This is a genomic window from Hungatella sp. L36, assembly GCF_014288035.1.
This window is the reverse complement of the sequence record NZ_JACOPC010000022.1, coordinates 1-90,615: the sequence shown is the minus strand read 5'-3', so window position 1 is coordinate 90,615 and position 90,615 is coordinate 1. Positions and strand designations below refer to the sequence as shown.

Sequence of the window (90,615 nt, the reverse complement as noted above, 5' to 3'; positions counted from 1 at the left end):
AAACGCTGAAGGCATCTAAGCGTGAAGCCCCCCTCAAGATGAGATATCCCATCGCAAGAGTAAGACCCCTTGAAGACGACGAGGTAGATAGGGCAGAGGTGGAAGCATGGCAACATGTGGAGCTGACTGTCACTAATAGGTCGAGGGCTTAACCAAGTTGGTTTAGGTTGTCAGAAATGGCAGAGGAAATAAGAACGGATGAAAGATATGTACAATGTGTGGTTTTGAGGGTATATGCCCTAAGAGAAAACGGAGAGATGAGAGTCGCTTCGTTTTTATAGAATAAGCGCGAGTGGCTCAGTGGTGGAGTACAACCTTGCCAAGGTTGGGGTCGCGGGTTCGATCCCCGTCTCGCGCTCTTATTATGTAAGAAAACGGATTTCCAGAGATGGAAATCCGTTTTTTTCATCCAGCTGCATAGTCCACCTTCATGATAATATCCTGGGGATGATCTCCGAAGTGCTTGCCGAACAGGTTCATGCCGCCTACATGGGAACTGTTCTCGTCTACCTTCAGGATAAAGGAGAAATGGTATCCTTCTTTCATCTTCAGGGACTCAATGGTTTCTTCTGAGACCTTTTCCCCGTCCAGGAAGGAACCTTGATCGGTAATGGTGAAACGCTTGAATTCTCCGAACTGTGAATTGGAATCGCTCCACCAGTCCGGGTTGCAGCTTCCCTTGCGTCCGCCATAGTCTCCTTTTGTGAGAAAGGTAACGACGGGATTATGGTTGATCTCCAGCGTAATATTGGAGGGCCAGTTATTGTTGTAGCCAGGTGCCTCGGAACAGATTTCGAAGGTAAATTCGATCTGCGAGACCTTTCCCTGCTGAAGGGAGAAGTTTGGAAACTGGTACTCTAAGAATCCCTTCGTGAACCAGATGATCGCTGCATCGATGTGATCTGAGAAGTAAAAGCCATAGGGGCTGTCTTCATAGTGCAGGTAGGAGGTGGCGGAGGCGATTCCGCAGGGCGGGCATACCTCACAGTTGGAATAGTGGCCGATGGGCATATAGATATAAGCCGGCGGCTTCCCCGTGCGCTTGTTGACATGGGCGAACAGGTCCAGGGTGACGGAGGTGGTTTTCATGCCGCAGAGCTTCTGGGAACCGCGAATGCCCGGTTTTGGTACGACGCTGATTAAATTGGCTTCCCGCAGTGTCTTGATATGCAGACACATGGAGGACATGGGAAGGTAGAATTTCTCCGCCAGCTCGCTGATGGTCATGGCGCGGTCAATCAGGCATTTGAGAATCTCCAGCCTTGTCTCGGAGGACAGCGCTCTGCATACCCTGGCGGTGTCGTCCAAGTCAGCCAGGTTTAACAGGATATCTTTTTTCTTGACTTCTTCCATTTTTATCCGCCCCTTTTCTTTTTCGATAATAATTCCCGTTCATGATAACAGATCTGTTTCCGGATAGTCACTGTCATATATTTTTATTATAATGCAGTAAAAATAAAATACAAGTTATTACTACATAAAAAATGTACTAAATTTTTAGGTGGCTTATAAAATTAACAATAATCACAAATGATATTGAAATATAGCAGGTTAAAATATATAATATGCACATGATGATACAAAAAAAAGAAATGATTTGAAAGTGTACATGATTTGGTTTGTCAAAAGCTGCAGCTGAAGTATAAGATGGCATACCATATTTTACTGATATGTGCTGGAACATGTAGAAAGAGAGGGAAGGAAAAACATCAGCATGTCAGGGGGATAGGAAAGAGATACAGTACAAAACGAAAAGTGGTATTAGTGAGAAGGAGGAAGAAGAATGAATAAGAGGATTATTGCATTATTGATGGCAGGGGCTATGGTTGGCAGCATGACAGGATGCGCACCGAAAAAAGCGGAGGTACCGGCGGCGCCGGTTACACAGGGGCAGGAAACTTCAGGAAGTGAGACAGGGGAAGCCAGTGCTCCTTCGGAAAAGGGTGTGACCATCAGCCTGTGGAAATGGATTCCAACAGAGGGTGTGCAGATTGATTCCGTCGTAGAGGCGTGGGAGAAAGAGCATCCGGAGATCCATTTAGATATCACGCATGTTGGTGAGGCAGCAAAAGTATTCCAGAAATACTCCGCAGCACTTCCGGCAGGAGAGGGCCCGACGATCCTGGCGATGCAGGTAGGTGCAAGAGCGAATCAGTTTAAAGACTTCTGTGAGCCGCTGGCCCCGTATGCAGTGGAAAAATGGGGTGCGGACTGGGAGGATATGTTCCTGGATACAGCCCTGGAGCAGTGCCGGTGGTCCGGTGACGACTACACCGTCCTTCCCGGCGGCATGACAGCAGCGCCGGCCATTGAATATAATGTGAATGCATTTGAGAAGCTGGGAATCACAGAACTTCCCAAGACACTGGAGGATTTATATGCGATTATCGAGAAGTCCAAAGCGGACGGACAGATGATTCCCGGAGTTGGAATCGGCGCCAAAGAAGGCTGGACCTGCCGCGACGTCTATATGAGCATTATGAATCAGATCGCACCAGGAAAGATCTACGACGCGGTTGATGGAAAGACAAGCTTTACCGATGCGGAATTCCTGGAAGGAATGCAGATCTGGAAAGATATGTTTGATCACGGCCTCTTTGCAGAGGGTTCTCTGGGAACCGCCCTGTATCCCGATGTAAACGACAACATGATGATGGGTGGTTCTGACGGCAAGAAGTATTACATCATGGAGGTCTGCGGTACATGGCATGGTTCCAGTATGACAAAAGCACAGATTGAGGAATTTGCAGAGCAGGGCAACTGTGACCCGGAGCTTCATCTGGGTGCGTTCCCATTCCCAGCAGTGAAAGAGGGATGTGAGCCAAATATGGCGGCGACCGTTGATATCGCATGGGGAATTAATAAGAACGCAACCGAGGAAGAGAAGAAAGCCGCCTTCGAGTTCATCTCCTGGATGGCAGCCGGAAAAGGTCAGGAAGTCTTCTGCAACACGCTTCAGGTTCTCCCGGCCGCAAAGAATATCAATATGGACGCCGGAAAAGCAAGCCTTAATGGAGAGAAGGAAGTGGAAGCACTGGAGATGTTTGAGAGCTACGTACAGAATAACGTAGGAAACCGCGAGATTCCATACCCGGAGATTTCCAATGCCCTGGATAATACGTTGACTGCTGTGGCCGGAGGCGTCATGACACCTGAGGAAGCGGTAAAATCCATTCAGGAAGCATCGGACAGTGTATCCAGATAGATGAAAGGAGATGGATTGTTGCAAAACGGAATGGTCTGATTCCGTTTTGCAGCTCCTTCTTTTTGAATATTGGCAGGGAGGTATTTTATGTTGGGAAGGCAGACAGACGGAAATCAGAAAAAAAAGAAGCGGAGTACTGGAAAAAATGCTGTTCTGGGCAATACGAAAATGGCATATATCTACATTCTGCCGGTATTTATATTCCTCGGAGTTTTTACCTACTATGCAATGGCATTTAACATCGGTATCTCATTTGATAGCTGGAACGGTGTAAGCCCGGAAAAGATATTTGTAGGCCTGGATAACTATATGAAACTGATGAAGGATCCTTACTTTCATCTTGCTTTGAAAAATACGACGGTGTATTTTCTGATTACGATTCCGGTTCAGGCAGTCCTTGGATTCCTGCTGGCAAACTGCTTTGTCAATACGAAGGTGCGGGCGAAAGGGCTGATCCGGTCGATTATATTTTTCCCCAATGTCGTAGCGCTGGTCGTTATCGGTACCGCGTTTAATCAGATGTACAATTTCCAGCAGGGCTTTTTAAATGAGACGCTGCGGGCCATTGGCCTTGGAAAGCTGGCTCTTGACTGGACCGGCAATCCGAAGATTGCCCTGTATTCGATAATCATAGCCAATATCTATACCTATGTGGGATTTTCCATGACTCTCTATATCACCGGCCTCTTATCCGTACCAAAGGATGTGATGGAGGCGGCCAAGATTGACGGCGCATCGGGCGTGCAGTCTACCAGATATATTGCGCTGCCCCTGCTCAAATCAACACATACGACGGTGATCATTCTGGGAATCGTGGGAACGCTGAAGACCTTTGATATCGTATGGCTGATTACACAGGGCGGGCCGGCAAGGAAGACGGAGATGCTGACCACCATGCTCTATCGCAGCTACATTCTGGAGTATAAAGCGGGATATGCCGCCGCGATCGCAGTGGTGATCCTGATTATTGCACTGGTTTTATCCTGTATCAATCTCTATTTCCAGAGAAAAGATACGGATTATTAAGAGGGGAGGCAGTTGAATGCAGACAGGTAAAAGAACAGCGGAGAAACGATGGACAAAGTCTACGATTCTGGCACAAATATTCTGTGTAATCATGCTTGTGATATGGCTCTATCCTCTGATAAAAATCATCCAGATATCATTTCGGAGCGGTGGGATAGAGAATTATAAAAGGGTTTTATTTACGGTGGATTCCTTCAGCATTGCCAATGGATATGTCAAGGATATCGCTGATTTTTGGGTCTATCTCGGCAATTCCATGACGGTAACGGCGATTGATATGGCGCTGGTGTTAAGCATTACATCGCTGGGGGCGTTTGCATTTTCCAAAATGGATTTTAAGGGGAAAGAGGCGCTCTATATTCTGTGTCTGGTCGGCATGATGATGCCGGCAGCCGGATTTATCGTACCGTATTTCATTACTTCCAAGAAACTGGGACTCTTAAATACGAAATTCAGTCTGGTGGGCCCTCATGTTGCGGCTGCGATTCCCATGAGCATGATGCTGATCCGCAACGCCATGGACGAGATCAGCGACGAGATGATCGAAGCTTCGATTATTGATGGATGTCCGAGGCGCAAGGTATTTACAAAGATGATGCTTCCGCTTACAAAACCGGCTATTGCCACGGCGCTGATCTTTGCATTTATGAGCAGCTGGAACGACTATTTGCTTCCGCTGGTTATGATTAACCGCGCGGATGAGATGACGCTGACGCTCCTTCCTCAGAAATTCACCGCCTTTGCAGGAGTTTCCAATGTAGGAACGATCTTTGCCTCACTCGTTCTGCTCTGCGTCCCCATTTTTATTATTTACTTATTTGCGCAGAAGTATATGGTAGCCGGAATGGCGGCGGGAACGATTAAATAGCAAAGAGGTGGACTGTATGGATTATCAGAAGATTACGATAGAGGCAAACGGAGAGGAAGCGGAGCTGGACTGCTACCTCTGGAGTGAGTCGCCGGAATATGCGAATGGAAGAAAAAGACCCTGTGTTCTTATACTGCCCGGAGGCGGATACAGCTTCGTGGCGGACAGGGAGGGAGAGCCGGTGGCGTTTCAGTTTCTGGCGGAAGGCTGCCAGGCGGCGGTGCTGCGTTACAGCGTGCTGCCGGCCAGGTACCCTGCGGCTCTTTTGCAGGCAGCCAGGGCCATGGTTCTGCTGAGAGAACACGCGGAGGAATGGAATATCGACCCGGATAAAATCATAGTTCAGGGGTTTTCTGCAGGAGGGCATTTAGCGGCGAGTCTGGGAATTTTCTGGAACAGGCCGCTTCTGGGAGAGCGATTGGGCGTGGAGGCGGAAAGGATCAGGCCGGACGGCATGATTCTCTGCTATCCGGTAATTTCTTCCGGCGAATACTGTCACGGAGACAGCTTTGTAAATCTGCTGGGTGAGTCCTATGACGCGCTGGTGGATGAAATGTCACTGGAAAAACAGGTGCACAGCCAGGTTCCGCCTGCATTTATCTGGCATACATTTTCCGATGACTGCGTACCGGTGGAGAATTCTCTGCTGTTCGTCATGGCGCTGCGGAAACAGGGGATCCCCACGGAATTTCATATGTACCCCAGGGGCGTGCATGGGCTGAGCCTTGCGAATTCCCTGACCCTTTCCATACAGGGCCATGGAATTCAGGAGGAGTGTCAGAGCTGGATGGCGCTGGCAAAGGTATGGCTGAAGAATTTATAAAACTTGGAGGAAGGACATGGATAACAAATATTGCCCAAGACCGGATTTTGCGAGGGAAGACTGGTTCAGCTTAAACGGAGAGTGGGATTTTGAGTTTGAAGAGGACAGAAAAGAAGAACTGGAAGGCTGGATATGGAAAACTCAATTTTCTAAGAAGATTCTTGTTCCGTTTGTCTACCAGACAGAAAAGAGCGGCATTCATGACAGCACAATCCATGAGCAGGTATGGTATCGGCGTACCTTTACGGTTCCGGACAATATGTGTGGAAAACGGCTCTTTTTGAAATTCGGCGCGGTGGATTATAAGGCGGAAGTATGGTTGAACGGAAGGTTTCTGGGAGAACATTCCGGAGGCTACACGCCGTTTGAGTTTGAGATTACCCCATGGATGGCCGATGAAAATACCGTTGTTTTGAGGGTGACAGACCGTCCTGACACGGCGCAGCCGCGTGGAAAGCAGTACTGGAAGGAAAAAGGGGACCGGTGCTGGTATGTAGCCAGTACGGGAATCTGGCAGAATGTGTGGCTGGAGGCTGTGAGCGGAAGCCCGATCACTCATGTGAAGCTGACACCGGATATCGACACGAACACGGTGGAAGCGGTGATCACCGTGGATGAGTATCAGCCGGAAGACACCATGGAAATCGAGGTGACTTATCAGGGGCGTGGGGTAAAGACCATGGAGGTGTCGCTGGATGGATACCGGACGCGGGTTGTGATCGCCATGAAACCGGAGGATTTTATCGATGAACTTCACTACTGGACCCCGGAGCAGCCCAACCTTTACGATGTCAGCTTAAGGCTGGTGCGCGGCGGAAAGCTGCAGGATCACGTGAATACATATTTTGGGATGCGAAAGATCAGCATCGAGGATGGCAGAATTATGCTGAATCACAAGCCGTGCTACTTAAAAATGGTGCTGGACCAGGGATACTGGGAAGAGAGTGCGTTGACGGCTCCGTCGGATGAGGCGCTGCGCCAGGACATTCTGCTGACTAAGGAGCTGGGATTTAACGGAGCGAGAAAGCACCAGAAAATCGAAGATCCCAGATATTATTACTGGGCGGATAAGCTGGGGCTGCTGGTGTGGGCGGAGATGCCCAGCGGATATGAATTCTGTGACCGGGAGATCGGAAACTTATCCAGAGAGTATGTGGAATTTATCATGAGAGACTATAACCATCCTTCGATAATCGCCTGGGTGCCGCTGAATGAATCCTGGGGAATCCGAAAGGTTCTGGTCGATCCGGCCCAGCAGAATTTCGCTGTCTCCATGTATCATTTAACAAAGGCCATGGACCCGGGACGCCTGGTGAGCACCAACGATGGATGGGAAAATGTTAAGACCGACATTGTGGGGATTCACGATTACCATAAGGAAGGCGCCGGGATCTTGAAGTATGCGGGGACGCTGAGCGGCAATCCGGAGAGCGTATTCCCGGAGTCGCGCAGGCTGTTTGCCTATGGCACCTGCTGTGATAAGGAAAACAGTGTGTTTATGGTGACAGAGTACGGCGGCATTGCGCTGTGCCAGGACACCGGCAACGGTGAGAACTGGGGCTACGACCGGCCGGAACGGTCACCGGAGGACTTATTGAGAAGATACCGGGATGTGACGGGCGCGATCGCCGGCATCCGCCAGATATCCGGCTTCTGCTATACGCAGCTTACCGATGTCTATCAGGAGGTAAACGGGATTCTCAATATGAAGCACCAGCCCAAATTTCCGTGCAGCCAGATGAAAGAGATCAACGATCAGATCAAATAAGGAGAAGGTATGGAAGGAGAAGGTATGGAACGAATCGAACATGTCAGTTTGCTGCCGTCGGAAGCGTATGACCGCAGGCAGCGCGATGAAGCGTATCTCATGGAACTGAAGGAAGAAAATCTGCTGTTTGCATACCGTACAGAGGCCGGTTTAAACGGACGGCTCAATTACCGGATATCCGCGGATACCCATGGGGGATGGGATAATCCGCTGAGCCAGATCCGGGGGACCTTTACCGGACACTGGTTAAGCGCGGCGGCGCATATGTACCGCCAGACCGGGAATAAGCGGTTAAAGGCCAAAGCGGATTATATCGTGGAGGAGATCGGACGCTGCCAGGAGGCCAACGGAGACGGATGGGCATTTTCCATTCCGGAGAAGTACTTGTATGGATTGAAACGAGGCCGCCATTTCTGGGCATGCCAGTACGTCTGCCATAAGACGATGATGGGGCTCATGGATATGTACCGGTTTGGCGGAAATAAGCAGGCGCTTGAGATCCTCAGGGGATGCGCCGAATGGTTCCACGCATTTACCGATGAAATTGACAGGGAAACCATGGACCAGATGATGGATGATGAGGAAACCGGCGGAATGATGGAACTGTGGGCCGATCTGTATCAGGAGGATCCGGATCCCCGTTACTTAGAGCTGATGAGGCGCTACGAACGGCCGCGGCTGACCGATGCCGTCTTAAATGGGACGGATGTCCTCACCAATATGCACGCCAACGCGACGATACCGGAGATTCACGGATGTGCCAGAGCCTATGAAGTGACGGGAGAGGAGCGATACAGAAAAGTAGTGGAGAACTACTGGGAACTGGCTGTGAACAGGCGGGGAAGCTTCGCTACCGGAGGGCAGACGGATGGAGAGAGCTTGACTCCGCCGAACCGCCAGTCTGCCAGACTGAGCGATATGAATCAGGAGCACTGTGTCGTCTATAACATGATCCGCCTGGCGGACTATCTCTACCGTTGGAGCGGCAAAAAGGAGTACCACGATTACATCGAGCAGAATATTTACAACGGCCTGTTCGCGCAGGGCTTCTGGCAGGGACGAACGCTGGAGGGCGCTCTGGAGGATCATATACCGGATACGGGGATCGTGTGCTATTACCTTCCGCTGGCGGCGAAAAGCACGAAGAAATGGGGAAGAAAAATCGAGGATTTCTGGTGCTGCCATGGCACCTCCGTACAGGCCAACGCACAGTACAGCCGCTGGATCTGGTACCAGGATCAGGATGGAATCGCCGTGGAGCAGTACCTGCCGTCCAGGATGGAGACGGTGTGGAACGGGAAAAATGTCTCCATAACCATGGAAGACAGTAATCTGGGAGGCGATTACCTAAGAATTATGGAGGTCGCCAGAACGCTTGACCAGCGCCCGGAATACTGGAAAAAGAGCCTTCATATCACCGCCGACCAGGCCGAATTTGAACTGAGATTCCGCCTGCCGTGGTGGCTCCGGGAAAAGGCGGTGCTTACGATTGACGGAATGGACGCGGACTATGAGGTACGAAATGGCGAGGGCGTAATCAAGAGAGTGTGGACAGACTCCATTGTTGAAATTCTGCTTCCCTGTAAACTCACAGCATGGCCTCTGGCGGACAGTCCGGACTGCGTCGCGTTCCTGAACGGTCCTGTGCTGCTGGCCGGTGTGGATACCGATGAAGTCCGGCTTCACGGAGATAAGGACAATCCACAGTCGATCCTGACTCCTTCCCATGAGCGGGAATGGGAGCACTGGAAAGAGGATTACAGGACGGTAGGGCAGGAACGGAATTTCTGTTTCAAGCCTTTGAAAAATATTGGCAGAGAAATGTATACGGTTTATTTTCCGGTAGAGAAATAAGCGGAGGTATCGTAGAACAGGCTCCCAAATCCTGGATTTCAGATTTGGAAGCCTGTTCTTTGTCGTATGGTTTAAAAAAGTGTATGGCAGGATCATCAAAAACTCATGGTGCTACAGTTCATTCTTTTCTCTAAGGTCTTTTACCGCATTGACCAGAGTTTCATTTTGGATATGGGTGCCGATGGATATGCGGGCATAGGGGAAATCACCGCGTATCATAACGCCGTAGGGCAGGAGCGCGAAATAGAGATCCTGGCAGGAACAGCCAAAATCCACGTAGATAAAGTTAGCCTGAGATTCAAAAACCCTGTAGCCCAGCGCTGTAAACTCATCTGTTAAGTACGTTCTCTCATCACGGTTGCTGTTTACTGTTTTCAGACGGAATTCTTCATCATCGAGGGCCGCGATCGCGCCTTCAATTCCTACCGTATTTAAAGAACGGGCTGCCATGGCCTTATTCATATAGCCGATGATCTCCGGGCAGGCAAGCGCATATCCCATACGGATGCCGGCCATTCCGTAAAGCTTTGAAAATGTTCGCACGACGACCATGTTAGGCTGATCTTTCAGGCGGGAAACCATGGTGGTATTCTCTGGATCATCTGTAAAATCTATGTATGCCTCATCGACGACCACGATAACATCCTTAGGGAATTTCTGAATAAATGAGTAAAGCTCATCTCCGGAAAGACAGGTGCTGGTTGGATTATTAGGATTGCACACAAACACGAGGCGTGTCTTGTCCGTCACTGCATTTAGAACCGCTTCTGTATCCAGCTTCATATCATCTTTTCTGGAGGGAATATCTACAATGGTGCCGTTATTCTTGTAAACAATGTAGTAATATGGCGGGTAGGCAGGGGAGGTGATAATACATTCGTCACCGGGCTTTATGAACGCCTCGCCTGCAAAGGCCAGGGCGTTGGCGGCGCCGCATGTAATCATGATGTTCTCCGGAAGCAGGTCGTGTTTTGCGGCCAGCTTGTTCTTTAAAACGGTGTCACGGGTGGAGTCCGGGTATAGGTGACAGTCGTTTAACGCGGCCGCCATGGCTTCCAGCGCCTTGGGCGATACGCCATAGGGATTCTCGTTGGAGGCCAGCTTATAAAGGGTGTCTAAGCCGTATTTTTCCTTTGCGGCCTTGATGGAAATACCTACCGGAATTACGGTAGAGGGTGCTTTTTTCAGAGCATAGCTCTGAGCAAGATGTTCAAACATGATTAACCGCTCCTTTACATATTGTAGTAATTAACCAGATTGTAGCATGGTCATGAAAGTTTGTCAATCTAAAATCATCATAAAACTTGCAATAAATCAATAAATAAATGACAGATATATTTATAAAGTTATCATAAAATAGTCAAAACGGATTGACAAACGCATTACATGACAGTATAGTTAGGGTGAAAGTAATTGAATTCCGGGGGCCAGGCATGAGGTGACCGGAGAAATTTTAAAGGCAAAGCCGAAAGGAGACGAATTATCATGAGTATCAGAGAAAAAAGAATATCTTTCAAAGAACTTCTTGAGAAGGAAAAGGGGATTATCGCTCCCTGTGTGTTTGATTCCGCTTCTGCGCGAGTTGCGTATATGGCAGGTTTCAAAGCACTCTGTTTAAGCGGAGCAGAGCTTTCCATGGCTATGGATGGGCTTCCGGATCTTGGCATTCTCAGTCTGCCGGAGCTGGAGTGGATCATCAGCCGTATTACGGAGAATTGCCCGCTGCCGATTATCGTGGATGCCGAAGACGGATTTGGCGGACCACAGAATGTATACCGTACGTGTAAGCGTCTGGCTGCCGCAGGTGCTGCGGCGATTCTGATGGAAGATGAATCGGAGCCGGGATTTGCAAAAGGGGTTGTGGAGAAGAATATTATTCCGAAAGAAGAGTACTGGGCAAAGGTGCGGGCAGCGAAGGCCGCGCTGGAAGGCACCGAGTGTATTTTCATTGCACGTACCAATGTGCTGATTAACACAGAAGAAGGATTCCAGGATGCGATTGAGCGATGCAGAGGATCACTTGAAGCCGGCGCTGATATGCTGCTGGTCAACCAGCTGAAGACCGCGGAGCAGGCCGAGCGCTTCTCGAAGGAGTTTCCGGATGTGTGGAAGATGTTCCCGGATATCAACCAGTCGGTTAAACAGCCGACCATGGATGCAAAGGACCTGTATCCGTTGGGCTACAATATCGTAACCATGCATTTCCTGATGAAAGGAGCCATGGTTGGAATGCTGAATTATGCACTTCGTGTGGCAGAGGAGCAGAATAACATTTATCCGCGTGATGATATGCCATATAATATTTCTGGTCAGAGCGCGCAGCCGTTTTATCCAGTACAGGAGTGGCTGGACTTAGAGGCGGGCTTCTCGGGAATACATAATACGTTCTGGGGCGACAAGCTCGATTTAACAAAACGCTAAGAGAGAAAAAAGACGGTGCTGTCAGATCAACGACAGCACCATCTTTTTTTAGATGGATTAATAAAAGTTTTCTTCTGGCTGGATTTCACCGCTCTCCGGACATTCAAAGAGTCTGACATTATGACGGTCAAAGTAATCATGCCATTCATCGGAGACCACTTCATCGGTAAAGAGATTATCTATTTCATCAAAATCGCAGAAATGAGCGAAGGATACCTTTCCGAATTTGCTGTGATCGGCCAGGAGGCACCTTTGCTCCGCGCACTGTATAATAGTTTTTTTCATGTCTGCGACCCGTTCGTCGGAGACGCCCAGTCCTCTTGCCATGTCGAAAGATTTGCAGGAGAAAAATGCCCGGTCTACCTGAAACCGTCTCAGATACTCGGAAGCTGTCGGTCCCAGAAATGATTCTTCACTGATATCATATCTGCCGCCCACACAGATCAGATGGATCGAACTGCTTTTGGAAAGACAGTTAATCACTGCGAGTGAATTGGTCAGAACGGTAATATTCATGTTTTCCAGGCCTTCACACATGTGAAAGACCGTGTCGGAATTATCCAAAAAGATCGTATCACCTGATTTGATAAACCGGACGGCTCTTTTGGCTATACGGGTCTTCCCCTCTGAAAAGGTGCTGTCCAAAAGCTTCTTGGGCGGAAGTGCCGAGGTCCGTTTTTTCAGCGTGGCACCGCCGTAAACCTTGTTTAGAAAACCTTCATCTGCCAATGCATCAAAATCGCGGCGCGCTGTCTCTACACTGATTTGAAATTTTTCCATTACTTCAGCAATGGTAATGCTTTCTTTTTCTAATAATAACGCCCGAATCGCCTCACGGCGCTGAATTGATAACATTTTCATGAGAAGTCTCTCCGTTTCCATAATCATTTTCTTTCATTTTATCAGAAAATAGGAGTTTTAGCAAGGAAAAGGGGAAAAGTATGAGAATCCTTCCATAAAAATAAAAAATCAGGCAGTGCTTTTTGTAGTAATGACAATGATAATACTGTGTTATGACAATGTCTAGAGGATAAATGACGAAAATATAGTGAAAAATAATTGACAAAGTTGTCATAATGCTGTATATCTGTATTAAGCAATAGTACCGGGACACCGGTGCTGTTTTTAAAATTAACTTGCATAGAAGAAAGAGAGGAAAGGAACATGAAACGAGCAATAACAATTGCAGCAGTAGTTATGGCGGCTATTTCGATTACCGCCTGCGGATCCGGAGGGAAAGAGAGCGTCAATGCTCCGGGCGACGGTACCGGTGAGGTTACAAAGCTTACATACGCCTGTCCGGGCAAATCGGCGCGCTATAACTTTGTAAATGAAGAAGGTGAACTGGATGGCTATGAAATTGCAATCATGAAAGAAGTGGATCAGCGTCTTTCTGATGTAACCATTGATCTGATTTATACTGGAGAGTTCTCCGCATTGTTTCCGGGCCTGGAATCTGGTCAGTATGACATCATAGGCGGTGGAATATCGTGGAAACAGGAACGCGCGGACAGCTATTTGTATTCCGAAGTTCCCTATTTTCACAGCCCCACAGTCCTGGGCGTACGCCAGGAGGAAGACAATATAAAGACGATTGAAGACCTTGCCGGAAAAAATATTGCCCATATAGCGGGAACTGCGCAGGCCATGTGGCTGGAGGCTTACAATGAGGAGCATCCGGATCAGAAAATCAATATCGATTATGTGGACGCCAGCTCTATAGAAATCATGAACATGGTCGCAACCGGACGGTACGATGCATGTATTCATGCGGCAGCAGATTTCGCCATAGCAAAGCAGGAACTCGGGGTTGATTTAAAACTGTTGGATATTGAGAATGCGGATGAAATTCAGAAGCCGGACTCTTTTTATCTCTATGCAAAAGATAATACAGAACTTCAGAAGAAGATAGACGCAGTTTTGAAAGAGATTCGTGACGATGGTACGATGTCCCAGCTGTGTGAAAAATATTTTGGAATGGATCTGGTACCGGAACACTGATTGGAGAAAGCTGCGTATGAATAAAATATTTGATGTAAAAGCAATTTGGGAGTATCTGCCGAAAATTCTGGAAGGACTTCCTGTGACTCTGGGGCTGACGGTGGTGGCCATGGTCCTTGGCGTGGTCCTGGGGTTTGGCATGGCGATCGCGCGTATACGAAAGGTTCCCGTGCTGAGTCAGTTCTGCTCAGTATATCTCTCTTTTGTCCGGGGCGTACCGCTCATGGTTTTGCTGTACCTGTCTTACTACGGGATCCCGATTCTGCTCCGGGCGGTCAACTTAGAGTACGGGACGGATATGAATGTGAACATGGTTCCGGCGTTTGCGTTTGCCCTGGTGGCATTTGTGGTTCAGGAGACCGCGTATGAATCAGAAATTATCAGAGCCGCGCTTCTCTCCATCGACCGAAAGGAGATCGAGGCAGCTAAATCTCTTGGAATGACGACACTTCAGACCATGGTCCGGGTGGAGATACCACAAGCACTCGTTGTGGCAATTCCGACGTTTGGAAACCAGATTACGTCACTGATCAAGGGGACATCTCTGGCATTTATGATAGCAGTTGTGGACATTATGGGAAAAGCTAAAATTATCGGAGGGCGGACTCTGCGTTACTTTGAAGCGTATATCTGTACCGCGATTATTTATTGGGTGTGCTGTATTATCATCGGGTTTGCATTTAAGTGGCTGGAAAAGAAAGTGAACTACAGGGAGAGAAAGGAAAAAAAGGATGATTGAGGTTAAAAACTGGAAGAAAAGTTTTGGCAGCAACCAGGTTATTAAAGGGGTTGATTACCGGGTGGAGACCGGTGACGTAGTTGCCATAATTGGAGCCAGCGGGTCCGGTAAATCTACCTTCCTGAGAACCCTGAATTTTCTGGAGAAGGCAGAGGAAGGCATTTTGACGCTGGATGATATAACACTTGATATGTCGGGCAAGATCAGTAAAAAGGATATTCTGAATGTCCGGAGAAACACAGCCATGGTATTCCAGGGATTCAATCTGTTCAGCCATCGCACTGCCCTGGAGAACGTGATGGAAGCACTGATTGTAGTGAAAAAAATGAATAAGGACGATGCGAAAAAGATCGCAAAGGAAGAGTTTGCCAGAGTCGGCCTGCAGGACCGCATGAATTACTATCCCCATCAGCTTTCCGGCGGTCAGCAGCAGAGAGTAGGCATTGCCCGTGCCCTGGCTCTGAATCCCAGGGTAATCCTGTTTGATGAACCGACTTCTGCTCTGGATCCGGAGATGGTAGGCGAGGTTCTGGACGTGATCCGTTCAATCTCACATCAGGGGACAACCTTGATTATCGTGACCCATGAGATGGCGTTTGCCAGAGATGTGGCGGACCGTGTAGTTTTCTTTTCCGACGGTGTCATTCTGGAAGAAGGGCCTGCGAAAGAATTTTTTGCCAATCCAAAGCATGACAGGACCAGGCAGTTTATTCAGAGGATTAATAATCATTAAAGGAATAGATTTATGCAGTATATGAAGTAAGAGAGTCCGGCAGACCGGACTCTCTTTTAAGAAAGGCATGTTGGAAATTATTAGTAAATACCCTGTGTCATCATCGCATCCGCCACTTTTTCGAAGCCTGCAATATTGGCTCCGGCGACCAGGTTGTAACCCAGACCGTACCGTTTGGCAGCATCGACAGAATTGGTATAGATATCCTTCATGGCTGTCTTTAAACGGGTATCAACCTCTTCAGCTGTCCAGGACAACCTCTGACTGTTTTGACTCATCTCAAGACCGGAAACACAGACGCCGCCCGCATTTACTGCCTTCGATGGCGCTACAATTATGTTTTCCCGGGCACTTAAGTATTCCAGTGCGGAAGAGGTGGAAGGCATATTCGCGACTTCGATATAGTATCTGGTACCGTTCGCGGCGATATTCTTTGCATCTTCCAGATCAACCTCGTTCTGGGTTGCGCATGGCATGGCAACGTCCGCCTTTACTTCCCATGGACGTTTGCCGGGATAAAACGGGACTCCGAATTTATCCGCATAGTCCTGGACCCGGTCACGGCGGGAGGCGCGCATCTCAAGAAGGTAATCGATTTTTTCTTTTGTGACAATACCATCTTTGTCATATATGTATCCGTCAGGGCCGGAGATCGTAAGCGGAATACCGCCCAGTTCCACGATTTTGCTGATAGCTCCCCATGCTACGTTGCCAAAACCGGAGATTGCGAAGGTTTTTCCCTGGATCGATTCGTTCTCATGATTCAGCACTTCATTCGTATAGTAAACAGCGCCGTAACCGGTAGCTTCCGGACGGATCAGAGAACCGCCGTAGGCCCGCGGTTTTCCGGTAATTACACCGTTTTCAAACGCGATGCGGATACGCTTATACTGACCGAACAGGTAACCGATTTCTCTGGCACTAACTCCGATATCACCGGCCGGGACGTCTGTATCCGGCCCGATATAGTGATAAAGGCCTGTCATAAAGGACTGGCAGAATCTCATGACTTCCCCGTCGCTCTTTCCGGCGGGATTAAAATCAGAACCGCCCTTCGCTCCACCCATGGGAAGGCCTGTCAGCGAATTCTTGAAAGTCTGCTCAAATCCCAGGAAAAACATGACACTGGGGGTCACTGTGGGATGGAAACGGAGGCCGCCTTTGTAGGGACCGATGGCAGAGTTAAACTGTACACGGTATCCGCGATTGATCTGGGTGAACCCGTTGTCATCCACCCAGGCAACACGGAATGAGATAAATCTGTCCGGCTCAATCATGCGGGTCAGGATATCGGCTTTTACATATTCCGGATGTGCATCAATTACCTTTTCCAGTGAATAGTAAACCTCTTTCACACACTGTAAAAATTCCTGCTTGTTCCCGTCTCTGCGCCTGGCCGTTTCAATAACGGCATCAATGTACTCTTTTGCACTTGTGTAGGTTCGCATTTTCTTTCTTCTCCCTCATATTGAAATAAATATGCCTTTCTTATGCCTTTATTATAGCAAAGGGAATAGAGATGTCAATCACTTTTCACCAAAATATATTCAAAATATGGTAATAATATAGTTAATAAACTATCAAAAAAGAAGGAAAGTAAAAAGACACCATGAAGGTGTCTTTTCGATATGTATTACTTCCAGTCTTTTGTATAATCGTGAAGAACTTCCGCACCGTTGAAGGTGTAGCCGTTGCGAAACCAGTAGGCGCCGATAATTTCTCCTTTGGGTGCCAGAGGCAGATGCTCCTCCAGATCGGAGGGGAGAAATTCCAGATCGCCGCTGCCGGCCCATGCAACCGGATCGGTCTGTTTATTCACAGCTCCCAGCTTAACAAGTTCACATACAGAGGGCTTGTGGCCGGGAACCAGGCTGGGAAAATGACGCAGATGGATGAGCGGGAGACCAAGCGGTTTCGGGAGCTCGTCGGGTGAAATACTGCGGTCTATGGTGAGTGTTCCTTTGATCAGCCGTTCTCCGTGAGAGGTGACGGTCCCGGTCAGCTTTGCACCGGGCCCCATCTCCGGCATGCCGGGATTATAAGGATTATAGTCGGTAATGCTTATCTGCCCCATTTTTTTAGGAAAGCCCATGGTCCAGCCCCTGGCCATGGAAAAATCATTGTCCACCCAGATGGGAAGACAGATCTGGGCTTCCTCTCCCTGATAGTTACAGCCTGTCCAGATCGCAGCTTCTTTGTACTGCGTCCGTTCTGGATTCGTATAGGCCAGTTCCCTGCCGTCATCCCATACGGACCACCATTTACTGAATGCGACGTAGGCGATATCTGGATGCTCTTTGCTCAGCGTCAGTGGCTCTGGTATCCATTTTGCCAGGGCATCGGGATCGGCGCGGTATACAATATTGAGGTACTCAGTTCCGTAGTGCCAGGGATAGCTGCCTAATAAGGAACACTTCCCCTCGGGAGACAGTGGGTAACAAAAACCTTTTAAGTCTGTGATTTTAGCCATCAAAAATCCTCTCCTTATCTATATTATGACGATATTATAACAATGTTGTGGCTCTAAGTCAACGAGAAACAGGAATATAAATTGAATAAAACCATGATAATACCATTAAAAAAGAAAAGAAACAGAAAGAAAAAAGAAAAGTTGTCAATAAGGTGAGAAAAAGAAATGGAAGATAAGATCATAATATGACAATGTTTTTAAGATATTATGTGAAATTTTAGTAAGATACTATTGACGAACCGTTTGTTTTTTATTATACTTAGACGCAAAAGGGGTGTTTTTTCACAATCAGTTATCATTTAATCAAAATAAAATGAAAATACTGCACAAATGCTAAGGTTATGGAGGGGAAATGGTATGGAATTTGATATAACAAAGCCACATTGCTATTACTTTAATGAGATCTGCAAAATTCCTCACGGTTCTGAAAACGAGAAACAGCTGAGTGACTGGATTGTTCAGTTTGCAGTAAAGCATAAGCTTTCATTTGTCCAGGACGAGATGGGCAACGTTGTTGTCTATAAGGCCGCGACGGCCGGGTATGAAGACCACCCCGGCGTTATTATTCAGGCCCATATCGATATGGTATGTGAAAAAATACCGGAATCCTCGCATAATTTTTTAACAGACCCGCTTCATCTTTATACGGAAGGGACTCATTTGAGGGCAAAGGGTACGACGCTCGGTGCGGATGACGGTATGGGGGCTGCGTATATGCTGGATATTTTATCTGATGAGGAGTTGGAGCATCCATATCTGGAATGCTGCTTTACCGTTCAGGAAGAGATCGGGTTGTATGGAGCAATGGCGCTTAAGCCGGAATATTTTAAGGCGAGAAGACTCATCAATCTGGATGGGGCAGGAGAATACAGAACTTACACGACGCTGGCGGGTTCCAGAAACATGACTATCGAAAAGAAGCTTCCCATGGCTCCAGTGTGCGATCAGGGATACTGTCTGAGCATCAGCGGTCTTCTGGGAGGGCGCAGCGGTGATGATATTGGCAAAGAGCGGGCCAATGCGGGAAAACTGGCGGGGCGCATGCTGTTTCATTTTCTGCAAGAAGGAATATCCTTCAGACTTGCTGATATGATGGCAGGAGCAAAGAAATCAGGAATTGCATCGGAGGCTGTCGTACTTTTTACATCAAAGTCTCCGCGAAAAGATCTGGATAGAGTATTAAACAATGTGAAAAGGGCGATTAGCGAGGAATACGAGTTCAGCGATCCGGGTATCCAGATTACGCTGTCGAAGAGAGCGGTCGCTATGGCGGCTACGGAGACGGAGAGCAGGGAGCTTGCCTTGCTTCTGTATCTGCTTCCATACGGAGTATTTGCCAGATTTCTTCCACTGGATGGACTTCCTTCCTGGTCTGCCAATATCGGATCGGTGTCGGTAGAGGCTGAGAAAGCGGTAATTCTGTATGCGTCACGCAGCCCGTTTGAGAGCTGTATGGATGAGGCGGAACATGCAGCGGCCCTTCTCTGTGAAAAAACAAACGCTGAGATGACCAGGAAGAATGACTATTACGGTTACCGGTATCTAAAAGATTCTCCTTTGCGGGACATCATGGACCGTGTTTTTTTCAAGGAATATGGAATTTTGCTGAATCATGTGGCTGCACACGGAGGGAATGAATGCGGGGCGTTTAAGCATATGTTCCCGGATATGGATATCGTGACCAGCGGAGCTATTTACGCAGGACACCATACACCGGACGAATATCTGGATCTGGAATCGTTTGACCGTTCTATTCATTTTTTGAAAGCATTGATCCGGCAGCTGTAAAGGAGAAGATATAGATGGAATTTGATCTGACAAAACCCTATTGTTACTATTTTAATGAAATTTGTAAGATACCTCACGGTTCCGGACAGGAAAAGCAGCTCAGTGACTGGCTTGTTGCATTTGCCAGGGCGCATGCGCTTCCGGTTATCCAGGATGAGTTGTGGAATGTGATTATTTATAAGCCGGCCAGCCCGGGGTATGAGACACACCCGGGAGTGATCCTCCAGGCACACATGGATATGGTCTGTGAAAAGACAGAGGGCTGCTCTCACGATTTCCTAAAGGATCCGCTGGAGTTGTATGTGGAAGAAGATTTACTGCGGGCAAAGGGGACAACCCTGGGGGCGGATGACGGTATGGGATGCGCCTATATGCTTGCAGTTCTTGCAGATTCTTCTCTCTCCCATCCTTATCTGGAATGCTGTTTTACGACACAGGAAGAAGTCGGGCTGGTGGGAGCGCAGGCTCTGAAACCAGAGTACTTTAAGGCGAGAAGGATGATTAATCTGGATGGCGCGGGGGAGTATAAGACGTATATGAGCATGGGCGGAGGCGAGCAGATTACGCTTAAACGTCCCATTAATTGGGAAGTGAACCGGATGCCGGCCTACGGTCTGGAGATCAGCGGCCTTCTGGGAGGCCATTCCGGAGGGATGATCGACAGGGAACGGGCCAATGCAGGAAAGCTGGCGGCCAGAATCCTATCCTGCTTCCTGCAAAACGGAATGAAGCTGAGGCTGGTGAAGCTGCAGGGGGGGACGAAGCATAATGTGATTATGAACCGCGCCCAGGCAGTTTTCACCACAGATGCGGATGAAGGGAGACTGAAGGAGCTGGCCGCTGCGTGTGAAAAGCTGCTTCGGGAAGAATATGAGCTGAGTGATCCGGAGCTTGCTGTGAATGTTGCAGGTCAGGAAGCGGAAGCGTATGCGCTTCAGGAAGAAGACAGCCGGGATTTGATCGAACTGATTGAACTCCTTCCCTTCGGTCTCCTGGCGAGAAATACGGCTCTTTCCGACAATCCCCCGGTTACCTCTGTGAATATCGGGATTCTGAATATCGCAGATAAGGAGGCAGTGATCGGAGTCTCCGCCAGAAGTGCTCTGGAATGTGCGGTGGAAGAAGTGAAAAACAGGGTGACGCTGCTGGGAGAACTGTTTGGAGCCAGCGCAGAGTATTCCGGATACTATCCCGGGTGGAAGTATGAAGCGAAATCTGAATTAAGGGAGATCATGAAGACGGTGTTTTACGACCTTTACCGAAAACCTTTAAATTGTCTGACCGGCCATGGTGGAAATGAATGCGGAGTATTTAAAAAGATGCATCCCGATATGGACATTGTGACCAGCGGAGCAATCTATGGAAAAATACACAGTCCGGAGGAATTCCTGGATCTGGCTTCCTTTGACCGATCCTGGATCCTTCTTACAAACTTGCTAAAAGCTCTTTAAAACATGATAGTTTCAGGGCGCTATGCCCTGTGAGAAAGGAAGATAGAAAGAAATGAGAGATGCAAGAGTAGATAAGATGGCACATAATATTGTGAACTATTCCTGTAATGTGCAGCCGGGGGAAATGGTATTGATTGAGTCCTTCGGGAATCATAACTACGATCTGGTGAAGGCGCTGGTGCGCGAAGTGTATGCGGCGGGAGGGAGTCCGTTTCTATGGCTTAAAACCATGGAACTGCAGCGGGAACTCCTGATGCAGTGCAGCCGGGAACAGCTGAAGGTGATGGAGGAAGTGGACAGTCTCATGATGAGTCATATGGATGTCTATATCCGGGTGCGCGGCGAAGAGAATACCTCACAGATGAGCGATGTTCCGGCAGAGAATATGGCTGACTACGCAGCTATTTACCAGAGACCGGTCCATTCAAGACGAAGCACGGATTCGAAGTGGTGCGTCATGCATTACCCCACCGACGGAATGGCACAGGCAGAGTGTATGAGTATGGAAGCGCTGGAGGACTATTTCTTTGAAGTGTGCACCATGGACTATTCCAGGATGGAAAAGGCGTTTGAGCCGTTACGGGAACTGATGGAAAAGACGGACCGGGTGCATCTCGTCGGGAAAGGAACTGATATTACTTTTTCTATCAAGGGCATGCCGGCCATTCCCTGTGCGGGAAAGCAGAATATTCCGGATGGAGAGATCTTTACTGCACCGGTGAAGGACTCCATCAATGGCGTGATTACATATAATACAACTGGATTTTTCGACGGATTTGCATTTGAACAGATCTGTTTCCACTTTGAAAATGGCCGGATCACGGAGGCTGCATCCAATGATACAAAACGTCTCAATAAGATTCTTGATCGGGATGAGGGATGCCGTGGAATCGGGGAGTTTGCCATTGGTGTGAATCCTTATGTGACCAGGCCGATGAAGGATTCCATGTTTAATGAAAAGATGTCGGGAAGCATCCATTTTACTCCGGGTAATGCTTATAAAAACTGTGATAACGGAAATCATTCCTCCATTCACTGGGATCTGGTCTATGCGCAGACGCCTGAGTATGGCGGGGGAGAGATGTACTTTGACGATGTTCTTGTCAGGAAAGACGGAAGATTTATTCTTCCGGAGCTCTCAGGCTTAAATCCTGAGAACTTAAAATAAAACAGAGGTCCCAGTAATCTTAAACGGGAAAACCGTTTAAAAATAAAAAAGGAGGAACTTAGATGAAAAAAGTTGTTTCATTATTACTTGCGGGAGTGATGGTACTTTCACTTGCCGCATGCGGGGGGAAGAAAGAGACTACCGCAGTCACTACAGCACCAGCCGAATCAAAAACGGAAACAGAAGCAGAGCCGCAGAGTGAGTCTTCGGGGGGAGAAAACACCGGCGCCAGCCAGATTGTCTATGGTGTTACCAGCACGATTGCGGGAGATATGGGACTGAACCAGTGGTCCAGTGTTGGCGGTGACAAGCCGATTCTGTTCCTGATCAATGCCTATTCGCCTACCTGCTATGATCAGGACGCACTGTGGCTGTGGGATGAGACGGTTGTGGAATCCCACGATGCCAGGACGAATGATGACGGAACACTGACCTACACCATTCAGCTAAAGGATGATCTGTACTTCAGCGACGGATCCAAGATCACGGCTAAGAATTACGTAGCGTATCCGCTGCTGTTCTCTTCACCGGCAGCCGTAGCCGTCAGTGCATATGGTACCGCGGGCAAAGAGTATGTAGGACATCAGGAGTATAAAAACGGTGAGAATTCTGTATTTGCGGGGCTCCATCTGGTTGATGACAGGACCTTCAGCATTACCGTTGCAAAGGATTATAATCCTTATTATTATGGCCTGGCGCTGCTTAATATTTTCCCGATGGCGTATGAGCAGTGGCTGCCTGATGGAAACTGGGACATCGCAGATGACGGCGATGGCTGTTACTTTAAGGGCGATGTGGAGTTTGACGGAGCGAACTGCGGAGAAGCGATCACAGCAGGCCGTTATCTCTACGAAGGCCGTATCTGTTCCGGACCATACTATCTGGAAAGCCTGGATACAGGCGCCGGTGAGGCGACTCTCAAGGTAAATGAGCACTATAACGGGAACTTTGAGGGACAGAAGGCGGACATTGAGACCATCATCGTTAAAGCGGTCAACTCCGCAACCATGCTGGATGCGTTGAAGACCGGCAGTGTTGACTTAATCGACGGAATCGGTGAAGGCGACATCATCAATGCCTGTCTCGATCTTGCAGATACCGGGGAATACGGGGCCGACTGTTATAAATACAGCGGATATATGAAGCTGTTCTACCAGTGTGACTGGGGTCCGACCCAGTATGAGCCGGTGCGCAAGGCCGTTGCATATTTAACGAACCGGGAAGAGATGTGTCAGGAAGCGACTCTGGGCTACGGTAATGTGACGAACGGGCAGTATAGCTTTGCACAGTGGATGGCTCAGGATATGGAAGAAGAACTGAGCACCGAACTGGAAGCCTATGCCTACAACCCGGAAAAAGCAGTTGAGATTCTGAAGGAAGACGGCTGGATCTACAATGCCGACGGAAGTGATTATACGGATGGGAGCGGGGAGCTGCGCTATAAAAAGGTCAGCAAAGAAGAGACCGCATATATGAATGGCTGTGCGGAAGTAAACGGACAATGGTATATGCCTCTGGTACTGGAGTACTTAGGCCATGCAGAGGGCGATGGTATCGAGACCGTTCTGGATGAGCTCCTGACAATCTACTTATGTGAAAATGAGAATACATCGAAAGCCGGTATGAAGTTCAACCGTACGGTAATGGCTGATTCTGAGCTGCTCAGCTATTTAAACCGCCGCGGGGCAAATGGCGAGGAGAAATATACGCAGCCAAGCTATAACGTGATCTCCCTTGCATCTGGTCTTGGAGCAGCCAAATTTGACAAGACCTACAGCTGGACTTTTGATGAGAACCTGCTTGCAAATAACAAGAACCGGTATTTTAACCATACGCTGGATGACTTGTCTATGGATATGATTTACGGTGTTGAGGCTGGGGATGATGATACGTTCAAGGATATCTGGTTCCGTTATCAGAAGGAGTTTAACAAGACTCTGCCGGAGGTACCGCTGTTTAACTGGACTTACTGTGCGGTATATAATGGTAAACTGAACGGTTTTCAGGAAACAAATATCTGGAGTTTCCAGTATGCGATTCTGTATGCTTCGGTGAAATAAGCCGGAAGTAAAAGAGGGACACGACCCGAAATGCGGGGCGGGATTACGCCTGCCCCGCGTTTTTTAAACTTTTATTGAGAAAGGAGGATATCGTATGGCTAAATATGTAGGAAAACGACTGGTGTATATGGTCGTTGTATTCTTTGTTATTTCATTTATTATGTACATGCTGTACAACTTGATTCCCGGGGACCCGGCAGCCATCGAACTCCAGACAATTCGTGATGAAATCAGCGCGGATGATTACGAGGAAATGTATCAGCAGGTCAGAGACCGCCTGGGACTGGATGATCCCATCGTAATCCGTTATTTCCGGTGGCTTGGTTTATATCCTTCCGTGGAAGGAAAAATGGATGGCGTATTCCAGGGGAATCTGGGGTATTCGACCATGTATAAGGATGATGTGGTAAATATCATCGCGGCACCGCTGCAGAATACCCTGTTTTTGAATATTTTTGCCACAATCCTTGCACTGGCCATAACGATTCCCCTGGGAATTTTCTGCGCAGTGAAGAAAAACAGCCGTTTTGATCAGGCGGTTCAGGTATTTACCATTGTCGGTTACAGCATTCCGATTTATATCATTGGTCTGGTCTTTATCTTTTTTCTGGCTGTAAAATTCCACATTTTCCCGGTTGGCGGTGTGAAGAGCTCCGGCGCGGAATATACCGGATTTGCGGCTGTTAAGGACCGTCTTTACTACATGGCGCTTCCCCTAATTGTTACAACCTTTGCCAACTTAGGCAGCATGACGCGTTACGTCAGAGCGGCTATGATCGACGCCTTAAGCATGGATTACATACGAACTGCTCGTGCCAAGGGGTTGAAGGAAAAAGTGGTTATTTATTCCCATGCCTGGAGGAATGCGCTGCTTCCCGTTGTGACGGTTATCATCGGCTGGTTCCTGCGCATTTTCAGTGGTTCCGTGGTAGTGGAAAACACGTTTTCCTTCTTGGGGATGGGGGCTCTCAATGTAACCGGTTTGAAGCAGAGTGATTATGAACTGGTTCTGGCTATACAGCTGTTCTATACGATTATCAGTCTTGTAGGCATTCTGATCACCGATATCAGCTATGGTCTGATTGATCCCCGCGTTCGCGTAGACAAATAAGGAGGAAACGCAATGGAGAAGAAAAAGAAAACACACAGCCGCATTTCCACCTGGTTTCGCCGTATGTTCTTTGGTCCTGGCCGGGAGCTGAGCTTTCTGGAAGAGGAGCAGGTGCAGAGTCCTCTGCGTTCTATGGCAAAACGATTTTTTACCAATAAAATTGCCATGACGGGACTGATCGTATTTCTGTCCTGCCTTCTGCTTGTCATAATCGGCCCGATCTTTTTGCCGCTGGATCTCTCTTATTCCGACGCGACCCAGCAGAATGTTCCGCCGACGAGAAAACTGGCAGCGGTACCGGAAGCTTTAAAGAGTGATTTGAGGAAGCTTTCCGTCGGCACCACTTACGGTATCGGCTGTGACAATGCAGGGCAGGTATATACCTGGGGATATACGAAAATTACGGATAAGATTGATCTGGCGGAAATTCCGGATGAGGTGAGAGAAGCCAAGATTGTGGATGTGGCTGCCGGTTATGACCATGTACTGGCGCTGTCGGATAAAGGACGGCTGTATGTATGGGGAAATACCAGACTGTCCCAGGCTGACATTCCGCAGAAGGCGCAGAAAAAGGATATCATTTTAATTGGCGCCAGCACACAGTACTCCGCGGCTTTGACAAAGGAAGGCTATCTGTACCTGTGGGGAAACGGAAATACCGCAGATATCAAAGTAAAAAAAGATTACCAGAATCATATAGTCAAGTTTGCGCTGTCTGATTACGCCTATGTCTGTCTGATGGACGACGGAAGTATCCAGTATACCGGTTATAATGCCACAACCTCATATGCGCAGATACCGGAAGGGTTAGAAAGCGGCGTGATCGATATCGCGGCATCCTCCACGACCTTTGCAGCGGTTACGGATGACGGCGAGGTGGCCGTCTGGGGAAATGTGACGAATGGAGAGAACGAGGTTCCGGAATTTGACGGTGAGATCAGGGAAATCTATGGAGGGCGATACCATTATACGGCGCTTCTGGATACCGGGAAAATTATTTCCTGGGGAGACAATCATTTCGGACAGGCAAAGGTTCCGGATCATCTCGCAGAAGGAGAGGAACAGATAAAGGATATCTACACCGGCTACTATCAGAATTACGCGGTGAATGAAGACGGGAAGATATTTACCTGGGGGCTGAAGGGGTATCTGATGGGAACCGATAATCTGGGGCGCGATGTTCTGACAAGGCTGGTAAACGGAGGAAGAGTTACCATGACGGTCGGTGCCGTCTCCGTTATTATCATGCTGCTGATCGGCATTACCATCGGCGGACTGTCCGGATATTTTGGAGGCCGCCTCGACGTAGTACTGATGCGTATTGCGGAGGTAATCAGCGGAATTCCATTTCTGCCGTTCGCACTGATTCTTTCGTCAGTGGTCAGTTCCAGCGTTTCGCTGACGCAGAGAATGTATCTGATAATGGTAGTTTTGGGCATCTTAAGCTGGCCGCCTCTGGCCCGGCTGGTGCGGGCTCAGATCCTGGCTGTGAGGGAGCAGGAGTATGTCATGGCGGCGAAGGCAATGGGGGTGAAGGAACTTACCATTGTATTTAAGCATATTCTGCCCAACATCCTTTCCGTCGTTTTAGTGAACATAACGCTGGACTTTGCAACCTGTATGCTGACAGAATCCTCCCTGTCCTATCTGGGCTTCGGAATTATTCCGCCTACTCCGACATGGGGAAATATGCTTACCGGAGCGAACAACTCCGTGGTGATTCAGCAGTACTGGTGGAGATGGGTGTTCCCGGCACTGATTTTTGGCATCTGTACCATTGCCATAAATCTGATGGGAGACGGTCTCAGAGATGCAGTGGACCCGAAATCAGAGGAGAGATAAGGAGGTAGAATGATGCCATTACTTGAAATGAAAGATCTTCATACCTTTTTTCATACGAAGCGTGGAATTGTGAAGGCGGTAAACGGGGTATCGTACTCCGTGGACGCGGGAAAGACGCTCGGTGTCGTGGGGGAATCCGGGTCTGGGAAAAGTGTGTCGGCCATGAGCATGCTGCAGTTGATTGACGGAAATGGTTATATTGACAGCGGCAAAATTATTTTTAATGGCAGGGATCTAACGAAGCTTAGCCGCCAGGAAATGTATAAAATACGGGGAAATGATATCTCAGTTATTTTTCAGGAACCGATGACCAGCTTAAACCCTGTATTTACAATTGAGAGACAGATCAGCGAACCGTTCATGAATCATCAGGGAATGAAGAAGGCGCAGGCGGCCCGGGAAGTGGTGAAAATGCTGGCGGATGTGAAAATTCCGAATCCGGAGGTGGTGGCGAAGCAGTATCCGCATCAGCTCTCGGGAGGAATGCGGCAGCGTGTGATGATTGCCATGGCGCTGGCCTGTAAGCCAAAGCTTTTAATAGCAGATGAACCGACGACCGCCCTGGATGTCACCATTCAGGCCCAGATCTTAAATCTGATGAACGAGCTGAAAAGGGAGCATGGAACGTCGATCCTGTTCGTTACCCACGATCTGGGGGTAATCAATCAGATGGCGGATGATGTGGCTGTCATGTACTGCGGGCAGGTGGTGGAACTGGCCCCGGCGACGGTACTGTTCGCCCCGGACTGTGCGTATTCGCACCCGTATACGGAAGGGCTGATGTTTTCGGTTCCCAGGCTGGATACCCCTGCGAATAAGCGGCTGGAAGCAATTCCGGGCGCGGTACCCCATCCTCTGGATCTGCCGAAGGGCTGTAAATTCGCGCCCCGCTGCAAGTACGCGACAGAGCGGTGTCAGACAGAGGAACCGGAGCTGCTTACGGTGTCTGAAAGGCAGCAGGTCCGCTGTTTCTATCCGCTGAAGGAGGAAAGACATGGAAAAGAGAGATAAGGTGCTGATCCGTATCAGCAATTTAAAACAGTACTTTCCTTTGAAGAAGAAAGGGCAGTATGTGAAGGCGAATGACGGGATCTCCCTGGATATTTATGAGGGAGAAACGTTTGGACTTGTGGGAGAATCCGGCTGTGGAAAGTCCACGCTGGGCCGGACGCTGCTTCAGTTTTATAAGCAGACGGATGGGCGCACCATCTATTACGGCCACAATGCGGAAGAATTTGCCCCCGCCTATGTAAAACATACAATTCAGAATCTGGAGAAACGCAGAAAGGAATACGGAGAATTAGAGGCGGAGAAGAAGCGTATTCAGGCCGCCTATGAGAAGCTTTTAGAGAAACAGCGGTATGCGGAGAAGGAGAAGCTGGACAGGGCGGTAAAGGAGGCAAATGACGCGTTCCTCGATATGGCCGGCGTTGTGGGCGGGCTGATGGAGGCGGAGAACTTAAAGCCTGTGCAGGATATCTTTCTGCAAAAATATGAGATCTCTTTAAGAGCCAAAAAGGCAGGGGAGCGTCTGCGCAGGGCCAAGGTGAACCTGGCTGATTCCGAGTACCGGGTAAAGAACAGAAAAGAGAGCGGCAAAAACAGCGAATCCGCGCAGAAGAGGGTGGAGAGGGCCGCTGAAAAGCTTAAGAAAACAGAGGCGGAGATAACAGCCATTGAAAAGGAACTGGAGGCGGTAAAAAGCAGAATCGATGAGATGCGTAAGCCCTATGCCGGTCAGGCGGAATTTGAGCGCATTGAGAAGTACAGGGATAACGGTATCGATTTAGCGAGGCTTACCTACAATGAGATGCGCCTCCTGCGCAGGGATCTGCAGCTGATCTTCCAGGATCCGTATTCCTCTTTAAATCCCAGAATGACGGTAGGTCAGATCATCGGAGAGGGGATGCTGGCGCACGGGATGTTTCACAAAAATGACGGACGGATGCAGGAGGAGGTGCTGCGTGTCATGGAAGAATGCGGGCTGGCTCCCTATTTCCTGCACAGGTTCCCGCATCAGTTTTCAGGAGGGCAGAGACAGAGAATCGGAATTGCCAGAAGCTTGGCCGTAAGGCCGAAATTTGTAGTCTGTGACGAGGCGGTTTCTGCGCTTGACGTCTCGATCCAGTCCCAGGTAATTAACCTGCTTCAGGATCTAAAGGAGAAGGAGAACCTGACGTATCTGTTCATTACCCATGATCTGTCTGTGGTAAAGTATATCAGCGACAGAATTGGTGTCATGTATCTGGGCGCTATGGTGGAGCTGGCAGATGCTCAGGAGATTTTCGAGCACCCGGGTCATCCGTATACAGAGGCGCTGATGGCGGCAATTCCGACGACCGATATCGGGGATAATAAGAAGGAACTAAAGATTCTGGAGGGCGATATTCCAAGTCCGGTAAATCCGCCCAGGGGATGTAAATTTCACACCAGATGCAAATACTGTACGGAAATCTGCGGACAGGCAGTGCCGGAGTGGGAGGAAGTCAGTCCGAATCACTTCGTGGCCTGTCACCACAAGTTAAAGCTCCGGGAACAGGAATGATACCTGGGGTGAAAGGCTGAGAGGAGACTGGGATATGGTCGTTCAGGATAAGATGGATCAGGCGCTGCAACTGTACCATGAAAGACAGAGAATTAAGACGGAGGAGTACCGGAGAAGATACGGTGAAACTCCGCCGGAGGTGGAGAGGGGAGATGTACCGGCTATGATATTAGCGGCGTTTCTGATGATTCTTCCGGCGGTTCTTCTGCTTCTGCTTCTGATGGTGGGAGCGGGATATTTTTTCCTGCTTCATTAATAAGGTAAAATTTATAGAAAGGGGGCCGCTGTAATCTCAGAGGATTGGAAATCTAAGATTACAGCGGCTCCCTTTCTATGTATCAAGTGTGTCTGCGTCTCTCTTTTGCAGAATTTACATCTCCTCCCGCAGAACCACCCGCGAAGCGCAGCTTCCGCCCCGGTGAATGCGGTTGAGGGCGGTCTTTATGGCCACGCTGTTGAAGCCATCCCGGGTGTTGCGGTTTGGAAAGATGAAATTCTCCGCACTGGAGGTGATGGTAACTCTCAGGCGGTGACCTTTTAAGAAGGTATGAGATACTTTTGTGGTTCTGATCTTTACCGGATAAACCGTGCCCGGCTCCATGAAATCGGGATGATCGAACTGATTCCGGTAGCGGACGCATAAGACTCCGTCGGCCAGCTTCATGGAGCGGCCGGCTTCGTCTACATCTGTGATGCGCACGACGAGATCGGTATCCTCACAGTCGGAGGAAAGAAAAATCTCAGCGGTGGCGTCTCCGGTAATCGTTAAGTCTTCGGTCAGGCATTCGGTGGTATAGCACAGGACATCAGACCGTTTCTCTTCTTCCGCGTAGTCGGCAGGGACCTCCAGTTCATTTTCCGACATGTCAATAAGATGGATCGCCGGATCTTCCGGATTATACAGATAAGAATCGGAAGATTCGTGCACCGGAGAGTCCGTAGTCAGAAGACCGCCGTTTGATGCGGCCGCATCCTCGCGGCTGCCATCCAGATAGAGCACCAGCTCTTTAGTCTCTGGTACAGGCCAGTTACTGGCCGTCTTCCACTGGTTGGACCCACAGGTATAATACTCTGCCTTCGGTGTCCGGTCGATTCCGTTATCTGCGCCTTTTAGATAGTGTTCCAGCCAGGCGAGGCAGATTAAATCCATGTCGTAACGGAGGGCGTTGCTGCCAAGCGCAAGGCCGCCCGGATCGTAGGACGCATTGCCGCTGTGCAGCCAGGGACCCAGAATGACTTTCTTTTCCGGATAGTCCCGATATAATTCCAGGGCTTCCGTTGTACCCATGCCGTTATCGTCAAACCAGCCGGACATGATCAGAGCGGGAACCCGGCTCGCTTCAGTCCGTTCCTTCCAGTTACCGCGCTGCCACAATTCGTCATAGTCCATATGGCTGAGCCATTTCTTCAGAAATGGGATGTCGTAGCCGAGGGCTTTTGGCGCCAGCTCCTCCAGAGGGCGGATGTTCAGAACATCATCCCAGTCGTCTCTTGCCATGAGCTCGGGGTTGGCATGCTGTCCGGAGACGAGGAAGGCCCAGGCGAGCATACCGGAATTAAAGCAGCCGCCTCTTCGCGGAACATCCACGAAGGGACTGCCGGCACAGACATTGCTGAGCATGGCTTTCAAATGCGGATTGCCGCTGGCCGCTGCTGCCCACTGGACATAACCCAAGTAGGAACCTCCGGTCATGCTGACGCCGCCGTCGCTCCAGGGCTGGCCGGCAATCCAGTTCAGCGTGTCGTCACCGTCCTCGACTTCATAGTACATGGGAAGCCATTCGCCTTCGCTGTCTTCCCGGCCGCGGACATCCTGGATCACCACGGCGTAGCCGCGCTGTACAAAACGATAGTACGCGGCTGTGCCAATGGTTTTTCCATAAGGGGTACGAATTAATACGGTGGGGACTCTTCCCGCTCCCTCCGGCAGATAAATATCCGTTGCCAGACGTATGTTGTCACGCATCGCCACCATCTCTGTGACTGGGGGCTTCACCGTGAAAAGAGGGGTCTCGTTGATTGTCTTCCAACCGTTCAGGATCGTTCTGTCTTCAAACCCATCTTTTACCAGAACCGCGCACTGGTCACGAAACGGAGTGACGAAAGCAACGACGGTTCCCTCTTCTGTGATCAGATCGACTGGAAACTTAATGTTTCGCTGTACAAAGGAGTCTTCGCTTTTCCTCTCGTATATCTCTCCGGAGGGAGTGGTGAAGCGCGCTGCCTTTTCCTTTGTGACCTCGCTTATTCCCGCCTCGTAGTCAGGCAGCTTAAGAAGGATATGGCGGACATCCATTTTCCCAAGCTCGAGGTACCAGGTTTCATCCTCTGTAAGCTCTTCCCATTCTTTAAAAAGACCGGTATGTACATCAAGCGGCCGATGGCAGACACAGTCCTTCGTCCGTTCACAGATACCATATAAAATGCCGGACAGATAAAAGTTCCATTGTTCCATAGATTCCTCCTTGTGTATCAAATACTCCGCAGTTTGCTGGGGGGATTTGACTGTAATGTCTCAGTGGCTTATGCGCCAATGAAAAATTTGATCAGATAAGCAACCATAATGCCCACATAGTTTCCGCAGACGCCGCCAATTACACCCATGATCAGCCCGACGCTGACAAGCCGGTTCCATTTGGCGCTGGAGGCGACTAAAGATGCAGTGGTACCGTCGGCAATTGCACCGGTGATTCCCAGAATTACGTATTCGTAAGGAACCTTAAACAGTCTGGAAAGGAATAAGTGAAGCGCGATGCTTCCGACGATAACACAGAAGCAGAAGAGCGTGATCGTCATGGTGGAGCCGAAGAAGGAGACAAGATCTACGCTGAAGCCGATGATGGATAAGTACATTAACCCGAAAAACAGCCCCAGATTCAAATTCCCTCTCAGTCTTCCTACGGCCGGAATCTGGGCGGCCGCGATGGAAATCGTGGAGATCAGCAGGATTCTGCCTGCACTTGCGATGGAGGAGGGCAGAAGTGCCGACAATTTCGTGGCAATGGTAACTATGGTAACCGCGATGGCCAGGAGCCATGCGATATCCTGGATACTCCATTTCTGTTCAGCCATCAGCACAGGCTCGTCACCGTCGCCGATGCGGTCCTCATCCGAGAGATGGTAGGGCCAGAACTTCTTTAAATATTTCACATTCTGGAACAGGGCCGGGGCGGCAAACATCAAAAACAGGGTCGGCATACCGATCACATAATCCGCCGCATTAGCGGCAGCGATGGTCTCATTGGCCGCATCAAGTCCGACTGCGATCGCTGTTAAGTTGGAACTTCCGCCGGTGTAGGTGCCTACGAACATTCCGGCAATCTTCCAGCCTTCAAACATCTTGTTTCCAAATATGACACCGAACACCGTGGCCATAAGGCAGACACTGAATACGGCACAGACCAGAGCCACCAGCGCCTTTCCGGAAAGCTTGGCCAGCTCCTTTAAATTGATATTCAGCAGATAGATCGAGATGGACATCGGGACGCAGTATGTAATGATGACACCGTATACATCCTGATATCCCGGAACAATGTGCAGGTTTACAAGCACAAGTCCGATAACGATAACTGTAAGCGCCGGGCCCACGTATTTAAATGCCTTAAAGCGCTGTACCCACAGGGAAAATGCCACCATTACCAGTATAACTGTCAATAATTCGTCGGTTGTTTGAAAAATCGGGAACTGCATACTAATACCTCTTTCGTTATTATTTGGTAATTACTCTGCCATGCGGCTGAATCGTTACATAATATGTATCTTCTCGGTTTACATGTGAAAGGTTATGCCAAATCCCGGCTCATCCAACAGTGTGAACGTATCCTTATCCTGGATAAACCCGCCCTCGACCGGATTCTCTTTATAGTACAGGAAGCTGTCACAGTCGGCTTCAGTCACATTTTTCTTAGCGGCGACCAGACTCAGACCGGCGGTAATGGCCAGCTTGGTTTCCAGCATACAGCCTACCATGCAGGTGACTCCGTTGGCTTCGGCGATAGCATTGATCTTGGCAGCAGGATACAGGCCGCCGCATTTCATCAGCTTAATGTTGAGAATATCGGCTGCCTCCAGCCGGCAGGCTCTGGCCGCATCCACCGGTCCATGGATGGATTCGTCCAGCATGATCTGGATTCCGCCTGTTTTTTTGCGGATATAAGCGGAACCTTCCATATCCCAGTGCGGCAGACATTGTTCGACGGCTTCGATTCCATACTCCTTAAAACCTTCCAGTGCGCAGACGGCGCTTGATACGCTGTATCCCTGGTTTGCATCAACACGGAGGCGGACTGCAGGGCCGACGGCTTCGCGGATGAGCTTCATAGCATGGATATCTTCTTTATAGTCGATTCCTGCCTTGATTTTCAGAATGCGGTATCCTTCCGTACAGACAAGCCTCTTTGCTTCGGCTGCCATGGCTTCCGGGCTGGTGATGCCGATGGTGATATCGTTCTGCACTACGTTGCCGCAGCCTCCAAGCAGCTTGTAAACAGGCTGTCCCATGGATTTTCCCATCAGATCGTACATCGCTAAGTCCACGGCACATTTTGCCGCTCCGTTTCCTACGATCACGTTGTCCATCATGGCATGTATGGCTTCGATATCCATGGGGTTCATACCCATCAGTCCCTGCTTAAAGAGTTCCAGAACAGCAATGACGCCATCGATGGTCTCTCCGGTGACAGGAGCAAAGGGCGCTGCCTCCCCGTAGCCTGTGAGTCCGTCCTCTGTAGTTACTCCGATCAGTACACTCTCCAGGCTGCTGACGGTAGCAAAGGCCACCTTGAACGGTTCCTTCAGCGGAATCTGTACTTTTTCAATTTTCATACCAGTAATCTTCATGATTATCCTCCTTATATTATGGCTATATCATAATTTTCACGTTATAATATAAAATAATTTTACTATAGCTTAAAATAACGGTCAACCATTTCTGAACATTTCGTCGTGAAAAACAGGAAATAATCAGTAAAAATCTTGCGAAAGTATCTGAGACACGCTATGATAGAAGAATCAGAAAAAAGGAGCTTTAAATGTTAGGTACAAATATCAGAGAATATAGAAAAAAACAGAAGCTTACCATGAAGGAGCTGGCGGAGCGGACAGGCCTCTCCATCGGATATATTTCCCAGGTGGAACGGGGGGAGACAGAACCGTCGCTGTCATCTCTGCGAAAAATCGCAGGCGAATTTGATGTTCCCGTGTATGTGCTGCTGGACGATCATAAGAATGATTCCAGCCTTACCATACGCAGGGAAGAACGCATGACTGCCCATGTCAGGAAAAACAGTGTGGAATACGAGTTCCTGACGCCATTTTCCTCACAGAATTTTTCACCCAAAGCGCTGATGATAAAAGCCACACTCGAACCACATTCCAGAGATTCGGAAATACCCATCGTCCACCATTCCGAGGAGACGCTTCTGGTCGTCAAAGGAACGCTTAAGGTGGTGGTCGGTGAGGAGATGATCGTGCTGCGGGAGGGAGATACGACGATTATCAAAGAAGATTTTCCCCACACCTGCATCAATGATGATGATGATTACACAGAGGTGATCTCCGTCATCACACCGCCGATTTGGGGGACGCTGCATTTTCCTGGATAAAAAGATGGAAGGACCGTGATCAGGGCCTTCCATCTTTTTATCCAGGCATATGCTTATACTCCTTTACGGTACATCCGTAGTACTTCTTAAAGCTGGCGCTGAAATACTGGCTGTTGCGGTAGCCGGTGGCCTCGGCCACCTCGTAGCTTTTCATATCGGTAGTCCGGAGCAGCTCGCCGGCTTTTTCCATACGCACAGAAATCAGATAGTCGTATAGATTGATACCGAACTGGTCCTTGTAGAGACTCGTTAAGTAGCAGTGGTTGACATTAAAATGACGGGCGATCATGACCAGGCTCAAATCAGGATTCTGGTAGTTCTTTTCGATATAACACCTGATTTTGGACAGAAGCGTGTAGGTCTCGCTGTTTTTAGACTGCATAGCTGCCTGGCAGGAGGCGTACAAATCGTTTAATTCCTGCATGACGCTCCCCTGGTAAAAGATGCCTTCCAGGAGCAGATCCCGCTTTAGACAGCTGTTGATATACTTCTTCAGTTCCTCCATACTGGTTAAGAAGCGGTTCTTCTCCTTGCAGTCCGGCATGGTATAGATAATAAACAGCTGAAGATTGTCCATGCAGATGAAAAGGCTTCCGTAGTACTGGCGCGTCAGCGTATTGCAAAGTGTCTGCAAGTATTCCTGGCACGCTGCCGTGTCTGGCGGAGCATCTTTTCCGAAATCCATGAATAAGACCATTCCGAGACCGCCGGTGATGTTGATGTCAAATGCGCGGAAGATGGCATCGTCTGCCTCACGGAAATTTTCATACATCAGTTTGGAAATGTACTGGCGCCGGATCAGGGGGTATTTTTCATTTAATATTTGGTTGACCTCCCTGGCACGGATACATTTTTTCTCGGCCCTCCGGAGAACATCAAGCAGCTGGCTGTTATCGATGGGCTTGTTTAGATAATCGATGGCATCCAGGGCCAGAGCCTGCTTGGCATATTCAAATTCCTTATATCCGGAAAGAAAGATGAAAAACAGATCCGGATAGTAGTCTCTGGCGATTTTCGCCATCTCAATTCCATCCATGATGGGCATCTTAATATCGGATATGATGATGTCCGGACGGTTCTCCTTCATATATTCCAGGGCATCCACACCGTCACGCGCGGTATAGACCAGGTCCCATCCCAAATCATTCCAGTCAATTCTTTGAGCCATATTTCTTCTTGCGACTGCGTCGTCGTCTACAAACAGTATTTTCAACATTTTTATCAATCCTTCCGGTTTTTTTTCCATGATCATCGATTCAGACGGGGCGCTTCCGTGTTTTGGGTGCCCTGTTTCTGGCTTAGGGCCTGATAGGGAATTCTCAGTGTCACCGTCGTGCCTTCTTCCAGAACGCTGTCGATGGTGAGACCATAGCCAAAGCCATAGGTAAGCTGAAGACGGTCGTGTACATTTTTAATTCCGTAGATATGAGCGGGCTTTTCTGACATGGAACAGTATAAGGAAGCCCGGATATCTTCGAGAAGCCGGTCGGGGATGCCGCCTCCGTCATCGCTTATGCGGATCAGAAGACAGCTGCCCTCTTTTTCTGCGGAGATCCTTATGGTTCCATCGGTCCGGCAGGGCCGCAGTCCATGATAAACCGCATTTTCCACGATGGGCTGCAGCACCAGCTTGATGATGGAACAGTCCCAGTATTCGGCGGGGACAGAGATCTCATACTGGAAATCTTCGAAGCGCGTCTTTAAAATAGCCAGATACATCTCCACATGAGTCAGTTCATCTCTCAGAGAAATCGCCACCATGCCCTTGCTGACGCCGATACGGTAAAATGCAGCCAGCTGATCCACCATCTGTCCGGCTTTTTCCACCTCACCCAAATCGCACAGCTGGTGAACGCAGTCCAGCGCATTGTAGAGAAAATGAGGATTGATCTGAAAGTAAAGGGCCTGTAGCTCCGCATCCTGTTTGGCGAGCATTTCAAACTCCAGATTTTTCATCAGCAGCTTGATCCGGCCGATCATGTGGTTGATTCCCTTGCAGATCTGGTTGATTTCCTTGCCTCCCCATACGGTTATCGCTGTATCTAAGTGGTTTTCTGAGACGTAGTTCAGCTGCTCCATGAGAGAACTGATGGGACGGGTCAGCAGGTTGGTAACGGTAAAATAGAGGGCGAGGCAGACGGTGAGCAGGAGAAGGCTGAATTTTATCGCGACATCGGAGAAGCGGTGGTAATTCATGTACATTTCTTCCATGGGGATAACGGCCAGTACGCCCATATTTTCATAGGCCAGCGGGCGGTAGATGACGTAGTTTTCACCCAGCTGCCGCGTGATGGTCGTCTCTGGCACCGCATCGCCGGTCAGGGCTGAGATAGCGTGTAAATCCTCTTCCGACAGCTTCTCCAATGTGTCGGTTCCGAAGAGCTCGGAGGAGGAAAACTGCAGCTTTCCATCTTTTACGAGGGTTACGCATGAGGAGGCAGTGATTTTGCAGTTGATCAGTGAGGTGGTGAACAGCCTGTCGTCGATGCCGAACACCATAACTCCGTGTACGGCGGAATCAGGAGAACCCAGGACCTCCATAAGCGAGGCGGCAGGCAGGCGTCCGCTGAACGTGGAGTAGGGATAGGGCTCTGAAGCACTGGTAATCCAGTGCAGGGAGTATGGCGGGTAAACTTCTGAGAAATCCTCGTAACAGAAATTGGATCGCCGCAGCTGCTCTCCGGTATTGGAACGGAACATACTGACGGTATAGTCGTCAAGAAATAAAAATACGGAATTAAAGTAGGAGGAATTCATGACGAGAAAATCATGGACTGCGTTGGAGAAGCCACGGTAATTTTCCGCCGAGATAGGTTCCCGGTCCGCCAGAATGTTTTTCCGCAGCTTATAATAATAGGATGAAGCCGTAATCGTGGTGGGAAGATTGCTTACCGCGGCAATCTTCTGTTCCAATGTGTCGCTCGTCTGACCGATGATGGCGACCGCGTTCGCCTGAATCAAGTCTGTGATCTCTTCTTTGCCGGCGCGGTAGAAATAGCTGCACGAGAGGAGTACCAGCAGGACAAACGGCAGGCAGAACAGCAGCATAAGACTTCTGATTGACAGTGAAAAAAAATGTTTCTTCACGAGTGATTCCCCCTTATCATTCGATAGAAATACGGTTTCTGTATGTGTTTCCTTTACCATATATAGTTTTGATAAGTTTGTCAACAAAACCTAAAGATATTATAATTTTCACGAAAGATACTTTATTTACCCGTGAAGGCTGATGTGGTTAAATAGAGACATGAAGTTAAGCGCTTACATGAACAAAAAGAAAGGGGAAGAGATTGTGAAAAAGGAAAAGTTTAATTTTGCTCCATATATTCTCATATTACCGGCATGCCTTTTGATGGGGCTCATCATGATTTATCCATTGGGAAAGGTTTTCTACTTAAGCTTCCAGCATTATAATCCGACGAAACCGTTTACCAACGGGTTTGCGGGACTCGATAATTTTATTACGATCTTTACGAAGAAGGAGTTCTACAATGCACTGGGCGTTTCCGCAAAGTTCGTAGCATGTGAGGTGGTACTTCAGCTGATCTTCGGCATGATTGTGGCACTGATCTTAAATCAGAAGTTTAAAGGGAGGGGATTCTTCCGTGCCCTTACATTTATTCCATGGGCTTTATCCGGAGTACTGACCGCTGTTTTATGGAGTATCATGTTCAACCAGCATTTCGGAGTACTCAATGATCTTCTGGCGAAACTGGGGATTATCAAAGAACCCATCGCCTGGCTGGCGAACACGAAATTCGTACTCGGTTCCGTCATTGTGGCGGAATTATGGAGAGGCATTCCTTTCTTTGCCATCAGCCTTCTGGCGGCGATGCAGGGGCTTCCGGATGATATATACGAGGCGGCAAGAGTGGACGGCAGTACGAAGTTTCAGACGTTCCGCTTTATCACGCTTCCGATGCTTAAGAATACCATTGTGCTGACGACTCTGCTCCGCACCATATGGGAATTTAACAGTGTGGACTTAATCTACAGCCTGACCGGCGGCGGTCCGGTGGGTAAGACGACCACGCTCAGCATGCTGATTGCCAATCAGGCTATCAAGACGAGCAACTATGGATACGGTTCGGCGCTCTCCGTTGTCAGCTTTGCGATTTTGGCCGTTATCGCGGTGATTTATATGAAACTGTCCGGATTTGGAAAGGAGGAGGCATAACCATGAAGGAGAAGAAAAGAGATATTATATTCCTGCGGTGGCTTCCGCTGCTTCTGATCAACGTGTATGTGGTGTTTCCGATTTACTGGTCCTTTATCACATCGTTAAAGAGTGAGGCCGACATTGTCAGCACGCCGATCCAGTATATCCCGCGGTCGCCGTCCCTGAACAACTTTGCGAACGTATGGGTTCACGCCGGATTCAGCCAGTATTTTGCAAACAGCCTTCAGATCAGCATCGTGTCGGTGTCAATCATCGTGGTCCTGTCCATTATGGTGGGATATGCGCTGACGAGATATAAATTCAAGGGAAAAAAGCTGTTTATGGGCTTTCTGCTGGCCAGCCAGTTTATACCGGCGGCGGTGCTTCTCGTTCCGCTGTTCAACATTTTCCAGGGAGTCGGACTCGTGGGAACGAAGACGGCCATCGTGCTGGTAAATATCACCTTCCATATTCCGTTCAATGCGATTCTGATGAAGGGCTTCATAGAGGGAATCCCCTTTGAACTGGAGGAAGCGGCTATGGTGGACGGGTGCAGCCGGTTTAAGGGAGTGGTGAAAATCGTGCTTCCCATGCTGGTACCCGGAATCATTACGGTGGCGGCGTTCGCATTTATCGCCTGCTGGAATGAGTTTCTGTTCAGCCTGATGTTCTTAAACGATCCGGCAAAATATACGGTGCCCATCGGCTTAAAGATGATGCAGGGCGAGTTCAGCGTTCAGTACGGCGCCATGGCATCCGGCGCGATTATCGCCATGTCGATTCCGGTATGTCTGTTCGCCTATCTTCAGAAATATCTTGTAACCGGTTTAAGCGCCGGCGGTGTTAAGGGTTAATAATTATATAATAAAAAACAGGAGGAAGTAAAGTTATGAGGAAGAGAATTACAGCATTAACAATGGCAGGGGTTATGACAGCGGCACTTCTCAGCGGATGCAGCGGCGGAAACAGCACCAGTACCACCACAGCCGGGGGAGCTGCGGACACGACGGGAGCGGAAGCGGCTCAGACGACGGCCGGCGGCACCGAGGCAGCAGCAGCGGGAGAGAAGGTGGAGATCACTTACTGGGATCAGAACGCGGATACGAAGAGGACGGAGATTTTCAACAAGCTGATCGCAGATTTTGAGGCGGAGAATCCGAACATCACGGTAAAACTGGTTCCAGTTCCCGCCGATCAGGCGAAATCCAAATACGATGTGGCAATCCAGTCCCACACCGCCCCGGACTGCGGCGGTGTCAGCCAGTACTGGATGAGCGATTTCCTGATTCAGGATGCCCTGGTTCCGCTGGATGACTATATTGCGGGATGGGATCAGAAGGACAAGACTCTCTCCGAGTTCGACGAAAGTATCCGCAGCATGGCTCCAGACGGCAAGATGTATGGTCTTGCGCACATGGTAACTGTGCCGGTTGTATGGTATAATACGGAATTGATGAACAAATCGGGATGTGAGATTCCGGAGGACTGGGACGGTGTGTTTGACTGTGTAGAGAAGATGACCGATAAGGCAAACGGCGTCTATGGATTCTCGATCCGCGGCGGCGCCGGAAGCTCCCAGCAGTTTGAGCAGATGATGTATCAGTATTCCGGCCAGCTGGATATGTTTGATGAAAACGGCAATTCCACGGCCAATGATCCGGCTCACGTGGAGCTGCTTGAGAAATTCGCAAGTATTTACAATGTATACACACCGGAAAGCGATATCACCAATGCGGTGGCTGAGATGAATGCGGCGTTCGATTCCGGTTCCGCGGGAATGATCTTCCATAACCTTGGCTCTTATGGCCAGCACGTACAGACCCTGGGCGAGGACGGATTTGCCGGACTGGTACGGTTAAATGCTGCTAATGGAACGAGAACCATCGTATCCAACGGCGCAATGTGCTTATCCGTATTCAAGGATTCCAAGCATCCGGCAGAGGCCTTCAAATTCGTCAGCTTCCTGGCACAGCATGAGGCGTGCAGCTACATCAGTGAGCAGATCGGCCAGATTCCCTGCAACAAGGAAGCCCTGGAGGACGAGTGGGTGCAGAAGGCAGGCCCGATTAAGGAGGCCGCAGATGCGCTTCTCGATTCCAGCACGACGGTGACTACGCTTCCGATCAATGTAATTGGCTACTATGATCTGCATCAGAACACCCTGGTGGAAGGATTCCAGAATGTGCTTCTCGGCAACATGACCGCACAGGAATACTTAGACAGCTGGGCGTCTGAGATGACGAGACTGAAGTCCGAGTACGACCAGTATTTACAGACTAAATAGACGTAAAGCCCATGAGGCGGAGGAGAGAAAATGGATTGGTTGGACGAATTTAAAAATCCTCCCGCCCGATGCCGTATCAAGCCGTTCTGGTTCTGGAACGGCGATATGGCGGAGGACGAAATAAAACATCAGATAGAGGAAATGTCGGATAAAGGCCTTGGCGGGGCCTTTATCTGTGCAAGACAGGGACAGAAGGTCCCCTATCTGTCGGAGGAATGGTTTAAAAAGGTGAGCTTTGCGGCCGAAGAGGCGGTTCGGTGCGGCCTTGAGACGTGGCTTTACGATGAGTATCCCTATCCGAGCGGTATGAGCGGCGGCGAGGTGCTGCTTGAGCATCCCGAGGCGGAGCATATGGTTTTAAACCACCGGTCTCTGAATCTGCCGGAGGGCGGTACGTTCGAGATGAATCTGGGCTGGTGCGGACTGCTTTATGCGAAGGCATTTCCGGCAGGGGGGCAGGCAGGAGATGGGAGCGTGGATTTTGCCCATCCGGTGGATCTGGAAGCGTTGGCAGGCAATCTTCAGACGGAAGAGATATACCAGACAACCGGTCTGACGAAATACAACAATAAGCGTTTTTTCACCTACCGGCCGGAACGGATTCTGAAGGGAACGCTGCCGGCGGGAAGCTGGCGGGTGGAAGTGTATACCCAGGCGGCCCTCGGCGAGTTTAAGTATTACGGAGGCTTTTTCGATCCGTGTTCGAAGGAAGCGGTACAGACATTTTTAAAGACGACCCATGAGAAGTATGAAAAGTATATGGGGGAGAAGTTTGGAAGCCGGATTTACGGCATGTTTTCCGATGAGGTGGGGCTTCTAAGCCCGATCCCGTGGTCCAAACGGCTGCCGGAATACTTTAAGCAGGTGAAGGGGTACGATCTTCTGGAACATTTGCCTGCGCTCCACAATGCCGCGTATGAAAATGCTTATGCCATACGGTATGATCTCTATGACGCCATCCATAAGCTGTTTGTGGAGAGCTACCATAAGCAGGTGTCGGACTGGTGCGGGAGCCACCATCTGGAGTACGCCACAGAGGTTCCCTCCATGCGCATGAGCACGCAGCGCTACAGCGCGATCGTGGGCGGAGACACGGCCCATGAGAAGCTGGGACGCCCGCTGGAATGGATCTATGATGAATATATCCGCAAATACCGTTCCAACGCGAAAGCAGTCAGCTCGCTGACACGCCAGCTGGGAAAGCAGTTTTCCATGATCGAGAGCTTCCACAGCCTGGGCTGGACCATGACGCTTCAGGATGCAAAGTGGATGTTTGACCGGCTGGGAGCAAGCGGAATTAACTTTTACAACGTGCACGCGTTTTATTATACCATCGACAGCATTACGAAGCATGACGCGCCGCCTTCCCAGTTTTTACAGAATCCGTACTGGAAGCATTACCGCCTCCTGGCAGATTACGCGGGGCGGCTCGGTACGTGGGTGACGAACACGGAAGCCGATATCCATGTGGCGGTGCTCGACCCGGCGGCGACGCTGTGGGCGTATCTTGGCGAACCGTTTATCGGTTTCGTCTACCAGGGAGAGGATGAAGCGGAACGGCAGAAATGCGACCAGGTGCGAAAGGACTGGGTTGCGGTCTGCAAGGAACTCCTGTTTAACCAGATTGATTATGAACATCTCGACACGGAAATCCTGGAACACGCAGAAATCCGGGACGGCGAGATTCTCATCGGCAGGGCCTCCTACCGTGTGCTGGTCATACCGCCCACCGATTTTATCGAGGCGGCGGCCTGCGAGAAGATCCGGGAGTTTGCCGCCTGCGGCGGAAAGATCGTTTTCCTGGGAAATCTGCCGGAGGCGGTCATCGACAGGAAGCAGGAACGGGCTGACTGGACCGGCCTGGAGCTGAATCAGCGGGAGGACAGGCGTTACTTCGAAGAGATCCGGGATGGCGCCTGGTGTGAATGGTGCAGGGAGGCGGCCGACTTATCTTTCGGAATTAAGACCCGGGATTCGGAGCGAAAAGATATCATCAGCTCTGTCAGGGAAGACGGCGGGGCGTATTACGTATTCCTGGTAAATCAGGGCGGCCGTGATACGGAAGTGTCCGTCACGTGCAGACGGGCTGGATGCGTGTATGACGGGGAGCTGTGTCTCGATACCGGAGAGGTGAAGACGGCGGCGGCTCCGGCTCCGATGGAGGCGGTTTCGCTGCGGGCGTATGAGAGCCGGATGCTGCGGTTTGGGAAGTGCGGTGAGAAGGGGAGGGAGGGTGAAGCGGTTGGCATCGACGGTGAGAGCGGCAAGGGCTGCGAGACTGTTAAAGGCTGCGAATCTGTCAATCACTGCGATTATGGCAGCAGGCGTATACTGCGCAGCAGTGAGCAATCGCCGGAAAAACTGGTAATCGACACTTCCGATCCGATGCCTGTCACCATCGAAGGCGGCAATATTTTCCGACTGGAAGAATTTTTAATATCCCGGGACGGGGAGGAATGGTTTGAGGTGCCCGTGAAGACCTTTATTGAGCAGTGTGCCGACCAGTCCTGCCTGAAACCGGAGGATTATCAGTTTACCGGAGCCTTTGGAATTCCAAAGAAGATTTCGATTCACTATCCGCTGGCGGTGACCTATAAGACCGGCTTTGAGGTGGAAACGGTGCCGGAGACGTGTTCGCTTCTGATGGACCGGGGCGCGGTAAAGGATACGTGGCGTATGACGCTAAACGGGGAAGAAATCGGTGCTGAGACATTCCGGAGCGTATTTATCAATGATCAGAACAATAGGATGGCGGACATAGCCCCATTTCTGAAAAAGGGCTGGAATGAACTGGCGGTGGAAGTGATGCTCACGAAGGATTCTGACGGGATTCGGGATCCGCTCTACTTATATGGAGACTTCGGTGTGAGTGAGACGGAGGCAGCAGGCCGCAGAAGACTCACTGCGAAACCGGAGACTGCGGCGTTTACGCTGGATTACATCAGGGGATTCCCCTACTACAGCGGGACGTTCACCTTCCGGACTGTGCTTGATGTAAAGACGGTTCCACAATTGTTTGACTTAGAGCTGGATAAGAAGGATCAGTGCCATGAATGCCTGGAAATCATAGTAAACGGTGTTTCCGCCGGTGTGCGGGCGTTTTCCCCGTATACGTGGCACGGGGACGGAGCGATGTTAAGGCAGGGAGAAAATCAGATAGAAATCCGTCTCACCAATACTCTCGCCCCCATGCTTGACGGAACCTGGTTTGATTATGAGAAACACTGTCTTGTAAAATGTTAAGAGGAGAAGCTTATGAAACCAAATGTGATTGTTTTTTTTACGGACCAGCAGCGATCGGATACTACCGGGGCGGGCGGTAATCCCTGCGGATTGACGCCGAACTTTGACCGGGTGGCATTTACGGGGACGTACGCATCGACTGCGGTTACGCCCCAGCCGGTGTGCGGGCCGGCCAGGGCGGTGCTGCAGACTGGAAAATACGCTACCTGTACGGGAAATTACCGGAACGCGATTCCTCTGGGAAGAGATCAGAGGACCATGGCCCATTACTTTCATGACGCCGGGTATGACACCGCTTATATCGGTAAATGGCATCTGGCGTCGGGGCGGCACGAGGTCCAGAAGGAGGAGCGCGGCGGATATGACTGGTGGCTGGGCGCCAATGCCCTGGAGGCTACCTCCAGACCGTACGATACCCTTGTATATGACAATGAGAACCGGCCGGTGAAGCTGCCGGGGCACCGAATTGATGCCCTGACGGATGCCGCGGTCCGCTACATCGATGGCCACCAGGACCAGGATAAGCCGTTCTTCCTATTCCTGTCCTTTTTGGAGCCTCATTTCCAAAATTGTTTCGACGATTTTTCAGCCCCTCACAGCGGGGCTCCCATCAATCCGCTTTATATGCCGCCGGATTTAGGCGCGCTCGGCGGCACGTCATGGCAGCACCTGGGCGGATACTACGGTATGGTGAAACGGCTGGATGAGGCCTTCGGACGAATCCGGGATGCACTGGAAAGCCTTCATATGACGGAGGACACCATCCTGTTGTTCACCAGCGATCACGGATGCCATTTCAAGACGCGGAATGCGGAATATAAGCGTTCCTGCCATGAAAGCTCTGTCCGCATTCCAATGGCATTTTACGGACCGGGATTTACAGGGGGCGGTAATGTTGCGGAGATTGTCAGCCTGATCGATGTTGCACCGACCCTTCTCGATGCATGCGGGATTCCGGTTCCGGAGGATATGCAGGGCCATTCCCTCATGCCTCTGCTGAGCGGAAAGAAAGCTCCGTGGCCGAAGGAGGCGCTCATCCAGATCAGCGAGGCGGAGGTCGGCCGGGCCATAAGGACGAAACGGTGGAAGTATTCGGTTCAGGCCACTGACCGGGATCCGGTTTTAGACCAGGGAAGCGGCGTGTACACCGAGATGTATCTCTATGACCTGGAACACGATCCTTATGAACTCCATAATCTGATTCATTCCAGGGCCCACCAGGGGGTATGCCTCATGCTGGGGGAGAAATTGGTCAAGCTTATGAAGGAGGCGGGAGAAGGAGAGGCTGTGATTCTGCCGCAGGAGAAGGAGAAGATTGGACAGCTGGCCGTGTTTGACGGGGAAGAGCTGTTATAGAAAATAAACTGGTGAAAAAAATATGTTTGACACATCAGGTTCAGATGGTTTATAATAAAGGTACAAAAAAGGCAGTTCACTCCACAGAGTGGCTTCCAAAGATTCGTTATATTTTAAAGAAAATAGTCGCTGCTTTTGGACGGGTGGGCGACTATTTTTTTGTACCATTTTTTCTATCTATGTAAACGAGAATAGCAATGATAAGCATTGCTGCATTTATGATAGTCATAAATTCTTCGTAAGTAGACATAATATAGAACCACCTCCTTTCGGAGATGGAAGTCACCCAGCAGATAAACTGCCTAATAAAATTATAACAGAGTATATAACTAATTTCAATGTATATTTAACTATATATGAGCGTGATTAAAGATAAGGGTTACTTTTCACGGGCTGGGGAATATGGAAGAAACAGAAGATGACGCAGATGGATTTAGCAAAAGCTACAGGAAATAAGCAGCAGGTTATATTAAGAATAGAAAAGTGGGAAAATAGTCCAACATTGAAAACTTTCTGCGGTTTACTGAATACGCTTGGATATGATCTGCAAATTGTGAAACGTGGTAAAGTATGAGGTCTGAAGCAGCTGTCAATAGACATACCGATTATGATTGAAATCAAAGGATTTCCATAGTCTGTATGTCTTTTTTTTATATAAATTACTTCTGTGATAAGCAATATGCATATAAGAAAAAACGAATAAGAATAAAATTTAAACATATTTTACAAATATATCTTGACATCCGTGCCACAATCGTATATCATATAAATACATCATATAACGTTATATAACAATATATAATAATATCGAGTGGAGGATTCATTATGAGACAAGAGCACATCGACCAGATTAACACAGCAGTGGCAGCAGTGGCAGCCAAGGAAGTCATTAATCATTTTTACTTTGTAGCGTGTGGAGGTTCCCAGGCTTTCATGATGCCGGCACAGTACACCTTTGACCGTGAGATTTCTATTCCGGCCAGCATCTACTCTTCCAACGAATTTGTTCACAGAGCTCCAAAGGCATTGGGACCGGATTCCGTAGTCATCACCTGTTCCCATTCAGGCAATACTCCTGAGACCGTAAAGGCAACGGAGGTTGCCAGAGAAAAAGGTGCGCTGACTATCGCCTTATCTCACTTAGAGGATTCTCCATTATGGAACGCAGCCGAATATCCGATTCACTATGACTGGGGAAAAGAGGCGGATGCAAGCGATTTGAACAAGGCTGTGTTATACTATCTGATGTTCAGCATTTTAAATGCAGTCAATCCATGTGAGAAGTATGAGAAGGGCATCGCTTCTGTAGCGAATTTAAATGACGCGATCGAGAAGGCGAAAGCTCAGTATGCGGACACCGTTAAGGAGTGGGGCAGCAAGTACAAGAGAGAGCAGATGATCTACACCATGGGCAGCGGCGCCTGCTACGGCGAGGCATACTCCTTTGCAATCTGCCTGCTGATGGAGATGCAGTGGATTCATTCCCACGCGATCCATTCCGGCGAATATTTCCATGGACCATTTGAAGTGACTGATTTTGATGTTCCGTTCATCATCATCGAGGGCATCGGCGCAACGAGGCCGCTCGATGAGAGGGCTTACAATTTCTGCCAGAAGTATTCCGATAAGATTATGCTGGTAGATGCGGAAACCTTTGATATGACAGGCATTGACGAGGAAGTGAGAGAGTACTTTGCTCCGCTTCTGGCCGGGGCGGTACTTCGTTCTCTGGCAGATGCATTTGCATATGAGAGAGGTCATGACTTAAGTGTGCGCCGCTATATGTGGAGAATGGAATATTAATCTGAACCTTGAAAGAATAAGAGAGAGCGACGGAGTTTTAGCAGGAAGGCTGGAATTCCGTCGTTTTTAGAAAAGAACGAGGAGGATATCATATGAAGAAAAGTATTAAGAAAATCATGGCACTTGCACTGGCTCTTACCATGGGACTGTCGCTGACCGCATGCGGCGGGGCAAAGGATGGCGGGGATGCCAAGGCAACCGCAGCGCCGGAGAGTAAGGCGGCGGATACCACTGCGGCAGGCGGCGAAGCGAAGGCAGAAGATGGATCCGGAGAGAAGGTAGTGATTAACTTCTTCCACCGCTGGCCCAACGACCCGAAGAATTCCATGTTCCAGGAACTGATCCAGGAATACATGGCCGAGAATCCAAACGTCACGATCAACATGGACTGCATCTTAAACGATCAGTACAAAGAGAAAATCCGTATGGTCGTTGCGACAGACGAAGTTCCGGATATCTTCTCTTCCTGGTCGGGGACCTTTGCAAAAGAAATGATTGACTCCGGCAATGTCATGGAGCTGAACGACATCTATGACGGTGACACCGAGTGGTCCTCCAAGATTGCAGGAGCCAGCGTCGATGGCTTTACCTTTGACGGAAAGATCTATGGGGTTCCGTGGTCGCAGGATGGCAAGGCTTTCTATTATAATAAGAAGATATTCGCAGAAAACAACCTGGAAGTGCCGAAGACATGGAATGAATTTATCGCGGCGCTGGATACTCTGAAGGCAGCCGGTTATGAGACACCGGTGGTTGAGGGATTATCCGATAACTGGGCAATTCTTCACTATCTGGGAACCATGAATCAGAGAATGGTAGATCCGGCTGTGATCGCGAAGGATTACGATGCGGCGACTGGTGAATTTACAGATCCGGCCTACGTGGAGGTGCTTGAAAAATGGAAACAGCTCACCTCCTACATGGGAGATACCTGTGTAGCCATCGATCATGAAACGGCCAGAAATACATACTTTGCAACCGGAGAGGCTCCGATTATGTATTTACAGTTCGCAGAGATCACCATGCTTGAAAAGGTCATTCCGGAAGGCTTTGAATACGGCTTCTTCAATTTCCCGGCTTTCGAAGATGGAAAAGGCGATCCGGAAGGACTGACCGGCGCACCGGAGGGATTTATGATCAGCAACAAGGCTAAGAATCCGGAAGAGTGTGTGAAGTTCTTAAAGTGGCTGGTCAGCAAGAAGGGCGGAGAAGCTCTGACAACAAAGAGCGGAGAGATCTCCAGCGTAGCGGGTGCAGTGGATGAAACCAATGCCCTCCCGGCACAGCTGGAGGCGATGGAGATTATCAAGTCCGCATCCACGCTGGTACCGTGGTTTGACAATGCCTGCGACGCGTCCGTTTATACCGTATACGGCCAGGGGGCACAGGCGATTGCTACAGGCGACGAGACTCCGGAAAGTGTTATGGAACAGGTAAAGGAGGCTGCGGCTGCCTTACATTAATAAAAGGTAACGGTTCAGGACATCGGATGTCCTGAACCGTTACAATAAATGGGATGGATCATAACATTCCGCCGAATGCATATGAGGGGGGACTATCCGCTTGAAAAGAGAGAAAAAAAGAAATATACAGGCATTGGCATTTGCCATACCAGCTATTCTGATTCTGGGAATATTCGTATATTTTCCGCTGATTAAAAATTTTATATACAGTTTTCAGTCCTTTACCCTGTCTTCCACAACGAAGGAATGGGTGGGGCTGGATAACTACAGGCATCTGCTTTCCGATAAGACCATTTTGGTCTCTCTGAAAAACAACATCCTTTATGCTGTCATCTCTATTGTCATTCAGGTGGGATTCGGACTCGTGCTGGCAGCGGTACTGGAGGACATCGCATTCCATAAGTTTGCCCCGACGCTGCGCAGTATCTATTTTATCCCTACCGTGATATCCATGACCGTCGTATGTCTGTTGTTTGATTTTGTATACAACCCACAGATGGGCCTGTTAAACAGCTTTCTGGAGCTGGTCGGACTTGACGGCTTAACGAGGATATGGCTGGGAAGCAAGAAGACAGCGATGTATGCGGTGATTGCGGTTTCTCAGTGGCAGAGTACCGGGTATGTTGCCATGCTGTTCATTGTGGCCATCCAGAAGATCCCCCGGGATTTATATGAGGCGGCAGAGGTGGACGGTGCCGGAAAGCTGAAACGCTTTTTCTATATAACGGTGCCGCAGGTGCGCCAGATGTTCTTTGTTACCATGATTTTAACGGTTGTCGGTGCATTTACCGTATTTAACGAACCGTATATCTTAACCGGAGGCGGGCCGGGAACGGCGACCATGGTGCTGTCGCTTCATATGTACCAGACTGGTTTCGTTAAGAACAATATGGGATACGCATCCACGATCGCCATGCTGATTTTTGTCATAACGGCAATTTTATCTTCCGTACAGTTCGCAAGCTTCGGAACGGAAAAGGAGGATCGCTGATGGAGAAGGTGAAAGTAAAAAAGAGAAGAGTATACGGACCCGGAGAGATCCTTTGGCTGGCCATTTTATTCCTCCTGGCCGCCCTGATTTTGTATCCGCTGTTCTGGATTCTGATGTCGTCCTTTAAGGACTACAACGGCATTTACGGCGATGTGTGGGGGCTTCCCGATATCTGGCATGTGGAAAATTATATGACAGCCTGGAACCGGGGGATCTCCCAGTATTTCCTCAACAGCCTGATTGTAACGATATGTACGCTGGCTGGTGTGGTTTTTACATCGACCTTTTCCGCATTTGGAATCTGCCAGATGAAGGGCAGACTGGGAAATTTCGTATTTCTCTTCTGCCTCTGCGGCCTGCTGCTGTCACCGCAGGTCTGCCTGCTTCCGCTGTTCATGCTGCTGAAGAGCCTGAAGCTTAAGAATACGCTGTTCGCCATGATACTGCCTTACATCGCGTTCCGGCTTCCGGTATCGATCATGCTGATCCGGTCGTTTTTCGTCGGGATATCCAAGGAACTGGAGGAGGCGGCCACCATCGACGGGGCCACGCTGATGCAGATTTACGGACACATATACTTACCGCTGTCCAAACCGATCATCTCAACGGTCATCATCATGACAGCTTATTACGCGTGGAATGAGTTCGTATTTGCCACGATCTTTGTGGACAGCTCGAAGCTTCGCACTATTCCGGTAGGACTGATGGTGTTCCGTGACGGACTCATGACGGAATGGGGCGTCGTATTAGCAGGTATGGTCATCTCCTGTCTTCCGATTATCGTTCTCTTCCTGCTGATGCAGAAGAGCTTTGTAAGGGGCATGACCGCCGGTGCAGTGAAAGGATAAAGGAAATGAAGTTAATTGCAATTGGAGATAATGTAACAGACTGCTATATGGATGAGGGCGTCTATTTTCCGGGGGGCAATGCCGTCAATGTAGCGGTAAACTGTAAGAGAAATGGTGCAGAGCGCGTTAATTATATCGGTGTATTTGGGGATGATGAGCGGGCGGATTACATCAGGGAGTGCCTGACAAAAGAGGGCGTGACCTTCGACCGGTCGAGAAAGGTGTACGCCCACACGGCACAGCCGCGGGTATACCTAAAAGACGGAGACCGCGTCTTCGCTGCGGGGCTGCGCGACAGCTGCCAGCACTTGTTTGCCATGAAAATCGTGCCGGAGGACATGGAGATTATCAAAGAGTATGATATCTGCCATTCCAGCTGTTACTCCAATCTGGAGTATGAGCTTCCGACGCTAAAGGACATATGTGAAGTATCCTTCGATTTCTCGGATAAGCGGGATGAGGCGTATTTGCAGCGGACGTGTCCGTATCTGACGTACGCATTTTTCTCAGGTTCCGACCTGGAGGAGGACGCATGTATCGCCCTGATGAGGAAGGTTCATGAACTGGGGACCAAAATCGTGGGAGTTACGAGAGGCCATAAAGGCGCCGTCTTCTATGACGGAGAACGGGTCTGGCACCAGGGGATTAAGAAAGTGGACGCCATCGATACCATGGGGGCGGGAGACAGTTTTATCGCGGGATTTTTAACTGCGTACGGAGACGGGAAAGGAATGGAGGAGGCACTTGACTATGCCGCCGACCGTTCCGCCGCCACATGCATGATTCGGGGAGGCTTCGGCTACCCTCATAAAATGGAATAAAAATGCAGATTAAATCCGCTTCCCCGGGCTCTCAGGGAAGCGGGTTTTCGGGTTAAAAAGGTTGCCTTGACCGATTTTGTGAGATATAATTGTAAATGGGCATTAAGGATGAAGAAGAGGACAGGAGACGCAGATATGCTAAATCAGAATGCATTGACTCCATTATATGAGCAGCTTAAGAACGCAATTAAAGATGATATACACGCACAGATCTACAGGCCGGGAGACCGGATGCCGAGTGAGGCAGAGCTGGAAGAAAAGTATCAGGTGAGCAGGATTACGGTTCGCAGGGCGGTGAAGGAGTTATGCGAGGAAGAGATTCTGGTCCGGAAGCAGGGAAAAGGGACATTTGTACTGAGTACCGGAGTGCAGAGCCGGATCGACCAGCTGGCCGGATTTCATGATTCCATGGAGAGCCAGGGAAGAACGGTTCGGACGGAGATACTGGAGAAATCTATTATTTTCGTGAAGCCATCCTATGCGAATGACCTGCAGATCTCGGTGGATGACAAGGTGGTGTATTTAAAGCGTGTCATGTATGCGGACGATATCCCCATGATGCTGGATATGTGCTACATTCCGCTTAAGCGCTTCCCGGGGATATTTGAGAAAATGGAAGGCAACGTCTCGGTATTTCAGCTTCTGCGCCAGGAGTATCACGCAAAACTGGACCGCTACTACAAGGTGCTCAAGGTGAGAAAGGCCTCCAGGGAATTCTCTGAATATTTGAAATGCGGATTGGGTGATCCGCTGTTCGATATTTTCAAGATCACCTACAACGAAGAGGGCGTGGCCCAGCATATTTCCATCAGTATTTTAAAGGGGGAGAATACCTCCTATGTAATTTCTAACAGCGAGAATGACCAGATGACCCATAGTGGGATCAGCTGGCGGGTGTAGCCGGAGGTACGATTTATGCGTTTGCATTGTTTGGAGTGTTCTTATTCGCGGTGATTACCGGATGGGGACGGACGATGGAGACGGAGAGTGGCGGAAAGAAGTAGAATTGTATTCTTGAGAGAGTTACCATAAGTCCGTAAATACTGGAATATCCCGTATTTACGGACATTTTTTAACAGATTATATTTTTAGAACATTTCTGAACCCAACTTGATGTTGGCAAACTTCTGATTTAATGAAGCCATATATGTGCTCTGAATAAGGCTGGCCGGGAGAGTAACGCCATTCCATTTCAAATCTTTAGTTGCACAGCCATCTGATATCAGTGTAATTTTATAGCCATAATCTTTGGCAGCTCTTATCGTTGTGTCAATACACATATGTGTCATCATTCCACAAACAACCAGTTCTGTGATTTCATTCTCCACCAGTTTGTTTTGCAAATTTGTTTCATAAAAACTATTTGGCTCATGCTTAACAATAACCGTTTCTGTAACCAGTGGTTTAATATCATGATGAATTTGTACACCATCTGTATTTGGATTAAAAAATGTTCCCTGTAAAGACTCATGACGAATGTAAATAACCTGCAGATTCTGCTTCCTGAAATTTTCTAATAAATCTTTAATCGTATTCAACGCTGCCTCTGGTTTATACAACGGGCATTTTCCATTAGGAAAATAATCATTTTGCACATCAATAATAAGTAATGCTTTTTTCATAGTCTCATATCCTTTCCTGATTCTAATGAAATGATATCGGATAATAGCTTCTATGTAAATTACTTACTTTTTCGTACGTATGGCAGGGGTTCATAACAAATTCCTTTTTCATCAAGGATTTCTGTCATACCATGCCCGACCATGTAGTCTATACCAATTTCCTGCATTATTTTAATTGCGGACAGCATCTTTTCCCCCTGCCCGGTTAAAAAATATTCTACTTTTAGAGGATATCCATCATACGTTTTTTTATCAATTAATCCAAAGTGTTTCAATTCACGCAGTTGCTCCAACAGCATTTTTTGGGTAATTCCGGCTATACTGTGATGGAGTTCAGAAAAAGAACATTTTCCATTTCTAAGTTGAAAAATAAGGATTGTTTTCCATTTTCCCTTTATTATATCATGAACAAGCTCTAAGGGGCATGTGTAGCTTTCTCTAAGTTTCATTTCATCATCTCCTGTGTGCGATATTTTACATTAATAGGTCTATCTTTCAAAAAGGGGCTGTAAAAACAGCCTTAAAGAAAAATCGCTGAGGTCGTGAGACTTCAGCGATTTATTAGTATAATTAATTATACGACTAACTAATATAACCAATGATAATTATACACCACGTCAGTTGAAATTACCATTGGAAATCGAAAAATTATGAGGGGAGAAAAACGTAATTCTAAGAGTAATCCTCATAGCCTTATTAAGTGCACACTTTTTTACCAGGAAAAGCAATAATTACGGCAAATAATGTATAATAAAATGAAGAATCGCCAGAATCGGCATTTACCGGAACTGGCGATTCTTCATTAAGGACTTATTTTACAGCCCCTTTTTAGTCCAGTTCGGGGCCAGTATGGGCATCAAAGCTGTATTGGCCGCTGGAACCGATGAGGCGCATGTAGCTCTTGATAAAGTCTTTCATGGATTCCTCCAGTGCCTCATTTAACTCCATGTACTGGATATCGGGGTCTTCCTTCAGGGTCCTAAGCAGGCTTTCCTTGGCGTGATTCATGAGGTCGGTACATACATTAATCTTGTTAATGCCGCAGGCTACTGCTTTGGATATATTTTCGGCGCCGGCCCCGCTGCCTCCGTGAAGAACCAGCGGAACAGTAAGGGCGCTCTTTAATTCTTTCAGGCGGTCAAAGTCAAGCCTGGGAATTCTGTTTTTGGGATAGCTGCCATGCGCGGTTCCGATGGCTACGGCGAGACAGTCGCAGCCGGTCCGCCAGACGAATTCTTTCGCCTGGGCAACATCGGTATAGTAATCGGTATTTAAGCCGTCTCCGTCGGCTGCGGTGCCTACGTGGCCGAGTTCCGCCTCCACGGAGATACCTTTTGCGTGAGCGAGAGATGCGACGGCGCTGACGCGGCGGATATTCTCTTCAAAATCGTAACTGGAGGCATCTATCATTACGCTGGAATAGCCGCACCTAATCGCCTGTGTAATATCTTCCATATTTACGCCGTGGTCAATATTTAATGCGATGGGGACACAAACCTGCTCCGCCATATGCTTGACCATGGGCGCCATGATCTGTGGGTAGGCATGCGCTTTCATCTGCCTCGGTGAGATATTCAAAATCACGGCAGAATGCTCCTCCACGGCGCTTTCGATGCAGGCCTTAACCTGTTCCATATTTACTACGTTGACTGCCATAACGGCATATTGATGATCTCTGGCATGCAGAAGCATGTCCTTCATGGATGTATACATAGATGTACCTCGTTTATGATGTCTTGTCAGTAAGCGGCCGTTTCAGGATTGCGTACAGCACTCCGGTAATACAGCTTCCCAACAGCCACAGGCCAATAAAAAGCAGCGGGTTGGAGGTCATGGCGATGACAAAGGCGCCGCCGTGTACTGCAGGAGATTCCAGTGCGGTTACCATACAGAGGCCACCAGTTACTGCGCCGCCTATCATGCAGGAGGCGATGACGCGTACCGGATCATTGACTAAGAATGGGATAACGGCCTCTTCGATGTAACAGAAGGACAGAAGGAATGCAGATTTCGCATTTTCCCGGTCGATATCGTCAAATTTCTTCTTTCCGCCCAGCAGAGTGGCAATAGCAATACCCATGGGAGCAGTCATTCCGGAGCACATCTTGGCAGATGTAGGAATAAAGAAACCATCAGCATTTAAACCGTTTGTGAACATGGCAGCGGCTTTTCCGATGGGGCCTCCCATGTCGAAACACATCATCGCGCCGATGACGGCTCCCATAATAAATTTAGAGCCAGTGTTTAAGCTGATCAGCCAGTTTTGCAGGGCTCCCATGCACCAACTGATGGGGCGGCCGAGAATATAATACATGATCAAACCGCAGATCAGAGTCGTGCAGACCGGAATTACCAGAATGGGCATGATCCCCTGGAGGTTTTTGTGGACTGGTATCTTTTTAAAAGCAAGAACTACGTAGCCAACCAGGATACCTCCGAGAAGGCCGCCGACGAAACCGGTATTTATGGTATTGGCCAGTGCACCCATAGCGAGGCCGGGTGCTATTCCTGGTTTGTCAGCCATCGCATAGGCGGTGAACGCGGCCACGGCCGGAACGGTAAACTGCCACAGGCTGGAACCAATTAGATAGATTACTTTGGCAAATGTATCAATGTTCGCCATCTCGGCGCCGATGTTGTAACCGCCGAGCATTTTAGCGATAGCCTGCAGTACTCCGCCGCCAACGATTACCGGGATCATATAAGAGATGCCAGTCATGAAGGAATCCTTAATAAAGGCTCCGGTGCTTTTCTTCTTTGCATTTTTTCTCTTGAGCTCTGCCATATTATTCCAACGCCTCCATCAGTTCTGATACGATGCCGTCAGGATCTTTTACAGCCTCCTGGACCGCTACGGTCATAGTCGGGATATCCTTGAAACGTTCAACATTTTTAATTCGGATATCACTGGCGATCAATGCGGCGTCCGCTCTTGTCAAATCTTCCTCTGTGATCTCGTTTTCAAGTCCCTGTGCGCCCTGTGTTTCTACCTTTACTTCGTGTCCGGCATGTTTGAATGCCTTCTCCAGATTTGCTGCCGCCATATAAGTGTGGGCGATACCCACCGGGCAGGCTGTTACGCATACAATGTACATACATTATACCCCCTTTGTGATTAGTAAATTTTTTATATCTTCAATGGAGGAGGCTTCAAGAAGACCATCTCTGAAGCTGTCATCCATTAAATTTCTTGCAAGTGTGGAAAGCATGGTTAAGTGTGAGTTGTCGTTGTCAGCCGGAGCAGCCAGCATAATGACAAGTGTGACAGGCTCGTTATCAAAGGAGCCCCAGTCGAGTTCGCCTTTGAGCTTAACCATACAGAAGGAAGCTTCCTTTACTACGCTGCTCTTACAGTGGGGAATAGCGACATGCATTCCGATTCCGGTAGCAAATTCCTTTTCCCGTGCCAGTATCCCTTCTATATATCTTTCTCTGTCAGTTACTTTACCTGCTTCGTAAAACAGGGAAGCAATTCTACAGATGGCGTCTTCTTTTGATTCTGCTTTAAAATCAAATCGGACCAGCCGTTCATCCAGCATATTGATCAGTTCCATATCCATGATTCATTTCCTCCGAAAACCGTTTTGTTTGATTCCTGGTTTGTTTGTGCTTTAAGGATAACAGGAAAAATGAACAATAACAAATCAATTAATTGCACTAATATAGGGAAAATTTAAAATATCAATTATAAAATCTGAAAAATAGAGTAAAATAGACAATAAAATCATGAAGATAGGTGGGAAAATGATCAAAAAATAATAGTATGTGCGGCGTTGGTGCAATTTATTGATTATTGATTCGGGACAAAAACCTTTATAATAAGCTTACCAGAAAAATAGAATAAGAAGGGAAGCAGATAATATGGAAGATTTTGAGTTTTATACGCCGACGAAAGTAATATTTGGAAAGAATGCAGAACTGCAGATTGGCAGAGAGATCGCCTCCAGAGGATATAAAAAGGTACTGGTGCATTTCGGCGGAACTTATTTATGTGAGACGGGAGAGATAGACAAAATACACAGGAGCCTGGAAGATGCGGGACTTTCCTATGTCGATCTGGGAGGCGTGGTACCGAATCCGAGACTGTCTCTGGCAAAGGAAGGAGTTGACCTCTGTAAAAAAGAAGGAGTTGATTTCATTCTGGGAGTGGGAGGCGGAAGCGCCATAGACTCATCAAAGGCAATCGCCTATGGTCTTGTCAACGATTTTCCGTTGGAGGATCTGTTCTTAGGAAAGGAAAAAACCGACAAAATTGCACCGATCGGCTGTATAACAACGATAGCAGCGACTGGATCGGAGACCAGTAATTCTACGGTTGTAACCATTGAGACGCAGGACCAGGGAATTTTAAAGAGGTCGTATAACCATGACTGTGCAAGGCCCTTGTTTGCCGCTATGAATCCGGAGCTTACCTATACACTTCCGGTATACCAGACGGCAAGCGGTGCGGCTGATATAATGATGCATACAATGGAACGTTATATTACTCAGGCAAAGAACGTGGAACTATCCGACCGGATCTCGGAAGGTCTTCTGGTGACTGTTCGGGAGGCGGCTTTAAAAGCACTGACTGATCCAAGGGATTATGAGGCAAGAGCCAATCTGATGTGGGCAGGCAGTCTTTCCCACAATGGGCTGACGGGAACGGGACGTATCAACGATTTCCCCGTACATAAAATCGGCCATGAACTCAGTGCAATGTTTGATGCAACGCATGGTGCAAGCCTGACCGCCACCTGGTCGGCCTGGGCAAAGGTGGTGTATAAGAGTAATCCGGCTCGTTTTGCCCGTTTTGCGGTAAAAGTATTCGGCGTGGAAATGAATTTCGATGATATGGAGAAAACTGCACTTGCTGGAATTGAGGCATGGGATGAGTGGTGCAGGAAGATCGGAATGCCCACCAGCATCACAGACCTGTTAGGAAAAACACCATCCGAAGCACAGATGGAGGAGATGGCTGAGAAGGCGGCCGCTACCGGAGGCGGAACCATTGGTCTGTTCCACAGACTGACGAAAGAAGATCTGGTTGACATCTATAAAAAAGCATTATAATTAATAAAATAAGTAACGTATTGGGGGAAGCCGTAAGGGGAGTATTTTTAACGGACATAGAAATGAGCATGGCGAGGAGAGGGAATGAATGTTGCTGCCTAGAGAGAAAAAGATGATCGAATTAATATACAGAAGCAAGAACGGCCTGACGACATTTGAGCTGGCGAATGCATTAAATATCAGCCAGCGAACGGTGAAGTACGAGCTTCAAAAAATAAAGGAGGAGCTGAAATCGTCTGGCTGTCGGATTGACAGCAAGACGGGCAGAGGAATCTGGATTTCATGCAGCGAGGAAGGCAAGAAATTTCTGGACAATCTGCTGCTGAATGAAGAAGCACCATGTTCGTTCATTCCGGAGGTACGGAAGTATTATATTGCACTGAAACTCCTGGATTCGGATGATTTTATCTCGATGGAATCAATTTCACAGACCATGTTTGTCAGCAACGGGACAATCATGAATGATATGAATAAGCTGGAGACCTTTTTTCAGAAGCAGGGGCTTGAACTGGAGCGAAAAGTAAAATACGGAGTACGGGTCCGGGGAACCGAGGAGCTGATCCGGGTCGCCAAGGCGAATGTAATCCGCTCAATCATTGCTTCTCAGGGAAATGATGTTTCGTTGAAGCTGCAGCCGTTTTTTGATGATATTGATTTAAGCAGCCTGAATGGAATTCTACAGGAGAGCGAAGAGAAATTCAGCTTTGTACTGACGGATGCCTCCTATTCAGAGATGCTGCTTCATCTCGCTATTATCATCAAGCGATTGATGAAGAAAAAGAACTGTATGATTGATGAAGAAAACCTTCTGGAGTACCGGAAGAAAGAAGAGTGGGAGACCTGCTGTTTTCTGGGTGAGCGGGTACAGGAAGTGTTTGGAGTGGAAGTATCAAACGGGGATATCGTTTATATCTGTATGAATCTCTCTGCCGCAAAGCTGCTTCGTGAAGCCCTGGTTTTTTCTCATGAGTCAGAACAGGCTGGAGAAGTACCGTCGCAGACCTTTGAGGCGTGGGAGCGGATTGTCGGATCAGTAGGCGAGATGTATGGGGAAAATCTTCTTGATGACAACATGTTTAAAACCGCTCTGTTTGTGCACTTAAATGCCATGTTCAACCGCTTGCGCAATAAGATTTATATCGAAAACCCTTTAAAGGATATGGTGAAGGAAGAACTGGCATATGAATTTGATGTCGCTACCTATATGGCGGGGCTGTTTTATGCGGAGTACGGAATTAAGCTGGGAGAGAATGAGATCTGTGATATCGCGCTGTATATCGGGGCGAGCCTTCAGCGGGAGCAGGCTCAGAGAAAAGTGGAACAGCCAAGAGTCATGATTGTATGCAGTACTGGTGTGGGGACGTCACAATTCGTGGTAACGAAGCTTAAGCTGTATTTTCCAGATATGATTATCACCAAAATCGTTCCGGCCACCAGGGCTGAGGCAGTAGCCAGACAGGAACCCCTTGATTTTGTGATTTCTACAGTGCCGCTTAAGCTGGAGGGCGTCAATGTGATTCCTGTATCACCACTTTTGACAGAGCATGATATTAACAAAATAAAAATGGCGATCCATGTGTCGCCGGCTGAGCCTGTAAGGCGGGGAAACGAAAAATATGCGACACTGTTTAAGCTGATGGACGGACGAATATCCATCCTGAAATGCGACTGCCGTTCAAAGGAAGAGGCGATCCGGCTTCTCGGTGGAAGGCTGCACCAGGAGGGATATGTGGATGAAGAATTTGTCGATTCGGTATTCATGAGAGAGAACCTGGCGGCCACATCGATCGGCTGCACGTTTGCGATTCCCCATGCTTATGAGGGCCATATAAAGAAGCAGGGAATTGGCCTGATGACATTAAAACATCCGATCTTATGGGGCGGAGAAGAAAAAGTACAGATTATCATGATGCTGTCTATTGATGTGAAGCTGAATGAGTCATTCAAGGTGATATTCGGAGAACTGGCGGACCTCACAAAGGATATGACAGCGGTAGACCGGATTTTGAAAGCGGACAGATTCAGCGATATTTCCAGGTTTTTTCAATAATGATTACTGAGGTAAGAGTATGGAGGTTACAAAAAAAAGATGGGGTTATCTGGCCTTGGCCGTGACGATTCTGCTTTTTGCAGGCATTGGCTACGCGTTTTCGCTGTTTGTGGCGGCGATTGAGACGGACCTTTCCCTTTCCAGGGCAGATACCTCTTTCATATTTACACTTTGCTTTATCTGTTTTGCGGCGGGATCTCTGATCACGGGTTTTCTGCTGCAGAAGTTTTCAGCGGCCCTATTGCTTCGAATTGGGGCCGTGATGATTTTGTTTGGATTTTTCACATCCTCTAAGGCAGTACAGCTCTGGCAGCTCTATTTTACATACAGTATCTGCTGCGGACTGTCGATCGGGATCGCGTATAATATTATGATCAGCGTTATTCCGCTGTATTTTCAGGATAAGGTTGGTCTGGCGACAGGGATTCTTCTGATGGGATTTGCGATGAGTACTACACTTTTAGGTCCGTTTTGTGAGAAGGGATTGTCCGTGATGGGCTGGAGAGGCGTATTTTTGATCCTTGGAATCTGTGAGGCGGCGGTATTTCTGGCGGGGAGTGTCGGAATCCATATGCCATTAAAGAACCAGAAAGAGGGGCTGCCGGAGGCACAGAAGACACGGAGAAGCAGAGAATCGCTGCCACCGCGCCGAATGCTCCGCCGGAAATCGTTTTATGTGTTCCTTACCATTTACATAGCAATAGGCGGGGTGGGAATGTCACTGATCAACCACGGTGCGATGACGCTTCAGGAGGACTTGGGCAGATCACTGACTGTAAGCGTTCTGATTGTAGGAATCGTATGCCTGTTCAATGGAGTGGGGCGTGTTCTGTGGGGAATCGTTTATGACAGCATTGGGAGCGCCCGGTCTCTTACGTATCTGGGGATATTGCTGATGGCAGCAATGGTGCTGGTAATTAGCTCTCTGTTTTTAGAGACGGCATGGTTGTTCGGGCTGGGGATGGCGCTTGTCATGTTCTGTTATGGAGGAAGTTCCAGCCTGGCTCCCATTATTGTGAGAGCGCTTTACGGGGATTCCTGCTTTTCGGCCAATTTTGCAGTTACAAATATCGGCACGATGATTCTCTCCAGTGTACCTGCACTGATTGGAATCATGCAGACCAAATCCGGAAATTATACAATGCCTTATGTGCTGCTGGGAGTTTTTTCGGCTGCTGCATTTCTGATGGCCTGCGTTTATGGGAAAGTTACAGAGTCTGAATTTGGTCACGTATGCTGACCTTGCCAGTAATGGAAAAGGTACTGGCAAAAAGCAGGCAGAAAACTGCAGACAGTATGAGGGTGTGGACATTTAAAGTTGTCCGCATCCTCATACTGTCTGTATTTTTTACGATTTCTCGATTCTCTCCGCCAGAAACCGTTTCGCATCTTCCCCAGGCATCGGCTTCGCATAGTAATATCCCTGAATCCAGTCGCAGCAGCATTCCTCGGCGAATGCCCTCTGCTCGTCTGTCTCCACACCTTCCGACACGACCCGCATGCCCAGTTCGTGAACGGAGCGGGCCAGGCTCTTCATCATGATGGCCGTTTTCTGGTCCTTCTGAGCCGCCCACAGCAGGCTCTTGTCCAGTTTGATCACATCCACATCCATGCTCAGCACAGAGACGAGGTTGCAGTAGCCGGTTCCAAAGTCGTCCAGACTGACTTCCACGCCCTTTGCGTGCATCAGATCGATAAATTCTTCCAGCTCCTGGCGGCTTTCCGCGAGAACGCTCTCTGTGATCTCGATCTTGATCATCCGGTAGGGAATCCCGTGGCTTTCGATGATGGAGATCACCTTTTCCGCCGGATTATGCTGCGAAAACTGTACGCCGGAGAAATTGACGGTGACGCTTTCCAGCATCGTGATTCCGCTGTCTAAAAGGTCGTGCACGAAGCGGCAGACCGTATCCAGCACATAGTATGTAATATCCACGATCAGTCCGGTCTCCTCGGCTATGGGAATAAATTCCGAGGGATATAAGGGGCCGAGCGGGGTGGCAGGCAGGCGCAGAAGCGATTCCGCCAGGGTAAAGCACTGCTTTTCCACAGACCAGATGGGCTGGTAATACACTTGAAAACCGCCCTGGGCCAGGGCATCCTTCAGGACATCGATCACCTTAAAACGCCGTTTGACATGGTCCAGCATACCCGGGCCGCAGTAGCAGATGTTGCCGTTTTTACCGTCTTTGGCGACGGAAACCGTGTATTCCAGCGCGTTGATTAAGTCCTCGATCGTATCCGCACTTTTCGGATAGGTGGTGACGGCAATTACCGTTCCGATCATACATCGGAAGTCACGGCTTTTCCATGGCTGGTTGAAGCGTCCGTCTATGGCTTTGACCAGACGGATGACGGTCTCCTTATCGGATTCCGGAATCAGTACGGCGAATTCATCTCCGTTGTAACGGTAAAGCTGATACGGCTTCACCGTGTTGCTCAAATAATTGCAGACGGTTTTTAAGAACTCGTCGCCGTTCTGCTGGCCGTAGGTGTCATTCACCTGTTTGAAGTTTCGAAGGGAAACGAGGAGTATGGTGAAGGAGGCATCCTTGTGGCGTTTGATCTGAAGCTGGAGGGAGTTTAAAAATTCCTTATGGTTGGGAATCCCCAGCAGATAGTCAATGGAAATCTGTTTGTTCTGCAGATACAGATAAAGGATCAGCAGTGCGCAGGTGGCGGCGGAACCGGAGAGAATGACCTCCGGAAATAGCTGCTGGATGATGACGACCAGGGCCGCGATCAGCGGGAAACACGCCAGAATATTGCGGATCGTGGGATCCACCCGTTTTCCCAGTGCCACGACCGTGACGCAGGTGAACAGGCAGTAAATATAGAAGACGAGGTAAGTGGTGATGATGAGAGGCCCCTGCTCATACCGGGCCTCCAGGCTTAAAGAAAACAGGCAGCCGGTAAAGGGATTGGAGATGACCATGAGCAGATAGACTGCAGCCGGAAGCAGCAAAAAAAGCCACCTCTTCGGAAAACGCGGCTGATTTTCATAGAGTATGGAGAGCGCATAATAGAAATAGATGACGCCCATAAGCGGAGTGGCGATAAAGTAGATGGTCGTGACCGGCCAGTTCACCCACAGCGGAATCACTCCGGTATTCTGAATACAGATCGTCGATAAAATGTTCGACGTCATAGCCAGAAACGTCGTTAAGAAACAGACCTGAAACAGTTTGTTTTTCAGTGTCGGCAATGAATGGCTCTGCCTGGAGTAGTTCCAGATGATGCAGAGCATGACGGTTGATATGCATTCAGCAGCAATATTCCAGCTCACAATTTTTTTCCTCAATTCCCCCAAAGTGTACTTGTTCTTATCTTATCATGATGGGATGAAGCGCGCAAGCGGTAAATGCGCGCATTTATGACCGAAAATTGACATCCCCAATCCATTGTGATATAATAACTGCGTTTCAGCAAAGGAGAATTATCATGAACTTTTATTTGACAAGCCAGCTTAAAAGGAAACTGAACTCTGTACAATCCATACCGGTGAAACATTGTGCAGAGTATAGCGTATAAATGACGTATTGAGATTTCATCGGGAAACAGGGCAATATCCATACCTGACAGGTATGGGTACTGTCTGTTTTCCGTATGGGAATCTGACGGATCAGAGGCTATGGACAATGTTTTGTCCGTAGCCTTTTGTGTTTTATAAGCTCTTTTCGAGCTTACAGGCAGAAGGCTGCTGCATCGGCGGATGTGGAATTGCCTTCTGCCTTTTTGCGTTTTTACGCGGGATAACTAGTGCCGCCAGACTTAAATGCGTACTGCATAGTGCCTGATATCTGCGTCAGGTGTGCGTCCACGAAGCGACGGCGTAGTGGACCCTACGACTAGCTTCGTGGGCGTGCTCCTGGCGTAGATAGCGGGTGCTATGCAGTACGTATTTAGGTCCGGCGGCACTAGATTTATAACAGAGAAGAAAGGAAATAAAAGCTATGAGCTTATTGGAAATAAACGGATTGACACATGCGTTTGGAGATAACCTGCTCTATAAAAATGCGGAGCTGACACTGAACAAAGGAGAGCACATCGGCATCGTCGGAAGGAACGGAACCGGAAAGAGCACCCTGATCAAAATATGCACCGGGCAGGTGATACCGGATGCCGGGCGGATCGTCTGGCAGCCCAGACTTTCTGTCGGCTATCTGGATCAGTACGCGGAGATGGATCACAGTCTGACGATGAGGGAGTTTTTAAAGTCGGCATTTAAACGGATGTACGAGATGGAAGGTGAGATAACCGCACTGTACGAGAGGGCCGCGGAGGGGGACACAGGCTTACTGGGGCGGGCGGCCCGGCTTCAGGAGGAACTGGAAACCCTTGATTTCTATTCCATCGACACCCGCATCGAACAGGTGGCAAACGGTCTGGGACTGTCCGCCATAGGCCTTGACCGTTCCATCGGACAGATGAGCGGCGGACAGCGGGCAAAGGTGATTTTAGCGAAGCTTCTGCTGGAACAGCCGGAGGTCCTGCTGTTTGATGAACCGACCAACTTCCTGGACCGGGAACACGTCGCCTGGCTGGCCGGCTACTTATCCGGCCTGGAGCATGCATTCCTGGTCGTGTCCCACGATTACGGCTTTCTGGATAAAATCGCAAACCGCATCTGCGATATCGACAACGGCACGATCACGAAGTATTATGGCATCTATTCCGAATTTCTGAAAAAGAAGACTCTGCTGCGGGAAGATTACGTCCGGCAGTATGCGGCACAGCAGAGAGAGATTAAAGAGACCGAGGAGTTTATCCGGAAAAATATTGCCGGTCGGAAGTCCAGAATGGCGAGAGGCCGTCAAAAACAGCTGGACCGCATGGAAAAGATGGAGAAGATGGACAGAAAGGAGATAAAGCCGCTCTTCCATTTCCCGGAACTGCCGCTGACCAATACGGAGCATCTGGCGGTGAGACACCTGGCCGTCGGATACCAGTATCCGGTGCTGTCTAACCTGGATTTCAGCATTGGAGGCGGTCAGAAGGTGGCTATTACGGGCTTTAACGGAATTGGAAAATCAACGCTGCTGAAGACACTGGCAGGCCAGCTTCCCTCCCTGCGGGGCAGTTATAAATTCTCCGATCAGGTGGTGCCCGGATATTTTGAACAGGAGCTTAAGTGGAACGACAAAACGATGACGCCCATGGAGCTTATATCAGATGCCAGACCGGATTTTGCAGGGAAGGAAGTCCGGAAAAATCTGGCCCGGTGCGGCATCTCCAGCGAACATGCCATGCAGCCCATTGGAACCTTGAGCGGCGGAGAACAGGCAAAAGTAAAGATGTGCCTGCTGACGCTGAAACCGTGCAATTTCCTGATTCTGGATGAGCCGACCAACCACCTGGATGTCCTGGCGAAGGAGGCGCTTAAGGAGGCCTTGGCCGAATTCCCGGGGACTGTCCTGCTGGTTTCACACGAGGAGGTATTTTACCGGGATCTGGTGCAGCGGGTGATTGAGATCGGAAAAGGGTGAAACCTGTCCGAAACTTAAAAAAATCATCCCTATTTTCTATAAAATGACTATATCGTTTTGCGTGGAATTTCGGTAAAATGGAAACTAAGATTTTACGAATATGGTTATCAAGATTTTACGTATAAGGAGAGTGCGATGAAAACAAGGGAAGAAGTGAAAACGCTTCTGGAAAGTCTGAGCCTGGAGGAAAAGGTGGCGCAGATGATGCAGCTGACAGGCAATTATTTTGAAGGGAGCAACGTCGTAACCGGACCGAAGCTGCAGATGGATCTGTCCGACGAGATGATCCGGGGGACGGGGTCCATCTTAAATGTCACAGGCGGGGACACTCTTTACGAGGTGCAGAAGAAGTATCTGGAGAACAGCGCCAACAAGATCCCCATGCTGTTTATGGCGGATGTGATCAATGGGTTCCAAACCGTATTCCCTGTTCCGCTGGCCCAGGGCTGCAGTTTTAATCCGGAGCTGGTAAAAGAGTGTGCCTCGGTGTCTGCCAGGGAGAGTGCGGCGGCCGGACTCCATGTGACATTTTCCCCGATGGCGGACTTGTGCCGCGATGCGAGGTGGGGACGCGTCATGGAATCTACGGGCGAGGATGTGTGGCTGAACCGTCAGATGACACGCGCCATGGTGGAAGGCTACCAGGGCCAGGATCTGGAGGCAGAGGGGACGGTGGCCGCCTGCGTCAAACACTTTGCGGCTTACGGCGCTCCGGAAGCGGGGAGAGAGTACAACAGCGTGGATATGTCGGAGAAGAGGCTCAGAGAGGAGTACCTTCCGGCGTATAAAGAAGCGGTGGATGCGGGCGCAGGCCTTGTGATGACCTCTTTCAACACGGTAAACGGCATTCCGGCCACGGCAAACCGGTGGCTGAACCGCCGAATCCTGCGCGAGGAATGGAACTTTGACGGCGTCCTCATCTCCGACTACTCCGCAATTTACGAGCTCCTGATGCACGGAGTGGCGGAGACCGTGGAGGAAGCGGCAGAACTGGGAATCCGGGCCGGTGTCGATATGGATATGGTATCCCCGGCCTACGGCGAAAATCTGGTGAATTTAGTGCGGCAGGGCCGGGTGGAGGAAACGCTGGTGGATGAGTGCACCCTCCGGATTCTGGAGCTTAAGAACCGTCTCGGACTTTTGGATAATCCTTACCGGTTTGATGAGGAGACGAGACGGCGGCAGCAGGAGTGCATGGGGTGCCCGGATCACAGGGCGGCGGCCAGGAAGCTGGCGGGTGAATCCATGGTCCTGTTAAAGAATGACGGAGTGCTTCCTCTGAAGGCAGGGAAATCAGACAGCAAAATCGCGCTGATCGGTCCTTTTGCGGACAGCCGTCTGCTCTGCGGAAGCTGGTCCATGTTCTATGAGATGGAGGATGTGGTAACCGTGAAGGAAGGACTTGCGGATCGCTTCGGAGCCGAACGGATCGTCACGGCGCCTGGCTGCTGTATTCTCGATCGGGATCAGGAGTTTCTGCCGTTTAAGGGGACGAAGCTTTCCGGCGCGAAGGAGCGGGAGGACCTGGGGAACCGGAGTGATGAGGAGCTTTTAGAGGAGGCCGCGTCTCTGGCGGCAGAGGCGGATACGGTGATTCTGACCCTGGGAGAGCATCCGCAGCAGAGCGGAGAGGGAGGAGCGAGAACCGATCTGACGCTTCCGGCGTGCCAGTTGAGGCTTCTTGAGACGGTCTACCAGAGCTGTAAAAATGTGGTGGTCCTGCTGTTTTCCGGACGGCCGCTGGCTGTGAAAGAGGCAGCGGAACGGGCCTCCGCCATTCTGGCGGTCTGGTTTCCGGGAACCGAGGGCGGGAACGCTGCAGCCGACATTCTGTCGGGGGACGTGAATCCCTCCGGCCGCCTGGCCATGAGCTTTCCGTACTGTACCGGCCAGGAGCCGCTCTGCTACAGCCATCTCCCCACCGGCCGGCCTTCCGTAAAGGGCAGCGAGAACCGTTTTACCAGCGCTTATCTCGACGCACCGGTGGAACCGCTGTTCCCGTTTGGATATGGGCTCAGTTATACTGAATTCAGATACCGGGATGTCCGTGTGAGCAGCAGCCGGATAGAGACCGGCGGAGAGGTGACCGTCCGCGGCATGGTAAAGAATACCGGAGGCCGTGCGGGGGCGGAGACCGTGCTTTGCTACGTACAGGACGCGGCCGGTTCCACGGCACGGCCTGTAAAAGAGCTGAAGGGATTTCAGAAGCTTGATCTGGAACCGGGAGAGGAAAAAGAATTCTCCTTTGTGATCCGGGAAGAGGAACTGAGATTCTTCACAGCGGAAGGCAAATACGCGACGGAGCCGGGGCTGTACTGGATCTATGTCGGAGACTCGGTAACCGAGATGTACAGAGCAGAGTAAAATAGTATAGAAACAGACGCGAACACAGACGCAGGCACAAACACAGACGCGAACACAAACACAATGCGGCGGTCAGCCCGGCAGGAGAATATCCTTCCGGAATGGCCGCCGCATCTGCTTTTTCTGTGGACAGAGACAGCGAATATTATAGATTTTGTGAATCCCGTAAAAAAATATGAATGTACACCCCGGCCTTTTTTCGGTAAGATGTTAAGTGGGAAAGTGTCATGGGGCACTGCCAATTTCATGCGGGGAGGAACGAATAATGATATATAAGAAGAGGGGCGTCTATCTGAAGCTGTATGGTTCCTATATTCTGATTTTACTGCTGCCGCTTTTCGTCGGAGCCATCGTCTACGCACAGACGCTGAAGGCCAGCCAGGCACAGGCGGAGCGGTTGAACAACAGCCTGATGCAGATCGTCAAAAATGAGTGTGACAACCAGGTCAACGAGGCCATCCGGAATTTAAACCGGATCGCGTTCGATACCCGGGTCCAGATGCTCTCCAATGAGAAGGGAAAGTTCAGCGCAGAGGACCAGTACGATATGTACGCGCTCTACATGGACTTAAAAAACAGCAATTTTTCCGCACAATCCTATAAGGATGTGTTTGTGTACTTTAAAAATACGGATACGGTGGTCAGCACATCGGGAAACATGTCGCTGGAGCTCTTTTACCACCTCTATTATGAAAATGAAGAGTTTCCATTTCCTGAGATGGAGACGTATCTGTCACAATTTCATTTCCAGGATATTATACCGATCCGCAGCGGCAATGGGAACAGGGAGCTTCTGTTTACCCTGACGAGTTTGAATTCCGATCTGGGTGAACCGTCCGCCACGATCGGCATCCGCATGGGCGCAGATGTGCTGGACCGGAGAATTGCGTCGGCAAAATGGGACGAGCAGATGCAGTTCCTGATTCTGGACAGCCGGAACCAGATCCTCAATACCATTGACGAGGCAATGATCACGGACCGGATTCAGTACGATAAACTGGAGGCGGGAACCGATTTTCAGTATGACTTGAACGGGGAACGTTACACCGGCCTCGTCATGGAGTCCCAGGCGGCAAAATGGAAATACGTGCTTTTAACTCCTGCGCGGATCATCGAACAGAGTGCCAGGGAGATCCGGAAATACTGTGTGATCGGCCTGTTCCTGTGCATCTTTCTGGGATTTGCCGTTTCGTACTATCTGACGAATAAAAATTACAATCCGCTGAAGGCGCTGGTTGATTTATTTAAAGGGCAGCAGAAAAATGATACGTCTGACAGCACCGCGGCTGCGCCGGTCAATGAATACCAGTGGCTGGAGCTGCAGGTTCAGAGCTTCTTTAAGGAACACAGCGATATTAAGCATAATCTGACGGAAAACCAGAAGATTCTTCGCCAGTACTATTTGTTCCGCCTTCTGGAGTATCCGCTGGAGGAAGCGGGGAAGGCAGTGGAGCATTACGTGCCGCGGCTGACCGATTCCCATCACATCGTGCTGCTGTTCTCCATCGAGGGGATGGAAGCCGGAGAACAGGCAGAGGAGGAGGCGGGGCTTCGCCGCTTTATCGTCATGAACATTGCCGGGGAGATTCTGGGAGAACATTTTAATGTGGAACTGGTGGAAATCGGTGAGATGGCCGCCGCCGTGGCCGGCCTTCCGGGAGAGGAAGAGGGCTATCTCGATTCCATCCGTGAGTGTATCGAGAGTATGAGAAAGATGATCAGAGAGCAGTTCCATTTTCAGGTGGTGGCCCTGGCCGGGGACGTTCACAAGGGGCTGGAAGGTATCCATCCCTCCTATCAGGAGGCAAGGGAGGCGGAGGAGTACGTCTCTCTTCTGGAGACAGACACGATCTTTTACCGGGACATTAAAAATGCCAATAAAAAGTACTATTATCCCATGGAAATGGAAAATAAAATCATCAACGCCATAAAGGCCGGGGACAGCAGACAGGCCGCGGAGCTTATGGGGCAGGTGCTGGATGTGAACTATTATGAAAACAAAGCTTCCTCCGGCGTCTTCAAATGCCTTCTTTACGATATGATGGGAACGCTGATGAAGGGGGCCGACGAGACCGGGTGCGGAAGCTTCTTTGAACGGGAAAATATCAGCCTGCAGATCTCGATGAAACAGCCCCTCGAGGAGAAGAAACGGCAGTTTGCGGCGATAACGGAGTCTCTGTGCAGGGAGGCGGAAGCACGGAAGGGGGACGGCGGCAACGAGCTGTCCGACAGAATCATGGAGTATATCGAGAGTGAATACCACGATCCTGACTTAAATATCTCACAGACCGGCTTCCATTTCGACATGACGCCCGCGTACCTTTCCGCCATGTTCAAGAAACAGACGGGAAAGAGCCTTCTCAAGTACATCAACACCGTTCGGGTGGAGGCGGCGAAGGAGCTTCTGGCCCAGGGAACCAGTGTGGTGGAGACCGCCGAGAAGGTAGGCTTTCGGGACAGCCGGACATTTATCCGCGTTTTCAAGGAATATACGGGAGTTACGCCGGGGCAGATGAAGAAAATGCAGCCGTAAAAGGGGAAAATTCGAAAATTCGCCTATTTACAGCGAAATTGTGAATGGATCAGCCGTGGTTTTGTGTGTCTGGTACCTGTTTTGTCTCTGTTTTTTTCCAGAGCCGGGTGATAGACTTTAGGCATGTTCAGTGATCACGGAAACGAAACACACAATTGAATATGGAGGAGTTATCATGAAGAGTTATAAAAAAGCAGCTTCCGCTTTTATGGCGGCGGCCATGGCGGCCACAATGCTCGCGGGGTGCGGCTCGAAAACCGCAGATACACAGACGACCGCCCAGGAGACGCTGCCGCAGTCGGCATCGGGGGAATTTTCCTATCCAATAACATCAGATGAGGTGCTGACGTACTGGTGCGAATTGAATCAGAATGTATCGGCGAATTACTCCAATCTTGGAGAGACGCCTTTTGCCAGGGAACTGATGAAAGAAACAGGTGTAACCATCGATTTCCAGCATCCGCCGGCAAACCAGGGAAAAGAGCAGTTCAGCCTTTTGCTGGCAGACGGAAGCCTTCCTGATTTAATGGAATATGCGTGGATGAATTATCCGGGCGGACCGGAAAAGGCCATTCAGGATGGCAATATCATGGCGTTAAATGAAGTATTTGAAAAGTATTGTCCCAATGTCATGAAGTATCTGGAGGAAAATCCGGATGTGGATAAGATGATCAAGACCGATGACGGCCACTACTACGTGTTCCCGTTTGTCCGCGGAGATGAGGCGCTGTGCCATACCATCGGACCGATGCTGCGCGAGGACTGGCTGGAGGAGCTGGGACTGGAGGTTCCCACCACCATCGACGAATGGCACACCGTACTGACTGCCTTTAAAGAGAAGAAGGGCGCCTCTGCACCGTTTACATGGGAATATACCATGGAGGCCCTGACCCAGGAAAATCCATTTGCCTATGCATACGGAGCCTGCCAGACGTATTATATCGGATCCGATAAAAAGGTGCACTTCGGAGCCGTCGAGGATGGCTATAAGCAGTATCTGACTACATTTAACCAGTGGTACAAGGAAGGTCTGATCGACCAGGATTTAGCGACGCTGGCCCTCGATCAGGTGAGCGCAAAGATGACCAATGGCCAGGGCGGCGCTTCCATGGGATGGGCAGGAAGCCGTATGGGAACGTGGATCACGGCGGCTCAGAAGACAGATCCCAACTACATGCTGGTAGCCGCTCCCTATCCGACGCTGGAAAAGGGTGCAAAGCCGGAGATGGGCCAGATCGACAACCGCTATCCGAATCAGGGCTGTGTAGCCATAACCACCAGCTGTAAGAACGTGGAGCTGGCCGCGAGACTGCTGGATTATGCGTACAGCGAGGAAGGCCATATGCTTTTCAACTTCGGTATTGAAGGGGAATCCTATACCATGATTGACGGTTATCCAACCTACACGGATCAGATCTTAAATAATCCGGAGGGCTGGAGTGTGGCGCAGTCCCTTTCCGCCTATATCCGCGGCAACTACAACGGACCGTTTGTCCAGGATATCCGTTACTTAGAGCAGTACTATACGCTGGAGAACCAGAGGGAGACACCGACCGTATGGGGCAGCAGCAATGCCGCCGCCCATAAGGTTCCTCCGATTACACCGACCGCGGAGGAGAGTAAGGAATTCTCCACGATTATGAATGAAATCAACACGTACCGCGACGAGATGACGCTGAAATTCATCTTCGGAACGGAGAGCCTGGATCAGTTTGACCAGTACGTAAAGACGATTGAAAACATGGGGCTGAACCGCGCCCTGGAGATTCAGAATGCGGCTCTGGAACGCTACAATTCCAGATAGGAAAAGGAATGGAGTAAGACCGGCGGGGGTGCCGGAACCGTTTTTTCGGCACCCCTTCTTTTTTTCACTCTAAATACAGAAAAATGGAGGAAATCATGAAGGAGAAAACATTTGCCCGAAGGGCCAGAGCGGACTGGAAAAGGAACCGCGCTCTTTATCTGCTGGTGGTCCCGGTTATTATCTTTTATATCGTGTTCCACTACAAGCCCATGTATGGAGCCATCATTGCATTTAAGGACTATACACCGGCCCTCGGCGTGGGAGGAAGCCCGTGGGTGGGACTCGACAACTTTACCCGCTTCTTTACCGGACCCTATTTCGGGCGCCTCTTAAAGAACACGGTGCTGCTAAGTGTTTACGAGCTGGCCTTCGGATTTCCGGCGCCGATCATCCTTGCCCTTCTGCTGAACGAACTGAGAAACAGGAAATTCAAGAGCCTGGCTCAGACCGTTTCCTACCTGCCCCACTTCATCTCCATGATCGTGGTGACCGGCATGATAACGAATTTTGCCATGACCAGCGGGTTGTTCAACGATTTGATCGTCTTCTTCGGAGGGGAGCGGTCTCCGCTTCTGCAGAATCCGAAGCTGTACCGTACCATCTATGTGGCCTCCAGCGTGTGGCAGGAAGCGGGCTGGGGCTCCATCATCTATTTATCCGCCCTCGCCGGAGTGGACAGCCAGCTCTATGAGGCGGCCTCTATCGACGGCGCGGGAAAATGGAAACAGCTGATTCACGTCACCATGCCGGCCATCGCTCCCACGATTATCGTCATGCTGATCTTGAGAATGGGCACTCTGATGAGCCTGGGATATGAGAAGACCATCCTCCTCTACAATCCATCCACGTATGAGACGGCCGATATCATTTCTTCCTATATCTATCGTGTGGGTCTGCTGGATCAGGACTGGAGCTACTCCACGGCCATCGGCTTATTCAACTCCGTCATCAACTGCACCCTGCTGTTAATCACCAATAAACTGAGCAAGAAGTTCAGCGACACCAGTCTCTGGTAATAAGGAGGAAGTATGAAAGTAAAGCGTTCAAGAGGAGAGAGAATCTTCTCCGTCATGAATTACATAATTTTAGGCGCGGTCATTCTGCTGTGCTTCTACCCGGTGTGGTATGTCGCGGTGGCCTCTGTCAGCGACAGCAGCCTTCTGACCCAGCACACGGGCCTGCTGTTCAAACCGCTCGGCTTTAATCTGGATGCATACGTCAAGGTTTTCAAAAATCCGATGATCGTCAAGGGATACTGCAATACGCTGTTTATCCTGATCGTGGGCGTCATCCTGGATATTCTTATGACATCACTGGGGGCCTACTTTCTCTCCAGAAAGAATGTCATGTTCAAGAAACCGGTCATGATGTTTGTCCTGTTTACCATGTTCTTTTCCGGCGGTATGATTCCGTTCTACTTAACGTTAAAGGATGTCCACTTAACCAATACGCTGTGGGGCCTCATCATCCCGTTTATGATCAATACGTATAATATGATCATTCTCCGCACCGCCTTCGAGAGCATCCCGGAGAGCCTGATCGAGGCGGCGCAGATCGACGGCGCGGGCCACTTCAAAATCCTGATGCAGATCGTGATCCCCTTATCCAAGGCGATGCTGGCGGTTATGGTGCTGTACTACGGAGTGGGAATCTGGAACGCATGGTTCTGGGGCTCCACCATCATCAGAAAGAGGGAGATGTATCCCCTTCAGGTCATTCTGCGGGAGATTCTCATGCAGAATGACGTAGGCTCCATGACGGCCGGCGTCAGTGTGGCGGATCAGGAGTCCATAGGCATGAGCATCAAGTACGCGACGATCATCGTGGCCACTGTGCCAATCCTATGTGTCTACCCGTTTCTCCAGAAATATTTTACAAAGGGAGTCATGGTGGGAGCGGTAAAGGAGTAGCAGCAGATATAAAAAGATACGTGAAAAGGAGATATGAAAGGAGATATAAAACCATGAAAGAACTCTATGAAAATGCCCTTAGGGAAGCCATAGAAATTACAGAAAAGAATCTGGACGCCTTTATCGATACCTTTCCCCATGTGAGCACGAACAACCGGTATCACGGGGAGGAGAATGCGCTGTGGACTTCTTCCTTCTATCCGGGCATGTGCTGTCTGGCGTACGAGATCACAGGCGATCCCGTGTTCTTAAAACATACGGATCAGGTATTGGACAGCTTTGAAGAGCGGATCCGGAAACGCCGCCATATCAGCCACGATATGGGATTTCTCTACACTCTTTCCTGCGTGTCACTCTGCAAACTGACCGGCAGCCAGCGGGCATACCGCCTGGCCCATGAGGCGGCGGATATTCTGGCAGAGCGCTACAACGAAAAGGGGCGCTACATCCAGGCGTGGGGGGAGATGGGAATCGGCTGTCCCGACGTGAAGATTATCATCGACACCATGTTAAATCTCCCTCTTCTGTACTGGACCGGTGACGAGAGGAAGGCTGAAATTGCAGCAAATCACGCGGAGACAACGGCGGACCTGCTGATCCGCCCCGATTACACCTCCTATCACACATACCTGATGAATCCGGAGACAGGTGAAGCGGTCTGCGGTAAGACGCACCAGGGATATGCGGATGAGTCCGTCTGGGCCAGAGGGCAGGCGTGGGCTGTCTACGGCTTTGCCCTTTCCTGCCGTTATACGAAAAAGGAGCGCTTTTTGACGACTGCCCGGGAGACGGCCAGGGTCTTTACAGATCATCTTCCCGCGGATTCGGTTCCGTACTGGGATTTTACCTTTACCGATGAAAATCCCGATATCCGCGACACCTCGGCGGGAGCGATCTTTGTATGCGGCCTGCTGGAGCTGTGCCGCCACGTGGGAAAAGAGGACGCGGACGAATACCGGAAGACGGCGGAACGCGTTATGGACAGTCTGTGTACCCGGTATACCACGAGAGACATGCCGGAATCCAACGGCGTGCTGGCGGAGGGTATGTACCACCGCGGCGACGGAGCGGGAGAGTGCGTCATCTGGGGCGATTATTTCTATATGGAAGCGCTGGTCCGTATGAAGAAGGAGTGGAATCCATACTGGTAGGAGGAACAGAGTATGAACGGAAAAGGAGTCAGCTTATGAATGAGTATTTTGACCTTTTAAAGGAGTGGTGCGACCGCCTGTTATCCCTTCAGGTGACGGAATTTCAGGAAAAGGAGTTTTACGGCGGCATTATGTGCCCATCCTGCGGAAGAATACACGGAAGGTGTGCCGATGCCATCTATCCCATGATGACCATGGCGGATATCACGAAGGATGAAAAATACGTGACCTGTGCGAAACGGCTTTTCCGGTGGAGCGACAACCTCTACCGGAAAGAGGGCTGCTATTATAATGATACCAACAGCGACTGGAGGGGAATCACGGTATTTTTCGTCATTCAGCTGGGAGAGGCGCTACTGGAGCATGGGCATCTGCTGGATCGCGTGACCGCCGATGCGTGGCGGGAACGGCTTAACAGAACGGCAGACTATCTGGCGGATCACATCGATGAGATCGGCGGAAATATCAATTATCCGGTGACCTGCGCCCATGCGATGGCAGTGGCCTATCAAGTCCTGGGAGATCCGCGCTATCGGAGTAAGGCAGGGGAACTCTCCCATAAGGCCCTGGACTGCTTTACGGAGGATGGCCTGCTCTACGGGGAAGGGAAGAAAAGGGATGAGCTAAGCCCGAAGGGCTGCCGTCCCGTGGACTTGGGATATAATGTAGAGGAGTCCCTTCCGGGCCTTTTGTCCTGTGCTGTCATGATCGGAGAGAAAGAGGTGGAGCTTGCAGCGGAAAGAGCCATGAAGGTCCATCTGGAATTTATGCTGCCGGATGGAGCCTGGGACAACAGCTGGGGAACGCGCAACAATAAGTGGTCCTACTGGGGAAGCCGCACCTCCGACGGCTGTCAGCCGGGATACGGCCTGCTGGCAAAGAAAAGTCCGGAGTTTGCGGAGGCGGTGCGGCGCAATACCCGGCTTTTAAAAGCGTGCACCCACGACGGCCTTCTGCACGGAGGTCCCATGTTTAACAGCGCGAAGGAACCACCCTGTGTCCACCATACCTTCTGTCATGCAAAGGCCCTGGCGGCACTCCTCGATCTCGGATGGGCAGAAGAAACCATAGAGACCGGAACGGAGTCCCTGCCTTCGGACCGGAGGTGCGGAGTTACCGAATTTCCATCTGTCCATGTGCGGCTCATCGGCAAAGGGCCGTGGCGGGCCACGATATCGGATTACGATGTGGAGTACAGCGAGGAGGGCCATGCCACGGGAGGTGCGGTGACGCTGCTGTGGCATGAACGGCTGGGCCCTGTGTTCACGGGAACCATGGGGCGCTACTCCCTTGTGGAACCCAATAATATGCAGATTCCCAGAAATACGGTGCCGCTCTGCCTGACGCCACGCTTAGAATATCAGGAACACGGTATCATTTACCGGAATATCAATGACAAAGCAGCGGAAGTGATTTGTGTGGAAGAAAAGGATGAAATCGTGATTGTGACGAGAGGAACCATGACCGATTCCGGTCAGCAGGGGGATTCCCGTTTTGAAATCCGCATCCGGATCACCGACGGTGCGTTCACCATGGAACCGTGGTGTGAGAGGGAGGCCATCCTGTATCTGCCTCTCGTCTCCCGATCCGGGGAGCGGGTGGAACCGGCGGCGGACGGAGACGGCGTGGATATCTGCCGCGGACAGGGAAGCCGGCTTAAGGTTCGGGCATCAGGGCCGCTCACGGTCTCGCAGGACCGCCTCTTTAATCCGGTAGGCGGCATGGAAGCTGTATTATGTCAGATGAAAGTGGATACAGAAGTCTCATATCATGGTATAATAATCTCAGAATCGTTAGAGAGGAGAATGAGATGAAGATTATAACAACCGATGTAGCTGCCGGCCGTTATTTTGATGAGACAGCGGCAGTGTGGAAGGAGGAACCGGACCGGGAGAGCGGGCTGGTCACCATTTATCCGGAGAAACAGTATCAGTCAGTCCTGGGATTCGGAGGCGCATTTACGCAGGCGGCCGGTTACGCGTGGTCTGCTCTGAACAGCGAGCAGAGGTCGGAAGCGGTGAACGCGTATTTTTCAGCGGCTGGGCTGGGCTACCGTTTCTGCAGAACCCATATTAACAGCTGTGACTTTTCGCTGAGGAACTACTGTTACGTCGCAGATGGTGATGAGGCGCTGTCCACCTTTTCCACGGACTGCGACGAGGAGTACTTACTGCCCCTGATCCGTCAGGCGAAAGAGGCCGCGGGCGAAGGGCTGTGCCTGCTGGCGACTCCATGGAGCCCGCCTCCGTTTATGAAGACCAACGGGGAAATGAACCATGGCGGAAAACTGAAGCCGGAATACCGGAACCTGTGGGCGGAGTATATCGTCCGTTACCTCATCTCCTACCGGGAAAAGGGCATCCGCGTGGGATACGTGTCCGTTCAAAATGAGCCGAAGGCTGTTCAGACCTGGGATTCCTGTGTCTACACGCCAAAGGAGGAGCGGGACTTTGCCCTTGGATATCTGAAGCCGGCTCTTGACCGGGCTGGCCTGGACGTAAAGATTCTGCTGTGGGATCACAATAAGGAACGTGTCTATGAGAACGCGAAGACGTATTTTGAAGGGGATTCGGAAGGAATCTGGGGAATGGGCTTTCACTGGTACAGCGGGGATCATTTCGAGAATCTTCAGATGGTCAGCGAGGATTACCCGGAGAAGTCCCTGATTTTTACGGAGGGCTGCGTGGAGTACTCCAGATTTGATAGAAATAACCTGCAGCAGCAGGCTGAGATGTACGCCCATGATATGATCGGAAACTTTAACCATGGCTGCAGGGCCCACATCGACTGGAACTTATTCCTGGATGAGAACGGCGGTCCGAACCACGTCGGAAATTACTGCGCGGCCCCCATCATGCTCCATACAAAGGAGCATACGATCGAACGGCAGCCCAGCTACTATTACATCGGCCATTTCAGCCGCTATGTGAAGCCAGGAGCCGTGAGAATCGGGATTTCCAGATACACTTCAGAGGTGGAGGCGTGCTCCTTCTTAAATCCCGACGGAAGCCTGGCGGTCATCCTCTTAAACCGGGAGGATCACCCGGTGGAAGTGGTCCTGCGCCACAGGACGAAGACCTCTGCACTGGAGCTTGCGCCCCACACGATCGTCACAGTGACGGACGAGGGAGAGAAGCAATGAGTGTGACTGTGGCGGATCTGCTCCGTCTCTCCTCCCTGCGAAATGCGCGGGTGGAGGCGGGCAGGGGCGGCCTGTCCCGCATCGTGGCGTCTCTGTCCGTACTGGAATACGCGGACCCGGATCAGATGGTGGATGCCTTCTTCCGAAATGATGACTACTACGGAAGCGAAATTGTCATAACCGGTTTCATGAATAACCCGGAGGACGAGGAGCGGCAGTGCGCGGTGACGCAGCGGCTGGCCGAGGCCGGTGAGGTAGGGCTGATTCTTTATTACGTCGGCCTCTTTATGCCGCGCATTCCCGAGGCCATGAAGCGGATCGCCGATGCGTATCATTTCGTCCTGATCGTCATGCCGGAGAACCGTATGGATTTCCGTTATTCCGACGCCATCAGCGAGATCATGGAAGCCATCGTCAAGGACCGGCTGAATAATACGGCGTTTGTCGGGGAGCTTCTGGATCAGGTGGCGCGCCTGCCGGAGCACCAGCGCTCGGTGGGAACCATGCTCAAGATGCTGAGCGAGAGAAGCATGGCTTCCATACTCCTGACCGATCAGTCCTTCCGTGTCCTGAACGAAGCGGTCTGGCCGCTGAACCAGGAAAAGACGCTGAGCCGATTCCTGACAGAGGGAAAACTGCCGGAGATGGGGAGTGAGAGAACCGTATGCATTGCGGACTCTGAGTACGTTCTGGCCCGCTTTCCCATCCTGCTTCACAAAGACCGCCACATGGAGCTGTTTATCTTTAAAGAGGGAGAACCGCTGGTGGAGACTGTCCGGCAGCAGGTTGTGGAGGCCGTGCAGCTGGCGGTCAATATCTGGAGCACGCAGCACGATGAGGTGGACGTGACGGAGCTGGTCCGCGCAATCTTAAAGGACGAGCCCATGAAGATGCGCCGGCTGGCCGATATCTTCCATATCGATGTGGCCTCCATCCACTCCATGATGATCTTTCACGTGGAAGAGGATTGGCAGAAGATGAACGGCGTCTCCGCGCTTAAGGGCCTCACAGGATTACTGTCCTCCTTTTATAAGACTGTGTTTGCAGACATCTGCGAGGGGGAGATGGTGATCTTCGTGGAAGGCCCCCGGTCTCTCGGTGAGGAAAAGGAAATCCTGACGGCTGTCCAGGCGTACATGGAGCCGTATACGGTGTTTCACACCATTACCTGCTGCAATCATCTGGCCGACACCGCCGCGGTGCGGGAAGCGTTTCTGCTGCACCGGGATTATATTGAAGACACCATTGCGATCTTTCCGGAGAAGGAGGCATACCACCTTCAGGAGATCGGCTTTGCGAGAGACTGCCGTGAGAGAATCGGAAGAGGGGAGGAGGCGGTGCAGGAGGCCTTAAGGCCGCTTGCCGCCCTGCGGGACGCGAAGGAGGAGAAGGATGCCGTCAGGACGCTGGAGGTCTATCTCCTGGACGCCCAGTGCAGCTACTTAAAGACGGGAGAATTGCTCTATCTTCATAAGAATACGGTGAAATACCGCATTCAGCGTTTTTCCGATATTCTTGGCTACCGCATCGGTGATTTCCCGGACACCTTTTCCTTATACTGTGCGGTGGCGGTGAACCGGCTGCTGACCTTTTGTCCAAAGTGACAAAAAATACGGCTGATTTTCGTTTTTCCAGGGGATTCATTTTTCCGAATAAATAATTTATGATAGTAGAAAGGTCAACGAAAGACGTTGGCCTTTCTGTTTTTTTTGCGGCGCAGGCTTTGACGTGCAAAAGAGTGGTCTTTGACTGCCGAACTGTTCGTTATGGCATGCAGAAATTTAAAGATAAGGAGTGTGGCGGAACATGCGAAAGATCGGCTTGAGTGAAATTGAAGATATTGCCCTGGGCGCTTCCCTGCTGGGAGCGGGCGGAGGCGGAGACCCTTACATAGGAAAACTGGTTGCCATGGGCGCGGTAAAGGAACGGGGGCCGGTGACGCTTCTGGACCCGGAGGAGATTCCGGATGACGCGCTGGTGGTTCCCATCGCCATGATGGGAGCGCCTACGATTCTGGGCGAGAAGGGCGTTGGGGGAAAAGAGTACGAAGTGCTGTACAACATGATATCCCAGTATTACGGTAAAAAGATATTTGCATTTATGCCAATAGAGGCGGGCGGTGTCAACTCCATGCTACCCATCGCGGCGGCGGCCAGGCTGGGACTTCCCATGGTGGACGCGGATGGAATGGGCCGGGCGTTCCCGGAGCTTCAGATGGTGACGTTTACCATGGCCGGCATATCGGCGACGCCCATGGCCCTGGTGGATGAGAAGGGAAACAGCGTGATCTTTAACACCATCACGAATCAGTGGACCGAGGAACTGGCGAGGTCGGTTACCATGAGCTGCGGCGGCTCCGTCTCGGTCTCCCTCTACTGTGTGGAAGGGGCCATTCTCAAACAGCACGCCGTGAAGGGCATCGTCACCAGAAGCCAGAAGCTGGGCGAGGCCATACGCAGGGTGAAGGAGAGCACGGATCTGACTCCCGAGGAACGTTTCCTGGAGTTTTCCGAAGGGTACCGTCTGTTCAAGGGAAAGATCGCCGATGTCCTTCGGGAGACCAACGGCGCCTTCAACCTGGGCCGCGTCGTCATCGAGGGAATCGGAAGCGACCGCGGGAAAAGGGCGGAGGTGGTATTCCAGAACGAAAATCTGTCTGCCTCCGTGGACGGCGTCATTCTGGCTACCGTGCCGGATCTTATCTGTCTGGTCGATACGGAGACCTTTATTCCAGTGACGACAGACGCCTTAAAATACGGGAAACGTGTTCTTGCAGTCGGGCTCAAATGCTTTGACGCGTGGAGAAGCGAGGCGGGCCTTAAGCTGGTGGGACCGCGCTATTTTGGAATCGATACGGACTATGTGCCGCTGGAAGATCGGATTGGAGGGAATGCAGATGTATAAATTGGGAATTGACGTTGGAGGCACCAATACGGACGCGGTCCTGATCGACAGCGACCGAAATGTGGTAGCGGAAGTGAAGTATCCGACTTCCGGCGATATCTATGACGGCATCCTCGGCGCGGTCCGCGCCTGCTTGAAGGCGTCCGGGATCAACCGGGCGGAGATCAGCCAGGCAATGCTGGGAACCACCCAGTGTACGAACGCCATTGTGGAGCGGAAATCCCTGGCCCCGATCGGCATCCTTCGGATCGGCGCCCCCGCTACGCTGGGAATACCGCCAATGATAGACTGGGAAGAAGACATACAGAAAATCGCCGTGGATTACGCGGTTGTGGGAGGCGGCTTCGAATACGACGGAAAAGAGCTGGCCCCCTTTGACAGGGAAGCGGCGGCCCGATTCTTTGAAGGGCTGAAGGGAAGGGTAAAGTCCGTGGCGATCTCCTGCGTCTTCTCCACGGTGAGAAACGACCATGAGCTGGAGGCGGCCGCGCTCTGCCGTGAGGTGATGGGGGAGGAGGTCCACGTGTCGGTATCCAGCGAGATCGGTTCCATGGGACTGATCGAACGGGAAAATGCCGCCATATTAAATGCCGCCCTGTACGAGGTGGCGGAACGCTTTACCACCGGATTTGCAAAAACGCTGGAAGACGAAGGAGTTACAGACGCCAGAGTCTACTTATCCCAGAACGACGGCACGATCATGACCATGGAGTATGCGAAGAAGTATCCGATCTTAACGATCGCCTGCGGCCCGACCAACTCCATCCGGGGCGCCAGCTACTTAAGCCATTTAAAGGATGCCATCGTGATTGATGTGGGAGGAACCACAACGGATCTCGGTGTAATTTTAGCGGGCTTTCCACGGGAATCCGGCGTTGCCGTGACGATCGGCGGCGTCCGCACGAATTTCCGTATGCCGGATGTGATCTCCATCGGTCTCGGCGGCGGTTCCATTGTCAGGCAGCATGAGGATGGAACCGTGACCGTAGGTCCGGACAGCGTGGGCTACCGGATCACCGAGAAAGCCCTTGTATTCGGCGGGGATACTTTGACGGCCACGGATGTGGCGGTGAAGCTTAAGCTGGCGGATATCGGAGATAAGTCGAAGGTGGAACAGCTGGATTATGAGACGGCCAGGAAGGCCATGGAGGCAATCCGTTCCATGGTCGAGGACAGCATCGACGCCATGAAGGTATCCAGTGCGGACATTGATGTCATCCTGGTAGGAGGCGGCTCCATCATTATCCCGGACCAGCTTGCCGGAACGAAGTCCGTGGTGAAGCCTGATTATTTCGGCACAGCCAATGCCATCGGCTCGGCCATATCCAAGGTGAGCGGCACGCTGGAACAGCTGATCAACTACGATGAGACTCCGCGTGAGGCAGCGTTAAGCCGGGCGAGGGCCGAGGCTGTGGAACTGGCCGTGGAAGCCGGGGCCGTCCGTGAGACAGTGGAAATTATTGAAGTGGAGGATGTGCCGCTGGCATATTATCCGGGAAATACAAACCGGGTAAAGGTGAAGGCCGCGGGAGATTTGGTATAGCGGAAAAAATTGAAATCAAAAATAACAGACTGGCAGAAGCCGGCTCGTGCAGATTACGGGCCGGCTTCTTTTTTTGAACCGATTTCCTTGTATTTCCAGGCCTTTTATGTCAATTTGCTGCGGAAAACAGATGAAGAAACAGAACTTTGTAATCTTGGCTACAAACAGGCCGGGTTTACAGACTTTCCCTGTCGAATTTTATATAATGCTGATAAAGGAATGGAAGAAAGGAGAAACAATGAATGTAGCGAAAGCATACGCCGGAATTCTGGAAGAAGAGCTGGTTCCGGCCATGGGCTGCACGGAACCGATTGCCATCGCTTATGCAGCGGCCATAGCCCGGGAAGTTCTGGAGGCATTTCCGGAGAAGATTCTGGTGGAATGTTCAGGAAATGTCATAAAGAACGTAAAGAGTGTTTCGATCCCGAACACAGACGGATTGTGCGGTATTGAGGCGGCCGCGGTGGCCGGGGCGGTGGCCGGAGACAGGAAAAAGAAGATGGAGGTTATCAGCGAGGTGACTTCGGAGCAGAAGGAAGAGATCCGGAGGAAGACGGCGGGCAGGATCTGCCGTGTGGCCTGCCTTCACGGGGACGCAAACTTAAATATCCGGATTACCATGGAAAAGGGGAAGGAGACGTCGGAAGTACAGATTAAAGATACCCATACGAATGTAGTCCTGGTTAAAAAGAACGGAGAGCTCCTGTTTCAGAAGGATTGTAAAGAGGGAAGGAAAGATGTTCTCTCAGACCGTTCCTGGCTGACGGTTGCCGGAATCTATGAGTTTGCGGCAGAGGCGGATTTGGCGCCGTTTATCCGGTTGCTGGAAAACCAGATCCGGGACAACGAGGCTATAGCCCGGGAGGGGATGAAAAATCCTTATGGTGCCAGCATCGGAAGAGCCGCGGAGGCCGTGTTCCAGAACCGGTATTCCCACGGAATCGCCTATGCCAGCGCAGGCAGCGACGCGCGCATGAGTGGCTGTCAGATGTCGGTGGTGACAAATTCCGGCAGCGGTAATCAGGGAATCACGGTGTCTGTTCCGGTTATCACCTGTGCACGGGAGCAGGGCAGTGAGGAAGAATCCCTTTACCGGGCGCTGCTGGCGGCCAATCTCATCGCGATTCATATTAAAACAGGAATTGGAAGGCTGTCCGCATACTGCGGCGTGGTCTGCGCGGCTGCGGGAGCATTTGCCGGAATTGCCTTTCTGGAAGGGCAGAAGGTAGAGGTAGTGGAACGGATGATCACCAATCATCTGGGAACGATCTCCGGCATGGTGTGCGACGGGGCGAAAGAGTCCTGTGCCAGCAAGATTGCCAGCGCGCTGTTTTCCGCCATGCTCGGCTATGAGATGGCGAAGGAGAATACGGTATTTCGCAATGGCTGCGGAATTATCCGGGATAATGTGGAAAACACAATTGATGCGGTCTGTACTGTGGGCTGCATGGGGATGAAAGAGACGGATCAGGTGATCCTCGATCTTATGACAAATCCATGACAAAAGAAAAAACGGAGGGTTAAAAAATGGGAGAACAAAAGAAAAAGGGGTATCCACTGGGGTTTTACATATCTTGTATTGCCTATTCATTTGAGAGATTTGCATTTTACGGAAGCAAGCCGCTTCTGGTTCTGTTTTTAATCAGGGCTGTCACGGAAGGCGGCCTGGGCATGAATGCGGCGGATGCGGCGATTCTGGCTGCGAACATGACGGCATTTACCTATATTGCTCCGGTTTTAGGCGGTTATATCTGTGACAACTGGCTGGGCGGAAGGTACGCGGTTTCACTTGGTATGCTGCTGATGGGAGTCGGTTATCTGGCGGGCTGGCAGGCACACAGCGTCGCCATGGTACACGTGATGATTATCGTAGTCTCCATTGGTACCGGTCTGTTTAAAGGTAATTTAGCGGCGATTATCGGCAGGTTGTTTGACGACAAGTCAAAGCTTGACTCGGCGTTCTCCGTTCAGTATTCGTTCGTCAATGTCGGAGCGTTTTTCGGCTCCATGCTGACAGCCACTTTATATGTTACCGTGTTCCGCCGCGGCGACGTTCTGGGATTCCGCCAGTGCTTCCTGCTCTGCGCGATTCTCATGTTTATCGGCGCCATCATATTTACCCTAAGCTACGGCACATTACAGAATCAGGGAATCAAACCGTTCAAGTACTTAACCGATGTAAACGGCAATGTCATCGGCATTCAGGAAAAAGAAGGCAGGAAGGCAGCCTCCGCTCCTCTTACAAAGAAAGAGAAAAAAGGCGTTATTGCTATTTTATTCGTTACCATCATGACCGTGTTCTTCTGGCTGGCATACTATCAGCAGGATATCGCACTGACGATTTACATGGATAAATATGTCAATATGAAGCTGTTCGGCGTGACTCTGACACCTCCATTAATAACAACCACCATCCCGGGCTTCTTATGCATCTTCTTAAGCCTCGGCGCGGCTAAAATCTGGGCGGCTCTGGCAAAACGGCCTCAGGGTGATATGACCATGTTCCAGAAGCTGACCATGGCATTTGCCATTCTCGGTCTCGATTATTTGCTTTTAGCTGTAATGGAAGTGACCCGCGGAGTCGGAGCACCGGAGACGAGTCAGGTGACCGTTCTGTGGCTGCTGGCGTTTACCAACATTTTGACGATGGCGGAGCTGTGCTTCTCACCTCTTGGAAACTCCTTTATCAGCAAATTTGCACCAAAGAAATACCTATCCCTGCTGATGGGTGTATGGCCCTTTGCAACCTTCATTTCGTCCAAGATGAACGGCTACGTGCAGGGCTACGTGGAGAAGCTTGGTATTTTCTCCATCTTCATTACCTTTATGGTCATCTCCTTTATCTTCGCAGTGCTGCTGTTTGTGCTCAGCAAACCGTTAGGCAAACTTACAGAAGACGAGGTATCAAATGAGAGGGGAGCCGAAAGAACGTGAAAGAGAAAGCACTGAAAGTATTAAGGGAAAATGGACTCGACGCCATGCTGATTACGGACCGCTTCAACCGGCGATATTTAAGTGGGTTTACCGGGTCGGCAGGCATGCTGTATGTGTCGGAGAAACGCCAGGTTGTTCTGACCGATTCCCGGTATGAGGAACAGGTAAAACGGGAATGCTGCGATTTTGATGGCTTCTGTGTCCGGGACCGGGACTATGTGGTGGCCTGCAGCCGCATGATGGAAGAGGACGGAGCAAAGAGAGTGGGCTTTGAGGATGAGACCATTCTGTTAAAGGAGTATCTCGATTATGAAAACAGAGGCATCCAGGAGGAGCTGATAGGCCTCGGCAAGTCCGTAAATGTGCTCCGGGCTCTGAAGGAGACGTGGGAAATCGAGCGCATCCGGAAGGCGGAGGAGATCGGCGATCAGGCGTTTGCCCACATTCTCGATATCTTGCGTCCGGGTATAACCGAGCGGGAGATCGCCATCGAACTGGATTATACCATGCTGAGACTGGGGGCGGAGCGTCTGAGCTTTGATACCATTGCGGCTTCGGGATTGAACAGCGCACTTCCCCATGCGCAGCCGACCGATAAGAAGATTGAAAGCGGGGATTTTGTGACCATGGACTTTGGCTGCGTTTATCAGGGGTACTGTTCCGATATGACGAGAACCGTTGTAATCGGACATGCCTCCGCCATTCAGAAGGCGGTTTATGATACGGTCTTAAGGGCGCAGGAAGCGGCTCTGGCGGTAGCCGGACCGGGAAGGCCGGCCAGCGAAGCGGACACGGCGGCGAGAACGGTGATCGCCGACGCTGGATACGGGGAGTTTTTCGGCCACGCGCTGGGACATAGCCTGGGACTGTTCATGCATGAGGAGCCGGGCTATGGTCCCACATGCCATACGATCGTAGAGCCAACCATGCTTATGACGGTGGAACCGGGAATCTATATACCAGGGTTTGGAGGTGTCCGGATCGAGGACCTGATCGTCATCACAGAAAACGGATATGAGAATCTGACGCATTCGGATAAACGGCTGATTGAACTTTAAGGTTTCGCATTAGAAATCAGCGGCTGGTAATGGAAGTCCGGCAGTATTTGTAGCTTATACTACATCAACTGCCGGTCCGGTATGATATAATGACCCTATGGAATAAGCACTGACAGGAGGAGACAATGGAGGGGAAATACAGCCAGATTTTAGACGAACTGAAGAGCAAAAGTGTATTAACCGTAGGGGGAACGGAGGCTGTGAGCGTCGCGTATTCTGTGGCCTATGCCAAGAAAAAAGCGCAGGGAGAGTTGAAGCGGATTATCATCACCGTGGATTCCAGCATTTTTAAAACCGGCCTGAACGTGGTAATACCGGGGTGCGAAGAGCGGGGGCTTGATATCGCGGCGGCGCTGGGCTTCGTGTGCGGTAATGTGGAGGATAAGCTTCAGATTCTGTCTCACTACGATGAGATGGATTTGCTGAAGGCCAAGCAGCTGCTGGCTCAGGGCAGAGTGAATATTCAGATTAAGAATGACTGCGACAAGTTGTTCATTGAAACAATTATAGAAAGCTCGGATAATGTAGTCCGGACGCTCATTATCGACTACCACTTAAACGTCATTTCCGAGGAAAATGTGATGTGCCTGTCAGACCTGAAGGAATATCAGTATCAGGTCAACCGGAATTACATTGTAAATGAAAACATGGGGCCCAACGATTTCGTGGATTTTGTGAACGCGGTGGACAGCAGAGATCTGGAATTTATCGAAACCGGCTTAAAATACAATCTGGAGCTGGCCGACTACCCCGGGGAAGACAGTATGATCCGCAGATTTGAGGAGGCGCTGGAGGCGTATCAGGTACACAACGATATGATCATTTACACGCAGAATCTCTGCATGCGCGCCTGTGAGGCACGGACTCTGGGAGCCAAGCTTCCTGTTATGACCACCGTCGGAAGCGCCAATTACGGGATCATTACGTATCTGGCCAATTACGGCGTGGGAAGTTACAAGCAGATTGACCATGACCGGATTATTCGCGCGATTGCACTGTCGAACCTGATGAGTATGTATGTCAATTCCTATGTGGGCTCGCTGACCTCCGTCTGCGGCTGCAGCCTTGCGGCCGGAATTGGGGCGGCTGCAGGCATCACCTTCCTTCTGGGCGGTGACGTGGATGCCGTGGAGCGTGCCGCCAAGAATATGGCGGGCAGCATCGTCGGTATTATCTGCGACGGAAGCAAGCTGGGCTGCGCCTGGAAGCTGGGGCTGTCCGTGGACTGGTCCATCAAATCTGCTCTGATGGCCTTAAATGAATGTTGCATCCATCAGGGAGGAATCCTGGAGGACAGCTTAGAGCAGATCTTTAAAAATATTTCCCGAATCTACAATCCGGTTTCCAACACAACGAACCAGTCTATCGTGGACATCGTGCTTGGGAGGCGTGATGGGTAGCGGGGGAGATCTGCCGGTACACGAATTGCTCCGGACATGTTCGACGAGACTCTGCCTGCCCAAGGACCAGACAATCCATGTGCCGGGAACGAAGGATACGAATCTTTATTATATAGAAGAAGGAACGGTCCGTTTTTCATTGAACAGCTACGACGGCGATGAAAAGATTCTGTATATCCTGGGCCCGGGGAATTTTTTTAACGAGGGGAGTATCTGCTGCCCTCAGGAAGTTATGTGTCATATTTACTGTGAGGAGTCCAGTGTTATTTTAAAGGTGGACTCCACCGTGTTCAGAACGCTTATGAAGAATGCCGCGTTTGTGGAAGCGTTGTTCCGGGGGTTGATGTGCAAGAATAATCTCCTCGAACAGGAGGTATCCAACATTTCCTTCAAATCGTGTAAGGAAAGGCTTCTGCTGATCTTTGTCAAAGAATGCTGCAAGGATAAGATTTACGACCATGACTGGTACGATGTGAAGAAACGGTATACCCATCAGGATCTGGCGAGTATCATCGGAGCCAACCGGGTGACGGTGAGCAAAATGATCGGAGAGCTGTGTGAGGAGTGCCAGATCCGGTGCTTAAACCGAAAGATTCAGGTGAACAGGAAGGCTTTAAAAAGGAGAGATTAAGAATCATGGAGTATAGATATCAGCCGAAAGGCGTATGTGCAAAAGAGTTTTGTTTCCAGATCGAGGATGGCGTGATAACCAATGTGGAGGTCCAGGGAGGCTGTCCGGGAAACCTTCTGGGAATCGGCAAGCTTCTGACCGGCAAGAAGCTGGAGGAAGTGATCGCCATGTTCCGCGGCCTCAGCTGTGCCGAGCGCCCCACCTCATGTCCGGACCAGATGGCTCAGGCCCTGGAACAGTATCTGACAGGAGCCGCGCAGCCGCAATAGGAAGAACCGGCCAAACAGGCGGGAGTCCACTGTAACGTGAACTCCCGCCTGTTTGTTATCCTTTCAGGATCCCCCTTCCGCCAGGCCGAAATACGGCTCCGAAAAAGAAATATAAGAAAATATAAAAAAAGTGTTGACTTTTGTCGGCTGCTTTGATATGATATATCTCGCCGCTGAAAACGGCGGCAAACTTTTCCAAAAATCTTCCAGCTGAACCGCTGAGAAAGTTTTGAAGAAAATGAAAAAAGTGGTTGACAAAAACAAATCACTGTGATAAGATATAAAAGTTGCTGCTGACACAGATCGACAGCAAACGCA

Annotated in this window: 71 protein-coding genes, 1 tRNA gene and 1 rRNA gene; 55 read left to right on the top strand and 18 right to left on the bottom strand. The window is 50.1% G+C overall.

Annotated features, from left to right (window positions below; translation table 11 throughout):
* Together H8S80_RS30905 and H8S80_RS30900 are read left to right on the top strand one after the other, a co-directional pair.
* Window positions 1-156 (top strand): 23S ribosomal RNA (locus tag H8S80_RS30905); the annotation flags it as partial.
* 130 nt (window positions 157-286) lie between these two features.
* Window positions 287-358, top strand: a tRNA-Gly gene (locus tag H8S80_RS30900).
* A 47-nt stretch (window positions 359-405) separates the two neighbouring features.
* On the opposite strand, the gene H8S80_RS30895 is transcribed toward H8S80_RS30900, so the two are convergent.
* Window positions 406-1,353 carry an ArsR/SmtB family transcription factor gene (locus H8S80_RS30895; protein ID WP_025531028.1) on the bottom strand — a complete coding sequence of 316 codons (948 nt, stop codon included), beginning with the start codon at window positions 1,351-1,353 and terminating at the stop codon, window positions 406-408.
* A 430-nt stretch (window positions 1,354-1,783) separates the two neighbouring features.
* Between H8S80_RS30895 and H8S80_RS30890 the strand changes: the two genes are divergently transcribed.
* The 6 genes from H8S80_RS30890 to H8S80_RS30865 all read left to right on the top strand — a co-directional run bounded on the left by H8S80_RS30890 (window position 1,784) and on the right by H8S80_RS30865 (window position 9,544).
* A complete protein-coding gene (locus H8S80_RS30890; protein WP_118033298.1) occupies window positions 1,784-3,205 on the top strand; it encodes an ABC transporter substrate-binding protein in 1,422 nt (473 codons plus the stop codon).
* An 87-nt stretch (window positions 3,206-3,292) separates the two neighbouring features.
* Window positions 3,293-4,231 carry a carbohydrate ABC transporter permease gene (locus H8S80_RS30885; RefSeq protein ID WP_002602219.1) on the top strand — a complete coding sequence of 313 codons (939 nt, stop codon included), beginning with the start codon at window positions 3,293-3,295 and terminating at the stop codon, window positions 4,229-4,231.
* Window positions 4,232-4,247: 16 nt separating this feature from the next.
* Window positions 4,248-5,099 (top strand): carbohydrate ABC transporter permease, encoded by an 852-nt coding sequence (locus H8S80_RS30880; RefSeq protein WP_002602220.1) that lies wholly within the window; start codon window positions 4,248-4,250, stop codon window positions 5,097-5,099.
* A gap of 16 nt (window positions 5,100-5,115) precedes the next feature.
* Window positions 5,116-5,922, top strand: a complete 807-nt coding sequence (locus tag H8S80_RS30875; RefSeq protein ID WP_118033297.1) for an alpha/beta hydrolase — start codon at window positions 5,116-5,118, stop codon at window positions 5,920-5,922.
* Window positions 5,923-5,938: 16 nt separating this feature from the next.
* Complete coding sequence (locus H8S80_RS30870; RefSeq protein WP_118033296.1) at window positions 5,939-7,690, top strand: glycoside hydrolase family 2 protein; 1,752 nt, start codon at window positions 5,939-5,941, stop codon at window positions 7,688-7,690.
* Between the two features lie 24 nt (window positions 7,691-7,714).
* Entirely contained in the window at window positions 7,715-9,544 is a 1,830-nt protein-coding gene (locus H8S80_RS30865; RefSeq protein WP_182464764.1) for a beta-L-arabinofuranosidase domain-containing protein, read from the top strand.
* Window positions 9,545-9,655: 111 nt separating this feature from the next.
* On the opposite strand, the gene hisC is transcribed toward H8S80_RS30865, so the two are convergent.
* Entirely contained in the window at window positions 9,656-10,762 is a 1,107-nt protein-coding gene (gene hisC / locus H8S80_RS30860; RefSeq protein ID WP_118033294.1) for a histidinol-phosphate transaminase, read from the bottom strand.
* A 267-nt stretch (window positions 10,763-11,029) separates the two neighbouring features.
* On the opposite strand from hisC, the gene H8S80_RS30855 reads away from it, so the two are divergent.
* Window positions 11,030-11,965 (top strand): isocitrate lyase/PEP mutase family protein, encoded by a 936-nt coding sequence (locus H8S80_RS30855; protein ID WP_118033293.1) that lies wholly within the window; start codon window positions 11,030-11,032, stop codon window positions 11,963-11,965.
* A 57-nt stretch (window positions 11,966-12,022) separates the two neighbouring features.
* Here H8S80_RS30855 and H8S80_RS30850 read toward each other — a convergent pair whose 3' ends face one another.
* Window positions 12,023-12,826 (bottom strand): DeoR/GlpR family DNA-binding transcription regulator, encoded by an 804-nt coding sequence (locus tag H8S80_RS30850; RefSeq protein ID WP_182464763.1) that lies wholly within the window; start codon window positions 12,824-12,826, stop codon window positions 12,023-12,025.
* Window positions 12,827-13,129: 303 nt separating this feature from the next.
* On the opposite strand from H8S80_RS30850, the gene H8S80_RS30845 reads away from it, so the two are divergent.
* Genes H8S80_RS30845 through H8S80_RS30835 form a run of 3 tightly spaced genes read left to right on the top strand, consistent with a single transcriptional unit; the run spans window position 13,130 to window position 15,438 of the window.
* The gene (locus H8S80_RS30845; protein WP_118033291.1) at window positions 13,130-13,966 is read left to right on the top strand and encodes a transporter substrate-binding domain-containing protein; all 837 of its coding nucleotides are present in this window, start codon (window positions 13,130-13,132) and stop codon (window positions 13,964-13,966) included.
* 16 nt (window positions 13,967-13,982) lie between these two features.
* The gene (locus tag H8S80_RS30840) at window positions 13,983-14,705 is read left to right on the top strand and encodes an amino acid ABC transporter permease (RefSeq protein ID WP_110326149.1); all 723 of its coding nucleotides are present in this window, start codon (window positions 13,983-13,985) and stop codon (window positions 14,703-14,705) included.
* Window positions 14,698-15,438 carry an amino acid ABC transporter ATP-binding protein gene (locus H8S80_RS30835; RefSeq protein ID WP_110326150.1) on the top strand — a complete coding sequence of 247 codons (741 nt, stop codon included), beginning with the start codon at window positions 14,698-14,700 and terminating at the stop codon, window positions 15,436-15,438. The genes H8S80_RS30840 and H8S80_RS30835 overlap by 8 nt, the downstream gene beginning before the upstream one ends.
* Before the next feature lie 80 nt (window positions 15,439-15,518).
* Here H8S80_RS30835 and gdhA read toward each other — a convergent pair whose 3' ends face one another.
* Window positions 15,519-16,886, bottom strand: coding sequence for an NADP-specific glutamate dehydrogenase (gene gdhA, locus H8S80_RS30830; protein ID WP_118033290.1), 1,368 nt, complete (start codon window positions 16,884-16,886; stop codon window positions 15,519-15,521).
* Window positions 16,887-17,071: 185 nt separating this feature from the next.
* Complete coding sequence (locus H8S80_RS30825) at window positions 17,072-17,908, bottom strand: acetoacetate decarboxylase family protein (RefSeq protein ID WP_118033289.1); 837 nt, start codon at window positions 17,906-17,908, stop codon at window positions 17,072-17,074.
* Between the two features lie 357 nt (window positions 17,909-18,265).
* Between H8S80_RS30825 and pepD (H8S80_RS30820) the strand changes: the two genes are divergently transcribed.
* From pepD (H8S80_RS30820) to H8S80_RS30780, 9 genes are all read left to right on the top strand, one after another.
* The gene (gene pepD, locus H8S80_RS30820) at window positions 18,266-19,696 is read left to right on the top strand and encodes a beta-Ala-His dipeptidase (RefSeq protein WP_182464762.1); all 1,431 of its coding nucleotides are present in this window, start codon (window positions 18,266-18,268) and stop codon (window positions 19,694-19,696) included.
* A gap of 14 nt (window positions 19,697-19,710) precedes the next feature.
* A complete protein-coding gene (pepD, locus tag H8S80_RS30815; protein WP_118033287.1) occupies window positions 19,711-21,147 on the top strand; it encodes a beta-Ala-His dipeptidase in 1,437 nt (478 codons plus the stop codon).
* Between the two features lie 52 nt (window positions 21,148-21,199).
* A complete protein-coding gene (locus H8S80_RS30810) occupies window positions 21,200-22,315 on the top strand; it encodes an aminopeptidase (RefSeq protein WP_118033286.1) in 1,116 nt (371 codons plus the stop codon).
* Between the two features lie 62 nt (window positions 22,316-22,377).
* Window positions 22,378-24,375, top strand: a complete 1,998-nt coding sequence (locus H8S80_RS30805) for an ABC transporter substrate-binding protein (protein WP_118033285.1) — start codon at window positions 22,378-22,380, stop codon at window positions 24,373-24,375.
* Window positions 24,376-24,469: 94 nt separating this feature from the next.
* Entirely contained in the window at window positions 24,470-25,486 is a 1,017-nt protein-coding gene (locus tag H8S80_RS30800; RefSeq protein ID WP_118033284.1) for an ABC transporter permease, read from the top strand.
* A gap of 12 nt (window positions 25,487-25,498) precedes the next feature.
* Window positions 25,499-27,328, top strand: a complete 1,830-nt coding sequence (locus H8S80_RS30795) for an ABC transporter permease subunit (protein WP_243010380.1) — start codon at window positions 25,499-25,501, stop codon at window positions 27,326-27,328.
* Between the two features lie 12 nt (window positions 27,329-27,340).
* Window positions 27,341-28,339: an ABC transporter ATP-binding protein gene (locus H8S80_RS30790; protein ID WP_118033283.1), complete on the top strand. Its 999-nt coding sequence runs from the start codon at window positions 27,341-27,343 to the stop codon at window positions 28,337-28,339.
* Window positions 28,323-29,873, top strand: a complete 1,551-nt coding sequence (locus H8S80_RS34985; RefSeq protein WP_118033282.1) for an oligopeptide/dipeptide ABC transporter ATP-binding protein — start codon at window positions 28,323-28,325, stop codon at window positions 29,871-29,873. The genes H8S80_RS30790 and H8S80_RS34985 overlap by 17 nt, the downstream gene beginning before the upstream one ends.
* 34 nt (window positions 29,874-29,907) lie before the next feature.
* Window positions 29,908-30,129 (top strand): hypothetical protein, encoded by a 222-nt coding sequence (locus H8S80_RS30780; protein ID WP_118033281.1) that lies wholly within the window; start codon window positions 29,908-29,910, stop codon window positions 30,127-30,129.
* Window positions 30,130-30,243: 114 nt separating this feature from the next.
* Here the strand turns inward: H8S80_RS30780 and H8S80_RS30775 are convergent, their stop codons facing one another.
* The 3 genes from H8S80_RS30775 to H8S80_RS30765 form a co-directional block, all read right to left on the bottom strand.
* Complete coding sequence (locus H8S80_RS30775; protein ID WP_118033280.1) at window positions 30,244-32,328, bottom strand: CocE/NonD family hydrolase; 2,085 nt, start codon at window positions 32,326-32,328, stop codon at window positions 30,244-30,246.
* A gap of 68 nt (window positions 32,329-32,396) precedes the next feature.
* Complete coding sequence (locus H8S80_RS30770; protein WP_118033279.1) at window positions 32,397-33,563, bottom strand: DUF819 family protein; 1,167 nt, start codon at window positions 33,561-33,563, stop codon at window positions 32,397-32,399.
* Between the two features lie 78 nt (window positions 33,564-33,641).
* Window positions 33,642-34,712 (bottom strand): mandelate racemase/muconate lactonizing enzyme family protein, encoded by a 1,071-nt coding sequence (locus H8S80_RS30765; protein WP_118033278.1) that lies wholly within the window; start codon window positions 34,710-34,712, stop codon window positions 33,642-33,644.
* Between the two features lie 191 nt (window positions 34,713-34,903).
* Here H8S80_RS30765 and H8S80_RS30760 point away from each other — a divergent pair, with 191 nt between their 5' ends.
* Complete coding sequence (locus H8S80_RS30760) at window positions 34,904-35,476, top strand: helix-turn-helix domain-containing protein (protein WP_118033277.1); 573 nt, start codon at window positions 34,904-34,906, stop codon at window positions 35,474-35,476.
* Window positions 35,477-35,513: 37 nt separating this feature from the next.
* Here H8S80_RS30760 and H8S80_RS30755 read toward each other — a convergent pair whose 3' ends face one another.
* The gene (locus tag H8S80_RS30755; protein ID WP_055660290.1) at window positions 35,514-36,692 is read right to left on the bottom strand and encodes a response regulator transcription factor; all 1,179 of its coding nucleotides are present in this window, start codon (window positions 36,690-36,692) and stop codon (window positions 35,514-35,516) included.
* Between the two features lie 32 nt (window positions 36,693-36,724).
* Complete coding sequence (locus tag H8S80_RS34930; RefSeq protein WP_182464759.1) at window positions 36,725-38,563, bottom strand: sensor histidine kinase; 1,839 nt, start codon at window positions 38,561-38,563, stop codon at window positions 36,725-36,727.
* 205 nt (window positions 38,564-38,768) lie between these two features.
* Between H8S80_RS34930 and H8S80_RS30745 the strand changes: the two genes are divergently transcribed.
* From H8S80_RS30745 to H8S80_RS30690, 12 genes are all read left to right on the top strand, one after another.
* Window positions 38,769-39,653: a carbohydrate ABC transporter permease gene (locus H8S80_RS30745; protein ID WP_242868002.1), complete on the top strand. Its 885-nt coding sequence runs from the start codon at window positions 38,769-38,771 to the stop codon at window positions 39,651-39,653.
* Window positions 39,654-39,655: 2 nt separating this feature from the next.
* Window positions 39,656-40,489, top strand: coding sequence for a carbohydrate ABC transporter permease (locus H8S80_RS30740; RefSeq protein WP_002602231.1), 834 nt, complete (start codon window positions 39,656-39,658; stop codon window positions 40,487-40,489).
* Between the two features lie 35 nt (window positions 40,490-40,524).
* Window positions 40,525-41,919, top strand: a complete 1,395-nt coding sequence (locus tag H8S80_RS30735) for an ABC transporter substrate-binding protein (RefSeq protein ID WP_055660293.1) — start codon at window positions 40,525-40,527, stop codon at window positions 41,917-41,919.
* Between the two features lie 30 nt (window positions 41,920-41,949).
* Entirely contained in the window at window positions 41,950-45,162 is a 3,213-nt protein-coding gene (locus tag H8S80_RS30730; protein WP_118033274.1) for a glycosyl hydrolase, read from the top strand.
* Window positions 45,163-45,174: 12 nt separating this feature from the next.
* On the top strand, window positions 45,175-46,518 hold the full coding sequence (locus H8S80_RS30725) for a sulfatase family protein (protein ID WP_118033273.1): 1,344 nt from the start codon (window positions 45,175-45,177) through the stop codon (window positions 46,516-46,518).
* Between the two features lie 418 nt (window positions 46,519-46,936).
* Complete coding sequence (locus tag H8S80_RS30720; protein WP_118033272.1) at window positions 46,937-47,092, top strand: helix-turn-helix domain-containing protein; 156 nt, start codon at window positions 46,937-46,939, stop codon at window positions 47,090-47,092.
* A 251-nt stretch (window positions 47,093-47,343) separates the two neighbouring features.
* A complete protein-coding gene (locus H8S80_RS30715) occupies window positions 47,344-48,321 on the top strand; it encodes an SIS domain-containing protein (protein WP_055660300.1) in 978 nt (325 codons plus the stop codon).
* Window positions 48,322-48,413: 92 nt separating this feature from the next.
* Window positions 48,414-49,784 (top strand): ABC transporter substrate-binding protein, encoded by a 1,371-nt coding sequence (locus H8S80_RS30710; RefSeq protein WP_118033271.1) that lies wholly within the window; start codon window positions 48,414-48,416, stop codon window positions 49,782-49,784.
* A 100-nt stretch (window positions 49,785-49,884) separates the two neighbouring features.
* The gene (locus H8S80_RS30705) at window positions 49,885-50,775 is read left to right on the top strand and encodes a carbohydrate ABC transporter permease (RefSeq protein ID WP_118033270.1); all 891 of its coding nucleotides are present in this window, start codon (window positions 49,885-49,887) and stop codon (window positions 50,773-50,775) included.
* Window positions 50,775-51,623: a carbohydrate ABC transporter permease gene (locus H8S80_RS30700; protein WP_118033269.1), complete on the top strand. Its 849-nt coding sequence runs from the start codon at window positions 50,775-50,777 to the stop codon at window positions 51,621-51,623. Before H8S80_RS30705 ends, H8S80_RS30700 begins: the two co-directional genes overlap by 1 nt.
* A gap of 5 nt (window positions 51,624-51,628) precedes the next feature.
* Window positions 51,629-52,444: a PfkB family carbohydrate kinase gene (locus H8S80_RS30695; RefSeq protein WP_025531049.1), complete on the top strand. Its 816-nt coding sequence runs from the start codon at window positions 51,629-51,631 to the stop codon at window positions 52,442-52,444.
* A gap of 135 nt (window positions 52,445-52,579) precedes the next feature.
* The gene (locus tag H8S80_RS30690) at window positions 52,580-53,344 is read left to right on the top strand and encodes a GntR family transcriptional regulator (protein ID WP_025531050.1); all 765 of its coding nucleotides are present in this window, start codon (window positions 52,580-52,582) and stop codon (window positions 53,342-53,344) included.
* A gap of 188 nt (window positions 53,345-53,532) precedes the next feature.
* On the opposite strand, the gene H8S80_RS30685 is transcribed toward H8S80_RS30690, so the two are convergent.
* The 6 genes from H8S80_RS30685 to H8S80_RS30660 all read right to left on the bottom strand — a co-directional run bounded on the left by H8S80_RS30685 (window position 53,533) and on the right by H8S80_RS30660 (window position 57,626).
* A complete protein-coding gene (locus H8S80_RS30685; protein WP_118033268.1) occupies window positions 53,533-54,066 on the bottom strand; it encodes a cysteine hydrolase family protein in 534 nt (177 codons plus the stop codon).
* A gap of 59 nt (window positions 54,067-54,125) precedes the next feature.
* The gene (locus tag H8S80_RS30680; protein WP_118033267.1) at window positions 54,126-54,515 is read right to left on the bottom strand and encodes a winged helix-turn-helix transcriptional regulator; all 390 of its coding nucleotides are present in this window, start codon (window positions 54,513-54,515) and stop codon (window positions 54,126-54,128) included.
* A 379-nt stretch (window positions 54,516-54,894) separates the two neighbouring features.
* Window positions 54,895-55,779: a class II fructose-bisphosphate aldolase gene (locus tag H8S80_RS30675; RefSeq protein ID WP_118033266.1), complete on the bottom strand. Its 885-nt coding sequence runs from the start codon at window positions 55,777-55,779 to the stop codon at window positions 54,895-54,897.
* A 13-nt stretch (window positions 55,780-55,792) separates the two neighbouring features.
* The gene (locus H8S80_RS30670; RefSeq protein ID WP_025531054.1) at window positions 55,793-56,851 is read right to left on the bottom strand and encodes a PTS fructose transporter subunit IIC; all 1,059 of its coding nucleotides are present in this window, start codon (window positions 56,849-56,851) and stop codon (window positions 55,793-55,795) included.
* A 1-nt stretch (window position 56,852) separates the two neighbouring features.
* A complete protein-coding gene (locus tag H8S80_RS30665) occupies window positions 56,853-57,161 on the bottom strand; it encodes a PTS fructose transporter subunit IIB (RefSeq protein ID WP_025531055.1) in 309 nt (102 codons plus the stop codon).
* Window positions 57,162-57,164: 3 nt separating this feature from the next.
* Complete coding sequence (locus tag H8S80_RS30660) at window positions 57,165-57,626, bottom strand: PTS sugar transporter subunit IIA (RefSeq protein ID WP_243010378.1); 462 nt, start codon at window positions 57,624-57,626, stop codon at window positions 57,165-57,167.
* Window positions 57,627-57,927: 301 nt separating this feature from the next.
* Here H8S80_RS30660 and H8S80_RS30655 point away from each other — a divergent pair, with 301 nt between their 5' ends.
* The 3 genes from H8S80_RS30655 (at window position 57,928) to H8S80_RS30645 (ending at window position 62,408) form a co-directional block, all read left to right on the top strand.
* Window positions 57,928-59,118 (top strand): iron-containing alcohol dehydrogenase, encoded by a 1,191-nt coding sequence (locus tag H8S80_RS30655; protein ID WP_118033265.1) that lies wholly within the window; start codon window positions 57,928-57,930, stop codon window positions 59,116-59,118.
* 88 nt (window positions 59,119-59,206) lie between these two features.
* Window positions 59,207-61,168: a BglG family transcription antiterminator gene (locus tag H8S80_RS30650; RefSeq protein WP_118033264.1), complete on the top strand. Its 1,962-nt coding sequence runs from the start codon at window positions 59,207-59,209 to the stop codon at window positions 61,166-61,168.
* A gap of 19 nt (window positions 61,169-61,187) precedes the next feature.
* Window positions 61,188-62,408 carry an MFS transporter gene (locus H8S80_RS30645; protein WP_118033263.1) on the top strand — a complete coding sequence of 407 codons (1,221 nt, stop codon included), beginning with the start codon at window positions 61,188-61,190 and terminating at the stop codon, window positions 62,406-62,408.
* Window positions 62,409-62,516: 108 nt separating this feature from the next.
* On the opposite strand, the gene H8S80_RS30640 is transcribed toward H8S80_RS30645, so the two are convergent.
* Window positions 62,517-64,454 (bottom strand): putative bifunctional diguanylate cyclase/phosphodiesterase, encoded by a 1,938-nt coding sequence (locus H8S80_RS30640; RefSeq protein WP_029467733.1) that lies wholly within the window; start codon window positions 64,452-64,454, stop codon window positions 62,517-62,519.
* A 667-nt stretch (window positions 64,455-65,121) separates the two neighbouring features.
* On the opposite strand from H8S80_RS30640, the gene H8S80_RS30635 reads away from it, so the two are divergent.
* The 18 genes from H8S80_RS30635 to H8S80_RS30550 all read left to right on the top strand — a co-directional run bounded on the left by H8S80_RS30635 (window position 65,122) and on the right by H8S80_RS30550 (window position 90,297).
* Complete coding sequence (locus H8S80_RS30635; RefSeq protein WP_118033262.1) at window positions 65,122-66,654, top strand: ABC-F family ATP-binding cassette domain-containing protein; 1,533 nt, start codon at window positions 65,122-65,124, stop codon at window positions 66,652-66,654.
* 135 nt (window positions 66,655-66,789) lie between these two features.
* Entirely contained in the window at window positions 66,790-69,018 is a 2,229-nt protein-coding gene (gene bglX / locus H8S80_RS30630; protein WP_118033261.1) for a beta-glucosidase BglX, read from the top strand.
* 265 nt (window positions 69,019-69,283) lie between these two features.
* Complete coding sequence (locus H8S80_RS30625; RefSeq protein WP_118033259.1) at window positions 69,284-71,551, top strand: helix-turn-helix domain-containing protein; 2,268 nt, start codon at window positions 69,284-69,286, stop codon at window positions 71,549-71,551.
* A 175-nt stretch (window positions 71,552-71,726) separates the two neighbouring features.
* Window positions 71,727-73,355, top strand: a complete 1,629-nt coding sequence (locus tag H8S80_RS30620; RefSeq protein ID WP_118033258.1) for an extracellular solute-binding protein — start codon at window positions 71,727-71,729, stop codon at window positions 73,353-73,355.
* Window positions 73,356-73,450: 95 nt separating this feature from the next.
* Window positions 73,451-74,371, top strand: coding sequence for an ABC transporter permease (locus H8S80_RS30615; protein ID WP_002602252.1), 921 nt, complete (start codon window positions 73,451-73,453; stop codon window positions 74,369-74,371).
* Window positions 74,372-74,383: 12 nt separating this feature from the next.
* Window positions 74,384-75,265: a carbohydrate ABC transporter permease gene (locus tag H8S80_RS30610; RefSeq protein WP_002602253.1), complete on the top strand. Its 882-nt coding sequence runs from the start codon at window positions 74,384-74,386 to the stop codon at window positions 75,263-75,265.
* 53 nt (window positions 75,266-75,318) lie between these two features.
* Complete coding sequence (locus H8S80_RS30605; protein WP_182464772.1) at window positions 75,319-76,416, top strand: glycoside hydrolase family 88 protein; 1,098 nt, start codon at window positions 75,319-75,321, stop codon at window positions 76,414-76,416.
* Between the two features lie 35 nt (window positions 76,417-76,451).
* Window positions 76,452-78,230 (top strand): ulvan lysase-like protein, encoded by a 1,779-nt coding sequence (locus H8S80_RS30600; RefSeq protein WP_118033256.1) that lies wholly within the window; start codon window positions 76,452-76,454, stop codon window positions 78,228-78,230.
* The gene (locus H8S80_RS30595; protein ID WP_118033255.1) at window positions 78,227-79,558 is read left to right on the top strand and encodes a glycoside hydrolase family 30 protein; all 1,332 of its coding nucleotides are present in this window, start codon (window positions 78,227-78,229) and stop codon (window positions 79,556-79,558) included. Before H8S80_RS30600 ends, H8S80_RS30595 begins: the two co-directional genes overlap by 4 nt.
* Complete coding sequence (locus H8S80_RS30590; RefSeq protein ID WP_118033254.1) at window positions 79,555-81,162, top strand: PucR family transcriptional regulator; 1,608 nt, start codon at window positions 79,555-79,557, stop codon at window positions 81,160-81,162. Before H8S80_RS30595 ends, H8S80_RS30590 begins: the two co-directional genes overlap by 4 nt.
* 202 nt (window positions 81,163-81,364) lie before the next feature.
* The gene (locus tag H8S80_RS30585; protein WP_002602258.1) at window positions 81,365-82,462 is read left to right on the top strand and encodes an S-methyl thiohydantoin desulfurase family protein; all 1,098 of its coding nucleotides are present in this window, start codon (window positions 81,365-81,367) and stop codon (window positions 82,460-82,462) included.
* Window positions 82,455-84,005, top strand: a complete 1,551-nt coding sequence (locus H8S80_RS30580) for a hydantoinase/oxoprolinase N-terminal domain-containing protein (protein ID WP_118033253.1) — start codon at window positions 82,455-82,457, stop codon at window positions 84,003-84,005. Before H8S80_RS30585 ends, H8S80_RS30580 begins: the two co-directional genes overlap by 8 nt.
* Window positions 84,006-84,243: 238 nt before the next feature.
* On the top strand, window positions 84,244-85,506 hold the full coding sequence (locus H8S80_RS30575) for an L-cysteine desulfidase family protein (protein WP_118033300.1): 1,263 nt from the start codon (window positions 84,244-84,246) through the stop codon (window positions 85,504-85,506).
* Window positions 85,507-85,532: 26 nt separating this feature from the next.
* On the top strand, window positions 85,533-86,939 hold the full coding sequence (locus tag H8S80_RS30570) for a peptide MFS transporter (protein ID WP_118033252.1): 1,407 nt from the start codon (window positions 85,533-85,535) through the stop codon (window positions 86,937-86,939).
* Window positions 86,936-87,997, top strand: a complete 1,062-nt coding sequence (locus H8S80_RS30565) for a M24 family metallopeptidase (protein WP_243010377.1) — start codon at window positions 86,936-86,938, stop codon at window positions 87,995-87,997. Before H8S80_RS30570 ends, H8S80_RS30565 begins: the two co-directional genes overlap by 4 nt.
* Before the next feature lie 125 nt (window positions 87,998-88,122).
* Window positions 88,123-89,397, top strand: coding sequence for an L-serine ammonia-lyase, iron-sulfur-dependent, subunit alpha (locus H8S80_RS30560; protein WP_118033251.1), 1,275 nt, complete (start codon window positions 88,123-88,125; stop codon window positions 89,395-89,397).
* On the top strand, window positions 89,390-90,028 hold the full coding sequence (locus H8S80_RS30555; RefSeq protein WP_118033250.1) for a Crp/Fnr family transcriptional regulator: 639 nt from the start codon (window positions 89,390-89,392) through the stop codon (window positions 90,026-90,028). The genes H8S80_RS30560 and H8S80_RS30555 overlap by 8 nt, the downstream gene beginning before the upstream one ends.
* A gap of 5 nt (window positions 90,029-90,033) precedes the next feature.
* Window positions 90,034-90,297: a TIGR03905 family TSCPD domain-containing protein gene (locus H8S80_RS30550; protein WP_118033249.1), complete on the top strand. Its 264-nt coding sequence runs from the start codon at window positions 90,034-90,036 to the stop codon at window positions 90,295-90,297.
* A 63-nt stretch (window positions 90,298-90,360) separates the two neighbouring features.
* Here the strand turns inward: H8S80_RS30550 and H8S80_RS34045 are convergent.
* The coding region (locus tag H8S80_RS34045) for a hypothetical protein (protein WP_207729911.1) at window positions 90,361-90,615 on the bottom strand (255 nt) is incomplete at its 5' end.

What these genes read in the sequence shown, in the direction of transcription:
- H8S80_RS30895 (WP_025531028.1), bottom strand. Translation starts at nt 1,353, where the DNA reads ATGGAAGAAGTCAAGAAAAAAGATATCCTGTTAAACCTGGCTGACTTG.
- H8S80_RS30890 (WP_118033298.1), top strand. Translation starts at nt 1,784, where the DNA reads ATGAATAAGAGGATTATTGCATTATTGATGGCAGGGGCTATGGTTGGC.
- H8S80_RS30885 (WP_002602219.1), top strand. Translation starts at nt 3,293, where the DNA reads ATGTTGGGAAGGCAGACAGACGGAAATCAGAAAAAAAAGAAGCGGAGT.
- H8S80_RS30880 (WP_002602220.1), top strand. Translation starts at nt 4,248, where the DNA reads ATGCAGACAGGTAAAAGAACAGCGGAGAAACGATGGACAAAGTCTACG.
- H8S80_RS30875 (WP_118033297.1), top strand. Translation starts at nt 5,116, where the DNA reads ATGGATTATCAGAAGATTACGATAGAGGCAAACGGAGAGGAAGCGGAG.
- H8S80_RS30870 (WP_118033296.1), top strand. Translation starts at nt 5,939, where the DNA reads ATGGATAACAAATATTGCCCAAGACCGGATTTTGCGAGGGAAGACTGG.
- H8S80_RS30865 (WP_182464764.1), top strand. Translation starts at nt 7,715, where the DNA reads ATGGAACGAATCGAACATGTCAGTTTGCTGCCGTCGGAAGCGTATGAC.
- hisC (WP_118033294.1), bottom strand. Translation starts at nt 10,762, where the DNA reads ATGTTTGAACATCTTGCTCAGAGCTATGCTCTGAAAAAAGCACCCTCT.
- H8S80_RS30855 (WP_118033293.1), top strand. Translation starts at nt 11,030, where the DNA reads ATGAGTATCAGAGAAAAAAGAATATCTTTCAAAGAACTTCTTGAGAAG.
- H8S80_RS30850 (WP_182464763.1), bottom strand. Translation starts at nt 12,826, where the DNA reads ATGAAAATGTTATCAATTCAGCGCCGTGAGGCGATTCGGGCGTTATTA.
- H8S80_RS30845 (WP_118033291.1), top strand. Translation starts at nt 13,130, where the DNA reads ATGAAACGAGCAATAACAATTGCAGCAGTAGTTATGGCGGCTATTTCG.
- H8S80_RS30840 (WP_110326149.1), top strand. Translation starts at nt 13,983, where the DNA reads ATGAATAAAATATTTGATGTAAAAGCAATTTGGGAGTATCTGCCGAAA.
- H8S80_RS30835 (WP_110326150.1), top strand. Translation starts at nt 14,698, where the DNA reads ATGATTGAGGTTAAAAACTGGAAGAAAAGTTTTGGCAGCAACCAGGTT.
- gdhA (WP_118033290.1), bottom strand. Translation starts at nt 16,886, where the DNA reads ATGCGAACCTACACAAGTGCAAAAGAGTACATTGATGCCGTTATTGAA.
- H8S80_RS30825 (WP_118033289.1), bottom strand. Translation starts at nt 17,908, where the DNA reads ATGGCTAAAATCACAGACTTAAAAGGTTTTTGTTACCCACTGTCTCCC.
- pepD (WP_182464762.1), top strand. Translation starts at nt 18,266, where the DNA reads ATGGAATTTGATATAACAAAGCCACATTGCTATTACTTTAATGAGATC.
- pepD (WP_118033287.1), top strand. Translation starts at nt 19,711, where the DNA reads ATGGAATTTGATCTGACAAAACCCTATTGTTACTATTTTAATGAAATT.
- H8S80_RS30810 (WP_118033286.1), top strand. Translation starts at nt 21,200, where the DNA reads ATGAGAGATGCAAGAGTAGATAAGATGGCACATAATATTGTGAACTAT.
- H8S80_RS30805 (WP_118033285.1), top strand. Translation starts at nt 22,378, where the DNA reads ATGAAAAAAGTTGTTTCATTATTACTTGCGGGAGTGATGGTACTTTCA.
- H8S80_RS30800 (WP_118033284.1), top strand. Translation starts at nt 24,470, where the DNA reads ATGGCTAAATATGTAGGAAAACGACTGGTGTATATGGTCGTTGTATTC.
- H8S80_RS30795 (WP_243010380.1), top strand. Translation starts at nt 25,499, where the DNA reads ATGGAGAAGAAAAAGAAAACACACAGCCGCATTTCCACCTGGTTTCGC.
- H8S80_RS30790 (WP_118033283.1), top strand. Translation starts at nt 27,341, where the DNA reads ATGCCATTACTTGAAATGAAAGATCTTCATACCTTTTTTCATACGAAG.
- H8S80_RS34985 (WP_118033282.1), top strand. Translation starts at nt 28,323, where the DNA reads ATGGAAAAGAGAGATAAGGTGCTGATCCGTATCAGCAATTTAAAACAG.
- H8S80_RS30780 (WP_118033281.1), top strand. Translation starts at nt 29,908, where the DNA reads ATGGTCGTTCAGGATAAGATGGATCAGGCGCTGCAACTGTACCATGAA.
- H8S80_RS30775 (WP_118033280.1), bottom strand. Translation starts at nt 32,328, where the DNA reads ATGGAACAATGGAACTTTTATCTGTCCGGCATTTTATATGGTATCTGT.
- H8S80_RS30770 (WP_118033279.1), bottom strand. Translation starts at nt 33,563, where the DNA reads ATGCAGTTCCCGATTTTTCAAACAACCGACGAATTATTGACAGTTATA.
- H8S80_RS30765 (WP_118033278.1), bottom strand. Translation starts at nt 34,712, where the DNA reads ATGAAGATTACTGGTATGAAAATTGAAAAAGTACAGATTCCGCTGAAG.
- H8S80_RS30760 (WP_118033277.1), top strand. Translation starts at nt 34,904, where the DNA reads ATGTTAGGTACAAATATCAGAGAATATAGAAAAAAACAGAAGCTTACC.
- H8S80_RS30755 (WP_055660290.1), bottom strand. Translation starts at nt 36,692, where the DNA reads ATGTTGAAAATACTGTTTGTAGACGACGACGCAGTCGCAAGAAGAAAT.
- H8S80_RS30740 (WP_002602231.1), top strand. Translation starts at nt 39,656, where the DNA reads ATGAAGGAGAAGAAAAGAGATATTATATTCCTGCGGTGGCTTCCGCTG.
- H8S80_RS30735 (WP_055660293.1), top strand. Translation starts at nt 40,525, where the DNA reads ATGAGGAAGAGAATTACAGCATTAACAATGGCAGGGGTTATGACAGCG.
- H8S80_RS30730 (WP_118033274.1), top strand. Translation starts at nt 41,950, where the DNA reads ATGGATTGGTTGGACGAATTTAAAAATCCTCCCGCCCGATGCCGTATC.
- H8S80_RS30725 (WP_118033273.1), top strand. Translation starts at nt 45,175, where the DNA reads ATGAAACCAAATGTGATTGTTTTTTTTACGGACCAGCAGCGATCGGAT.
- H8S80_RS30720 (WP_118033272.1), top strand. Translation starts at nt 46,937, where the DNA reads ATGACGCAGATGGATTTAGCAAAAGCTACAGGAAATAAGCAGCAGGTT.
- H8S80_RS30715 (WP_055660300.1), top strand. Translation starts at nt 47,344, where the DNA reads ATGAGACAAGAGCACATCGACCAGATTAACACAGCAGTGGCAGCAGTG.
- H8S80_RS30710 (WP_118033271.1), top strand. Translation starts at nt 48,414, where the DNA reads ATGAAGAAAAGTATTAAGAAAATCATGGCACTTGCACTGGCTCTTACC.
- H8S80_RS30700 (WP_118033269.1), top strand. Translation starts at nt 50,775, where the DNA reads ATGGAGAAGGTGAAAGTAAAAAAGAGAAGAGTATACGGACCCGGAGAG.
- H8S80_RS30695 (WP_025531049.1), top strand. Translation starts at nt 51,629, where the DNA reads ATGAAGTTAATTGCAATTGGAGATAATGTAACAGACTGCTATATGGAT.
- H8S80_RS30690 (WP_025531050.1), top strand. Translation starts at nt 52,580, where the DNA reads ATGCTAAATCAGAATGCATTGACTCCATTATATGAGCAGCTTAAGAAC.
- H8S80_RS30685 (WP_118033268.1), bottom strand. Translation starts at nt 54,066, where the DNA reads ATGAAAAAAGCATTACTTATTATTGATGTGCAAAATGATTATTTTCCT.
- H8S80_RS30680 (WP_118033267.1), bottom strand. Translation starts at nt 54,515, where the DNA reads ATGAAACTTAGAGAAAGCTACACATGCCCCTTAGAGCTTGTTCATGAT.
- H8S80_RS30675 (WP_118033266.1), bottom strand. Translation starts at nt 55,779, where the DNA reads ATGTATACATCCATGAAGGACATGCTTCTGCATGCCAGAGATCATCAA.
- H8S80_RS30670 (WP_025531054.1), bottom strand. Translation starts at nt 56,851, where the DNA reads ATGGCAGAGCTCAAGAGAAAAAATGCAAAGAAGAAAAGCACCGGAGCC.
- H8S80_RS30665 (WP_025531055.1), bottom strand. Translation starts at nt 57,161, where the DNA reads ATGTACATTGTATGCGTAACAGCCTGCCCGGTGGGTATCGCCCACACT.
- H8S80_RS30660 (WP_243010378.1), bottom strand. Translation starts at nt 57,626, where the DNA reads ATGGATATGGAACTGATCAATATGCTGGATGAACGGCTGGTCCGATTT.
- H8S80_RS30655 (WP_118033265.1), top strand. Translation starts at nt 57,928, where the DNA reads ATGGAAGATTTTGAGTTTTATACGCCGACGAAAGTAATATTTGGAAAG.
- H8S80_RS30650 (WP_118033264.1), top strand. Translation starts at nt 59,207, where the DNA reads ATGTTGCTGCCTAGAGAGAAAAAGATGATCGAATTAATATACAGAAGC.
- H8S80_RS30645 (WP_118033263.1), top strand. Translation starts at nt 61,188, where the DNA reads ATGGAGGTTACAAAAAAAAGATGGGGTTATCTGGCCTTGGCCGTGACG.
- H8S80_RS30635 (WP_118033262.1), top strand. Translation starts at nt 65,122, where the DNA reads ATGAGCTTATTGGAAATAAACGGATTGACACATGCGTTTGGAGATAAC.
- bglX (WP_118033261.1), top strand. Translation starts at nt 66,790, where the DNA reads ATGAAAACAAGGGAAGAAGTGAAAACGCTTCTGGAAAGTCTGAGCCTG.
- H8S80_RS30625 (WP_118033259.1), top strand. Translation starts at nt 69,284, where the DNA reads ATGATATATAAGAAGAGGGGCGTCTATCTGAAGCTGTATGGTTCCTAT.
- H8S80_RS30620 (WP_118033258.1), top strand. Translation starts at nt 71,727, where the DNA reads ATGAAGAGTTATAAAAAAGCAGCTTCCGCTTTTATGGCGGCGGCCATG.
- H8S80_RS30615 (WP_002602252.1), top strand. Translation starts at nt 73,451, where the DNA reads ATGAAGGAGAAAACATTTGCCCGAAGGGCCAGAGCGGACTGGAAAAGG.
- H8S80_RS30610 (WP_002602253.1), top strand. Translation starts at nt 74,384, where the DNA reads ATGAAAGTAAAGCGTTCAAGAGGAGAGAGAATCTTCTCCGTCATGAAT.
- H8S80_RS30605 (WP_182464772.1), top strand. Translation starts at nt 75,319, where the DNA reads ATGAAAGAACTCTATGAAAATGCCCTTAGGGAAGCCATAGAAATTACA.
- H8S80_RS30600 (WP_118033256.1), top strand. Translation starts at nt 76,452, where the DNA reads ATGAATGAGTATTTTGACCTTTTAAAGGAGTGGTGCGACCGCCTGTTA.
- H8S80_RS30595 (WP_118033255.1), top strand. Translation starts at nt 78,227, where the DNA reads ATGAAGATTATAACAACCGATGTAGCTGCCGGCCGTTATTTTGATGAG.
- H8S80_RS30590 (WP_118033254.1), top strand. Translation starts at nt 79,555, where the DNA reads ATGAGTGTGACTGTGGCGGATCTGCTCCGTCTCTCCTCCCTGCGAAAT.
- H8S80_RS30585 (WP_002602258.1), top strand. Translation starts at nt 81,365, where the DNA reads ATGCGAAAGATCGGCTTGAGTGAAATTGAAGATATTGCCCTGGGCGCT.
- H8S80_RS30580 (WP_118033253.1), top strand. Translation starts at nt 82,455, where the DNA reads ATGTATAAATTGGGAATTGACGTTGGAGGCACCAATACGGACGCGGTC.
- H8S80_RS30575 (WP_118033300.1), top strand. Translation starts at nt 84,244, where the DNA reads ATGAATGTAGCGAAAGCATACGCCGGAATTCTGGAAGAAGAGCTGGTT.
- H8S80_RS30570 (WP_118033252.1), top strand. Translation starts at nt 85,533, where the DNA reads ATGGGAGAACAAAAGAAAAAGGGGTATCCACTGGGGTTTTACATATCT.
- H8S80_RS30560 (WP_118033251.1), top strand. Translation starts at nt 88,123, where the DNA reads ATGGAGGGGAAATACAGCCAGATTTTAGACGAACTGAAGAGCAAAAGT.
- H8S80_RS30555 (WP_118033250.1), top strand. Translation starts at nt 89,390, where the DNA reads ATGGGTAGCGGGGGAGATCTGCCGGTACACGAATTGCTCCGGACATGT.
- H8S80_RS30550 (WP_118033249.1), top strand. Translation starts at nt 90,034, where the DNA reads ATGGAGTATAGATATCAGCCGAAAGGCGTATGTGCAAAAGAGTTTTGT.